Origin of the sequence: Ralstonia chuxiongensis (genome assembly GCF_024158925.1) — a bacterium.
In the GTDB taxonomy this organism is placed as follows: domain Bacteria; phylum Pseudomonadota; class Gammaproteobacteria; order Burkholderiales; family Burkholderiaceae; genus Ralstonia; species Ralstonia chuxiongensis.
The window spans coordinates 1-104,857 of sequence record NZ_JAMYWC010000010.1 but is presented as its reverse complement, the minus strand read 5'-3'; the positions used below and the strand labels follow the sequence as shown (position 1 = coordinate 104,857).

Below are 104,857 nucleotides of genomic sequence, written 5' to 3'. Positions count from 1 at the left end.
CACTCAGTCCACCGCCAATCGCCAACCACCCAATCGACCGCAAACCCGCTCCAACCTTGCTTCTCCACCACCAAACTCCACCGCCTCAACCTGCGTTTCGGCGCTGTGTTTTGCAGCGAGGGGCGAATACTAATGTGCGGATGCACAGCTGGCAAGCTCTTTTTGTGAGGCACCCGCAAAAATCTTGCTAGTTACCTGCCCACTACGCGATGTGGCCACACGGTATGGCGGGGTTGAGAGGCCGCCGAACGCCTCACCAGGCCTGCGCGCGACGCAGATGGGCAGGCCATTAGTTCCGGAACGCCCTTCTTACTTATAGAGAAGCCATTGACATCAGTGCTTGACCGGCGCCTTGCACAGCCCCTGGTTGTAGAGAATCGCCTTGCTGGTTGATGCGTAGTTGTCAGCGTCGCACGGCGGCAGGAACAGTGATGCGTCCTTCTGTGCTTTGACGGCAGTCGTCTCAGACAGCACAGCCAGACACTGGGCGTTGTCACCGCGATGGTATTCAGTTACGGCAAGATCACTGCGGACCTTGTCGCGCTCAATCCAATCCATGAAGGGGGCGCAATCGGAGAGCAGCGAACGCAGCGTTGTGCGGGCTGCATCGTAATCCTTGGCGGCATATTGCTTGTGGGCCTGGCCGATGCGGGCCTGGCGCTGGCGGTCTGTGCAGGCGGCCGGGGCACGGCGGTAGTCACCATCAAACATAGCGCGCATGCCGCAGAAATCTCGGCAGGCCTCGGCGGTAGCTGAGGAATCGAGCTTGAGCGCGTCCTTGTTGCCCGACACGGCGATGTGGCATTTGCCCTCATCCGTGTCGACCCCAACGCGGCCGCGGAATGTGCCTTCAATCGCGCACGTGTGGCAGTTGCCGCCGATGGTGGTGATACTGAAGCTGCCGCCCTTGACCGTCATCGTGCCGCTCGCGCTGCCACCCAGGATGTAGACGTACTCGCCCGGCTCGACGGCGGGGCCGGCCGCCATGGCGCACGCGCTAGCCAACCAGCCTGCAATCATCAACGCGCGCTGCGTCCAAATTCCAAATGCCATGGTGTTTGCTCCAGATCCATGGAGGCGAATGCCTCCTGCAAGCGCGCCGTTCTGCGGGAGGCTGGGTATATCGGCACCCAACAGCCCCAACGACCGACGCCGTAACGCTGTCAGATATGAAATAGCGCCAGCACTGCCACGACACCACCGACAGCGCCAACACCGTACGAAAGCACCTGCATCCAGCGCCGGCGCGAGAGCAATGTAATGGCTGCCAGCGCGATCGACACCTGAATGGCGACCACCGCTTGCGCCCACCGGTGATGATGGTGCACGGCAAGCTCACTGGCGTCATCGGCCTCTTTTGCCAGACGCTCCTGGTCTTCAGCCTGACGGCGAATGTCTTCTTTCTCGGCGGCGTAGCGCTGGGCTTCGCGCTTGGCGGCGGCCTGATCGGTGCCGGGCAACTGGGCGGTCAACTCGGCAATGGCCTGCTTCTGGCCTTTGGCCTGATAGTAGGCCCAGCGATTGGCAGCCTCGGTCTTATGGATGGCAGCTTCGTTCTTGGCGAGTAGCGCGGCGTTTTGCGTGGCGCCGCCTTGGTAACCGAAGACGGCGCCGGCTGTCGAAAGAATCGCCGTCATGACGGCGATACGCCCGGCAAAGCTGTCGGCGTGGCCGCTTTCTGCCGCATGCTCGAGCGCGTGGTCATGCGCGCCGTGCACGTGAAATCCTTCTGACATGGTTGCTCCCCTTCTAGTCTTGTATCGTCGGTCGCCCATCAGGCGCGGGCCTCACAATGCATGGCCTTGCGCGGAAAGGCAACGCCATGCGGTGCGCATCCAACGTTGCAGATGCAGCCTCCTGACGCTGACGCGCAGGGAGTAAGCGCGGCAATCGCAAATCATTTATACGCTGAGCAATTGCGCCGTTGAATACACGAAACCGGTCCGTATAATCGCGTAGCAATGCGAATCAGAGCCAATATTCCTTTGGTAATCGCATTGTTAATAAAACAAAACAATACTGCGAGTCAGATCCATGGATGCGTCCCAAAAGCCTTTAGCGCCACTGCCTGAAGAGGAACACCACCCCGCCATCGTCCGCGTGGCCGACGCGACGATCCGCGATGCCAATGCACTGCTGCATGCCAACGGCGGCCTGAAGTTCGGCCGGGGCATGATCGGCACCATCCTGGCGTTGGTGCTGAGCTTTCTGTGCCTGCTGGGCGTACTGGCGTTTCACTTTCCCCAGTATCTGACGACGCCCGAATTGCGGCGCGCGTATTCAGTGGATGTGATTCGGCAGATTCTGTTTGTCTCTCTGCTGATCTCGGGCGGGTTATCGCTGGCGAATATCGTGCTGGATAACCGCCGTCGCCTGAACGGCTTGGCGTTCCTGTTTGTGGTGGTTGCCGTTGCGCTGGGCGGCTCGCGCGTGCCGGTTGGCGATTTTCCGGATCACACGCCGTACATCGGCATGGATTGGTTCATTCTCGACCTGCTCGGCTCGACGGCGATTTTCGTGCTGCTTGAGAAGCTATTCCCGCTCTACAAGAAGCAGCCGGTGTTCCGGGCGGAATGGCAGACCGATATGGCGCACTTTGCGGTGAACCACTTCATCGTGGGGCTAGTGCTGCTGGTGGTGAACTTCGTGATCCACCGCGTGTTCGGATGGATGGTGCATGCGGACTTCCAGCAAATGGTGCAGCACATCTGGTTCATTCCACAGTTGTTGCTGTGCATGCTGGTTGCCGACCTGATGGAGTACGTGACACACCGCGCGTATCACGAGGTGCCGTTCCTCTGGCGCTTCCATGCCGTGCATCACAGCGTGAAGACAATGGACTGGCTGGCGGGCTCGCGTCAGCACATTCTTGAATTGATCGTCACGCGAGTGGCAGTGCTGGGACCGCTGTTCGTGCTGGGATTCGACAAAGCCGTGGTCGATGTCTACATCATCATCGTGGGCTTCCAGGCGGTGTTCAATCACGCCAATGTGCATTTGCCGTGGGGGCCGTTGAAGTACATCTTCGTGACGCCGGATTTCCATCACTGGCACCACTCGTCGGAAGACGAAGCGATCGACAAGAACTACGCCGCGCACTTCGCCTTCATCGATTACCTGTTCGGTACCGCAGTCAAATCGAAAAAGGCCTTCCCGGAGAAGTACGGCGTAGTAGGTGACTACATGCCCGACGGCTTCGTCAACCAGCAGCGCTTTCCGTTCCGACGTCAGCAGAACTGAGTCGAAGGTTTTTCATCATGCCGCTCACCGCCGCTGCTCAGCACCTCATCGCCCGGCTCGGTCTCGAACCGCACCCGGAAGGCGGCTTCTATCGCGAAACCTATCGCAGTGAGGAACGCGTCCAGCGAGGCGTCCCGCCCGTCGAACGTGCGGCTGCCACCGCCATCTATTACCTCTTGGCGGATGATGCATATTCCGCCTGGCATCGGATCCAGTCGGACGAGTTGTGGCACTTCCATGCGGGGGACTCACTCAATGTGCATGTGTTGGAGGACGACGGTACGGTGAGCACGCATCGTCTGGGCAATGCGCCCGACGACGCGATGGCGGTGTACCAGGCGGTGGTTCCGGCAGGCTGCTGGTTTGCGGCCGAGCGCGTGCCGGGTGAACATGGCTATGCGCTGGTCGGCTGCACCGTCGCGCCGGGGTTCGAGTTCAGCGAGTTCGAACTGGCCGACGATGGCGCGCTGCTGGCAAAGTATTCGGCACATGGCGATCTCATCCGAAAGTTGCTGCCCAAGCCTGCGGTACGTTAGTCAGCACCACACCACGCTTTCATAGCCGACCGTGCGGCGGTAGACGCTGACACCCCGCCACGTGCTGTACTCCATGTACGCGCATGTCAGGACGACGATCCAGTTGGCTGCTGCGGTGGCTGTGGTGGACATATCCCCTCCCATCTCGGCGTGCCCGATAGCTGTCTTATTTCTTATCGGCACGTTTTCAGTCTAGGAGAGGGGTCTCCAAAACCATTGCACGAGCAATGACGCTTCTCGGCCCTTATTTCCGGATCTCATCTCCGTATGGGCATCGCGCGTCGCAAACGCCCGCCGGCCGCGGCTCTAATGCATCTTGGAGCGCACAGCATGACGGCGCCGGCTAGTCTTCATCAGTGCGTCGATCTACGCTTGTGAGACGCGCTGCGGCGTGACGCACGCTCCCCCATCCCCATCGAAGAACATCATGGCTACCATCGGATTCATTGGTCTTGGCATCATGGGCGCTCACATGGCCCGCAACCTGCTCAAGGGCGACCACACCTTGATCGTCAGCGGCAAGCATTCTGTGCCGGAAGATCTGCGTTCGCGCACCACGGTTGTCGCCAGCTCAACGGCGGTGGCGCAAGCCGCGGACATCGTTATCGCCATGGTGCCGGACACACCGGACGTAGCCGATGTGCTGTTTGGCGAAGAGGGTGTTGCGCAGGGCTTGGCTGCAGGCAAGCTCTTCATCGACATGAGTTCGATCTCGCCGATTGAAACGCAGGCCTTTGCAAAGCGCGTTGAAGCGCTGGGCGCCGATTACCTCGATGCGCCCGTTTCAGGCGGTGAAGTCGGTGCACGCGATGCGACACTCACGATCATGGTTGGCGGCAAAGCAGCCGCGTTCGAGCGTGCCAAACCGCTGTTCGCCTTGATGGGCAAGAACATCACGCACGTGGGTGACTCCGGTGCTGGTCAGACCTGCAAGGTGGCCAACCAGATCATCGTGGCATTGACCATCGAGGCGGTAGGCGAAGCGCTGCTGTTCGCCTCCAAGGCCGGGGCCGATCCGGCACGTGTGCGCGAGGCGTTGATGGGGGGCTTTGCCTCCTCGCGCATTCTCGAAGTACATGGCGAACGCATGATCAAGCGGACGTTTGATCCGGGCTTTCGCATCGAGCTGCACCAGAAAGATCTGAACCTCGCGTTGGAAGGCGCTCGCAAGCTTGGCATCGCCCTGCCGAACACCGCCGCTGCACAGCAGCTTTTCAATGTGTGCGCCGCCAATGGTGGCAAGGCATGGGACCACTCGGCCATGGTGCGCGCGCTGGAACTAATGGCGAATCACACCATCGCCTGAAGCAAAACGGGGGGGCGTGCCCAGGTGAGCGCAACCCACCCGTTTTTGCGACCGTCGACAGCCTCGGCTTACAGCTCAAGTTGCTCCAGCACTTTCCCCTTGGTTTCGATGCCGAGGAAGTAGATGGTGATCGCGGCCAGTATAGGGACCAGGGCCAGCAGTAAGAACGCATTGCTGACATTGCCCGAGCCGATGGTCGAACCGATCAGCATTGGCGAAAAGATGGCCGCAATCTTCAGCCACGCGCCGCCCATGCCGCAACCGATCGCGCGGATGTTGGTCGGGTACAGCTCCGGCGTATAGACATATGCGGTGATGAAACCGCACGCCATCAACCCCAGCGCCAACGAGCACAACCCCGCCACCACATACAGCGACTGCTCGTGCAGCAGCCCGGCCAGCGCCAGCGAGACACCGCACAGTACGAACGACACCACCATCACCGGCTTGCGGCCCACCTTGTCGACGATCATCGCGCAGACCAACGAGCCGATCACACCCAGCACTGAAGCGAGCGCCGCCAGGTTGAGCGCCAGTTGCAGCGGTGCGTGATAGATCGTCTTGTAGACCGTCGGCAGCCATGTCGACAGACCATACTGGATGAAACCGCACGTCGCCCACAGCATGGCCACGACCACGGTGCGCTTGATGTACACGGGGCCGAACAGATCGCGCATACCGCGCTTCGGGTGGCGATGCGACATCTGCTCGAATGCCGAGGTATCGCCCAGCGGAGGCAACGGTTCCTTCGATTTGGCTTCAAAGCGAGCCTGCGCTGCGTCCGCCTCGGCCATCCGGCCATTGGTCGCCAGCCAGCGCGGGGACTCCGGCACGGCCTTGGGCAGCGTGAAGAACAGCACCAGCGGAATGCCGCCGAGGAAGTACATCACCTCCCAGCCGAAATGCGGTACCAGCCATGCGCCCAGCGCGTTGGACACCAGCAGACCAATCGGAAACACCACCTCATAGAGCAGCACGAAGCGCCCGCGGCCATGTGCGCGCGTGACTTCGTTGATGTATGTGGCCGCCACGGGCAGTTCGCCTCCCAGGCCCACGCCCTGCACGATACGCAGTGCCGCAAATAAGGCAAAGCTGGGCGCCAAGCCGCACAGGAGGCTCATCAAGCCGATAATGCCTGCGCTATAGCCGATCATGCGCACGCGACCGAACCGCTCGGCAAGCATGGGGAACACCAGCGCACCGATCAACTGACCGATGCCGGGCGCGCCAATCACAAAAGCAATCTGCGCAGGGCTCAGATGCCATTGCGCAATCAGCAGCGGCAGCGTAGCCGCGATGACGATCACGTCAAAACCATCGAAGAACGTCGCAAGCCCGATCAGCAGACGCGCGCGCACGTGCATGCCGTTGCTCTTGAGCCGCTCGATGCGGGCAACGATCTTGCCCAGGCTCATCGCGCCCAACGGCCCATCGTGGTCAATTCCGTTGTCAATCAAAACACCTGGCTTCATGTGAAGCTCCTTCCGGAGGAAGTTGATGCGCCACTGGGTCGCTGCCCAGCGGCGCGCGTTGGGTCAGGACGTCAGAACGAGTGATGCACGCCGGTGCTGACAACGAGCTGGTTGCGCTGCGCCGCCACACCGACGCCGTTGATGGCAGCGGACTTCGCATCGCCAGCGGCGCGCTGGTAGGTACCCTGAACGTACACCTGCGTGCGCTTGGAGAACGCATACACGTTGCCCAGGCTGAACTGGTTCCAGCGGGCACCCTCGTACTTGCTGAAGGTATAGCCCACATTGAGCGTGTTGGCGGCGCTGTAATGCCACGCGGTGCCGAGGTCGACGTTCTGCGCGCGGGCATTGGCACCGCCCAGCGTGATGCGCGTTTGCGTGTAGACGGCGTTGATCTGGACCGGCAGGCTGCTGAACTGATACAGCGCGCCGGTACCAAACGACTTGACCGAACTCATCGGCGTCATCACGCCCGGCACCAGCGTCGTGCCCAGCGTGTTCGTGATTCCCAGGCGGCCCGCGATGTCCAGCGCGCGGTCATTCGATGCCGTGTAAGCCGCAGCCGCACGGAAACCGCCGTTGGTGTAGTACGCACCCAGGCTGTAGCTGCGGCTCTTCGACGGCGAACCCGGTACCTCGCCAAAACCATACATGCCGCCCAGCTGCAGCCCGCCGAAGATCGGCGATACGTAGCGCACAGCGTTGTCGATCTGGAACTGGTTGGCCAGGTTGTCGAAGTTGCCCGGATGGAACAGGTAGAAGTTGGTGAGCTGGAAGCCGTTACTCAGGCGGCCGAGGTAATCGAACATGAAGTCCGCCTGGTGGCCGAGTTGGATGTTGCCCAGGCGATCGTTGGTGAGGCCCACCCACGCCGCCCGGTTGAACAGCTTTCCGGCGACCACGCTGTTGCCGGTGTCACCCAGAAAACCCGACTCCAGCTGGAAGATGGCCTGCGTACCACCGCCCAGATCTTCCGAGCCGCGCAGGCCGAAGCGGTCCGGCTGCATGGTGCCGGGGTCCATGCGCAAGGCCGAGCCGCTGGCGGCGCCGCTCTTGAGGCTATTGATGTAGGCCACGCCTTCATCAATGCTGCCGTACAGCGTCACGTTGCTCTGGGCCGCCGCCGTGCCAGCCAGGCTCATCGCCGCAATGGCGAACAAGGTTGTCTTCATTTGCTGTTTCCTCCACTGGACAAGGTGTCCGCCCCGCCAGTTGTTATCGCCGTCTTGGTGGACGAGCTGGTTGTGGTTCTTGCTTTGTTTCGTATGCGAAACGTCGTTTAAAAGAAAAACAGGGCGCAAAAAAAGAGGGCGCGGCTGGTCAGGCCGGCGCCTAAACCATCCTGCGCTTACAGATCAATCACCAGGCGCTTGCCCTTGCAGCCGGATACGCAAACCATCATCGTTTGGTTCGACGCACGCTCGCTCTTGGAGAGCACGCTGTCACGGTGGTCGGGCTCGCCTTCCAGCACGCGCGTTTCGCACGAGCCGCACACGCCTTCCTTGCAGCTATGTTCCACCTCGACGCCAATCTCGAGCAGCGCGTCGAGCAGCGACTTGCCTGCCGGTACGCACAGTTCAGCGCCGTTGCGCGCGAGCTTGACTTGGTACTCCCCTTCCTGCACCGACTCCACACCGGGATCTGCCGCAAAGCGTTCGATATGGACGTTGGTATAGCCGAGTGCTTCACAAGCGGCCTCGAAAGCCCGCAGCATCGGCCCGGGGCCGCAACAATAGAAATGCGTATCGGCCGGATGTCCATCGAGCAGCGCTTTCAGGTCGGGCGGGCCGCCTGCTTCCGCATCCAAGTGGAAGCGCACCGCATCGCCATGCGTGGCCAACTCTTCGGCAAAGGCAGCTTCGGCACGCGAGCGCGCGCAGTACAGCATCGAGAACGTCTTGCCTTGCTCGGCCAGACGGCGCGCCATGCAGACGATGGGCGTCACCCCAATGCCACCCGCGACCAGCACCGTGCGGGGCGCGGTTTCGTCCAGCTCGAAGTGATTGCGCGGGCCGCCGATCTTGAGCGTCGAGCCCACGCGCAACTGCTCGTGCACATAGCGCGAGCCGCCGCGGCTGTTGCGGTCGAGCAGCACGCCGACCACGTAGCGGTCACGCACCTCCGGCGCACCGCATAGCGAATAGCTGCGAACCAGCCCGTTGCCAAGATGCAGTTCGATATGCGCACCGGGTGCGTACTCGGGCAAGGTCTTGCCGTCGACATCGCGCAGCTCCACGCTCACGATGCCTTGGGCTTCGTAGCGCATGGCATGCACGCGCAGGTTGAGGGGGGAATTCATAGCACTTCTCTCTGCAACGTTTCAGCGCTTTTCCGTCAGGAACTTGCCTTCCGGGCCGACGACGTTTTTCTGCCGACGTGTGTTGCCGTCAATGCCACCGTCAATGGCCCATTCGGCAAACACGGTCGGACCGGGTTCGAAATCGCGCGGCTGCCAGTCCGCGTCGAGCTGGTCTTCATCGGCGTAATACTCGATCAGGCCGCCGGCAGGGTTCTTGAAGTACCAGAAGTACGCCGACGAAATCGGATGACGTCCCGGGCCCAGTTGCGTGTCCCATCCACAGCGCGACACATGCATGCCACCGCCGAACACTTCATGGATGTCGCGCACGGTAAAAGCGACGTGGTTGAGCCCGCTCTTGGCCTGCGGCGTTTGCAGCAGGAACAGGTCATGGTGACCGCCTTCCGGCTCGCAGCGCAGGAACGCGCCCCGACCCGGATAGTGGTCGGACGGTACAAAGCCGAGCTTGTCGATATAGAAGCGCTCGGTGGCCGCCACGTCCTTCACGAAGAAGACCACGTGACCCACTTCAATGGGCGTGGCACGTTCGTAGATCGGGCTGGGTTGATTGCGGCGCGGTTTGTCCGTCCACGTGTTCATCTCAGCGCATTGCACGTCGATATCGCGCTTGGTGGTCAATTGCGCACGCACTGCCAGGCCGTTCGGGTCGGTGCAACCAACGCGGCCGTCGGCGTGGACATAGCCTGGCTGATCGGCCAGCTTGTCGACCAGGCGGTCGAGCACTGCTTGCGAATCGGCGCCCCAGATCACTTCGCGCAGCGTCGGGCCGGCTTCCATGGCGGGGGGCAGCGAGGCATCGTCGGTGCGCTTGACGCGCACGCGGCAGCCGTTGAGCGTTTCGAACAGCAGGCCGCTGGCGTCTTCCGATTGCAGGGCTAGGCCCCAATCCAGGAAAAACTGTTTGCAGACGGCGAGGTCGTCGGCACCGTAGACGATTTCGTCGATGCCTCGAATCGTGTTCATCTTCATCTCCTGTGGTCCGGGCGGTTGCTTCGAGCTTCAGTTGGCGTTGGCCCAGGCCAGCGGTTGTTCGTTCAGGCCCCAGTAGAGGCTCTTCTGCTCCATGTACTGCAGGATGCCGAGGCGGCCCTTCTCGCGGCCCAGGCCACTGTCGCGCCAGCCGCCAAACGGCGTCGAAATCGAGAACTGCTTGTACGTGTTGATCCACACGTTGCCGGCCTGCACCGCGCGGCCGATCCGCCACGCGCGCTTGTAATCGCGCGTCCAGATGCCGGCGGCCAGCGCGTACACGCTGTCGTTGGCTTGTTCGATGAGTTCGTCTTCATCGTCGAACGGCATGGCAACGAGCACGGGGCCGAAGATCTCTTCCTGGCAAATGCGTGCGCTGTTGGTAAGGCCTTCGATGATGGTCGGCGTGTAGAAGTAGCCCGATTCACAGCCGGAGATCTCCGGGCGCAAGCCGCCCGTGCGCAGATGGCCGCCCTCTTGCACGCCCATCGCCACGTACGACTCAATCGTCTCGCGATGGCGATCGGTGATCAGCGGGCCCATCTGCGTGGATTCATCGGCCGGATTGCCGACACGCAGGCGTGCTGCGGCAGCGGCCAGGCGATCCATGAACGGCTCGTATAGCGAACGCGCCACAAAGAGGCGCGAACCAGCGATGCATGACTCGCCCGACGAGCTGAAAATGCCGTACAGCACGCCATTGACCGCGTGGTCGAGATCAGCATCCTCAAACACCATCGTCGGCGACTTGCCGCCGAGTTCGAGCGACACCGGCATCATCTTGTCGGCTGCAATGTGCGCGATATGGCGGCCGGTGTTCGTGCCGCCCGTGAATGACACGCGACGCACCAGCGGATGCTTCGTGATCGCATCGCCAATGACGGAGCCCTTGCCGGGCAGCACGCTGATCATGCCCTTGGGCACGCCCGCCTCTTCGCAAATGGCGGCGAGTTCCAGCGCCATCAGCGGCGTGACTTCGGCCGGTTTGACGACGACGGCGTTGCCTGCAGCCAGCGCGGGCGCCATCTTTTGCGCTTCGCTGGCAATTGGCGAATTCCATGGCGTGATGGCCGCCACCACGCCCATGGGCTCATGCACGCTCATCGTCAGGCAATCGCCACGCGCAGGCGTGAGCGATTCCTCCAGCGTCTCGCATGCGGCACCGAAGAACTGGAACGTGGCCGCAGCGCTTGCCACCAGGGCTCGCGTCTCGTTGATCGGCTTACCGTTGTCCAGGCGCTGGCGTTGGGCCAGCGCTTCGCTGCGCGAGCGGATCAGCTCGGCTACGCGGTACAGAACCACGGCGCGCTCGTGTGGCTTGCGCTGCGCCCAGCCGCTGGAGAGGAAGGCGCGGTAGGCACCAGCCACAGCCTCTTCCACATCGGCGACGCTGGCAGCGTTGAGTTCAGCCACCACCTCGCCCGTGGCCGGATAGCGCGTGACATAGCGCTCGCCAGTGCCAAGGCGCCATTCGCCTGCGATGCAGATGGGCAGCAAGGACGTTGCGGTTGCGTTAAGGGTAGAGACAGTCATGGCGCAATGGCCTCGCTTAAATCGAAACGGCGTGCGCGCGGTTGCCCAGCGCACGCACCACGCTGAACACCGTCAGCGCAGAAGTCTTGGGGTTGGCCGCGAGCGGCTTGCCGCGCATCGTCAGCTCGAAGCCGCCAAAGGCGCCGCGAGCCTCAACGTGATGGATGTTCTCGTCCACCGTCGGATCGGCCAGCAGCTTGACGTGCGTGTGCTCCAGCCCCAAGCCCGCCAACGACAACGTGGCAGCCACGTTGGCATTCTTCGGGAACAGGCGTGCAGCTTCGCGGGCGTTGCCTTCGAAGATCACGGTCGGCTCGCGCAGCGCGTCGAGGTCAAACTGCTGCTCGGCCGGCGTGTCCTTCCAGGCGCGCGGCGGCTTGCGGCCGGTGTAGGTCACGGCATCCAGCCCGCCGACACGCGCGGCGGCCAGTGCATCGATAGCGCCAATGGCGCCCGACAGCAACTGCACCTGCGCGTTGCCACGCCGTGCCGCTGCCTCCAGCCGTTCGGCCACACCCGGTTCGGACAGCGCGCCCACCGATACCACCAGGCAATCAATGCCCTGCTCCAACGCCGGCAACACATGCTCTTCCAGCGCGTCGTGGCCAGCGCATTCGACCAGCAGATCAGGATGCGCGTCGGCCGACAGATGCGTCGTGACACGCGCATTCGGCGCGAACGGTGCGATGGCCTCGCGCGCCTTGTCCATCGCGTGCTCGGGCACGATCACGGCGTCAAAGCAGACATCCGGATCGCTCTTGAGCAATTCCAGAACGCCCTGCCCGATCGCTCCGCACCCGACCATCGATACATGCAGCATGTCCGGCTCCTTGAATTGGCTCGATCGCAGGTTCACGCCACCACCGTCGTACGCTCGGCGGCGCGTTCGCCCTGGCCATCCTTGGCCTGCTGATTGACGGGCGGGCCTGCAAAGATGGTCTTGAAGCTGCCAATGGAGAGCATGTCGATCTCCATCAGGAACGGCCCTTCGCCGCTGGTGGCTTCGGTCAACGCGCTGCCCACGTCGGCCAGATCCGATACGCGGCGATGGCGCAACTGCAGCGACTGCGCGAGTGTCGCGTAGTCCGGCGTGTGCAGATCCACGTAGTGGCGGCGGCCGCCGTACTGCGCGTCCTGGATGTTCTTGATGACGCCATAGCCCTTGTCGTTCATCAGCACGATGACGAGGTTGGCGCGCTCCTGCACAGCGGTCGCCAGCTCACCCAGGTTCAGGATGAAGCCGCCATCACCGGCCAGACAGAACGTGGTCTTGCCCGATCCAGTGGCTGCCGAACCGATGGCCGCGCCAATGCCCATGGCCAGACCTTGGCCGATGCCGCCACCCAGCGCATGCACGCCAGCACGCGAATCAAAAATACGCAGCTGACGATTGCCCCACGTGCTGTTCGACACGGTCACATCGCGCACCCAGTTGAACTCGCGGCCAACTGCGGCTTGCAACGCATCCACCAGCTTTGCGTACGGCCCGAGGCCATCGATCAAGCCGCGCACCGCCGTCTCGTGTGCGGCGCGCAGGTCGGCGGCGAATGCCGCATCGATCTGCATCTTCTTTTCCAGTCGATCCGCCAGGCCTTCCAGCGCGAGGGCCGAATCGCCGCACACGAAATAGTCGCTGGCGTAGCAACGGCCTTCTGCCGACGCATCTGCATCAATGCGGTACAGCGGACGCGGCAGCTTCAGTTCGTACTTGAGCGTTTCGTTGCCGCGCAGGCGCGAGCCAACCACGACCATTGCGTCGCACGTCTGGTAGAACGCTTCGACCGGCTTGTGCAGGTTGAACGCGCCCAGCGAGCGAGGATCATCCTCTGGCACGATGCCGCGGCCCTGCGTGCTAGTAACCACGCCAAAGCCCAGATCCATCAGGCGCTTGACCTGCTTCGCAGCGTGGCGGGCGCCACCGCCCAGCCACAGCATCGGACGGCGTGCGCGCGACAGGCGCTCAGCGAGTTCGTCCAGCGCGTGGGCCGACGGCACATGCTGCGGCACCTGCAGCGGGCGCAGATCGTCCGGCATCGGGATCAGCGCGGCTTGAATATCGATGGGAATCTCCACGCTCACCGGGCCGGCCGGGGCCGTGAGCGCGGTCTGCACAGCCAGCTTCATCGTGCTGATGGCGGTGTCGGCACTGCGCACGCGGAAGGCCGCCTTGGAAACGGCTTTGAGCATCGTGAGCTGGTCCGGCGCTTCGTGGATGTACGCGAGGCTTTGATCCAGGTACGGCGTTTCGATCTGGCCCGTGATGTGCAGCAACGGCGTGCCTGCGGTCAGTGCTTCAACCATGGCACCTGCCGCATTGCCGGCAGCAGTACCTGTGCTGGTCAGGCAAACGCCCAGGCTGCCTGTAGTACGGGCATAGGCGTCGGCCATGTTGGCGCCGCCGGCTTCACCGCGCGCCATGATGAAGCGGATCTTGCCGCGCTCACCCATCGCATCGAGGATAGGCATGTTGTGGATCGAGATGACGCCAAAGGCCGCCTTGACCTCGCAGGCCTCCAGGAAAGCCGCAATCGCGTGGCCCACCGTGACCAGTTGTGGTTCCTGTTGTTGTCTATTAAGCATGACGGGAGTGTCCTCCGGAGATATCGATGTGGCTGCCCGTGGTGTACGAAGACAACGGCGAGGCAAGGAACAGAATGGCGCGGGCTGCTTCTTCCGGCAGGCCCAGACGTCCAAGGGGAATATGTTTTTGTGCGGCCAGGCGGCGCGTCCAAGCGGCCCAGTCGAGATGGCGATCTTCTTCGGGGCGTGCCTCGAAGCGGCGGCGCCATTGGCCGGACTCCACCAGCCCGATCAGGATGCCGTTGACGCGCACGCCCTTCGGTGCAAATTCAGTCGCCATCGAGCGCACCAGGTTGAGCACACCCGCACGCGCGGCCGAGGTAGCCACCATATGCGGCTCGGGCTGCTGCGCCAGCAGCGAATTCACGCAGACGATCGCGCCGTGCTCCGAGCGCTCCAGTTGCGGCATGAAAGCGCGCGTGGGATGAATCACGGAGAAGAACTTGAGATGCAGCTCCTGCGTCCACGCGGCATCGTCGGTATCGGCAAACGTCGAGACGCGGCCCTGGCCGGCGTTGTTGACCAGCATGTCGACGGGGCCGAGCGCCTGCTCCACGGCACCGGCAAACGCAGCCGTCTGAGCGGCGTCGAGCACGTCGCACGTTGCGGCAAACAGCCTGGCGTTGGGGAAGCGGCTGCGCAGGCCTTTTTCGGCTTGCGCAAGACGTTCGGCGTTGCGGCCGCACAGCGCCACGGCGGCGCCGGCTTCCAGCAGCAGTTCAACGGTGGCCAGGCCGATGCCGGAGGAGCCTCCGGTCACGACAGCGGTCTTGCCGGTCAGATCGATCATCGGCATGGTCATTCCCGGAACAGGTTGACGACCTTGCCGCTGACGGGGCGGTAGTCCAGCAGGTAAGACAGCTCGCCAGCAGCGGCGCGCACCTTGTCGATCATCAGATCGAGTTGTGCGGGCTCAATGCGCGGCGACGGAATGGTCGTGCCGAGCGCCGCCACCACCTTGCCTGCGCGGTCCAGCACCGGCGCAGCAATCGTCGAGATGTTCGCTTCGAAGAAGCCTTCCTGCAGCACGTAGCCGTGTTCGCGGTCGCGCTGGACCATCTCGAACAGCTCTTCCACCGTGCGCGGCGTGTTGGCGGAGAACACCTCCAGCTGGGGCTCCGGATAAAGCTGACGCAATTCCGCCAGCGACAGGTCTGCCAGCAGCACACGACCCAGCACCGTGGCATGTGCCGGCAGGCGCGTGCCCACATTCACCGAGCTGGTGAACGGCGTGGGAGCGACCGACTTCGCCACGTAGACGATCGAGCGGCCATCTCGCACGACGAGGTTGCACGGATAGTGAATGTCGTCGCGCAGGCGATCAAGCAGCGGACGGCCCAACTCGGTCAATTCCAGCGAGGCGAGATACTCAAAGCCCAGGCGCAGCACCGCCATGCCGAGACGGAAATCGCGACCGCCGTCCACGCGCTCGATGAAGCCCATCACTTCGAGCGTCGTCAGCAGGCGAAATACCGTCGAACGCGGCACCTTCAGCCGGCGTGCCAGCTCCGGCGCCGAAAGGACGCGGTCTTTGTGGCTAAATTCGCACAGGAGGCGCAGGCCGCGTTCGAGGCCCGGCACGATGTACTTCTCCTGCACGTCTTCTGGAATGAGGTCGTTGCTCATACGTCTTGGCGCTTAGGCGTTTTGAGATTGGGAGAGAACGGCTTGTTCGACCAAGCCTGCGACAGCGTCAGGCGCATCGATATAGGAGGCGTGCCCCGCAGACGGCACAAGTGCAAACGGCAGACCAAACGTCTTGGCCAGCGCTTCGCAGCCCTGCGGCGGCGTGATGCCATCCACATCGCCACAAGCGACTTGTGCCGGCGTCGATGCGGGGCGCTTGCTCAGATAGGCGCTGATGTCGTCGCCGCTGAGCATCGCCACGGCCTGGCGGTAACCGCCATCGTTGAGGCGCTTCATGTTCCAGCGCACCCAGGCGCGCTCTTCGTCGGTGGCATTCGGGCGCAGCAGGTGCGCGTGGCGCGACTCCGCCATGCCGTCGATGCCGAGCTGGTCCAGCGTTGCAAGACGCTGCGCTTGCACGGCCAGCGACTTGTCTTCCTGCCCCGGCTGGCCGTAGCCCTGCGCGGGGTTCAGCAGCAGCAGGTGCTTCGGCTGCATCGTCGTTGGCGCGTCGGCCACATACGCTGATGCCATCAACGCACCCAACGAATGACCCACGATCACATCGGGTGTCGCATGCAGCGCAGCCAGCCATGCCCGCAACTGCACCGCATAGTCGGCGGCGCGCGGCGTGGCCTGTTCAAGCAGCGTGGAATTGCCGTAGCCCGGTGCATCCCATGCCAGCACGCGCATGGTTTGCGAAAGAACCTGGGCACAAGGCAGCCATGACGCGGCGCTGGAGCTGATGCCGTGCAACAGCACCACCACCGGCCCGCTCTCGCCCCATTGCCGATAGCCGATGCGATCGCCGCGCACATTGATCGCGACGGTGTGTTCGGCGAAGTCGCCGCCCAGCGCGGCAAGCGCGTCGGCAACACGGAACGGATGGGAGGACATGACAGCCTGCACGCTCATGGCATCAACGCTTGATCTTGGCGAGCGGATGCTCGGGCGGGTACGTCGGCGTGATCGGTTTCTTGGCACCCAGCATCACGCACATCAGCGCATCTTCATCGCCGATGTTGATTTCTTCGCGGTACACGCCGGGCGGCACCGAAACGAGGTCGCGATCGGTGAGGATGGTCTCGTAGCGTTCGCCGTCCTTCTCCAGCACAAGCTTGAGCTTGCCGCGAATGACGAAGAACACCTCCTCCACATCGGTGTGGAGGTGCGACGGCCCCTCGTGACCGGCCGGAATGACCATGGTCGAAAACGTGAAGTGCTCCGCCGGCACGGTGTTGGTGTCGGCCGCCACGCCCGTGCCGCCCGTGCCGAGGTAGCGCATTTGCGCACGGCGGTATTTCGGGTCGTAGTCGGCCTGGAACTTGAGGGCATCCCAGTCGTAGCGGCGGGTGGAGAAACGCGCCACGCGGCTGTTCATCCAGTCCTCAAACGACGCGCCTTCCGGGCGGTCCCACGTGCGTTGCACTTGCTGTTGTTCGGAGAGATCGCTCATCGAATACCTCTTCTGAATGGAGTGTGGATGCATTACTGCATGACAAAACCGCCGTTGACGGCCAGCGTCTGGCCCGTCACGAATCGGGAAAGATCGGACAGCGCGAACAGCACAGCGCCGCACACGTCGTCGGGCACCTGATCGCGCGAGATCGCGCGTTGGTCGCGGTACAGGGCATGGCGGTGTGCCGGCACGTATTCGGTGGCTTCTACCAGCGTCAGACCCGGCGCGATGGCGTTGACGGTGATACCGTCGGCGCCGCATTCGCGCGCCAATGACTTGGTCATGCCGATGACAGCGCTCTTGCTGGCCACGTAAGCCAACAGATTCGGCGCGCCCCACAGCGGTGTGTCCGACGACAAGTTGACGATCGCGCCTCGGCCCGATGCCTTGAGTGCAGGCAGGCAGGCTGTCGTCATCAGCCACGTGCCGCGCACGTTGACGTTCATCACGCGATCCCAGGTGTCAACGTCGATCGACGATGCGTCGCGCCCGCCCGAGTTGGTGATGGCCGCGTTGTTGACGAGACCATCGAGCCCGCCCAGAGCTTGCACAGCTGCCGCAGCGCACGCCTGAATGGAAGCCGGATCGCCAAGATCAAGCACAAATCCATGTGCGTCGAAGCCCGCCGCACGCAGTGCTGTGGCCTCTTCCTGCACGCGCTCGCCAAGAATGTCGGCCAGGGCAACCGCGCCACCGGCTCCGGCAATCGCCTTGGCAAACGCCAGACCCAGTCCGCGCGCAGCGCCCGTGACGAGCACCTTGCGGCCAGCCAGCAGCCCGGCAGTTGGATGGCGCTCAGGCATGTTGGGCTTCCGTGGGAACGGGCTTGAGCATGGCGACCGGCGTATCGGCCAATTCGGCGGCAGCGCGGCGTGCCAGCACGCGGCGGATACGCGTGATGCCAATGTCGTGCTGGTATAGCGTCTCGTGATCGCGCGCCTCGGGGGCCATCGATTCAAGCACCACGCGGTCCTGCTCCAGCACATCCCAGTGCAGACCTTCCAGGCGGTTGCGATACAGGAAGCGCCACACGTCGCGCTGCCAGCCCTGCACGTGGCGCGTGCGCCAGAAGTAGACGATGCAGTGTTCTTCATCCACCGGCGTCACGATGCCGATGATGGTGAACGGGCCTCCAGGGCCAACCTTCGGTTGATACGGAATCGACAGGCGCAGCCACATCGTGCCGGTCTCGCCAAACTCCGTCCAATCGAAGTTCACGCCGCGCTGGCCGGTTTTCTGGAACATGATCCCGTGATCGGTTTCCACCACTTCCATCACGGCCTTCTTCTCGCCGCTGGCCATCGAGTGCGACACGGCGTGCAGGTATGCACCGTGCATCGGGTCCATGACGTTGTCGATGGCATAGCGGTAGTTGACGTTCCAATGCGCGAAGCAGAGGAAGTGGCTGTGCTCGTCGCTGGTCAGCTCTTCAGGCAAGCGCAGCGTGCCGACAGCGTCGTCGAACTCGGACGGAGCCTTGTCGCCAAACCACAGGAAGATGGCGCCGGCACGTTCCTGCACCGGATAGCTGCGCACGCAGGTCTTGCCTTCCATGGGGCACGCATCAACGGCGGGCACGCTCGTCACCGTACCCCGGCCGTTCACCTCAACGCCGTGGTACCAGCAAGCCACGTGGTCGCCCAGGTTCCAGCCCATCGACAGGCGCGCGCCGCGGTGCGGGCAGCGGTCTTCCAGCGCATGCACCTGGCCAGCGGTATCACGCCACAGCACGATGTTCTGACTCAGGCGCGTAATGCCGACCGGCGCATTCTTCACATTCCACGACGCCGCCACCGGATACCAGTAGTTGCGCAGACCGGTGTTGATGCGCGCTTCCTTCTGCGCTTCCTTGTTGCCTTCCATTGCTTGCCTCTTCTGATGGGGTTGAGCCGGGCGCCTCTGCGGGCGATGCGGCGTCGAATCGTGTTGGAGCCAGCCCGGCTCAGGCGCCCAGGCGGCGCATCTCGGCCAGGAACGTGTCTTCCGTCCAGGTCTCGCCGCCGGCGGCATTGCGCGGGCCGCGCTCGTTCAGTACGGCCACGATGTCGGCCGGCGTTTGTGCGCCACCCAGGAATGCCGCTTCCAGCGAATCGGCCAACTGGTTCTCATAGGCTGTCGGCTCAGTCGCGCGCGTTTGCCACACCAGATTGGCGACGTGACCCGGGCGCTCGACACGGCCCTTGCCAGCGACGTTGTTCGGAGAAATCGGCTCCCACGGAGCGAGGTCTGGGTTGTATTGCGGTTGCATTTCTGTCGACTCCATCACGTTTCGCTTGTTTTACCTATGAAACGTCTGTTAATATCTGGAACACAGGTGCAACTATAGACCGCGTCTTCGAAATCGCAGATGCGGGATTACCCTATGGTTTTAAAAAGGAAAGCCAGCGTCACACGCTGGTCAGACAGCCAACCAAAAGCCTGGGGCGCCCTTCAGCGCAGGCGCGCTAACAGACGTCGGCCTGCATCGACAACCGAGCGCCCCCCGGTCATCTGGTAGCGCACGATCATCCCCTCCACGCACAGCAGCGCTTCTTCGGCGATGGCCTTCGGGCGCGGATAGCCGAGACGCTTCGCCAACTCCGCCAGATAAGCCGCCAGCTCGGCCTTATGCAAAACGGCCTTTTCCACCAACTGCGCATCACCGGTTTCCGTACCGGATTCGGCAACGAGGTTGATGAACGCGCAACCTCGATACGTTTCGGTGTCGAACCAGGTGGCCAACACGTCCGCCAGCACGTCGAGGTCAGCACGCCTGGCAAGGCGCGCTTCCGTCGCCTCACGAAACCACGCCATCCACCGTTCGTGCCGTGCATCCAGGAAGGCCGCGATCAAATCGCTCTTTGACGGGAAATGCCGGTACAGCGACATCTTCGCCACACCAGACTCGGCGATGATTCGGTCGATGCCGGTGGCACGAAAACCTTCCTGCAGGAACAGCCGCTCGGCGGTTTCCATGATGCGATCGCGGGCGGAGAGGGTTTCGGCAGTCTTGGCCATGTTGATGAACGTGAAGGCAATGTTTCAGTATGGCCTTGACAGACAGACCTGTCTACTCAATGATGTAGACAGACCTGTCTCATAAAACCGTGACTTCCGTTTTTCCCACCACTCCTGATGAATGCCGCCCTGCTCGAGCGGCGCTCTCGCCGCTGCCGCTGTGGCGCCTGCGGCTGGCCACGACTTATATCGAAGAGAATCTCAGCCGCCCGGTGCGGCTGGAAGACGTTGCACGGGCGACGGGCCTTACGCGCATGCACTTTGCTGCTCAGTTCCGCGCCGCTACGGGCGTGCGCCCGCACGCGTATCTTTTGCATCGGCGCATCGAGCGCGCCAAGGTCTTGCTGACGCGAATAGATGCCTCGGTGGTTGAGATCGCGCTGGAGGTTGGCTTTCAGAGCCAGGCGCATTTCTCGACGGTATTCAAGCGGCTCGCGGGCGATAGCCCGTCGACCTGGCGACGACGCGCGCTAGATCAACTGCATGGCTGAATGCAAAGCGCCCGGCCGAAACCGGGCGGTTTTCTTTAATCAATCAGCGTCACAAACCCAGCGCAGACAACCCGGGGTGATCATCCGGGCGACGCCCAAGCGGCCAGAAGAACTTGCGCTCATCCGCCTTGATCGGCAGGTCATTGATGCAGGCATAACGGCGCTGCATCACGCCGTGTGCGTCGAATTCCCAATTCTCATTGCCGTATGAGCGGAACCAGTTGCCGGAATCATCGTGCCACTCATACGCAAAGCGCACGGCGATGCGGTTGCCGCCAAACGCCCAAAGTTCCTTGATCAGCCGGTAGTCGAGTTCCTTGCGCCACTTGCGCGTGAGGAACTCGACAATCTGTTCGCGCCCATTGACGAACTCGGCGCGGTTGCGCCACTGGCTATCCGGCGTGTAGGCGAGCGCGACGCGCCCTGGGTTGCGGCTGTTCCAGCCGTCTTCGGCCAGACGCACCTTTTCGGTGGCAGATTCGAGGGTGAACGGCGGAACCGGCGGGCGGATCTCATTGGCAGACATCGGCAACTCCTTTGCAGTGGCAATAGTGGAGGCTGCCGCGCTGACGACGCAGCAGCACGCCCTCACTCTGCCCGACCGACTGCCACGCCGATACCAGGAATGCACGGGGTCTTTCGTGAACGCACGATTCCCGCACCGCAGGCCTACAGAAATTTGCGATAAACAACGAAGCCGGATTTCTCAGCCACGGTGTCGTAAAGCTTCATCGCCGTGGTGTTTGTTTCGTGGGTCTGCCAATAGACGCGCGGCAAGCCCGCCTCTGCGGCGCGGCCATAGACCGCCTTGATGAGCGCACGACCGACGCCCTGCCCGCGTGCAGCTTCGGCGGTGAAAAGGTCTTGCAGATAGCAGTTCATCTGCACCTGCGTGGTACTGCGGTGGAATAGGAAATGCACGATGCCGAGCAATGCGCCCTCCCGCTCGGCAACCATGGCATAGACCGGCTCGGCCTCATCGAAAAAACGCTGCCATGTGGTCTGCGTGACGATGTCGGGCAAGGCTGTTTTTCCCGTGCGACCGTAAAAGGCGTTGTAGCCATCCCAGAGGGGTTTCCAGACAGTGAAGTCGTCTTGGTGGATGGGACGAATCAGGAGGTCGGAAGGTGCGGGCATGGTTGGCTGAATGGGTGGCAACGCTCGCGCATTCTGCCAGCCGGGCGCCATGCGTGCAGCCGGCTTTCCTACCGTTTGGCTTAGCTTGTGCTTCCGTGCCCCCTCCCCGGCTGCCATGTGGCGCGACGCCAGCAGCGCGTGTGCAGCGCCCCGACCCTAGGGATTGTCCGGAGACAAGTCGTTGCTGGAAGAAAGTTTGCCGAAAGCCTCGACCCACTAAAGTGCGCTCCATGGTCCGGTCACGACCCGGTATCGGGCAGTGCGATCTCCACGCACATCAGCGTCACCACGATAAGGGTCGGATGTTGTACCAGCCATATCGCCGGACCCAACGGGATGTCAGTCCGGCGTCCGTTTCAATCGGTCTTTCCTGCTGTCAACCTTGCGGCCCACCGTCCTCCCGGTGGGCTGTTTTCTTTTCAGGGTTGCACGGGACTGGGCAACACCAGACGCTGCGTCAGCCGCTGCACCGTCGGCGCGGCAATCAGCACGATGGTGAAGGCAGCCGGCCAGGCCAGCACGAAGGCATGCGCCCAGCGGGCGAGAAAGTCAGGGCTGATACCGGCGTTGATCCAGCCGATCCAGCCCGTCATCAACAACGACATCAGGCCGGACATCAGCCAGGCAAAAATGACACGAAGACGTGTGGGAGTGGAAACGGGCATCGACATGGCGGTTCTCCTTGCAAGCCATCAAATGTGATTGACGGTATGCTAGACAACCGCGTTTCAAGAAACTATAGACGTTTATTGAAACTTAAATTCCGAAAATGGAATCATGCTCGACGACTTGGCTCTCTTTGTTTCCATCGTGGACCACGGCAGCCTGCAAGCCGCCGCCCGTCACGCCAGCCTGCCGCCCGCCACGCTGACACGGCGTCTGCAGAAGCTCGAGACAGCGCTGGGTTGCCAGCTTCTGCTGCGCAGCGCCCGCAGCCTGAAACCGACGCCGGAAGGCCAGCTTTACTATGAGCAATGCCGCCCGCTGCTGACCGCGCTTGCGCAAACCACGGCCACGCTCGACGACGACCTCAACCAGGTGAAGGGCACCCTGCGCGTGCTTGCGCCATTGAACCTATCGCGCGGGCTGCTCGCACCCGCGTATGCCAGCTTCATGGCGACGTGGCCGGAGATCCGCCTGGAGTTGTCGCTCAGCAACCGCAATGAAGACGTGTGGCGGCATGGCGCCGATCTTGCCATCCGCGTCGGCCAGCAGGACGACCCGAAGCTGCGGCAGCGCCGGCTGGGCGTCATTGGGATGGTGCTGGTGGCGTCGCCCGCCTATGTGGCCGAGCATGGCGCGCCGACACATCCAGATGAACTGCAGCAGCATCGGTTGTTGGTGTCGTCGCCACTCTCGGCATGGCGCTTCACCTCACCCGATGGCGCGGAAACCATCGAAATGCAGCCTCAAGGTCGCTGCGACCTGAACGACATCGAATTGGGCGTGACGCTGGCGGAAACGGGCCTTGGCCTGCTGTACTGTCCACGCACGCTCTGCCATCAGGCGCTGGAGGCAGGCCGGCTGGTGCGCCTGCTGCCGGAATGGCGCACACCGCAACGCCCCATCTACGCGGTGTGGCCGCAGCAGCAGTTGCCACGCAAGGTGCGTACGTTGCTGGAGCATCTGGCGGCCTTCGCCGCGGCCACTCCATTGCTGCAGACGGACGCCGCGCCGAGTGCTTCACACGCTGCTTGAAACGGGTAAAAACACGCGTTGTAGCGTCGCCTGTTCACCCCGTAGGCTGCAGAGATTCCACCCGCCATTTTCACTGGAGACCCGATGCACAGCAGCCACGTGGTGCGCTCCGGCAATATTCGCTTGCATGCCCGCATGACACAGCCCGCCGACGGTTCCGCGCGGCACCGCCCCGCCGTGGTTCTCGTGCATGGCTATCCGGACGACAGCTCTGTCTGGCACGGCGTGCGCGATACCCTGGCGCGCGATCGCCGCGTGCTCACCTTCGACGTGCGCGGTGCCGGGCTGTCGGACGCCCCCGCAGATACCACCGGTTACCGCATCCCCCAATTTGTCGACGACCTTGCCGCCGTGGCCGATGCGCTGCTGCCCGGCGAGCGCTTCCATCTGGTCGGGCACGACTGGGGCTCCATCCATAGCTGGGAATCGGTAACGACCGACCGGCTGCGCGGGCGCATCGCGTCGTACACGTCGATCTCAGGCCCATGCCTGGACCACGTCGGCCACTGGATGCGCACGCAGCTCGATGCCGGCACATGGACGGCCAAGCGCGAGGTATGGAAGCAGCGGCTGCAGTCGTGGTACGTGGGTTATTTCCACCTGCCGCTGGTGCCCGAATGGTCGTGGCGGCTATGGGTGGCGCGCGCCTGGCCGTGGTGGCTGCACAAGACGGAAGGCATTCGCATCGAGGCCCAGCGGCCGACGCTTGTGCGCGATGCCTGCAACGGCGTGCGCATGTATCGTGCAAATTTTCGGGACCGCCTCGCCCGCCCGCAGGCGCGTGCGCCGCATGCGCCCGTGCAACTGATCGTGCCAACGCGAGATCGCTACGTCAGCCCCGCCGTTACGCGCGCTGTAGAGGCCTGGGTGCCGCACTACTGGCGCCACGAGGTCGACGCCGGCCACTGGCTGCCCTTGCGTCGCCCCGACTGGGTTGCGGACTGCATCCGCCGCTTTGCCGACTATGTCGAATCCGGCCACGAGCCCGCCGAATTGCGGCAGGCCCGCGTGGCCGGCACGCTGGCAACGATCTGACGCAACTAGAGCATTGCGCCCAACGCAAACGTTGACGTGCGTGTAACACACTGTAATCATCGTCCGCCACAACGCTGACGGCGCGCCATGACCTGGCGCCCGGACGGCTCGAGCCGCCGCTTCGCGCAAACCGCGTGGCCGGCCATCGATACAAGAAACAGGGACAAGACAATGAAAAGCAAGGTCGTGGTGTACGGCCCGCTCTACGGGAAGTGGTACGCAATCCTGGTCAACGACGGTGTGGCCGCCGAATCCAACCAGTTTGGCTCGTACGAAGCCGCCATGGGCTTCGCTTCACGCCGATACCCGGAGCTTGAGCAGGAGCGGCAGCCTTACGCACGAGGCCGCGAAGAAAGCGAAAGCGGAAGCGACAGCCGGGAAGCAGCGCCGATCTGACCGCGCCGGGCGGCATTGACGCCGCCCTTGCTGACCACGGCGTTAGCGGCCTGCCCCGCAAAAGCGGCCGGCAATCCATTCGAACACGCTGCCTTCGCGCAGCGAGCGGCTTTGCGCCTCGTCGCCGTAGTGGATCTGGTAAAGCGGCTTGCCGCTGGCATTGCGCGCGCGATACAGCGTTTGCGCAATCACCGTGTAGCTGTGTCGCGCGCAATCGAGCACCACCTGCTTGACCGATGAGCGGATCGGCTGCCCATCGGCCGTTTTGATCGTGAAGTCTGGCAGCACGTTGCGCAGCAGCCGGAAGTGCACGGTATGCGAGTCGGCATCCGCCTCAGCGCTTGGCTCTGGCTTGACCGATTGCCGGTCGATATACGAAACGATGCCGTTGATGCTCTCGAACCGGCGCCAGCGGGAATCGGTGCTGGCCGATTCAGGCACGGGTGCCGCACCGCCCGTCACGGCTTGCGCGGACGCTGTCGGCACAGCCGCCGACGCAGACACGGTTTGTGCGGATACGGGCATCGCTGCCCACTGTGCGGCAACCAGAGCGGTCGCCGCGATGGCGCTTTGCCAGCGCCAGCCTCCTGTTTTCATGGGATATCTCGCCTTGCTACAAAAACTTAGCGGGCGATTCTACCGCGATGGCGCTACCGCTTACATCACATCTGGCCAACGGGCTCGGCAATGTCCACACCGGCAAAGCGCAGATACAGCGTGCGCAGTGCCTGCGTGAGCGGGCCCGGCTGGCCGTTGCCGATCTGCACGCCGTCGATGGACACCACCGGCATCACGAACGTCGACGCGCTCGTGTAGAACGCTTCGGCGGCTTGCTGGGCTTCGGCCACGGTGAAGGTGCGTTCCTCCAGCGTCAGGCCGTGTTCGCGCGCCAGCGCCAGGATCGACACGCGCGTGATGCCCGGCAGCACGGCGTTCGACAGCGGACGCGTAATCAATCGCTTATCTGCGGTGATGATGAATGCGGTCGACGACGCGCCTTCGGTCACGCGGTCGCCATCGGTCATCCAGGCTTCGTGCGCGCCGGCGCGGGCGGCGATCTGCTTGGCCATCACCTGCGGCAACAGGCCCACGCTTTTGATGTCGCAACGCTTCCAGCGCAGGTCGGGCACCGTCACCACGGTTGCGCCCTTCTTCGCCAGCGGGCTGTCGACGATGGACTTGACCTGCGTGAACGCCACGGCCGTCGGCGTGATGTCTGCCGGGATGCCGAAATCGCGCTCGGCCACGCCGCGCGTGACCTGCATGTAGACCACGCCCTCCTCCAGCCCGTTGCGTGCCACCAGCTCTTCGCACACGTGCGTCCATTCGGCGGCTGTGTACGGGTTGTCGATGCCGATCTCGGACAGCGAGCGGGTCAGGCGGGCGAGGTGCGCGTCGTTGTCGACGAGCTTGCCGCGCGCCACGGCGGTCACTTCATAAATGCCATCGGCAAAGGTGAAGCCACGATCCATGACGGAGACGGTGGCTTCGGCGGCTGGCACGTATTGGCCGTTCAGGAAGATGATTCGGGACATGCTGGGAGAAGGAATTCAGGCGCGGGCGGGACTGCCCTGCCAACGAATCTACAGGATACGTTCGCCATGCCGCGAATACCGATGTGCGCTCACGTTATGCGAAAACAGCATGATGGGCGGGACACGTCCGGTAAACTCTGCCGTTTTTCGGCCCATCGCGCGCCCATGTCCGAACTCGCCATCCGCCCGATCGTTGCAGACGACCTGCCCGGCATCCTGGCCGTACAGCAGGCGTGCTACGGCGACGGGTTTCTGGAACCGGGCGATGCGCTCGCCAGCCGCTGGGCGCGCAGCCCGGCCATGTGCCTGGTCGCACTGCGTGGTTCCGAAGTGGTCGGGTACCTGCTCTCGCATGCGTGGCACGCATGGACGCCGCCCAAATTGCACGTACCGCTGCCCGACACGGATGCTGCCGATGTTCTCTGGTTCGTGCACGACATGGCCATCGCACCCGGGGGCCGCGGCCAGCGTTTGGGCGAGCGGCTTTACGCCATGGCATGCACCAGCGCCCAGTCACAAGGCCTGGGCCGATCCCGGCTGGTGGCGGTGCAAGGCGCGGATGGCTTCTGGCGCCGCCTTGGTTATCAATCCATCGACATGGATAGTGCAGCGGCGGCAACCCTGCGCGCCATCTACGGAGAAGACGCCAAATTGATGGAACGCACATTGCCGTGAGCGGCCACCGCGTCACTCCGTTACAATTTGCAACATCCGTATATCTTCTGTAAGACTGCGCGCGCCCCGTTCAACTACAGTGCGACGTCTTGAGGAATTCCCACATGCATAAGAACTTCGCGCTGTTCGTGCTGGCAACCGCTGCGGCGCTGTCGTCGCAGGCGGCTCTGGCCCGCGTCAATGTCGATATTGGAATCGGCGTGCCTGTCGCACCCGTTTATGTCGAACCGGCGCCGGTCTATGCCCCCGCTCCCGTGTACGCACCGCCCCCGCCGCCGGCCTACTACGCGCCGCAGCCGGTCATCGTTGCGCCTGGCTACTACGACGATGGCCGCGGCCGCGAATGGCAGGAACGCCAATGGCGCGAGCAACGCTGGCGTGAGCGTGAATGGCGCAGGCACCATCGTCACGACGACGACGATTGATCCCGCACACGGCCGCGCTCAGGCGGCCTTCTTCGCCAGTCCCAGGTAGGTTTCGATCACGCGCGGGTTGACGGCCAACTCCTGCGCCGGGCCTTCGAGCGTCATGTCGCCCGTTTCCAGCACGTAACCGTAGTCGGCCACCTGCAGCGCGGCGCGTGCGTTCTGCTCGATCAGCAACGTTGCCACGCCGGTTTTGCGCAGGTCGCTGATGATGTGGAAGATTTCTTTGACGATGAGCGGTGCGAGGCCAAGGCTCGGCTCATCCAGCATCAGCAACTGGGGCTTGGCCATCAACGCGCGGCCCACCGCAAGCATCTGGCGCTCGCCGCCGGAGAGCGTGCCGGCTTCCTGCACACGACGCTCTTTCAGGCGCGGGAACAGGTCGTACACCACTTCCATCTGGTCTAGATAGTTGCGCTCGCCCGCCCGCTTGCGCCGGTAAGCGCCAAGCACGAGGTTGTCTTCCACGCTCATGGTGGCAAACAGCTCGCGCTTTTCCGGCACAAGGCACATGCCACGTGCCACGCGCTTTTCCACCGGCAGACCGGTCAGGTTGTGCCCGAGGTACGAGACCACGCCACTGGCCGAACCGGTGGTCGGCAGCGCACCCATGATGGCGCCGAGCATCGTCGATTTGCCCGCGCCGTTCGGGCCGATGACGGTCACGATCTGGCCCGCTCCCACCTTCAGGTTGGCGCCATGCAGCGCCTCCACCTTGCCGTAGCGGACGTGCAAGTCCTTCACTTCCAGGATGACAGACATGCGCGTTCTCCTTATTCCACGCCGCCCAGGTAGGCTTCCAGCACGGCCGGGTTCTGCTGCACTTCCTGCGGCAGCCCTTCGGCGATCTTGGTGCCGAATTCCATGACGACCAGCCGATCAGTGAGATTCATGACGAAGTCCATGTCGTGCTCAACCAGCAGCACGCTCATACCTTCGGCTTTCAGCTTGGTAAGCAGCGCAGCCAGCGCTTGCTTTTCCTTGTAGCGCAGGCCCGCGGCGGGCTCGTCCAACAGCAGCAGCGCCGGATCGCAGCACAGCGCACGGGCGATTTCGAGAATGCGTTGCTGGCCGAGCGCCAGGCTGCCGGCTTCCTGATACATGCAATCGGCCAAGCCCACGCGTTCCAGTTGGCGGCGCGCTTCAAACAGCAGCTTCTGCTCTTCAGCCTGGTTCATGCGCACCACGCTGGCGAGCACGCCACCCTGCGCTGCGAAGTCGCCGCGCAGGTGGGCGCCAAGCGCTACGTTTTCCAAGACGGTCATGCCCGAGAGCAATTGCACATGCTGGAAGGTACGGCCGATGCCGCGTTTGACGATCTCACGCGAAGGCATACCGTTGATGTGCTCGCCACGGTAGAGCACCTCACCACGCGTGACCGGCAGCACGCCTGTCACGAGGTTGAAGGTGGTCGACTTACCCGCGCCATTGGGGCCGATCAGGCCGATGATCTCGCCGGCTTTCACCTGGAAGCTGACGTCGTTCACGGCAACAAGGCCGCCAAACTCCTTGCGTGCGGAGCGTACGTCGAGGATCAGCTCGCCAGCATGCGGCTTCTCGCGCTGCTTCAGCGCCGGCGCTTCGTCGGGTGCACGCGCCGTCGGTGCCGAGGGAAACAGCTTGCGGATGAACGGCCATACGCCGTCACGCGCGTACTGCAGCAACAGCACCAGCAGAACGCCGAACACGATGATCTCGAAGTTGCCGTTGGTGCCCAGCAGCTTCGGCAGAATGCTTTGCAGGCTGTCTTTCAGGATGGTCAGCAAACCCGCGCCGAGCACCGCGCCCCACACGTGGCCCACGCCACCGACCACCGCCATGAACAGGTATTCGATACCGTAGTTCAGGCCGAACGGCGTCGGGTTCACCGCGCGTTGCAGATGCGCATAGAGGAAGCCTGAAATGCACGCCAGCACCGCCGCAAACACGAAGATCACCACCTTCATCCACGCCGTGTTCACGCCCATGGCTTCGGCCATTGTGCCGCCGCCCTTGAGCGCGCGGATAGCACGGCCCGGGCGCGAATTCAGCAGGTTCTGCACGGCCAGCACAGCCACAACAACGACGGCCCAGATCAGGTAGAACATCTCGCGCCCGGTCTGCAACGATTTACCGAGCACGTTCAACACAGGAATGCCGTTCAGCCCGTCGTACTTGCCGAGGAATTCGAGATTGCCGAACAGGAAGAACAGCGACAGCCCCCACGCAATCGTCGCCAGCGGCAGGTAGTGGCCCGACATGCGCATCGTGATCAGGCCGATCACATATGCACTGACCACCGTGATCACCAGCCCGGCCAGCAAGCCGATCCACGGCGACACGCCATACTGCGTCGTCAGATACGCGGTGCTATATGCACCGAGGCCAACGAACGCCGCTTGCCCGAACGAGGTCAGGCCGCCCACCCCGGTCAGCAGCACCAGCCCCAGCGCGACAAGGCTATAGAGCCCGATGTAGTTCAGCAGCGTGATCCAGAATTCGGGCGTGGGCACGATGGGGATCAACGCGAGCACAACCACAAACAAGGCGGTCAGCACGCGGTTGCGAGAAAGCCAGCTGCGCTGCGTAGGGCCTTCGGAAGATTTAGTCAGCGTGTTCATCGGCTTATTCCTCTTCCTCGACATGCTTGGTGGTGAGCGATCGCCACAGCAGCACGGGAATGATGAGCGTGAACACGATCACCTCCTTGAACGCCGACGCCCAGAACGACGAATACGACTCCAACAGCCCAACGAGCAGCGCGCCCAGCGCAGCCACCGGATAGCTCACGAGCCCACCCACGATCGCGCCCACAAACCCCTTCAGGCCGATCAGGAAGCCGGACTCGTAGTAGACCGTAGTGAGCGGAGCAATCAGGATGCCGCACAGCGCGCCCAACGCCGCCGCCAGCGTGAAAGCCAGACGCCCCGCCTGCGTGGTCCCGATGCCGACCAGCCGCGCACCCAGCCGGTTCACTGCCGTCGCACGCAGCGCCTTGCCCGACACTGTGCGGCCAAAGTAGAAGTACAGTGCCACGATCATCAGCACCGATACAGCCACCACCCACAGGCTCTGGCCTGACACGGTGAGCGAGCCCAGATCAAAGCGCGCATCGGAAAACGCATCCGTGCGCGAGCCTTCCGCGCCAAACATCACGAGGCCGAGGCCCACCATCGCGAAGTGCACGCCCACCGAAACGATCAGCAGCACCAGCGTGCTGGCTTCGGCCAATGGCTCGTAGGCCAGGCGGTAGATCATGGGGCCCATGGGAATGACGATCAGCAGTGTCAACGCGACCTGCGCAAGCATGGGCAACGTCATCGGTGCAAGCATGCTGGCGGCGATGTACACCGCAATCGGAAAGACCAAGTATTTGACCGCATAGATGGCGCCTGTGCGCAGCGCATGCAGGCGCAGTTCGGGTTGCAGCAGCGTGCGGCCCATCTCGACGAGGAACGTCAGCACACCCAGCGCAACCAGCATGCTGGCCGACAGCGGCGCCTTGTTGGCCTGGATGGCCGCCAGCGTGAGCGCGCCATACGCGACGAATTCGCCCTGCGGGATGAAGATCACGCGCGTGACGGAAAACACCAGCACGAGCGCCAGTGCCAGCAGCGCGTAGATCGCGCCCGATGTCACGCCGTCTTGCGCCAGGATGGCGGCAATCGACAAGTCCATGAAGCTCCTCGTTCTTGTAATCGTGGAGTTCGCGCCGGATGTGAACCGGGCGAGGGGGCGCCACGAGTTACGAGATAGTAAATTTCTTACGACAGGATGAAATTGGCGACAACCCTAACGCGTCGCCCTGCTCCGCCGGTTGCTGGCCTTGGCGGGGCTGACCGCGGGCGCCTGCAGCATGGCAGACAGGCGCATCACGAACGTGCGCAGCGTGTGCTCCAGCTCGCCCCCGCGCTGCGCGTGAAACAGCGGTTGCAGGTTCAGCGCGATCAGCACCAGCACAAGCTGCCCGCGCGCTCCGAACACCGGCAGCGACAGGGCATTCACGCCCGGCAGCAGACTACCCGTGACCCACGATGCGCCTTCGGTCCGGACGTCTTCACACAGACGGTAGTAATCGGTTAGCGAACGCGGCAGGCCCGGCAGGTCGTCGCTGGCACGCTCGTGCAGCTCGCGCTCAACGAGCGGCAGCGTCTGCTCCATCGGTTGATAGGCGCCAAACAGGCGGCCAGTGGCTGAATTAAGCATCGGCAAGACGTCGCCAATGCGCAGGTTCACGCCAGGCGCACCACCGGCCTTCTCCCAATGCACAACGGTCGGGCCACGATCGCTCCAGACGGCAATGCCGATGGTGTGGCCGGTCTGGTCGCGCAGGCCGGCCAGCAACGGCCGCGTGCGGACGATGGCGTCGGAGCGGTTGAGGCTGGCCAGACCCAGGCGCAGCGCAAACGGCCCGAGTTCGTAGCGGCCGGTCAGCGGGTCTTGCGACACGGCGCCCACGCGCTGCAGGCTCACCAGATAACGATGCGCCTTGGACGGATGCATACCCGCCGTGCGTGCCAAATCGCCGAGCGCCATCGCCCGCATGGCACGCGTCAGCGCCACCAGTAATTGAGCGCCGACCTCAATGGATTGGATGCCCGAACGGTCACGGTTTGCGCGCGCGTCTTCAACATCGCCATCGGGTGGCAGGTCGTCTTCGACTTCCGGAGTCTCCATGTCTTGGGGGCGCATTGGCTGAGGCTGAGCCGACAAAGTGCTCCGAGCGTAGCACGCAGCTTCGCCTCGACGGCCAGTTTTTGATTTTTATGCATTGTAGAAACAATGCTTCTAATCATAATTCACGTATACCCTAGGCGCATCCCCAGACCCTGCGGTCTATGATTGCCAGCATTCGGTATGGCTTGGTATTAGCACGCCCCAACCCAGGTTTTCCGGACCCTGCACGTTGAAAAACAATTCCCCCAACCGTAATCAACTACACCAGGAGTGACAGAATGGCCAAAGCCTTCGCCTCGCAAGCCGACCTCGAGGCCAAACAAGTCACCTTCACCCAGCTCTCCCCCAACGCTTACGCCTATACCGCCGAGGGCGACCCGAACTCGGGCGTCATCATCGGCGACGACTCGGTGCTGATCGTCGACACCACCGCCACGCCAGCGATGGCGCAAGACCTGATCGCACGCATCCGCGCCATCACCGACAAGCCGATCAAGCACGTGGTGCTGTCGCACTATCACGCCGTGCGCGTGCTCGGCGCATCAGCCTACTTTGCAGAAGGCGCGCAGAACATCATTGCCAGCCGCGGCACGTACGAGATGATTGTCGAGCGCGGTGAAGCCGATATGAAGTCGGAAATCGAACGCTTCCCGCGCCTGTTTGCCGGGGTGGAAACCGTGCCGGGCCTGACGTGGCCGACGCTGGTGTTCGAGCGCGAGCTGACACTGTTCCTGGGCAAGTTGGAAGTGAAGATCCTGCACCTCGGCCCCGGCCACACGAAGGGCGACACGGTGGTGTGGATTCCCTCACAGAAAGTGCTCTTCTCCGGCGATCTCGTCGAATACGACGCCGCTTGCTACTGCGGTGACGCCCAACTCGAAGAATGGCCCGCCACGCTGGATGCACTGCGCGCGCTCGGCGCCGACAAGCTCGTGCCCGGTCGCGGCCCGGCGCTGCTCAATCCAGCCGAAGTCAACAAGGGACTCGCCTATACGCGCGATTTCGTGTCTACCCTGCTCCAGCGCGGCAAGGAAGCCGTCGCGCACAAGATGGACCTGAAAGCCGCCATGGCGCACACCCGCGCAGCCATGGATCCGAAGTTCGGCAGCGTCTTCATCTACGAGCACTGCCTGCCGTTTGACGTGACGCGCGCCTTTGATGAGGCCAGCGGCATCAAGCACCCGCGCATCTGGACCGCCGAGCGCGACAAGGAAATGTGGGCCGCCCTGCAAGGCTGAACATGAACCCCGACTTCCAGAACCGCGCCTTCGCGTATAGGCCGTGCGCCGAACAACAACCCGGCGCGGCAACTGAGGCTCGCCCCGTCGTTATCGTCGGCGCAGGGCCGGTGGGTTTGGCCACGGCCATCGATCTGGCGCAGCAGGGCGTGGCCGTGGTCGTTGTCGACGACGATTGCACGCTGTCCAACGGCTCGCGCGCGATCTGCTTCTCCAAGCGTTCATTGGAAATTTTCGATCGTCTCGGCTGCGGCGACTGCATGGTCGACAAAGGCGTGAGCTGGAACGTCGGCAAGGTCTACCTGAAGAACGAACTGCTCTACAGCTTTGACTTGCTGCCCGAAACTGGACATCGGCGGCCGGCCTTCATCAACCTGCAGCAGTACTACGTGGAAGGCTTTCTTGTTCAACGCGCGCAAGCCTTGCCGAACATCGAGTTGCGCTGGAAGAACAAGGTGACGGGCCTCTCACAGGATGCGGATGGTGTAACGCTCACCATCGAGACGCCCGACGGCACTTACGAGCAGCGCGCGCAATACGTGGTCGCCGCCGATGGCTCGCGCAGCCCGGTACGCCACATGATGGGACTCGAAGCCCGGGGCCAGACATTCAGAGACCGCTTCCTGATCGCCGACGTGCGCATGGATGCGCCCTTCCCCAGCGAACGCTGGTTCTGGTTTGATCCACCGTTCCACCCGAATCAATCGGTACTGCTGCACCATCAGCCCGACAACGTCTGGCGCATCGACTTCCAGCTCGGCTGGGACGCCGACCCCGTAGCCGAGAAGCAACCTGAGCGCGTCATCCCGCGCGTACGCGCGCTGCTGGGGGAAGGCGTCGACTTCGAGCTGGAATGGGTCAGCGTCTATACGTTCTCGTGCGAACGCATGGACCGCTTCCGCCACGGCCGCGTGCTCTTCGTCGGCGATGCGGCGCATCGTGTGTCGCCGTTCGGCGCGCGCGGTGCCAACAGCGGCTTGCAGGATGCCGAGAACCTCGCGTGGAAGTTGCGCATGGTGCTTGCCGGCGATGCGCCCGACGCGCTGCTCGACACCTACGCGAGCGAGCGCGAGTTCGCCGCCGACGACAACATCCGTCACTCCACCCGCTCGACCGACTTCATCACGCCCAAGAGCGCAGTCAGCCGGCTTTTTCGCGATGCCACGCTGCGCTTGGCCAAGCACTATCCGTTTGCGCGAACGCTGGTCAACAGCGGGCGGCTGTCGGTGCCGACGGTGCTGGAAGGCTCTGCATTGCAGACAGAAGATGAAGCGCCCTTCGCCTGCGCGCTCGTACCCGGCGCTGTCGCACTCGACGCACCGGTGCGCAATGCCGATGGCCGCGCCGATTGGCTGCTCAGTCATCTGCACGGCGGCTTCATGGCGCTGCGTTTCTGCGGTGCCGGAGAACACGTCGATGCGCTGCCGCTGCCTACGCTGGCAATCTTCCCAGTTGGTGGCATGGGCACGGTCTCTGCCAACGTGACCGCGCTGGAAGACATCGACGGCCTGGTCGCGCAACGCTATGACGCACGCCCCGGCACGACTTACCTGATCCGCCCCGATCAGCACGTCTGTGCACGCTGGCGGGCGCTTGAGCCTGCCAAGCTGGCCGCTGCGTTGCTTCGTGCCACCGGGCAAACTGCGCCTGCGGCAACGCCGCACGCCACTGTCTCCGCCTGAGCTGAATACCGACCGCCATGCCGCTGAACACGCAACCCAATCTGCCGCGCCCCGATGATTTTTACGAAGCGCTGATCGACGCGCATCGCAACCTGGACGACGAGCACAGCGCGATGCTCAATGCACAGCTCATCCTGCTGCTCGCAAACCATATCGGCGACATGGCGGTATTGCGTGAAGCGCTGGCGGCGGCGCGACTTGCATTGCCGGCGGCAACAGCAACCTGAGCGCCATCGCGTTTCAACAATCCAACACTTACGCTTGATCGTACTTGCGACTGCGCAAAGTGCGGTGCTAGTATCCGCCCCGCTTACCGATCAACCATTTTGCATAGGAGGAAAAAACATCATGCGTCACCTTGCTTTCCCCTTTGCAGGCCCTTGCCTGGGTTGATCGAACCTCTCGCGCTGTAGTTCACAGCGTCTTCGCATTGCCCCGGCCTTCGGCCTGCCACATCAGATTTTTTTTCAGACCTGATATGGATATTTCATGGGCAATTGCATCTTGCATTTGTTCGACGGCGTCTCCCTGATCGCCTCGGACGACACCTGGATCGAAGGCGACGCGATCCGACAACTTCAAACCACCAAAGCACTCGACGGCATGCGCCATGTGGCCGGCATGCCTGATCTGCATCCCGGTCGCGGTTACCCCGTTGGCGCAGCGTTTTTCTCAGTCGGCCGGTTGTATCCGGCATTGATCGGCAACGACATCGGCTGCGGCATGACGCTGTGGGCCACCGATCTCGATGCCAACAAGACCAGCCTGGACAAGCTGGAAAAGCGTCTTGGCAACATCGATGCGCCACTCGACGAAAGCTGGAGCGAGCGTGTCGCCGCATTGGCACCGGCTGGCACCGACTTCGATGCAGCGCTTGGCACCATCGGCGGCGGCAACCACTTTGCTGAGCTACAGCGCGTCGACGAGATTTACGACGCAGAGGAACTGCCGCTGGACCCACGCCAGCTTCTGCTGCTGGTGCACAGCGGCTCGCGAGGGCTCGGCCAGGCCATCCTCGAGGAGCAGGTGCGCACGTATGGCCACGCCGGGCTCGCACAGGACGATGCGGTGTGCGCCGCCTATCTGGCGCGCCACGACACGGCGCTGTACTTTGCCAAGGCCAACCGCGAACTCATCGCGCGCCGCATGCTCGACCGCCTGCACGCGCAGGGCAAAGCGCTGCTCGACGTGCACCACAACTTTGTCGCGCCGGCCACGATATTCGGTGAGCGCGGCTGGTTGCACCGCAAGGGCGCAACGCCATCGGATGCCGGCGTGGTCGTCATCCCAGGCTCGCGTGGGGACTACAGCTACCTCGTCGCGCCACGCCCGAGCGAGCACGGCTTGTTCTCACTCGCCCACGGCGCGGGCCGCAAGTGGATGCGCAGCGAGTGCAAGGATCGCCTCATCCGCCGCTTCACGCCAGCGCAGCTCAATCGCACCAAGCTTGGCGGCCATGTCATCTGCGAAGACAAACGGTTGATCTACGAAGAAGCGCCCGAGGCCTACAAGCCGATCGAGAGCGTCATCGCGCCGCTGGTGGACGCCGGCCTGGTCAAGGTGCTCGCGCGCCTGCGCCCGGTGTTGACGTACAAGACGCGTGGGGAGTGCTGCTGATGGTGTTACTGCAACTCTCTTCCGCCCAAGGCCCGGCCGAATGCGAGCTGGCTGTGGTGAAAGCGCTCGCGCGGCTGCAACGCGAAGCTGCAGCCGCCGGCGTCCAACTCGAACTGCTGGAACAGGAGGATGGGGAGCGCGCCGGCACGCTGCGCTCCGCCTTGATCAGCCTGGAAGGCGACTCCGAGAACGCCGTGGCTCGAGCATGGGAAGGCACGATCCAGTGGACATGCCCGAGCCCGTATCGGCCACGGCACGCGCGCAAGAACTGGTTCTTGGGAGTGGCGCGCTGTGCCGCGCCGTCAGAAACGCTACCCAGCGAGATCCGCTTCGAGACCACGCGTTCGTCAGGACCCGGCGGGCAGCATGTCAACAAGACGGAATCGGCCGTGCGGGCCACGCATATCGCCACGGGCATCAGCGTGAAGGTGCAGACCGAGCGCAGCCAGCACGCCAACAAGCGGCTGGCCGTGCTGCTACTCGCACACAAGCTGGCGGACGATGACGCGGCAGCCGATGCAACACGGCGTGCGCAACGGCGCGCGCTCCATCATCATGTGGAGCGCGGCAACCCGCACCGCGTGTTCAAAGGCGAACGATTTGAGCCGACAGACTAGCGTCCGGCCTGCCGCGCTCCGGCAAGCTGGCCACGCCGGTACTCACCTTGCCGCTCCAGCATCCAGCCTGGGTATTCGGCTGGGAGTTTGCTCAGTTCATCGAGCTGCGCCAGCTCTTCCGCCGTCAGTTCAACCTTGGTGGCCGCGATGTTGTCGTCGAGCTGCTCAATCTTCTTGGCACCGACGATCACGGTGGTCACTGCGCGCTGATGCAGCAGCCACGCAAGCGCAATCTGCGCAACCGACACGCTGCGCGCATTGGCCATGACGCGCATGGCATCCACGCACGTGTAGGCACGTGCACGGTCCACTGGCGGAAAGTCGAACTTGTTGCGGCGGCTGTCGTGTTCGCCGTGCTGCTCGCGCGTGTATTTGCCGCTGAGCAGGCCGCCGGCCAGCGGGCTCCAGACCATCAGGCCCAGGCCTTCGCTTTTGAGCATCGGCACCAGTTCGCGCTCAAGATCACGTCCGGCGATGGTGTAGTACGCCTGCAAGCTTTCGAAGCGTGCGCAGCCGAGCCGCTCGGCAATCCCCAACGCCTTGACGATCTGCCACGCTGCCCAATTCGACACGCCCACATAGCGCACATGGCCATGCTGGACGAGCGTGTCGAGCGCACGCACGGTTTCTTCAATGGGCGTGGCGGGGTCGAAACCATGGATCTGATAAAGATCGATATGGTCGAGCTGCATGCGTTTCAGGCTCGCCTTGATGCCGTCCATGATGTGCAAGCGTGAGGCGCCGCGTGCGTTCATGCTTTCGCCGGTCTGGCCGAACACCTTGGTGGCGACGACCACGCTGTCGCGCGACACCTTCAGGTTCTTGAGCGCCTGCCCTGTCATCTGTTCAGCGACACCGTTGGCGTACACATCAGCCGTATCGATGAAATTGATGCCGGCGTCGAGCGCGCGCCCGATCAGGCGCTCGGCATCGGCTTGCTGCAAATCGCCGATGTGCTGCCAGATGCCGTCGTTGCCGCCGAAGGTCATCGTGCCGAGGCACAACTCAGAAACGAACAGGCCGGTCCGGCCCAGTTGGTTGTAACGCATGTGATCGACTCCAATACGGTGGAAATGGAATGCTGAGCGCACAGGCTCAGATGCGGGAAACAACGCAGAGGATAGGACGGACCGGCTGATCCTGCAGAGCGCTCAGTCGGATGCAGGGTGATGGCCCAGGCGCGAAGAGATGGCCGCGCCAGCCTGCTGCAGCAGCGCGACGTAGTGCGCTTTCGTATCGGCGCCGCAACGCATGGTCGGGAACGAGATCGACAGCCCCGCAATCACGCGGTCAAAACGATCGAACACCGGCACGGCAATACACAGCAGCCCGTCTTCCTGCTCTTCGTTGTCTTCGCCAAAACCTTGCTGGCGTACGCGCGGCAGGATGCTCAGCACGGCCTCGGCAGAGGCAAGCGTCTTCTGCGTGGATTTCTTGAACTCCACCTTCGACAGCACCTCGCGTGCCTCTTCCGGCGGCATGTACGCCAGCAGCACCTTACCGATGGCCGTGCTGTGCAGCGGATTGCGGCGGCCGATGCGCGACTGCATGCGCAAGCCGTAATCGGCGTCGATCTTGTGGATGTAGATAATGGCGTCTTCGTCAAAGGCGCCCAGGTGGACAGCCTCGCGCGTGAGCTGACCGATGCGCCGCATCTCGGTGTCGGCCTCGCGGACGAGGTCGACATTCTCCAGCGCCTTGGCGCCAAGCTCGAACAGGCGGATGGTCAGCCGATATCGATCGGTGTCGCCTTCCTGCGCCACATAACCGAGGCTTTTGAGCGACTGCAGGAAACGGTGCACGGTCGTCTTTGACATGCCCAGCCGCTGCGACAGTTCACTGGGGCCGACGGCGCCAAGCTCGCCCATCGCGGCCAGGATGGTGAACACCTTGTCGACCGCCGAGACCGATTCGGCCTTATCGGCACCGGTATCAACGGGTTCGTTGGCGGACAGGGCTTCCGGCTTGCGTTGCCGGGGCGTGGCTTTCATCTCTCGTGGTTCCGTGATTTCAAAATCTGGAGAGAGCATAACCGGTCTCATACTGCGTTCCATCAATCCACCTGCCGACTTTGCCTATCGCGCCAGCCACCCGCCATCGACCGCGAGCGTGTGGCCGTGCACGTAATCCGATGCCGCCGAAGCGAGAAACACCACCGCGCCTGCAAGGTCGTCCGGCACGCCCCAGCGCCCGGCCGGAATACGCGCGAGAATCTCTTCGCTGCGTTGCCGGTCTTCGCGCAGCTGCGCTGTGTTGTCGGTTTCCATGTAACCGGGCGCGATGGCGTTGACGTTGATGCCGCGGCCAGCCCATTCATTGGCCAGCAGCCGGGTGAGCCCGAGCACACCGCTCTTCGATGCCGTATACGACGGCACGCGAATGCCGCCCTGAAACGACAGCATCGACGCCACGTTGATGATCTTTCCGCGGCCACCTTGCCCCACGAACTGCCGTGCCACCGCCTGCGAGAGAAAGAACACGCCCTTGAGGTTGACGTCGATTACCGCATCCCAATCGGCTTCGGAAAATTCCAGCGCGTCGCAGCGGCGGATGATGCCCGCGTTGTTGACCAGGATGTCGACACGGCCGAAGGTGTCCATCGCGGCATCGACGATGCTGTCGATCGGCCCCAGCGAAGACAGATCGGCTCGCACGTCAACAAACCGACGGCCGACCGCTTCCACGCGTGCGGCGGTCCCTGCCGGGTCCGAACGGTTGGCGCCCACGATGTCGCAACCCGCCGCGGCTAGCGCCATCGCCATGCCCGCGCCCAACCCAGCGTTGCTGCCGGTGACGATGGCCACCTTGCCGGTCAGGTCGAACAGGCTTGCGCTCTGGAGATAGGGATTCTCGAGCCGCATGGTGTCAGCGCAGGTCGGCAATGGCGATGTGGTCCATGTCGTGGAACACCTGGTTCTCGCCGACCATGCCCCAGATGAAGGTGTACGCCTGCGTGCCCACGCCCGAGTGGATCGACCAGCTTGGCGAGATCACGGCCTGCTCGTTGTGGACGAGGATGTGGCGGGTCTCCTGCGGCTCGCCGAGCATGTGGAACACGGCGGCGTTGTCCGGCAGGTTGAAATAGAAATAGACCTCCATGCGGCGCTCGTGCGTGTGGCACGGCATGGTGTTCCACAGGCTGCCGGGCTCGAGCTTGGTCATGCCCATCGAGAGCTGGCAGGTGGGCAGCACGTCCGGCACGATGAACTTGTAGATCGTTCGCCGGTTGCTGGTGGCCGGATCGCCGAGCGTTTCGGGCGACGCCTGCGCCAGTGTGATCGTGCGCGTCGGATAGGCCGTATGGGCCGGCGCGCAGTTGATGTAGAACTTGGCGGGCCTGGCAGCATCGTCGCTGCCGAAGACGACGTTCTGGCCGCCCTGGCCGATGTAGATCGCCTCTTCATTGCCGACGGCGTGACGTGTGCCATCCACCTCCACCCAGCCCGGACCGCCAATGTTGATCGCGCCCAGCTCGCGGCGCTCCAGCAGATGGCTCACGCCCATCGACTTGGCGAGCGATGCCGGCACCTCCACCGGCCGCGTTGCCGGCCACGCTCCGCCCACGATGATCCGGTCGATATGGCTGTACGTGAGCTTGAGCGCATCGCGCTCGAACACCTGTTCAACCAGGAACTGGCGGCGCAGCCCAGCCGTGTCGAGGGTTTTTGCGTGTTCGCTGTGGATTCCTTGCCGCACTTCCATGCCATTTCTCCGTGGGATACACCGGCATCCGCATGCGCTGCCGGCTATTCTGGGTTGGATTGAAGCACAAAAAACAAAAATACGGAACGTCGATCCATATTTTTGATGCCGGGCCAATATCGAGTGGAATAGCGCCGCACCGCACACATTTGCGCCTTCGGGTAAACGATAAATCAGCCATAGCTAAAAACATGGAACATCGTTCCATATCATCCGCTATAGTCACCCCCATGATGTTGGACCCCAACCAACCGAGCCCACAGAGGCTCACGGAGGAGACGTGAAGATCAAGAAGGCGATTGACCGCATTCCGGGCGGGCTGATGCTCGTGCCGCTGCTGCTGGGCGCATGCGCGCATACGTTCGCACCCGATGCCGGGAAGTACTTCGGCTCGTTCACCAATGGCCTGATCACCGGCACGGTGCCGATCCTCGCGGTGTGGTTTTTCTGCATGGGCGCGACCATCGACTTACATGCCACCGGCGTGGTGCTGCGCAAGTCGGGCACCCTGCTCGTCACGAAGATTGCCGTGGCGTGGCTGGCAACGCTGGTGGCTGCACAGTTCATTCCGGACGAGGGCATCAAGACCGGCATCCTTGCCGGACTGTCGGTACTGGCGATCACCACGTCGATGGACATGACCAACGGCGGGCTCTACGCCGCCGTCATGCAGCAGTACGGCACCAAGGAAGAAGCGGGTGCGTTCGTGCTGATGTCGATCGAATCCGGACCGCTGGTCAGCATGTTCATTTTGGGTGCAACGGGCATTGCCGTGTTTGAGCCACGGCTGTTCGTGGGCGCGGTGCTGCCCTTCCTGATCGGCTTTACGCTGGGCAATCTCGACAGCGAACTGCGCGAGCTGTTCGGCCGCTGCGTGCATCCGCTCATTCCGTTCTTCGGCTTTGCGCTGGGCAACGGCATCGACCTGCACGTGATTGCCAAGAGCGGCCTCCCGGGCCTGCTACTCGGCCTCACGGTGATCATCATCACCGGCGTGCCGCTCATCCTCTCCGACAAATTCATCGCGGGCGGCAATGGCGCCGCTGGGCTGGCGGCATCGTCCACGGCCGGCGCGGCGGTCGCAAACCCGGCCATCATCGGCGAGATGATTCCCAGGTTCAAACCCATGGTGCCGGCCGCAACCGCGCTGGTGGCCACGGCCTGCCTGGTCACGGCGATTCTCGTGCCGATCCTGACCGCCATGTGGGTGCGGCGCGTGGGCCGTGCGGCGCCATTACCCGAGCCGGAAACCCCGAGCCTGCCGCCGCAGGCTGCGCACCGCGAAGCCCATTTCTGACCGCGCCCGCGATGCACCGCACACCAGACCAGAGAGAAGATTGCCCATGCCGTTGCACACGTTTGTCCGCCGCATTGCGAGCGTTGCCATGACCGCCGCACTCGCGGCCGGCAGCGCCCTCGCCCATGCCACCACCGATGCCGATACGGTTGCGCAGGCCGTGGAGCACATGCGCGTCGCCATGGTTGCCAGCGACGGCGCCACGCTCACCAAGCTGATCGAAAACGATCTGACCTACGGCCACTCGTCGGGCAAGCTGGAAGACCACGCAGCCTTTCTCAAGGCGCTGGACGGCACAAATTCATTCAAGTCGATTGCGCTGACCAACCAGACCGTGCAGGTCAACGGCGACAACGCGTGGGTGCGCCACGTGTTCGACTCCGTCAACAACCTGCCCGACGGCAAGACCAGCACCGCGCATATCGGCGTGCTGCAGGTGTGGAAGAAGCATCCGGACGGCTGGCGCCTGTTTGCGCGCCAGGCTTATCTGCTTCCGAAGCAATGAGCGGCGCTGCTTTTCCCGGGCGCCTGGCGGGCAAGACCGCGCTCGTGACGGCCGCTGCGCAAGGCATCGGCCGCGCCTGCGCCGAGCGCTTCGCCCGCGAGGGTGCCCGCGTGATCGCTACCGATCTGCGCATCGACGCGTTGAACGATATGCCGTTCGACGTCCGCCGCCTCGACGTGCGCGACACCCAGCAGGTGAATGCCCTTGCCGCCGAGCTTGGCGGCATCGACATCCTCTTCAACTGCGCAGGCTTCGTACACGCCGGCTCGGTGCTGGAGTGCGATGAGGATGCGTGGGATTTCTCGTTCGACCTCAACGTCAAGTCGATGTACCGGACCATCCGCGCGTTTCTGCCGGCCATGCTGGAACGCGGTGGCGGCAGTGTCATCAACATGTCGTCCGCCGCGTCGAGCATCAAGGGCGTGCCGAACCGCTTTGTGTATGGCGCATCAAAGGCCGCGGTGATCGGACTGACCAAGGCCGTGGCAGCAGACTTTGTGGCGCGTGGCGTCCGCTGCAACGCCATCTGCCCGGGCACGGTGGTGTCGCCTTCGCTCTCGCAGCGCATCGACGAACAAGCCCGCGTGCAGGGCAAACCACGCGCGGAAGTCGAAGCTGCGTTTGTCGCACGCCAGCCGATGGGGCGCCTCGGGCAGCCGGAAGAAATTGCCGCGCTGGCCGCCTATCTGGCTTCCGACGAAGCCGCCTTTACGACAGGCCAGGCCCACCTCATCGACGGCGGCTGGTCAAATTGATACCTTGATGCCTTTCCCCCAACCGATTTGAGCTTTTCATGAAACTGCTGCGCTTCGGCCCCCACGGCCAAGAGAAACCAGGCCTGCTCGATGCCACCGGCACCCTCCGCGATCTGTCGGGCATCGTCGACGACATTGCCGGTAACGTGCTGTCGGACACATTCCTCGCCAAGCTGCGCGACGTGGACGCCACCACGCTGCCGGCAGTCAGCGGGCAACCCCGCATTGGCCCGTGCGTCGGGCGCGTCGGCAAGTTTGTCTGCATCGGGCTGAACTACGCCGACCATGCCGCGGAATCCGGCCTGCCGGTTCCGGCCGAGCCGGTCGTCTTCAACAAGTGGACCAGCGCCATCTGCGGCCCGAACGACGACATCGAGATCCCGCGCGGCTCCGTCAAGACCGACTGGGAGGTTGAACTGGGCGTGGTGATCGGCAAAGCCGCCAAGTACGTCGACGAAGCCAACGCGCTCGACTACGTGGCGGGCTACTGCATCGTCAACGACGTTTCCGAGCGCGAATGGCAGATCGAGCGCGGCGGCCAGTGGGACAAGGGCAAGGGCTTCGACACGTTCGGCCCGCTTGGCCCGTGGCTGGTCACGCGTGACGAGGTGCCCGACCCCCAGGCGCTGGACCTCTGGCTGGAAGTGGACGGCCATCGCTATCAGAACGGCAATACGCGCACGATGGTGTTTGGCGTCGCGCAACTGGTGGCGTATCTGAGCCGCTGCATGAGCCTGCAGCCGGGCGATGTCATCTCGACGGGCACGCCGCCGGGCGTGGGGCTGGGCATCAAACCCAACCCGGTCTATCTCAAGCCGGGGCAGACCATGCGATTGGGCATTGCCGGCCTGGGCGAACAATTGCAGCGCACGGTCTCGGCAGACTGAGGCCTAGCCTTCCAACTCTGCAAAGCGCTGCGCGACCACGTTGCGCAGCCACTGGTTGCCGGCGTCCTGATGAAAGCGCCGGTGCCAGAACACATTGGTCTGCAGTGCCGGTAGCTTAAGCGGCGGCGCCGCGAACTCCAGCCCGAATGGCGGCGCCGCGCGTTCGGCCAGCTTGCGCGGCACCGTCACCACCAGGTCGGTCGTGCTGACGATGTACGGCACCGCCACGAAGTGCGGCACGGAAAAACGCGCCGATTGCGTGATCCCCGCCTTGTCCAGTAACGGCCCGATGGCGTTGTAGGGGCTGGCCGAACTCGCCACCACCAGATGCGACGCGGCGCGAAAGCGCTCCAGCGTGAGCTTGCCCTCCGACAGCGCATGGCCGCGCCGGAACATCGTCACGTAATCCTGCTGAAACAGGCGGCGCTGAAAGATGCTATCGCCGGAAAGATCATCGAACGCGCCGATGGCGAGGTCGACGACGCCTGCCTCCATCTCCGCCTTCATGTCGAAGCCGCCGGCCCGCTTGGTGTCGATGCGCACGCCGGGCGCCTGCTCGGCACACAGCTGCGCCAGCACCGGCATGAAATACACCTCGCCGACGTCGCTCATGGCAATGGTGAAGGTGCGCGTGGAGGTGGCCGCTTCAAAGTGCGTGCGCTGGCCGAAGGCGCGTTGCAGCGTGTCGAGCGCCGTGGCAACCGGTTCGGCCAGTTGCTCGGCAAGTGCGGTCGGCATCATGCCGCGCGGCGTGCGCACGAAGAGCTCGTCGTCAAAGGTCTGACGCAGGCGCGACAGCGCGTTGCTCACCGCCGGCTGCGACAAGCCAAGCCGCTCGGCCACGATGGAAATGCGCTTTTCGCGCAGGATTTCCTGAAACAGCACCAGCAGGTTCAGGTCGACATCCCGCAGATTCAGCATGGCGGCGCCTCGACATTCACAAAATCAATAGCACGCATTCTCGCATTGATATTACAAATTTTCATCCAATCCGGACAATACGCGCATACCAAAAATCCAGAACAGAGCGGCAACGCCGCCACCGGAGACCACCATGCGCCCTGCCCCCGCCGCTCATGAAACGCCATCCACGCCCATCGACCTCGCCCGCCTGATCGACCAGGGCAAGGTTGGCGGCTTCCAGATCCTGTTGCTCGCCATCTGCGGGCTGTGCCTGATCATCGACGGCTTTGACGTGCAGGCCATGGGTTATGTGGCACCGGCCATCATCAAGGATTGGGGGATCACCAAGGCAAGCCTCGGGCCGGTATTTGGCGCGGGGCTGTTCGGCATGCTGGTCGGCTCGCTGGTGTTTGGCGTGCTGGGCGACCGCTTCGGGCGGCGGCCGGTGCTGATCGTCGCCACGTTCTTCTTTGCGGCCTGCATGCTGGCCACCACGCAGGTGGCAACGGTGGAGGCGCTACTCGTCTTGCGCTTCATCACAGGCCTGGGCCTGGGTTGCATCATGCCCAACGCGATGGCGCTGGCCGGTGAGTTCAGCCCCGCGCGCTCTCGCGTGACGTGGATGATGCTGGTGTCATGCGGCTTCACCGTAGGTGCCGCACTTGGCGGCTTTGTGAGCGCGGCGCTGCTCTCACGCTTTGGGTGGCATGCGGTGTTCCTGGTGGGCGGTCTGGTGCCGCTCGCCATTGGCGTGATGATGGTGCTGTGGCTGCCTGAATCCTTGCAATACCTCGTGCTCAAGGGCGATCCGCAGACGCGCCATCAACGTCTGGCTCGCTGGTTGAGCAAGCTTGATCCGCAACTGCAGGTGAACGCGCAGACGCAATTCGCGGTGCCCGAAGCGCCCGCACGCGGCAGGCCGGTCTCGGCGCTGTTCACCGAAGGCCGCGCCAAAGTCACGCTCGTGCTGTGGGTCATCAACTTCATGAACCTGATCGACCTGTATTTCCTGTCGAACTGGCTTCCGACGCTGATTCGCGATGCGGGATATCCGACGGATACCGCTGTGCTGGTAGCCACCGCGCTGCAGGTGGGCGGCGTGATCGGCACGCTCACGCTGGGCCGGCTGATCGATCGTCTGGGCTTTGTGCGCGTGCTGGCCGTGTGCTTCGTGATCGCCTGCGTCAACGTCGGGCTGATCGGCCATGTGGCGGCAGCGCTGCCCATGCTGGTGGCGGTGGTGTTCGTGGCCGGCTTCTGCATCGTCGGCGGGCAGCCTGCGGTCAATGCGCTGGCCGCCACGTATTACCCCACCACGCTGCGCGCGACCGGCATCGGCTGGAGCCTTGGCGTGGGCCGCATCGGCTCCGTCATCGGCCCGGTGATCGGCGGGCAGCTGATTGCCATGCAATGGAGCAGCCCGGCGTTGTTCTCGGCCGCGGCGGTGCCGGCGCTGGTGTCGTTCGGCATGGTGCTGGTGCTTACGCTGGCCGCCAGTGGCGCGGACGCCGCACGCTTTGCCTCAGGTCGCACAACCGGCAAGCCCGCCTGATGGCTCGGTAACGACTACGCTTTCCCTGAAGACGCTCCTGACTTTTTCTCCAAGGACTTCACCATGAACATGCTCGCCCCGACGGCCAAGAACGCATTCACCCCCGCGTCGCTGGACCGGCCCGCTTACCAAAGCGGCTTCGGCAACGAGTTCGCCACCGAAGCGCTGCCCGGCGCGCTGCCCCACGGCCAGAACTCGCCGCAGAAGGCGCCGTATGGCCTGTATGCGGAACAGATCTCCGGCACGGCATTCACCGCCCCGCGTGCGCACAACCGCCGCTCGTGGCTGTATCGCATTCGCCCGGGTGCCGTGCACCTGCCGTTCGAAGCCATGGCGCAAGGCCGCTTCCACAGCAACTTCAACGAGGTACCGCCCTCGCCCAACCAGTTGCGCTGGGATCCGCTGCCCGCACCAGCGGCCAGCACCGATTTCATCGACGGCATCGTCACCTTCGCCGGCAACGGCGGGCCGGACGCGCAAACCGGCTGCGGCATCCACCTGTACGCCGCCAACGCGTCGATGACCGACCGCTTCTTCTACAACGCCGACGGCGAACTGCTGATCGTCCCGCAGCAAGGCCGCCTGCGCCTGCTGACGGAGATGGGCGTGGTCGACGTGGAGCCGCTGGAGATTGCCGTCATCCCGCGCGGCGTGCGCTTCCGCGTCGAGTTGCCCGAAGGTGACGCGCGCGGCTACATCTGCGAGAACTTCGGCGCGATGTTCCGCCTGCCGGACCTCGGCGTAATCGGCTCGAACGGCCTGGCCAACCCGCGCGACTTCCTCACGCCGCACGCCTGGTACGAAGACCGCGAGGGCAGCTTTGAACTCGTCGCAAAATTCCAGGGCAGCCTGTGGACCGCGAAGATCGGCCACTCGCCGCTAGACGTCGTAGCCTGGCACGGCAATCTCGCGCCGTACAAGTACGACCTGCGCCTGTTCAACACCATTGGCTCGATCAGCTACGACCATCCGGACCCGTCGATCTTCCTGGTGCTGCAAAGCCCCTCCGACACGCCGGGCGTAGACACGATCGATTTCGTGATCTTCCCGCCGCGCTGGCTGGCCGCCGAAAACACGTTCCGCCCACCCTGGTTCCACCGCAACGTCGCGAGCGAATTCATGGGCCTAATCCAAGGCGTGTACGACGCCAAGGCAGAGGGTTTCGTGCCGGGCGGCGCCAGCCTGCACAACTGCATGAGCGGCCACGGCCCCGACGCCGACACGTTCGAGAAAGCCAGCAACGGCGACACCACCAAGCCGCACAAGGTAGACGCAACGATGGCCTTCATGTTCGAGACGCCGGCGGTCATTCGCCCAACGCGCTTCGCGGCGGAATCGGCACAGTTGCAAGCCAAATACTTCGAATGCTGGCAGGGCCTGAAGAAGCATTTCGACCCGAGCAAGCGTTAACCAAATCAACCTGACGCCAAGGCAAGCGCCGCGAAGGTTTGGCTGTTGATGCCCTAGATGGCGCCTTGAATTTCTGTTGCGGGGAGGAAAAAGAAGGGAGGCCTGTCTGAGCGCAGCGAGTTTGCCTCCCTTCCCTCCCTGCGACATAAATTCAAGGGGAAGTCGCCATCTCGGGCGCGCCTTTCTTTGCTTACTTTCTTTGGCAAGACAAAGAAAGTGAGTCGACCCCGGCAGGGGACGAAACGCGGGATGCACCACCAACGTCAAGCAATAACCGACTCACCAAACAAACCATCGCCCCCACCATGACCACCCGACAACTAAGCTGGCTCGAATCCGCCAACACCCCCGACACCCACTTCCCGCTGGAAAACCTGCCCTTCGGCATCTTCTCCACGAAGGAAAACCCCTCGCCACGCGCGGGCGTTGCGCTGGGCGATCAAGTCATCGATCTTGGCGTGCTGGATGACGCCGGGCTGCTGCCCGCATCCACACGCGGCACGTTCCGCACCGGCAAGCTCAACAGTTTCATCGCGCTGGGCAAGCCCGTATGGGCGGAAACGCGCAAGAAGCTGCAAACGCTGTTCAGCGTGGCCGACACCCACGTGCGCGACAACGCCACCCTGCACGCCCGGGCGCTCGTGCCGCAAGCACATGCCGTGATGCACCTGCCCATCGACATCCCGGGCTATACCGATTTCTATTCGTCTCGCGAGCACGCCACCAACGTCGGCCGCATGTTCCGTGATCCCGAAAACGCGCTGCTGCCAAACTGGCTGGAAATCCCGATCGGCTACAACGGCCGCGCAAGCTCCGTGGTGGTGAGCGGCACACCGCTGCACCGCCCGATGGGCCAGATCAAGCTGCCCGATCAGCCGCGCCCGATCTTCTCGGCCTGCCGCAAACTGGACTACGAACTGGAGATGGCCTTTGTGGTCGGTAAGCCCAGCGCGCTCGGTGAGCCGGTTTCCGTCGACGCGGCACCGGACCACATGTTCGGCGTCGTCCTCCTCAACGACTGGAGCGCGCGCGACATTCAGCAATGGGAATACGTGCCGCTCGGCCCGTTCAACTCGAAGGGCTTCGGCACATCGATCTCGCCGTGGATCGTGACGATGGACGCGCTCGAGCCGTTCCGCGTGGCCAACCCGGCCCAATCGCCCGAGCCGCTGGAATACCTGCGCCAGAGCCATCCCAACGCTTACGACATCGCCCTCGAAACCGCACTGCGCCCCCACGGCGGCGAGCGCACCACCATCGCCCGCACAAACTTCCGCGCGATGTACTGGACGATGGCGCAACAGCTTGCACACCACACCGTATCCGGCTGCAACGTGCGCGTGGGGGATCTGATGGGCTCCGGCACCATCAGCGGCACGACACCGGATTCCTACGGCAGCCTGCTGGAGCTGACCGTCAACGGCAAGCAGCCGCTTGACCTCGGCAAGGGCACCACGCGTGCGTTCCTGGAAGACGGCGATGAAGTCATCATGACTGGCTGGTGCCAGGGCGATGGCTATCGCGTGGGCTTTGGGGAAGTACGCGGCGAGATCCTGCCGGCGCGCAGCGCGAAGTAACGCAGTGCGGAGCGACGGATCAGCAGTCCGTCGCTCCGCCTTATTCCGTCTTGGCAGCAGCGCAAGCCAGCATCGCGTCGCTGATCACACGCTCGCCGCTGGCCCTGAGCGCCTCGCCGGCGCCCACGATATCTCGCGTTTCCTTGTTCTGGCCCAGCTTGAGTTTGCCTTCAATGCGCGTGATCTCGATCTCGATGCCAACGATCATCTTGAGCAACGCGTCGGTGTAGTCGGCTGGAGCGTCAGACATCTTCCACGGCGTGGGTTGCGATGCCTCGTGTGTGCGTGTCAGGCGTGCCACCACGCCGCGTACAAAACGCTCGTCGTCACGCACGGTGATACGGCCATGCGCATGCGCGACGCGGTAGTTCCATGTCGGCACCTGCCGGTGGGCTTCGTGCTTGCTCGGATACCACGTTGGCGAAATGTACGCATCACCCGCGCGGAAGATCACGAGTACCTCGTCGCCATTCGCCACGTCTTTCCAGACCGGATTGGCGCGTGCCACGTGGGCATGCAACGCACCAAACTTGCCCTCTTCCGGCAGCAGCAAGAACGGAATGTGGTTTGCGTCCAGCCCATGCTCGCCATGCGTGACGAGCGTCCCGAACGGGTTCTGCGCGATCAGGGCGTGCAGCGCTTCGGGGCGCGATTCTTCAAAGTGGGCGGGAACGTACATGGCAACTCCGGCAGCAACCCTGCAATCGAACAGGAAAGCGCCCATTCTGGACTAGAACGTGGCTCCAAAACAGAGCCACATTCCAGCAGATTGCTAGAGCCAGCCTAGTCGCGCAGCAAGTTCTTGGCGATGATGAGCTGCTGGATCTGCGTGGTGCCCTCGTACAGACGCAGCAGGCGCACATCGCGATAGAAGCGCTCGGCCTTGTATTCGGCGATGTAGCCGGCGCCGCCGTGAATCTGCACCGCGCGATCTGCCACGCGGCCGACCATCTCGGTACAGAACATCTTGGTACACGAGGCCAGCATGCTGACTTCGTGATCCTGTTTGCCGACGAGCTTGGCGTCGTACCGGCGCGCGCAGTCGCGCACCATCGACATGCCGGCGTAAAGCTCCGCCTGGCTGTCGGCCAGCATGGCCTGGATCAACTGGAAGTCTGCGATGGGCTGACCGAACTGCTTGCGCTCCTTGGCATAGGCAACTGCATCGGTCATCAGCCGGTGCGCCATGCCGCATGCCAGCGCCGAGATATGCAGGCGGCCGCGGTCCAGCACCTTCATCGCCGTCTTGAAGCCCTGCCCCGCCACGCCGCCAATGATGTTGGCTGCCGGCACGCGCACGTTATCGAGCATCACATCGCACGTCTTGGTGCCGCGCTGCCCCATCTTCTTGTCTGGCCTGCCGAGCGTGATGCCCGGCGTATCGGCCGGCACGATGAAAGCGGAGATGCCGCCCGCGCCTTCGCCACCCGTGCGCGCCATCAGCGTGAATGCCCCGGCGCGCGGCGCGTTGGTGATGAAACGCTTGGTCCCGTTGATGACGTAGTGATCGCCGTCCAGCGTGGCGCGCGTCTGCAGCGATGCGGCATCCGACCCGGCATTCGGCTCCGTGAGTGCAAACGAGATGATCAGCTCGCCGCTGGCAATGCCCGGCAGGTAATTGGCCTTTTGCGCATCGGTGCCGTCCATCAGGATGCCCTGCGAGCCGATGCCAACGTTGGTGCCGAACACCGAGCGAAAAGCCAGCGCCGTGTGCCCGAGGTCGTACGCCACCTCGCATTCCTGCGCCATCGCCAAGCCAATCCCGCCGTGCTCTTCCGGAATCGACAGGCCGAAGAGACCCATCTCCTTCATGTCGGCAACGATGTCGGCGGGCACGTCATCCTCTTCCTCGAGAATGTTTTCCGCCGGCACGAGCCGTTCCTGGATAAAGCGCTGCACCGATTGCTGCAGCAGGCCGAAGGATTCGTCGTCGAGCGCCATGTCACCTGCTCCTGAGGGATATTCCCGAGGGATGTTACCGGGTTGGCATGTTTTGACAATCCGCACCCACATCAACAGAATGTCGAATTCAGTTCACCAATCTGGCGAGCCGCCATGGATCTCAACGCGCTCAAGCTGTTCGTGGAAATCGTCGATGCGGGCAACCTGTCGGCGGCGGCGCGCCGGCTGCAGACCACACGCTCCAACGTGAGCCACCGGCTGAAGGCGTTCGAGCGCGCGCTGGGCGTGCAACTGCTCCGTCGGACCACGCGCCGCGTAGAACCCACCGAGGTGGGCGCCGGCATCTATGAACATGGCCGCAGCATCCTGCGCGAAATGGCCGCCGCCGATGCGCTCGTCTCTTCGCTGGGCAAGTCGCTGCAAGGCAGCGTGCGGCTGTCGGTGCCGACGGGGCTGGGGCACCTGCTGGTGTCGCCGCTGCTGGTGGCGTTCAAGCGCGCGTATCCCGACATCCGTCTTGATGTGCGGTTCGACAACCGCGTGTCCGACCTGATTGGCGAAGATGTGGATGTGGCGCTGCGCATTGTCTCGAACCCGCCGGAATCACTCGTCGCCACGCTACTCGATGAAGTCGACTGGGTACTGTGCGCGGCGCCGGATTACCTGGCCGCGCATGGCATGCCGAAAACACTCGACGCGCTGGCAGAGCACACCATCGTCAGCGCGCCGGCCGTCGGGCAGCCGCTGCGGCTATCGGCGCAACTGGGCGATGAGCGGACGCTCGTGACACTCGACCCAGGCGTCTCGTCCGACAACTATCTGTTCCTGCAGGCCGCCGTGCGTTCGGGCAATGGCCTGGGGATCCTGCCCTATTACGCCGCTGCCGATGATTTGCGCGAAGGCCACGTCAAACGCGTGCTGTCCGGGTATCGGTTCAGCGTGTTTGGTAGCCGCCTTTACATGCTGGCGATGCCAAGCCGGTATCGGACGCTGGCCACGCGGCATTTGTTGGACTTTCTCAAAGAGGGGCTGCAAGGCAAGCTGCCGCGCCTGCCCCAGAAGGAACGCGCCTGATTACGCTTCCAGCGGCATCAGCCCCGGCAACTGCGCAAAGCAGATCGACTTGGCTGTCTCGATAAAGTCCTGCGCAAACGGCGCCTGTGCGTAGTCGCGTGTCATGGCGGCGTAGAGATCGCTCCACAAGCCTTCCTTGCCGACACGCTTGGCCACCACGTATTCGTAATCGATGTAGTTCTTGATGCCCCAGCTGGGCAGGGCGGCAAGCCCGCGGCGGCTGGCAACAAGCTGCAGCACGGCGATGGTCAGTTCTGCTGTGCGGCGGTTGAACGCGACCCCGGCCGGTGTCAGGACCTGTCGGATCAGGTCGATGCGCTCTTCTGGCACGGGGTAGGTGATCAGCGTCTGGTCCGTAAAGTCCTTCGCGTCCAGCCACTTCTTGTTGCGCAGCGCATGGTCGATCGGCAGCACGGCGAGGATCTCGAAGCGAAACAGCGGCGCGAACACCACGCCGCGCCGCATCTTGGCGTCGGAGCCGATGATGACGTCGGCACGGCCATCCTTGAGCAGCGCGAGCGGATCGGTATGGAAGCCCGACACAAGATCCATCTCGACTTCGGGCCAGCGCTGGCGGAAAGCGTCCATCACAGGCATCAGCCAGTCAAAGCAGGTGTGGCATTCGAGCGCGATGCGCAGCGTACCGGCCGCGCGGCCCTTGATGCGCTCAAGATCGCGCTCGGCGGTCTGGATGTCGGCGACGACCTTTTGCGCGAGTTCAAGCATGCGCTCGCCCGCTTCGGTCAATTCCACCGTCTGGCCCTTGCGGCGCACGACGGCCAGCCCGTAATGCGACTCCAGCGCGCGCAACTGGTGCGACAGCGCCGATTGCGTCAGGTGCAGCCGCTCGGCGGCGCGCGAGACGGAGCCGCCATCGGCCAGGGCGATCAGAGTGCGTAGGTGGCGGATTTCGAGCATGTTCGTGCGGCTTCCAAGGTATGAATACGATTCAACTTTATCGAAAATAATATCATTTGATTCATGACGGAGGGTCGTCGATCATCGCAGGACTGAAAAACGAATCGCCTCTCCTGCGACCACCATGACGACCATCCATACCCTCGGCTACCCGCGCATCGGCGCGCAACGCGAACTGAAGTTCGCCCTCGAATCGTTCTGGAAGGGCGCCTCTTCCGAAGAGGACCTGCGCGCCACCGGCCGCGCTCTGCGCGAGCGCCACTGGACGGCACAGCGCGATGCCGGCCTCGATTTTGTGACCGTGGGTGATTTCGCCTGGTACGACCAGGTGCTGCAGACGGCCGCGCTGCTCGGCGTCATTCCCACGCGCTATGGCTTTGACGCCGCACAACTGACGCTGGCGCAATCGTTCGTGCTCGCGCGCGGCAATGCCGACCACGCCGCCATGGAAATGACGAAGTGGTTCGACACCAATTACCACTACCTCGTGCCCGAACTCACGCCGGACCTGCACTTTGGCCCCGGCACCGAATGGCTGTTCGATGAAGTGCGCGAAGCGCAGGCCGCTGGGCACCGCGTGAAGGTCGTGCTGGTGGGGCCGGTCACGTTCCTGCATCTGGCCAAGGCGCGCAACGGCTTGATCGACAAGCTCGCGCTGCTGCCGCAAATTCTGCAGGCCTACACGGCTGTGCTCCAGCGCCTGGCCGCGCTGAATGTGGAATGGGTGCAGATTGACGAACCTGCGCTGGTGCTGGATCTGCCGCAAGCCTGGGTAGATGCATTCAGCCCCGCTTACCAGGCGCTGGCCGCCGCCAAGGGCCCGAAGCTGCTGCTTGCGACGTACTTTGAAGCCGCTTCCCACCACGCAGCCGTGATCAAATCGCTGCCGGTCGATGGCGTGCACCTGGATCTCGTGCGTGCACCGGAACAGCTTGGCGCCTTCGCGCCGTGGCCTGCAGACAAGGTCCTCTCCATTGGTGTGGTGGATGGCCGCAACATCTGGCGCTCGGATCTCGCACGCGTGCTGGAACGCGTGGCGCCGCTGGCCCAAGCCTTTGGCGATCGCCTGTGGGTGGCGCCGAGCTGCTCGCTGCTGCATGTGCCGGTGGATCTGTCTGCCGAAACCAAGCTCGACGACGAACTCAAGGGCTGGCTGGCCTTCGCGCGCCAGAAGCTGGATGAGCTGGCGATCCTCAAGCTTGCACTGGTCGAAGGCCCGTCTGTCGTGCAGAAGGCGCTTGATGAGAACCGCGCCGCCATCGCCTCACGTACCGAATCGCGTCGCGTGCACAACGCAGGCGTCAAGAAGCGCGTGGCCGCGATCCGCGCAGAAGATGCCGACCGCGCCGCGCCCTACGCTGCCCGCGCTGAAGCGCAGCAAGCCCGCCTGAACCTGCCGCTGCTGCCGACCACCACCATCGGCTCGTTCCCGCAAACGGCCGAGATTCGCCAGGCACGCGCACAGCACAAGCGCGGCGAACTGCCCGCGTTGGATTACCTGCAACGCATGCGCGCCGAAATTACCGATGTCGTGCGTCGCCAGGAAGCCCTGGGCCTCGACATGCTCGTGCACGGCGAAGCCGAGCGCAACGACATGGTCGAATACTTCGGCGAGCTGCTGTGGGGCTACGCCTTCACCGCCAACGGCTGGGTGCAGAGCTACGGCTCGCGCTGCGTGAAGCCGCCGGTCATCTACGGCGACGTGTACCGCCCCGAAGCGATGACGGTTGAATGGTCCAAGTACGCGCAGAGCCTGACCGCCAAGCCGATGAAGGGCATGCTGACCGGCCCCGTGACGATGCTGCAATGGTCTTTCGTGCGCGACGACCAGCCGCGCGAGCAGACCGCACTGCAGATCGCCTTGGCCCTGCGTGACGAAGTGTGCGACCTGGAAGCCGCCGGCATTGCCGCCATCCAGATCGACGAGCCGGCTTTCCGCGAAGGACTGCCGCTGCGCGCGTCTGACGTGCCGGGCTACCTCGAATGGGCGGCGCGCGCGTTCCGTGTGTCGGCCTCCGGTGTGCGCAACGACACGCAGATCCACACGCACATGTGCTATTCGGAGTTCAACGACATCCTTCCGGCTATTGCGTCGATGGATGCTGACGTGATCACCATCGAGACGTCGCGCTCGAACATGGAACTGCTCGACGCGTTTGGCGAGTTTGCGTACCCGAACGAAATCGGCCCGGGCGTATACGACATCCATTCGCCGCGCGTGCCGCGTGTGGAAGAGATGGAAGCGCTGCTCGACAAGGCCGCGCAGGTCGTGCCGGTGCAACGCCTGTGGGTGAATCCCGACTGCGGCCTCAAGACCCGCGGATGGCCGGAAGTGGAAGCGGCATTGCAAGGCATGGTGGAAGCCACGCGCCGCCTGCGTGCAAAGCATGCGAATACGCAGCATGCTGGCAGCAAGGCCACGCAGGATGAAGGTGCGACGGCTTAAACCTCAGTAGCGTCAAAGAAAAAACGCCAACCATTTTGTTTCAGGTTGGCGTTTTTTTCCTCAGGCTGAGGTGTCCATTCCTCCGTGCCGCCCAGCGCCACCCACAAATCGCGCTGCGCCTTCCACCCCTTCGGCAAAGACCATCGGCGTACCTCGCGCTCCTTCCTGCTGCAACGCTGCCGCCAACGGCAAATCCCACTGTGCGTACGCCGACGCCCGATCGGCCAGCATGCATTGCTGCGGAAACGCGGCGATGTCTCGGGCAAGCTTCTGCGCCGCGGCCAGCGACTCGCCGGGGCCGACCACGCGATTGGCAAGCCCCATGGCGAGCGCCTCGTCAGCGGGCACAGCACGGCCGGTCAGGATCATGTCCAGCGCGCGACCCATGCCAATGATGCGCGGCAAGCGCACCGTACCACCGTCGATGAGCGGCACACCCCAGCGGCGGCAAAACACGCCGAACACGGCGTCGCGCTCCATCACGCGCAGGTCTGCCAGCAACGCAAGTTCCAGCCCGCCCGCCACGGCATAGCCGCTCACTGCAGCAATGAGCGGCTTGGATAGCGCCATGCGCGACGGGCCCATCGGGCCGGGCATGCCGCCATAGGGATCGAGATGATTGCGTCGTGAAGGATCGCCCACGGCCGTCAGATCGGCGCCGGCACAGAAGTGGCCACCGCTGCCGCCCAGCACGGCAATGCGTAGCGCGCCATCGGCTTCGAAACGCTCGAACGCGTTGAGCAGCGCCGCAGCAGTCGGCCCGTCCACCGCATTGCGGCATTCGGGCCGATTGAGCAGGATGGTGCAGACCGGGCCATCGGTCTGGAACAGCACGGCATCGGGCATGGGCGGTCTCCACAGCGCGGTACGTTGACAGACCGCCCGATGCTACACCTAGCGCGGGCCGTGCTCCGACGCAGCTTCCGCCCCGTGCCCGTGGTGGCGCACACCACGGAACTTGCGCAGCGTCCACTCCTTGAAGTCATCCACCTTTTCGAACACCACCGGCACCACCAGCAGGCTCAGCAGCGTGGAAGTGAGCAGGCCGCCGATCACCGCCACCGCCATCGGCGCGCGGAAACCCGCATCGCCCTCTAGGCCAAGCGCCATCGGCACCATGCCGGCCGTCATGGCCACCGTGGTCATGACGATGGGGCGGGCGCGCTTGTGGCAGGCATCGATGATGGCCTCGGTGCGAGACATGCCGAGATCGCGCCGCGCAACGATGGCGTATTCGACCAGCAGGATCGAGTTCTTGGTCACGATGCCCATCAGCATCAGCAAGCCGATCAACGCCGGCAGCGACAAGCTGAAGCCAAACAACGCCAAGAGCCCAAACGCCCCGCCCACCGACAGCGGCAGCGCCGCCAGAATCGTCACCGGCTGCGTGAAGTCGTGGAAGAGCAGCACCAGCACCGCATACACGCACAGCACCCCCGCAAACATGGCGAGGAAGAAGCTGCTAAACAGCTCCTGCATGCCCTCCACGTCGCCCGAGGCAATGCGGCGAACGCCTTGCGGCAAGTTCTTGATGGACGGCAGCGCCTCCACCGCCATGTTCGTATCGCCCAGCGCCCGCCCCTCCAGCCCCACGCTGATGGTGACGTTGCGGCTGCGGTCATAGCGGTCAATCTGGGCGGGGCCGCTGCCGATGGAAATATCGGCGATGTTCTCCAGCGGCACCGCGCCGTTGCGGCCCGGCACGCGCAACTGGCGGATCGTGTCGATCTGGTTGCGCGCCTTCGGATCAAGTTCAACGCGGATGTACACCTGTCGCTCGGGCAGGTTGAGCTTCGGCAGGTTGACGTCGTAGTCTCCGGCGGTGGCCACGCGCACGGCCTGGCCGATGGCGGCGGCCGTCACCCCTTGCTGCGCAGCGCGTGCAAAGTCCGGGCGGATGACAATTTCGGGCCGCAGCAAACTTGCGGACGAGGTCACCGCACCCAGCCCCGACACGGTACGAAGATCGCGCATCACATCGCGTGCGGCCTGCTGAAGCGTGGCGGGGTCGTCGCCGGTCAGTACCACCTGGAGTTGCTCCCCAGAGCCCACCGCGCCGAACGAGATCCGCACGCCCGGCACGCCTTCGAGCATTTCGCGCAACTGGCGTTGGACGTCCTGCTGCTTGATGTGCCGATCGTGCCGGCCGGTGAGCGAGATCGTGAGCGTGCCGTTGCGCACCTCTCCGCCGCTGGAGCCCGGCACACCGGCCATCACGCCCGAGCCGATGGCCGTATAGACGTGCCGGACTTCCTTGTGCTGCATCACGATCTTGCGCACGCGCTCGGTGTTGTCGCGCGTCTGGGCGATCGTGCTGCCGGGCGGGCTTTCCACCGTCATCTGGAGTTGCGCCCAATCTTCGGGCGGCAGAAATGTCGCCGGAATCAGCCCGATGATGGCGACCGACACGACGAAGAACGCCGCCGCCATGCCGCCCGTTTTCCAGGGGTGCACGAGACACCAGCGTGCCGCCTGCAGGTAGCGCGTCATGATCCAGCCGTCGCGGTTGGGCTCATCCTGCGGCTTGAGCATGTAGGCGGCCATCATGGGCGTGAGCAGCCGCGCCACCAGCAGCGAGGCCAGCACCGCCAGCGAAGCGGTCCAGCCGAACTGCTTGAAGAACTTGCCCGAGATGCCGCCCATGAAAGCCGTGGGCAGGAACACCGCCACCAGCGTGAGCGACGTCGCAACCACGGCCAGGCCGATCTCCTGCGCCGCTTCCATGGCCGCCTCCAGCGGCTTCTTGCCATCGCGCAGGTGGCGCACGATGTTCTCCACCTCCACGATGGCATCGTCGACGAGAATCCCGACCACAAGCGTGAGCGCCAGCAGCGTGATCCCGTTGAGCGTGAAATCGAGCAGCTGCATGGCCGCGAACGTCGGGATGATCGACAGCGGCAACGCCACGGCTGACACAAACGTAGCCCGCCAATCGCGCAGGAACAGCCACACCACAATCACCGCCAGGATGGCGCCCTCGTACAGCGCGTGCATCGACGCCGTGTATGCATCCGACACCGGCTTGACCATGTTGTAGACCTCGGTCACATGCACGTTGGGCCGTTCGGCCTGCAGCGCAGCCAGCGCTTCGCGCACGCCCTTGGCCACCGAGATTTCGCTTGCGCCGCGTGAACGGAACACCTGGAAGCTCACGACCGGTTTGCCGTCGAACAGCGCCATCTGGCGTGGCTCGGCCGCCGTGTCGCGCACGTCTGCAACATCTGCAAGGCGAATGCGCCGTCCGTCCGACAACGGGATGTCCATCTGCGCCAGCTCGCGCGCGCTCTTTACGGTGCCCAGGGTGCGCACCGCCTGCTCCTGCCCGCCAACGTTGCCGCGCCCACCTGGCGCTTCCTGCTGCATGCCGCGCACTTGCGCGCTGATGTCTGCCGCCGAGACGTTCAGCGCCTGCAGGCGCACCGGGTCGAGCTGCACGCGCACTTCGCGGTCCACACCGCCCTGGCGCGTCACCTTGGCCACGCCATGCACCGACAGCAACCGCTTGTTGACCGTGTTGTCGACAAACCAGGAGAGGTCCTCCGCGTCCATGTCGGTCGCTTCCACGGCGTACGTCAGCACGGGCATGCTCGCGAACGTCACGCGGGAGATGACCGGCTCCTGCACGTCGGACGGCAATTGCGCGCGGATGCGGCTGACCGCATCGCGCACGTCGTTTACGGCTTCCTGCACATCCTTCTCAAGCTGGAACTCGACCATCGTGGTCGAGCTGCCGTCGTTGATGGTGGACGTGATGTGCTTGATCGCGCCGATGCTCGCAATGCTGTCTTCGATCTTGCGCGTGACTTCGGTTTCCATCTGCGTGGGCGTGGCGCCGGGCAGGCTGGCCGTCACGGATACGGCAGGAAAATCGATGTCCGGAAAGTTCTGGATCGACAGCATCTTGAACGACACCAGCCCCGCCACCGTGATCAGGATGAACAGCAGGATCGACGGGATCGGCTTGCGGATCGCCCAGGCAGAAAAGTTCATGACTTGGCTCCGGCTGAGGGCGCCGACGCGGCGGGCGCGGCGGCTGCACCGGGGGCGGCCACACGCACCACATCGCCATCGCTCAGGAAGGCCGCGCCGGCAGCGACCACGCCGTCATTCGCGCCGATGCCCTGCACGATTTCGACTTGCCCTTCCTGGCGGCGGCCAACCGTCACCTTGGTCTGGCGCACGCGGCCTTGCTGGCCGATCACCATCACGTAGTCGTAGCCATCGCGCGAGAACACGGCGGTCTCCGGCAATGTCGCGGCCGGCGCATCGCCCAGCAGCACATCGCCCGAGAGATACATGCCCGCCTTTACGCCCGAGGCTGCAGCTTCCGGCGGCAGGTCGACATAGACGAGACCATTGCGCGTGTTGGCGTCGACGGTGGGGGCGATCTGGCGCACGCGGCCGTTCACCACGCCGCCATCCATGCGGCGAAGGCGCGCGGCCTGGCCGGGCTGAATGCGAGGCAGGACGTCGCCGTGCATTTCGGCGCGCCATTCCAGGCGGTTCTTGCGGATGAGTTTGAAAAGCTCGGTGCCGGAAGACACCACGGCGCCCACGGTGGCGGTGCGCGCGCTGATGACGCCGTCGTCCGGCGCGACCACACGCGTGTAGCGCAAGCGCAATTGCTGGCTCTCGAACTGCGCGCGTGCTGCGGCCAGCTTGGCAGCAGCGGTCTTGGCCTGCGTGTCGTACTGGATCAGATCCTGTTGGCTGATCGCTCCGCTCTTGTCGAGTTCGTGCGCACGGTGGGCCTCACCGGCAGCTTGCGCGGCCGAGGCCTCGGCTTCGGCCAGGCTGGCGCGTTGCGCAGCCACATCGGCGCGCACGGTTTCATCCGACAAGCGCGCAAGCAGTTGCCCTTGCTTGACCACATCGCCCACGTTGACGAGCACTTCTGCCAGCTTCAGCCCGTTCACTTCGGCGCCGATGCTGGCTTCCTGCCACGGCTGCACGGCACCGCTGGCCGTGGCGGCGCGGGGCCACACGTGCTGCGCCAGATGCGCAACGTTGACGGCAAGCGCCGGCTTGGCAGGCGGCTGCTCCTTGTTCTTGCTCTCCGCAGATTTGCCGCACGCCGCCAGCGCGCCGGCCAGCATCACGGCCAGCGCGGCCATCCAAACTCGTTGTCCTGTCATGAAGCGCTTCCGGTATGCGCGCGGCCCTGTGCGGTCGGCGCAGTGGTCTTGTTATCGGGATAAGCGTTGGGCGCATCGTCGCGCCAGCCGCCGCCGACGGCCTTGTACAGCGCCACCCAGGCCTGCGCGCGTTCAAGCTTCACGGCCGCCAGAGACTGCGAAGCCTGCAATGCCGTACGCCGCACGTCTTCCAACTGCAGCAGGCTGCCCGCGCCCAGACGATAGCGGGCGTTGGCCGCTTCCAGCACCTTTGCGTATTGGGCGTCGGCCATCGTGGCTGCGTCGACGCGGCGGTCGGAAGCGTCCAGGCGCACCAGCGCATCTTCCACTTCCTGCACCGCCTGGCGCACCTTGCTGCGATAGCTGGCCAGCGCCTGGTCGTAACGGGCGCGCGCTGTTTCCACGCGCGCCGCACCCGAGCCGCCGTCAAAGATGGGCAACGACACCGACGGCCCGAAAGACCAGGACTTGGTCGTCAACGATTGCCCGCCAAGGCGGTAAGAATTGATGCCGATGGACCCCGCCAGCGTGATCGACGGCAATCGGCTCGCGACCGCCACACCGATATCAGCGCTTGCTCCCGCCACCGCGCGCTCGGCCGACGACACATCCGGCCGTTGCGACAGCACCTGCGCCGGCACATCGGGCACGCCGACATCGGGCGGTGCCGGAATCTGCGCGCTGGCCTTGGACAGCAGGCCGTTCAGCGCATCGTGGTCAATGCCGGTGAGCGTGACGAGCTTATCGATGCCCTGCGCACATTGCGCACGCTGGCCTTCCAGCGCATTGACGGCATCGCCCACCGTGGCTTGCGCTTGCGCAAAATCGGCCGGCGCGACAAAGCCCGCGCGGAACTTGCGTTCGGTCAGTTGCAGCGTTTCCTGCCGGGACGACAGTGTTGCCGCGCCAATGTCGACCAGCGCCTCACACTCGCGTTGCTGCAAGTAGGCATTGGCCACCTCGGCGGCGAGCGAAACGCGCGCGTCGTGCCAATCGGCTTCACTGGCGGTCAGACGCGCATCGGCGCCTTCCAGGCTGCGGCGTTTGCCGCCGAAGAGATCGATCTCCCACGACGCATCGGCCTGCGCCGCCAAGGTGGTGATCGTGCCCAGGCCCAGCGTGGGGCTCAGCGCACCGGCAGACAGCCCGCCCGCGCCACCGGCGAACTGGCTGCCGCCAAACCCGCCCTGCCGCGTGGCAGAGCCGGTGCCTTTCAGTTGCGGAAGCAGCCCCGCCTGGCTGGTTGAAACGCTCGCACGCGCCTCACGCACGCGGCCGACAGCCTGCGCGATCGTCGGGCTGGTCGCGTCCGCCTGCTCCACCAGTTGGGTCAGCACTGGGTCGTGAAACTGCTCCCACCAGTGCGCCAGCGCCATGCGGCTGCCGTGGTGCGGCAGCGTGGCGTGCCAAGCTTGCGGGGCTTCGGTGCCGCTCAGGGGCGGCGTGTGGTATTCGGGCCCGACCGCGCAGCCGGCCAGCACCAGAGCCAGCATCAGCGGAGCGAATCGGGCACGACCGCCGGGCGCGCGGCTAACGGCGTGTCGACCTGTCTTCATGGGAAGTGTCCTTCGGGAACGCAGCTGGGATTATGCCCAGTCAAGCGCCTGCAAGACACCTGCCCCGCTATGGTGCTCAGCCAACCCTCGGCAAGCGGTCAGGCGATGCTCAGAACCATGCGCACATCGGCATCGACGCGTGGCGTCAGATATAGCCCAGCAGCACAAGAATGACCACGATCACCACGATCAGCCCGAGCCCGCCCGTGGGCCCGTAGCCCCAACCTCGGCTGTACGGCCACGACGGCAGCGCGCCGATCAACAGCAAGATGAGAACGATGATGAGAATGGTGCTCAACATGATGCCTCCTGTTTCTGTGTTGGTATGCCGCCGTTCCGTCGTGGCGCAGCGGCTTACCCGGCATCTAGCACGCCCCGTTCCCGTGCTGGCTCTATCTACGGTTTTCCTGAATGCCTGGCGGTTAATTGCGAATTTGTAGAAACGGCGGATGTCCCGTGTGCCAGTTCTTACGTCAGGCGGAAGACTTGGGCGAAGACAACGTCTTTGCGCGACCACCACGCGTGGCAAGCCAGCACAGGATCGACCCTGCAACCACCATCGACGCGCCCTTCCAGAACGCGAACGACAGCGGGGCATGCAACAACGAAGCGGCCAAGGCAGCGGAAAACACGGGGATGAAATACGACGCGGTCGCCAACACCGTGACGTTGCCGTGCAAGATGCCGACGTTCCAGGCCGCGTAGCCGAAGCCCATTGCTGATGCCGCCAACGCAAGGTAGACCAGCGCCGACACGCTGAAATGCATCGCCCCGCCGCCCGTGGCGAAAAACTTGATCCACAGGGCCAGCGCCGTCAGGATGAAGAACAGCGTTGCACCGTTCTTGCCCTCGGCGATCCGGCTTGTGACCGTGCAATACGCCGCCCAGATCACCGCGCCCGTGAACGCCAGTCCATAACTGAGCGGGTTGTCCTTGACGTTCTCGGCCATGCCGCCGATATCGAGCCCTTGATCACCGCCAAGCACGAAGCAAATGCCGAGGATGGAAATAAGGACACCCGGCACGATCAGAGCATTCGCCCGCTGTTTGTTGAAGGCAATGGCCGACAGCATCGTGAACGTCGGCCACAGGTAATTGACCATCCCGACTTCGATCGCCTGCCGCCCGCTGTTGGCGTAGCCGATCGACAGCGAGAGGCACAGCTCGTACGACACGAACAACAGGCTGCCCCACACCAGATAGCGCCGCGGAAAGGTCTTCAAATTATTGAAGCCAACGGTAAATACCAACAGCACCGACGCGACGGTATAGATCATGGCAGCGCCACCCACGGCCCCCAGATGCTGGCTCACGCCCCGGATCAACCCGACGATCGAACTCCACAACAGCACCGCGATGAGCCCGATGAGGGTTGCCCTACTTTTGCTTTGCTTAACGCTTGCCTGCACTGACATGTCCGCCTGAAGAAAACCGTTTGCTCACGCCCGGCCAAACGCTGCCGGCAAAGGCGTGCAGTTTACCGGCCGTACCGCCCGACCGCCTGATTGGCGCATCGCGGTTTACTGAAGTGGCTTCGCTATAAGATGCAGACCATGAAAAATCGAGGTTTGCCATGACGTCTTTTGCAATCGAAACGCCGGTCTCCGTGGGCTGGATCGGCGCAGGGCGGCTGGCGCGGGCATTGGCCACTCGGGCCCATGGTGCGGGCGTACGCACCGTGGCGGTTGCCAACCGCTCAAGCGCACCCGCCGCGTGGCTCGCGCAAACCACAGGCGCCAAGGCGGTCGACCCGCAAGGCGTGGCGGATACCGCCGACTGGGTGTTCGTGACCGTGCCGGATGACGCCATCCCGGGCGTGGTCGACAACGTACGCTGGCGGCCCGGCCAACTCGTCATCCATTGCAGCGGCGCCGGCGAGCGCGACTTGCTGGACGGCGCCCGCCGGTGCGGCGCGGATACCGCCAGCTTTCATCCGCTGTTTCTGTTTGCCGGCTTGCCCGACGATGCCGAACGTCTGGGCGGCGCGTCCATCGCCATTGATGCTGATGCGCCGCACGACGCGGCGCTCGCCAGCTTTGCACTGCGGCTCGGCTGCACGCCGTTGAAAGTGCGTGCCGGGCAACGTGCTCTGTATCACGCCGGTGCCAATTACGCCGCCAGCTTCCTGCTGTGCGCACTCCACGAAGCCGCCACGTTGTGGGAGGCCGCAGGCATCGACCGTGATGCCGCTGTGGCCGCCATGTGGCCGCTGGTGGACGGCACGCTGGCTGCGGCACGCGCCCGCGGCCTGGCTGGGGCACTGGCAGGCCCGGTCTCGCGCGGAGACGGCGGCGTCATCGACAAACACCTGCAAGCGCTCGATGCATTGGGCGCCGATCACGCCGCGCTGTACACCGCACTCACACGGCGTGCGCTGGCATTGGCAGCCGAACGCGGCGCGCCTTCCGCAGACGTGCTGGCCGACCTCGCTGCGCGACTCAACACCGCTTAATAGCGTCGTCGGCATCATTGGCATTGGACTGCGCGCATGCACCAATCGGGCGCGCAGCCTACAATCGGCAGCTTGCTTGCATGCCCGTTCTGCCATGTCCCAACGTCCACACACATCGCCATCTCCTGCTGCGCATGACGCTGCAGACCGCCCGTCGTCTGGCGCGCTGATCCTGCTCGTTGTCGGGCTGGTGCTGGTGGGCGTGAACCTGCGGCCCGCGCTGTCGAGCCTGTCGCCGGTGTTGAAACAAGTGACAGCCGGCACCGGGCTGTCGGGCGCCACGGCAGGGTTGCTGACGACGCTGCCCGTGCTGTGCCTGGGCCTGTTTGCGCCTGCGGCGGCGATGTTGGCTCGGCGTTTTGGTGCAGAACGCGCCGTGGGCGGCTTGCTCATTGCGCTGGCGGTTGGCATTGCGTTGCGCAGCGCAGGCGGCGTTGCACCGTTGTTCATCGGGACGCTGGCAGCGGGCGCCTGCATTGGCGTCACGGGCATTCTGTTGCCGGGCATCGTCAAGCGGGATTTCGGCCGCCAGGCTGACCTGATGACCGGCGTCTACACCATGGCGCTGTGCTTCGGTGCCGCGGTGGCAGCCGGGGCAAGCGCGCCGCTTTCGGCATGGCTGGGCGGCTGGCAGCCCGCGCTGGCATTCTGGGCCCTGCCCGCGCTGCTGGCCTTCGTCGGCTGGTGGCCGCATATGCGGCATGCGCACGGCAAGGGCGCAGCCACTCGGCTTCAGCGCGTGTCACTGTGGAACAAGCCGATCGCCTGGCAGGTGACGCTCTACATGGGGCTGCAATCGTCGCTGGCGTATTGCGTGTTCGGCTGGCTGCCCGTGATCCTGCAAGACCGCGGGCTATCTGCCGTGCAATCGGGCGTGGTGGTGGCGGTGTCGATTCTTGTGCAGCTCATCACCGCGCTGGGCGGACCATTCGTGGCGCGGCTCGGGCGCGATCAGCGCCCCGCCGTGTTCCTGATGATGCTGATGTGCTGGGCCGGCCTGATGGGCTGCCTGTATGCGCCGCTGTCGACGCTGTGGTGGTGGGCGGTGTTGCTGGGGCTTGGCCAGGGCGGCAACTTCAGCGTGGCGCTATCGCTGATCGTGCTGCGCTCGGCCGATACGCGCGTGGCGGCAAGCCTGTCGGCCATGACGCAGGGCATTGGCTACACCATGGCTGCCGCGGGGCCGTATCTCATGGGGGTGCTGCACGATCTGACCGGCAGCTGGGCCGTGATGGGCTGGCTGTTCAGCGCAATTGCGCTAGCCTCGCTCGTGGCGGGGTCGCTCGCCGGGCGCAACCGCACGCTGCACGCCGGCGAGTAATTCATTGACTGCAAGGCTTTATTCAAGCCTTGTGCTTCAACGTCCAGTTGGCCAGCGCCTGCATCTGCTCGGTGATCAGGCCAGCGATGCGCTCGTCGGTGAGATCGCCATCAGCAGAGAAGCCGCCAGCAAACGCGTTGGCAAACACTTCCGGCTTGTTCAGCGGATGCAGGTCCAGATACACGCACACCTGACGCAGGTGGTACTGCGCGCGCGACGTGCCCATGCCGCCGCCCGCACCCAGGATCGCGACGGGCTTGCCTGCCAGCAGCGCGTTGTTGGGCTCGCGCGAGGCCCAGTCCAGAATGTTCTTCAGCGCCGGCGCCAGCGAGTAGTTGTATTCAGGGCAGGCCAGCACCAGCGCATCGGCGCGCCCGATCTGTTCGAGCACGCGCACCACCGAAGCAGGCTTGTCCGTGATGTCGGCGTTATAGAACGGAATATCCGTCAGGTCGGCCACGTCCATTTCAACGCCGGCGGGAAGGCGGGCGGACGCCGCACGGAGCAGGCCCTGGTTGGTGGATTTGCGGCGCAGGCTGCCGGCAATGCCGAGAAAATTCAGCGACATGAAGAACGACTCCGTCAATGTTGGGACTGGCGAGAATAACGGACATTCGCCGGATCAAGAAGAGGTCACCGCCTGGGCAGCATGTGCCTGCCGGCGATACCACACGCCATACACCACCAACAGCGCGACCATGAACGGCACGCCGCACAGCAGTGTCATCCGGAACTCGGGCGTGAAGTAGGTGGTAACCAGCGCCGCCGCCATCAGCCCCGCACCCGCCAACGACGTCACCGGGAACCCCCACATGCGAAACGCCAACACCTGGCCGCGGTGCTGGCGGCGGAAGAACAGGTGCGTGATGAAGATCATCAGCCACGTCAGCATCGCGCCGAACATCGACACCGACATCATCAGCAGGAAGGCGCTGTCCGGGTACATCGCGTTGAGCACGGTGGCCACCGCAATACCAACTGCCGAAAGCAGCAAGGCCCCCGTCGGCACACCGCTTGCATTCAGGCGGCCGAGCGCCTTGGGTGCATAACCAGCGCGCGACAGGCTGAACATCATTCGCGTGGTGATGTAGAGCTGGCTATTCATGGCCGACAGCGCGGCCACCAGGATCACGAAGTTGAAGACGCCGGCAGCGCCAGGCACGGATGTCGCGGCCATCACTTTCACGAACGGGCTTTCGTTGGCACCGGCCTCCGTCCACGGCACGATGGCAAGCATCAGCGCAAGCGTCAGCAGATAGAACACGACGAGCCGGATCATCGTAGCCCGGAAGGCGCTCGTGATGGCCTTGTGCGGATCGCGCGCCTCGCCGGCGGCCACGGCAATCATCTCGATGCTCAGGTAGCTAAAGATTGACACGATCACGGCCACCCACGTGCCCCACGCTCCCTTCGGAAAAAAGCCTCCCTGCACCCGGTAATTCGCCAGGCCAATGCCTGAAGCTGCCGGCGCGCTGAACACCACGTACGCCCCCAGCAGGATGAAACCGACGATGGCCGCGATCTTCAACATCGAGAACACGTACTCGACTGCGCCGAACATCTTCACGCTGACCACATTGACGCCGATGAGCGCCGCCGAAAAGCCCACGATCCAATACCAGCCGGGCACCGCGGGAAACCAGTACTTCATGTACACAGCGATGGCCGTCACCTCCGCGCCTACCGCCAGCACGATCGAAGACCAGTACGCATAGCGCACCAGAAACCCGGCCCACGGCGCGATGTAGTGCTCGGCATAGGCGCCGAACGAACCGGAGGTCGGATGGGCGACCGTCATTTCGGCCAGGCAGCCCATGAGCAGCAAGGCAATCAGCGCGCCGATCGCGTAGCTCACCAGAACGGCGGGCCCGGCAAACCCGATGGCGAAACCGCTGCCCAGGAACAGGCCCGTGCCAATCGCACCACCAATGGCAATCATCGACAGCTGACCGGTGGACAGGCCTCGGTGCAGCCCCTTTTCCCGCTCGACGATCGCGTCGAATCCATGTTGTTGCTTCACGGCGTGTCTCCTTGCTGCGGCCGGCGCCACACCAGCGCGGCCGCTTGTTTGTCGTTGGATTGCCGGGGTGCCTGGGGCTCAGGTCACCGACTTGCGCGCGAGGAATTCTGGTGCGTTCCACGCGCAGGTCGCGATGATGTCCTTGAGCGCGGCGATGGTGTCCCAGATATCGACGTAGCGGACATAGAGCGGCGCGAAGCCGAAGCGCAGAATGTCGGGCGCCCGGAAGTCGCCGATCACGTTGCGGGCGATGAGCGCCTGCATGATGGCGTAGCCAGCTTCGTGCGTGAGCGAAACCTGGCTGCCACGCTGATCGGCATCACGCGGCGACGCCAGCCCGCAGCCGAGGCCAACGAGTTCCTGATCGGCCAGCGTGATGAACAGGTTGCCCAGCGCAACGCTCTTCGCGCGCAGCGTGTCGAGATCCACGCCATCGAATACCTCGAGCGCGCTTTCCAGCGCAATCACGCCGAGCTGCGGGGCGGTGCCCGTCAGCATGCGGTCGATGGCAGGATGTGGTGCGTAATCGTGCGTGAACTCAAACGGCTTGGCATGGCCATGCCAGCCCGTCAGCGGTTGGCGAATTGCCGCCAGATGGCGCGACGCAACAAACACGAACGCCGGTGCGCCGGGGCCACCATTCAGATACTTGTAGCCGCAGCCAACGGCAAAATCTGCCCCGCACGCGTTCAGGTGCACGGGCATGGCACCAGCCGTATGGCACAAGTCCCAGACGATCAACGCGCCGACTTCATGTGCCCGGCGGGTGACGGCTTCCATGTCATAACGTTTGCCGGTCTTGTAGTTCACGTGCGTGAGCGACACGATGGCTACGGTCTCGTCGATGGCGCCCAGCACGTCGTCCGGATCGACACAGCGAAGCTCGCAACCGGTCATCTCAGCCACGCTGCTCGCGATGTACACGTCGGTCGGGAAGTTCGTGCGCTCGGCCAGGATCACCCGGCGCCCCGGCTGCATGCGGGTGGCAGCCACGAGCACCTTGAACAGGTTCACCGACGTGGAGTCGGCCACGATCACCTCGCCCTGCCCTGCACCGATCAGCTTGGCGATCTTGTCGCCGGTGCGCTGCGGTGCGGGGTACCAGTCGGCGTCGTTCCACGAACGGATCAGGCCATGGGCCCACTCGTGCTCCAGCGCCTGTTTCATGCGTGCCGGCACATGGGCCGGCATGGCACCCAGCGAGTTGCCGTCGAGGTAAATCGTGTCCGCGGGCAGGTTGAAGCGCGTGCGGCAATGGGCCAGCGTATCGGCGGCATCCAATGCGGCGCACGCGTCCCAAGTGATCGTCAAAGTCATGGTGTCTTGCTGTGTATTGAAAGGAGCGTGGTGCGGCCGTTCTGGATCAGGCTGCATCGGGCAAATCGAAGAAGCGCGCGGCATTGCCGCCCAGGATCTTGGCCTTGGCGGCGTCGCTCAGGTCTGCATGGTTGGCCACGAGGTCGCCAATCTTTTGTTCACCCAGCGGGAACGGGTAGTCGGAGCCAAGCAAGACGCGGTCTTCGCCCATGGTGTCGACAAGCAGGCTCAAGGCACGCGGGTCGAATACCGCGCTGTCCACGTGGAAGCGGTCGAGATACGAGGCGGGAGGATTCGGGCAGTCTTCACGCACGATGTCGCGCTGCTCCCATGCGTTCTGCACGCGTCCGAGCAGGAACGCGAAGCTGCCGCCGCCGTGCGCGAAGCACAGCTTGAGCGACTTGGGAATCCGCTCGAACGCGCCGGAAAGGATGAGCGAAACCATACTCAGTTGCGTCTCTGCCGGCATGGCAACCAGCCACGGCAGCATCCATCTCTTCATGCGGCCGTCGGTCATCATGTCCCACGGATGCACGAGCACGGGAATGCCGTCGTCAGCGCAGTGCGTAAGGAACGTGACGAGGTGGGCGTCGTCCAGATCGCGCGGCCCCAGGTGATTGCCGATCTGCACGCCGTGATGGCCTGAGCGGTGCGCGCGCGTCGCCTCGCAGCATGCCAGGTCGATGTCTTGCAGCGGCACCTGCGCGAGTGCCTTGAGGCGCTTCGGCGCATACGCGCAAAGTTCGAGCGCACGGTCATTCATGCGCATGGCCCAATCATGTGTGGTGGCGCCGTCGTAGCCGTAGCCAAACATCACGGGCGTGGCACAAACCAACTGCACGTCCACGCCGAGCGCGTCCATCTCTTCGATGCGCTTGGCGGGGTCCCACAGCGCGCGGTAAACGGGGCGAAAGGCGCGGTCGCCCGCCATGATCATGCCGCGTTCGCCGCCGGCATCAGTGCGCAGCCACGGGGCTGTCTCTGCATCAAGCCGCGCTGCCTCCTCCCGTGTGACAGGCGGGAAGAAGTGCGAATGCATGTCGATTCGAAGTGTCATCGTCGATTGCGATTTCTTTATTGCGTGTGATGAGGCGCCAGAGCGTCAGGCTGCCTTGCCCGGGTGGATATGGCCGCATTGCTGGCAACGGCGTTTGTCTTCAGAGGCGTAGAACGCTTCGAACAGCGGCGGAAGATCACGCACAATGCTCTTGAGCTGCACCTCGACGCGGTGCACGAGATGCCCACACGCATCGCAGTACCACTCGAAACCATCCAACGCGCCTGCCGGACGCTGCCGCTCGATGACCAGGCAGACGCTGCCCGCCTCCGGCCGTTGCGGCGAGTGCCGTACGTGCGGGGGCAGCAGAAAGATGTCGCCTTCCTTCAAGTCGAGGCGCTCACGTTTGCCGTCAATCCAGAGGTTCAGGTACGCATTGCCGCGCATCTGATAGAAAAACTCTTCGAACGGATCGTCGTGATAATCCGTGCGGTGGTTCGGCCCACCCACGACCGTCACGATGAAATCGCTGTCCTGCCACACCTGCTGATTGCCGACAGGCGGCTTGAGGAGGTGCTCGTGTTCATCGATCCATCGCTGGAAGTTGAACGGCTTTCCATACGTCAACATGTCTCGCTCCTTGCGGCCTGGCGTTGTCGTTATCGTTGTTCGCGGTGCTGCCTGCGTTATCGCTTGGGCGCGTACGCAATCGCCTTCATCTCGATCACCAGATGCGGATGCGGCAACTGGTGTACCGCCACCGTCGTACGCGTCGGGCCGGTCTCGTCAAAGTACTCGCCATACACCGCGTTGTAGCCGGCGAAGTCGTTCATATTGACCAGGAAGGAAGTGATCTCGACCAGGTTCGACAGGTCTGCGCCTTCGCTGCGCAGGATGTCCCGGATGTTTTCGATCACGACACGGGTCTGTTCGCGAATGTCGAGTTCGGTCGTGCCCAAAGCGTCGGCGGAGGCACCTGCAATCGTGTTGTCCGGACGGCGCGAGCTGGTGCCCGAGACGAACAGGAAATCGCCCGCGCGCGTAATGTGCGGGAAACGGCCACGCGGCTTGGCCTTGCCATCAACGAGGCGTCCTTGCGGATTGGTTTCAGTGGTCATAGCAATCTGGCGCGCTGTTGGCGCTCAATAGGTCATGGCTCAATAGGTCGTGAATTCCGTGGTGCCCAGTGCGCTGACCACGCACTGCACGTGCGCGCCGCGCGGCAGCGCGTGTGCGGCAGTCGCCGCGCCGGCCATGATGAGCGAGCCGGACGGCAGCACAAGGCCGCTCTGCGAGACGAGACGCGATGCCTGCACGACAGAGCGCAGCGGGTCACCCAGAATGGCCGCAGTGGAGCCAACCTGCACGGCATGTCCATCCACACGCATGAGGACGCCCGCATTACGCAGCGTGTCAAAGCGACGGGACCACGGTCCAATAACGAGCCCCGCAGACGAGCAGTTGTCGGCCACCACGTCTTCCAGCGTGAACTTGAAGTTGCGGTAGCGCGAATCGATGATCTCCATGGCAGGCGCCACGGCTTCCAGATAGCTCGCGGCTTCCAGCAGCGTGAGCGGTCGGTCAATCTCTCGGCTGGTCAGGAAGCACACTTCCGGCTCCACACGCGGGTGAATGAAGCGATCCAGCGATACCCGCCCGCCGTCTTCTTCAAGCATGCTGTCGGTCAGCCAGCCCCAGATCAGGCTATCGACGCCCATCTGCACCATCTTGGCCCGGCTGGTAAAGCCCAGCTTGACGCCCACCATGCTTTCACCGCGATGGATGCGGCGCTCGATCGACGCTCGCTGGATTTCGTAAGCTTCGTCCAGCGAAAAGCCCGCGTCGTCGGTCGACTGCGCAATGGGCTCTGCATAGCGCGCTGCGTCGTCAATACGTGCGGCAATGGCGTTGAGATCGGTCATGCGGCCTCCTTGCCCGGCAACTTCAGCGCGGACTCGCGTGCTTTCAGCATGTCGAGCGCTACGTCGACGATCATGTCTTCCTGACCGCCCACCATGCGGCGGCGGCCCAACTCGACCATGATGTCGAACGCAGACAACCCGTACTTGGCCGCTGCTGTTTCGGTATGGCGCAGGAAGCTCGAATACACACCGGCGTAGCCCAGCGCCAGCGTTTCGCGATCGACGCGCACGGGTCGCTCCTGCAGCGGCCGCACGATATCTTCTGCCGCGTCGATCAGCTTCTTCACGTCACAACCGTGGTGCAAGCCCATGCGGTCAACTGCAGCAATGAAGACTTCCAGCGGCGCGTTGCCGGCGCCCGCGCCCATGCCCGTTAGCGAGGCGTCCACGCGGTCACATCCGTGTTCCAGCGCAACGATGGAGTTCGCCACACCCAGCGAGAGGTTGTGGTGCGCATGCATGCCCGTTTGCGTCGCGGGGTCCAATACTGCTTTTAGTGCGTCGAAGCGCTCGGCCACATCGCGCATGCTGAGCGCGCCGCCAGAATCCACCACATAGACGCATTGCGCGCCGTAGCTTTCCATCAACTTCGCCTGCACGCTCAGCGCTTGCGGGGAGGTCATGTGCGACATCATCAGGAAGCCGACGGTATCCATGCCGAGCGAGCGGGCGTACTCGATGTGCTGCCTGGAGATGTCCGCCTCGGTGCAGTGGGTGGCGATGCGCACGACACGTGCACCGGCATCGTAGGCGGCGCGCAAGTCATGGACGGTGCCGATGCCGGGCAGCAGCAACGTCGCCACGCGGGCACGTTTGACGGTGCCGGCAACGGCGGCGATCCACTCCAGATCCGTGTGTGCGCCAAAGCCGTAGTTGAAGCTCGAACCCGACAATCCGTCGCCGTGCGCAACTTCGATGCTGTCGACACCCGCCTCATCCAGCGCCCGGGCAATGGCAACCGCCTGCTCGAGCGAATACTGATGGCGAATCGCGTGCATGCCGTCGCGCAGCGTCACGTCCGAGACGTAGATTTTCTTGGCGTCGGTCTTGGTAATCGTGGTCATGGCCGATCCTCCGTCAGGCTGCTGCGCGGCTTGCCGCGATCTGCTCGGCAGCAGCCAGCGCTGCCGAGGTCATGATGTCCAGGTTGCCCGCGTACGACGGCAGGTAATGCGCGGCGCCTTCCACCTCTAGGAAGACGCTCACCTTCAACCCTGCGCGGCGGTCATTCGCATGCAGTGCCAGCGGACTGTCAGCGGTGTAGCGGTCAAACTGGACAGCCTGTTTGAGCCGATAGCCCGGTACGTAGCTGGCGACAGCCGCCACCATGGCTTCGATCGAGTCTGCAATGGCGACGGTGTCTGCATCTTTGTCGGTGAGGCAATAGACGGTGTCGCGCATCATCAACGGCGGCTCGGCAGGGTTCAGCACGATGATGGCCTTGCCACGCGCCGCGCCGCCCACGGTTTCGATGGCCTTCGAAGTCGTCTCCGTGAACTCGTCGATGTTGGCGCGCGTACCGGGGCCGGCAGAACGGCTCGCGATGGAAGCAACAATCTCCGCATAGTGCACAGGAGCAACCCGCGAGACCGCAGCCACGATGGGAATCGTTGCCTGGCCGCCGCAGGTCACCATGTTCACATTGGGCGCTTCGACATGCTCGAACAGGTTCACCACTGGCACGACGAAAGGTCCGATGGCTGCGGGCGTCAAGTCGATCACCTGAACGCCATGCTGGCGCAGCACCTTTGCGTGGTGGGCGTGCGCGCTGGCGGAGGTCGCGTCAAACGCGATCCGGATATCGCCAAAGTTGGGCATCGCGACCAGCCCGTCGATGCCGCCCGAGGTGTTGGGCACGCCAAGTCGAGTGGCGCGGGCCAGCCCGTCGGAATTGGGGTCGATGCCGACCATCGCGCCCATCTCCAGATGCTGGGCGTTGCGCAGCACCTTGATCATTAAATCGGTACCGATATTGCCGGAGCCAATGATGGCGACAGCTTGCTTGGATTTGCCCTTCATTGCGCGGGATCCGGTTGGGTGGAAAAACAAGCGCTCACACTGCCGAGGCCTTCGATATGTGCGGTAAAGACGTCGCCTGGGATGACAGCCGCCATCGGCCCGAGTGCACCTGTGAGCACGATGTCGCCGGCCCGAAGCGGCGCGTTCACACGGGTCATGGTGTTGGCCAGCCAGAGCGCAGCGTGCAGCGGGTTACCGAGGCATGCTGCCCCGGCGCCTACGCTCACCTGATCGCCGCGACGCTCTATCACCATGCCGCATTGGATGGCGTCAAACGCATCAAGCTTGACCGGACGGTTGCCGAGTACAAACAAGCCACTGGACGCGTTGTCGGCCACCGTGTCGGTCAGGCGGATGTCCCAGTTGGCGATACGGCTGCCGACGATCTCAATGGCGGGCAGCGCGTAGGCCGTCGCGCGAATCAGGTCGGCAATGGTGTGGCGCTCGTGCGGCAGATCGTGCTCCAGCACCAGCGCGATCTCGGCTTCCACCTTCGGTTGCAGCGTGCGAGACAAGGCAATCTCTTCGCCATCGGCAATCGCCATGTCGTCGAACAGCATGCCGAAGTCGGGTTGATCGACGCCCAGTTGAGCCTGCACCGCCTTGGACGTCAGTCCAATCTTGCGGCCGACCAACCGCCGGCCACTGGCAAGCTTGCGCTCCGTGTTGACGCGCTGCACGGCATACGCCGCCTCCAGCGGATCGCCGCCAAGCGCGGCAATCGCGTCACGCACGGGCGCGCGTGGTGTGCGGTCCTGCTCGGCTTGCCACAGTTGATGCGCCAACGCGACGGCCGCGTTCATATCGATGGTGCTCATGCGACCCTCACGCAGACGTTGGTCAACTCGGAATAGAAATCGAGCGAATGCCGCCCGCCCTCACGGCCAATGCCGGAGAGCTTTGCGCCACCGAACGGCGTACGCAGGTCGCGCACGAACCAAGCGTTTATCCACACGATGCCCGTTTCGATCTGCTTGGCAACGCGATGGCCGCGTGCGAGCTGCGTGGTCCAGATGCTGGCGGCCAGGCCATAGGCGCTGTCATTCACGCGGCGGATCACCTCGTCCTCCGCGTCAAACGGGGCGATGTGGCACACCGGCCCGAAGATTTCCTCTTTCACGCAGCGCGCCGTGTCTGGCAGCCCGGTCCAGATGGTCGGCTGGACAAAGGCTCCGTCGTCTCGGGCGTCGCCAAACTGCGGTACACCTCCGCCGGTGACGACTGTCGCGCCCTCTTCCACGGCCAAGCGGAAGTAGGACAGCACCTTTTCCCGATGGCCGCGCGAGATGAGCGGCCCCATGGTGGTGGCCGGGTCGTCCGGTGCGCCGACACACAGCTGCTCTGTGCGTTCTTTCAGCGCTGCAACAAAGCGATCGAAGATCGGTCGCTCAACATACACACGCTCGCTGCACAGGCACACCTGCCCGGCATTGGTGAAGCTCGATTTGACGACGCCCTCCACCGCGGCGTCGAAATCCGCATCGGCAAACACCACTGCGGCGTTCTTGCCGCCCAGCTCGAACGAGATCTCTTTCACACCGTCGGCGACGGTCTTCATGATGGCGCTGCCGGTGCGCGATTCACCCGTGAAGGTGATGGCGCTGATGTCCGGATGTCGCGTGAGGAACTCCCCTGCGGCGTTCGGGCCATGACCGTGGATCAGGTTGAACACGCCAGGCGGCAAGCCCACATCGTGCATGACCTCCGCCAGTAGCGTGGCTGAACCCGGCGTCTCTTCCGACGGCTTGGCGACAACGCAGTTGCCCATGGCCAGCGCAGGCGCGACCTTCCACGTAAAGAGGAGCAGCGGCAGGTTCCACGGCGAGATGATGCCGATCACGCCCAGCGGCTTGCGTCGCACGTAGTTGATGTACTCGCTGCCGTCGGGCGTATGCGTCTCGAAGAACTCGCTGTTGGCCGTGCGAATCAGGTCGGCAAACGTGCGGAAGTTGGCGATGCCGCGTGCCACGTCAAGCGTGCGGGCCTGCGTAAGCGGACGGCCGGTGTCGGCCACTTCAGCGGCAACAAAGTCTTCGAAGCGTGCCTGGATGCCGTCGGCAATGCGGTTCAACCAATCTGCGCGCTGGGCGGGGGTGGTGTCGCGCCAGCCCGAGAGTTGAGCGGCGCGTGCCGCGCGCACGGCCCGGTCAACGGCAGCTGCATCGGCCTCGCATACCTGTGCGACCAGCGTGCCGTCGACAGGGCTGACATCGGCAAACGTGGTGGCGCTTGCCACGAACTCACCATCGATGTAGTGCCGTAAAAGCCGCGGTGCGCGCGCGGCGTCAGCCGGTTCCTGGTTCACAACGTCTCCTGCTCTTGTTGAAGTGTTGGCAGGAGTCTAGGGACGCGCGGCGAAGAAGAACAATGAAACATTCGGCGCTGAGTATCCCAAACCGGAATACCAGCGCACGCCTTGTCCCGCTTGGCTTTCAGGAAAATATGCCGACGCCGGGTGTGGTGGCTTGCGCGGCTTCCCGCAGACATTCGATAAAGACCCCGCACGCTGCGCTCTGCTCCTTGTTTGAGCGCACCGAGAATCCCACGGTGCCAAACGCGGCCGTTTCCGGCAGGTCAAGAATGCGCACCAACCCTGCATCGGCAAACTGCCGGGCCGCCACGCGCGGCATCAGCGCAATGCGCGGCGTCTCCAGCAGCAGGCCGATGTTGGTCAACAGCGAGAGCGACTCGACGATATCGGTCGGCAGCGGCAGCCCTGCTGAGCGGAACAGGTGCTCCGCCGCCAGCCGCGCCGGGGAGTCCGGGGTCGGCAGAATCCAGGGCGAACCCGCCAGCTCCGACAGATGCGCCACGCGCTCCGGCAAAGCGCCATAGCCCTTGCCCACCACCACGCACAGCGATTCATCGAACAGCCCTTCGTGCGTCAACGGAAACGCACTGGCGATCGGCAGCTCCCGCTCGGGCAAGCGGCCAACGACGATGTCCAGATCGCCTGTCGCTAAAGCTGGAAACAGATGCGCCGTCGTCCCTTCGCGCACGGTAACGAGCACGTTGGGCGTGCGCGCCTTCACCATGGCAATGGCACGCGGCAGCAGCCGCGCTGATGCCGAGATCAACGTACCGACGATCACATGTCCGCTGGTGCCGAGCCGGAAGTCATTCAGTTCGTCGGTCATATAGCGCAACTCGGCCATGAGCGACTTCACGCGCCGGCCGAGCATGAGCCCCAGCTCCGTTGGCACGACACCGCGGTTGGAGCGCGAGAACAGCGCGCCGTCAAAGCACGATTCCAATTCGTGAATGACCTTCGTCACGGCGGGCTGCGTCAGCCGCATCTCGTTGGCGGCACGCACGACCGAGCGCGTCTCCAGCACGCGCTCGAAGATCATCAGTTGATTCAATTTCAGCCTGCGGATCAGAGAGATCTCGCTGAGCGGATTGGCTTGCATATCTGTTGTCATTCAAGGCGGGCGATGCACGATCGTAGCAGTCGCCCGCCCGTTCAGAACCCACGCTCAGGTCAGAACACGCCCATCATGCGAGACAGTTCCGAGACGTATTCGCCGTAGCGGGGGTCGCGCTTGATCTCGTCCGGTTGCCGTGGGCGGGGCAAGTCGATCTTCACATCGTGCTGCACGCGGCCGGGGCGTGGCGACATCACCAGCACGCGGTCGGACAGGAACACCGCCTCGTGGATGCTGTGCGTGACCAGAAGCACCGTCAGCGTGCTCTGTTGCCAGATGCGCAGCAACTCAACGTTGAGCTTGTCGCGCGTGAGGGCATCCAACGCGCCGAATGGCTCATCCATCAGCATCACACGTGGCTCAAGCAGCAGAATCTGTCCGATGGCCGCACGCTGACGCATGCCACCCGACAGCTCGTGCGGGTAGCGATCAACAAACTGCGTGAGTCCCAGCGTATCGAGCAGGCCCGGCAGACGCGCCTCGGTCTTCACGCTTGGGAGGTTGCGCAGCTTGGCGCCCAGGCGGATGTTGTCGCCCACCGTGAGCCACGGCAGCATGTTGCTGGTCTGGAAGACCACACCGATCTCTGGGACTGGCGCTGCAATCGACTTGCCGTCGACACGGATCTCACCCGCATCACAAGGCACCAGCCCCGCTACCATGCGCAGCAGCGTGCTCTTGCCGCAACCGCTAGGCCCCAGGATGGAGACGAACTCGCGCTGCCGCACCTGCATCGAGATGTCCTCAAGCGCATTGAACGCTGCGGCACCGCCGCGCGCGGCAAAGCGCTTACCGACGTTGTCGACATCGATCATCACGCGGGCCATCAGGTCCTGCGCTGCGGGGTGGGCAGCGGCGATCACTGCGGTTTCGCGCGGCACGGCGCGCGACAGATTGACGATTGCCATCAGACCGTGACTCCTCTCCACCAGACAGCACGCGAAACCCAATCGACGGCGGCGTAGAACACCATCGCCAGCGCCGTGACCATCAGAATGGCCGCAAAGCACAGCGGCGTTTGCGCATTCGACGTTGCGAACACGATCAGATGCCCCAGCCCAGCTTCCGAACCAATGAACTCGCCCACGATGGCGCCGATCACCGCCAGCGGCATGGCGATCTTCAGGCCGTCCATCAGCGCCGGCATGGCGGCAGGCAGACGCAAGTGCCAGAACGTGCGCGAAGCTGAGGCGCCCAGCGCGCGGAAGTGCTCGTCCAGGTTCTGCGGCACGCCCGCCAGGCCGCCCATCGTGGCGACCACGATCGGGAAAAACGCAAACAGCACCGCTGCGGCCAGCTTGGAGGTAAACCCATAGCCAAACCAGACGATCAACAGCGGCGCCAGCGCGATCTTCGGCATGCTCTGCAAAGCCGTCACGAGTGGAAACAGCGTGCGCCGGGCGATGGCCGAGGTGCTGGCCAGCAGCCCCAGCCCGAGCCCACTCACCAGCGCGAGCATGAAGCCCGCAAACACTTCGCCCGCAGTAGTAATGGAGTCGCTCAGCAACTGCGCGCGCATCTCCCAACCGGCCGAAAGCACGGACGACAACGATGGCCACACATACTCGGGCGCGCCGCTCCAGCGCACGCCAAATTCCCACACCAGCCCGACGACGATCCAGAACGCGGCGGTTTCCAGCGCGCGCCTCATGACTTGTCTCCGGGGGCATCCTTGTCGGCAGATTCGCCCTTGGGTGCCGCTGCGCCCGCCTTCTGCGCCACGAGGTGCGGGGGCGGCGGCACGACAAAGCGCTCGAAGCGGTACTGGTCGAACGACTCGATGCTGCGCTCCCACACCTGGGCTTGGCGCGGGTCGCGTTCGCCAATCTGTTCCATGTTGCAGTAGACCTCGACGTTGTTGCCGTCCGGGTCTTTGAAGACGAGGAAATAGTTGTCACCCGGGCCGTGGCGGCCGATGCCACGCACGATCTCCACGCCGTGCTCCTGCAGCACCTTGACGGAGCGCTCCATCTCTTCAACGCTGTCGATCAGGTAGGAGAAGTGCTCCAGCCCGGGGCGCGAGTAGCGCGGCAGGTCGTTGAAGTCGGGCGAATCCTTCGGCAGCTGGGACAGCGCCAGGTCATGGTGGTCAGCGCCAGCGCGCAGGAAGACCATCTGATCGCCAATCCAGTCCGACACCTTCAGGCCCAGGACTTCCGTATAGAACTTGGCCGAGCGCTGGATGTCCCGCACCATCAAAACCATGTGTCCGAGCCGCTTGGGACGCAAGCTGTTCATATGTCTCACTCCAATGTGCCCGTACGTGGCGGGCGGGTTGGGCAGTAGCCCCGAATTCAGTAGCCGCTCATTCAACGAAGCGGTTGGTGTACAGATCAGCTGGCTTGACCTTGCCGCCCAGGTCAAACGCACGCGACAGGAAATCGACGGTCCCGTTGATGCGTTCGGGGCGCAGCCAGCCGATCTTGTGCTTGCCTGGTTCGTCCGAGATCAGGCTGTTGGTTTCGGCAATCTGCTGCTGCAGGATGGCGCGATCGAGCAGCGGCTGCTGCGCGACGATCGCATCCACCGCAGCCTTGGGCTGGTCGCGCATGAACGCGTAGCCGCGGTACGTCGCTTCAACAAAGCGCTTGACCACATCCGGATGCTGCGCGATGTAGCGGTCGGTCGTGACAATACCGCTGCCCATCATGTCGAGGCCGAAGTCGCGGTAGAACACTTTGCCCAGCTTTTGCCCCGCGCGCTGCGCAAACGCCTGTTGCACAGCCAGGCTGGCGCCCTCCCAGCATTCAGACAGATCGATACGCTTTTGCAGCAGCGCCGTGTTGATCACCGCCGGATCCAGCCGCACCAGCTTGATGGCGTCGGGCGCCATGCCGTTCTGCTTCAGCCACGCCGGCACGATGTTCTGCACCGCCGATGCCCCGCCCCCGCCCAGCGTCATGCCGGCCAGATCCTTGAGCGAGGTCACCTTGAAGCCAGGCCGCTCCACGTAGCACATGGCACCCGGCCAGCGCGTGTTGACTGCGCCCACCATCACCGTGTGGCCACCGTGGGCACGGTTCAGGGTCACGCTCACGGGGTCGCCGTAACCGAACTCGAACAGCCCCGCGTCGACCTCGTTCACGGTGCGCTGGCCGCCATAGCCACGCATGACTGTCACGTCCAGGCCGGCCTCCTTGTAGTAACCCTTGGCCTGCGCAACCAGGATGCCGCCCGTGCTGCCCTGCGGCAGCCACGCCAGATTGACGCGCACGGCATCTGCCGCATGCGCTGCCGACAACATCCCTGCCCCCAGGCCTGCCGCGCACACGAGCCCGCGCGCCAGGGCACTCAACCGTTCCAGCATGTCTCCTCCGTCAAGATGGGTGTGACCGGACTGTGATCCGTGCGCGAAGTGCGTTATCCCTGCACCAGCGGATTCTCGATCGAACCGATCCCGTCGATGGACGCCACCATCACGTCGCCGGGCTTCAGGTAGATGCCGCGGCCCATGCCAACGCCCGTCGGCGTGCCGGTGGCAATTACATCGCCGGGCTGCAGCGTCAGGATCGACGACAGGTAGTGGATCTGCTCGGCCACGCTGAAGATCATCTCCGACGTGTTGCCGTCCTGCATGGTCTCGCCGTTGACCGTCAGCCGCATGCGCAGGTTCTGCGGCTCGGCAATACACGAACGGGGCACCAGCCATGGCCCCAGCGGCCCGAAGGTATCGAAACTCTTGCCGCGAAACCAGTCGTGTTTGAACGGATAGTCCGTTCGGCGGTTCAGATCGCGCGCGCTCACGTCGTTCAGCACGGTGTAGCCGGCCACGTAATCCAGCGCATCTTCAATGGCGATCTGGCGGCCGGGCTTGCCGATCACCACGGCCAGCTCCACCTCCCAGTCGACCCGTTCCGCCTGCGGCGGGATGCGCACCTCGGCCAGCGTCGGCACCACGCTGGTCTCGGCCTTCATGAACATGTAGGGCGTGCTTTCCCCGCGCGGGGCCAGCTCGGTGCCCATCTCGCGGGCATGCTCGTAATAGTTGGAGGCAGCGGCAAAGATGCGGCGCGGCGTGAACGGCACGCGCAGGCGGTAGCCGATGAGCGGCTTGGCGGCGATGGTGCCCTCGGCAATGGCGCGCGCCGCCGCCTCGAACTGCTGCACCGCAGCTGCGCCACTCTGGTCCCAGTCCCGGACGAGGGCATCGACGTCGATGGGCGTTGTGTCTCCCGTGGCCTCCTTCAACACGGTCTGCATGTCATACAGCGCGTCGCCCACGCTCAATCCAGCAGCAACGCGGCCATTCATTTCATAGCTTGCAATCCCGAAACTGATCACTTGTGTCCCCACTGTCGTGATGAGTGAATTTGTTTTGTATACATATACCAATCCATGTATTCAACATGTAACTAGCGTATACTCCCATTCCAGAAAAACCGGCGGACCATGGGGTTCTCCCGAGGCCAGCCGGCATTGCTGATACAGCGTGCGATGCATCGCATCGGGTTGCCCTGGGGGGCGGCTGGCGCATAATGCGACGCACGTCTGCGTAGACCACCGTTGCGCCCAACCCCACCGCTGACACGATGACGACGCTCTCTTCCAAAATCTATCGACTGCTGTGCGACGAGATCATCGACGGCACGCTTGAGCCAGGTCAGAAGCTCGAAGAAGCGGCGCTGGCCGAGCGCTTCAATGCGTCGCGCACGCCTATCCGCGAGGCTCTGCGTGAGCTGGCCGTCCGTGGGCTGGTCGAACTCACGCCGCGCAAGGGCGTGGTGGTGGCGCAATTCAGCATCGAAGAGCTGGCCGACATGCTCGAAGCCATGTGCGAGCTGGAAGCCCTGTGCTGCCGCCTGAGCGCGCAACGCATGAGCGTGGTGGAGAAGAAGCAGCTCGAAGTGCTCGAGAGCGACATGAACGAGGCCATCGCGCACGGCGACGAAGCGCTCTACTTCGAGCTCAATCGTGAGTTCCACGAGCTGATCTGCAAGGGCGCGCAGAGCAAATCGCTGGCGTCGATCATTGCGGTGCAGCGCCAGCGGCTGGCTGGTTTCCGGGCGGCGCAACCGGCATCGCCCACACGTTTTGAAGCCGCCACCGACGAGCACCGCGAGATCGTCTCCGCCATCCTCAGCGCCGATCCGGAGCGCGCCTACAACGCGATGCGCGACCACACCGCACGCCTGTCGATCGTCGTGCTCGGTCGCCTGAAGAAGCAGCACCGCAACCGCGCGAACGCCTGAGTCCTCATCCAAAACATTCATGCCGCCACCTGCTCGACCGGCGGCATCGAGAACCCCTGCGCATCGAGCTGCGCCAGCAGCGCCCCCGCCTGCACTGCACTGAACGCCGTCAAGGGCGGGCGCACAACGCTCCAGCCTTCGTGTTGCATGTGATGGGCCACCACGGCCTTTAGCGCCGGGATCATCGGCAGCGCCTGCACGATGGTGCGCAAGGCCGTCACCTTCGCTTCCCAGGTCGCTTGCTCTTCAGCCGTCGTAGCGGCAAGCAGGCGGGCAATCGCATGCGGCTGCAGGTTGGCCGTGGCAGAGATGCAACCGGCCGCGCCCAGCGGCAGCGCCTTGCAGAGCAGCGCTTCGGACGCTGGAAACACGGCAAATCCGGGAAAGCGCTTGAGCATCGCCTCGGTATTCGCCCAATCACCTGAGCTGTCCTTGATGCCGACCACGGTGTTCGGATAAGCCGCAACCAACCGCTCAATCAGCGCATGCGAAATCGGCACGCCCGTGAACTGCGGGATGTGATACAGCAGCACGCGCAAAGCGTCCGAGCCAACGGCCTGAATGACCTCGGAGTAATACGCGAACAGGCCGTCGTCGCTTACGCCCTGGTAGTAGAACGGCGGCAGCATCAGCACACCGGCGCAATGACCAGTCACGGCATGACGCGTCAACTCGATCGCTTCGGTCAATGCGCAGGCGCCCGTGCCCGGCAGCAGTTGCGCCGGGTCGATGTCGGCGGCAAACACAGCGTCGAGCATGGCGCGGCGCTCGGCCAGGCTCAGGGAATTCGCCTCGCTATTGGTGCCGAACACCGCCAGGCCCGCGCCCTGCCCGACAAGCCAGCGGCAAAACGCGACAAAGCGCGGTGTGTCGACGCCAAGGTCGGAGCGAAACGGCGTGACGACGGGCACGAACACGCGTGGCTTGCCAAATGCGGACATGCAGATCTCCTAAAGGGATGAACGAAGCGGAACGGCAACCGTCAGGCACGAAAGAAATCGAGCATCGCGTTGCCGAGCAACGTCTCGCCGGAATCGAAATGCGCGACCACCGAGGTGTGGTTGTGCCGGAGCATCTGCACGAAGCGCGGTGCCTGCACGGGGCGGCCCATAAGTTGGCGTGCCTGGGCTACGCGCTCGAAGAACGCCGCCCCATAGGCATCGAGATACGGGTTCTCGAATTCGGCCACGACCACCATCAGCGGCACGTCGATGTGGTGTGCATGGGTGAGCGGGGAGCGCTGTGCGTACAGCGAGGTGTCATCCCCGAAATACGCGCGTACGCCGGCGGCGTTCGGGTTGTCGGGTAATACGTCGGCGGCCACGCGGGCGCTGATCAGCACCGCGCCTGCCACGGGCGTTGTGCGCCGCACGGCCAATGCCGGATCGGCAAGATACGTGGCGACATGCGCGCCACCGGCCGAGTGGCCTACCAGAAACACCCGCTCCGAACTGCCGCCGAGTTCTGCGGCATGCGTGCGCACCCAGTCCAGCGCAGCGGCCACGTCCTCCGCCCCGGCGGGGTAAGGCGCGTCTGGCGCCAACCGGTATTCCACGTTGACGGCCACGCACCCTTGCCGCGCAAACCAGCGCGATACGTTGTCGTAAATCAGCCCATTGAAGCTCTTGCTGCCGCGCAGGAACGCACCGCCGTGCACGAACACCACCACATCGGCGTGGCCAGCCAAACGCGTTGCGGTATGAACAAACACATCGAGACGCTGCCGCTCATGCGGGCCGTACGGCACATCACGCCGGAGTTCACATCCATCGGCCGCGTCATTGGCGGCGGCGGCCACCAGCGGCGTGTATGCGTTGATCACCAGATCGCGATGCGCATTGATGTCGCGCCCCCAAACCGCGCCAATCTGCGCGAAGCGGTGCCGCAGCTCGGCGCAAAGATTTCCCAGCGGTTCCTGCAAAACCTGCATCCACAGCCTCCTGCATAGCACCCGAAAACAAGGTTCGGGACAAAGCGCACTGGCGCCAACCACCATCGGGTGGTGACTGGAAGCTATTCTGGTATATAAATTCATCTTTGTGTATACACAACATGTAAGTAGTATACCTAGTGAAGAGCGCGGTGAACTTAAGTCACAGTCGTGCCACTTTCCATCCCGGCGCACGCCGCCAAGCTTTGAGGACGTTCATGGACAAACTCCGCCATATCGCGCTTTCGGTTGAAGACCCAGAAGCCGCTGCCCAGTTCTTTGAGAAGGCCTTCGGTATGCGCCGCGCCGGCAACGCCATGCGCGGCATCTACATGACGGACGGCACGATGAACGTCGCGCTGCTCAACTTCAAGGACGAGACCGTGCCTGGCTACGCCGGCTTGAAAGACGTGCGCGGCGTGATCCACTTCGGCATGTGGGTCGACAGCGTGGAAGACACCGCCGCGCGCGTAGTCGCGGCAGGCGGCACCTACTTGACGGGCCGCCATGAAAAGAACCCGAACGTGTTCTACGAGGTGAAGTACCGCATGCCGGACGGCACGGTCTTCGACATCACGGAAAACGGCTGGAAAGGCGCGACAAAGGAAGTGGCGCCCACGCAGTCGTGAGCACCCTGGTGCCGCCCACGGTGCTTGCGTTGATTGCGTTGCCGGAATCGACAGTCGATGCGCTGCGCAGCCAGTACGCGCTGCACTACTGCCCAGACGGTATGGCGCCTGATGTGCCGTGTGCTGACACGATCCGGGCCGTTGTCACCAATGGCTCGACGGGGTTGTCTGGTGCCCACATGGCACAGTTGCCTGCGTTGGAAATCGTCTGCGCTTTCGGCGCGGGCTACGAGACCGTTGATGTGGAGGCCGCCGCGCGGCGCGGCATTGTCGTGACGCATGCACCGGGCACCAATGCAGAAACGGTTGCCGATCACGCCTTCGGCATGTTGCTGGCATTGGCGCGCGGCTATGCGCCGCTCACCGCTGCCGTGCAGCACGGGCGGTGGCAGCAGTCGCGCCAGGCTCGGCCTACGTTGACGGGAGCCTCGCTCGGCATTGTCGGAATGGGCCGCGTCGGCCGGTTGATTGCCGCTCGCGCGCAGGGCTTTGCGATGAAGGTCGGCTATCACGGCCGCCGCGCGCAAGCCGACGCGCCGGGCCGCTATTACGCCAGCCCCGCCGCTTTGGCCGCCGCGAGCGATTTCCTGGTCATCGCGTGCAATGGCGGACCCGAGACACGGCATCTGATCAATCGCTCGGTCCTGCAGGCGCTCGGCAGCTCGGGCTATGTCGTCAACGTATCGCGCGGCTCGGTGCTCGACACGCGGGCGCTGCTCGATGCGCTGGATGCGGGCGAGATTGCCGGCGCGGGGCTCGACGTCATCGAGAACGAGCCCGAGGTGCCGGCCGAGCTGTTCCGCCATCGCGATGTCCTGATCACGCCGCACATGGCGGGACGTTCGCCTGCGTCTTGGTTGGCACAGCGGGATGCGCTGCTCGCCAGCTTGTCGCAGCACTTCGCGCGCAAGCGCGTGCAACTGGCGGTGCCCACCGCCTGACCCCGCAGCGCGGCCAGCGCAAGTTGCGCCGCGCCTCCCTGCCCACTCCCAAACTTCTGGGGGATCTTCATGCACGTTCGCTCGTTGCCGGCGCTGGCCCTTTGCGTGGCCGGCCTGTCGGTCTCTCACTGCGCCTGGGCGCAGACCTCTGTCACGCTGTACGGCCTGGTTGGACTCGACATGGCGAGTTCCAAACGCAGCGGGGGCCCACCCGCAACGCTCATGCAGCAAGCCCCCGGCTTGACCGCGCCCTACTGGGGCATCAAGACTGCCGAAGACCTGGGCGGTGGCACCCGCGCCATCGCCGTCCTGGAGAGCTTTTTCCAGCCTGACACCGGCGGCATGGGCCGCACGTCGGCCGACCCGTTCTGGGGCCGCAACAGTTACGTCGGTCTGGAAGGCAGATTCGGCAAGCTGACCTTCGGGCGGCACACCAATCTGATGTATCTCGGTGAGCAAACCCTCAACCCATTCCAGGCGTCGATCCTGTTCTCGCCGCTGGTGATGCAAACGTTCGTCGCCTCATATGGCGGCGCCATCGCAGGCGACACAGTCTGGAACGACGGCATCCAGTACAGCAGCCCCAACCTGAATGGCCTCAAGGCCACAGCCGTGTATGCCTTGGGCGGAAAACCCGGCGCGCCGGGCATCTACAACACTGCTGCATCGCTGCACTACACGTCGGGGGCGTTCACCGCCGTCGCGACCGTGCAACGCAACCGGATCGTTGCAGGAGCCGCCGCTCCAAGCCAGGACGCCTACCTGGCCGGTGCCGCCTACGACTTCACCTGGTTGAAGCTGTACGGCGCCATCCAGGGCACGCGCACAAACGCCACGGACATCGGTTCGCATACCTATGAGGTCGGTGCTTCCGTGCCGCTGACCGCGCAGTTGTCGCTGTTGGGCGAATGGGCAAACACACGCCGCACGGCGCCGCGCGGCGTAGCCACCACGCGCAACACGGCGGCAGCGGGACTCGACTATGCCTTCTCCAAGCGCACCGATGTCTATGCCGTCAGCGTCTACGACCGGCAAAGCGGCGGCGCAACGGCCATGACCTACGCCCTCGGCATCCGGCATCTGTTCTGACGCGCACTGGCTATCCGGGTCTACCCGCTATAACCAAATCAGCGTTTTGTATAAAAAAATAAAGCTCTAAATCCAAATGATTCTCTACGTATAATTTTTTCTGTCTGTGTATACACGAACGCATCAGCACAGACAGGAAGGGCCTTAGAGCCGGCTACGCAAGCGACGAGCAGACGAAACGATCTGCCGCTACGCAAGCCGCCCTCCCTGCAGCAAACACACAAAAACTCGGAGACCCAATGAAAAGGAACCTTATCGCCGCCGGCGCCCTGCTGTGCGTGTGCGCCACCGCGCAGGCAGACTCGCGCGTCTGGCTGTCCGGCTACGTCGATCTGAACATCTCGCACCTGATTTCTTCGGGCAACGGCACCACCACGCGCATGTCGAGTGGGGGCTTGAACAACTCGCGCTTCAACATCAGCGGGGTTGAGGATCTGGGGGACGGCAACCGGGCCGTGTTCACGATCGAGCCGATGTTCTCGGCCGATGACGGCAAGCAGGCGACTCAGTTTCGCCAATCCTTTGTGGGTCTGAAGAGCGACAAACTGGGCGAGATCACGCTCGGCCGCCAGTTCACACCGTCGTACTGGATTGCCGGCTATGCCGACCCCAGCTGGGCGGCTGATTTCAGCATGGTCAACAACATGGAGTTCTTCTACGCGTCGTACCGCGTAGACAACGCCATCCAGTACAAGACGCCAAGCTTCTTTGGTTTCACGGGCCGCGCGATGTACGCCACGGGCCTGGAAGACACCACGCGGGCCGGACGCTTCCTGAGTACAAGCCTGGAATACCGCAGCGGCCCCCTGTTCCTGGGTGCGGTGAGCGAGCTGCAGTACACGCGCGACATCTTCAACAGCAGCCGCATCAACTCGTCGCGCGACAACTATTTCTCTGCCGTCTACAAGATCGGCGGCTTCGAGCCCACGGCCATCTTCCACACGTACAACGGCTATTACGCCTACCCGCCATACGTTGCATTCAACTCGCGCGGGTGGGACGCACAGCTCGGGGCGCGCTGGAACATCGACGGCCGCAGCCGCGTCTACGCAAGCGCCGTCTACCGTCACGATGACAACAACACGAAGGTCTCCAACGCCGTGGGCTTCGTGGCCGGCTACATCTACGGGCTATCCAAGCGGACCGACCTGTATGCAACCGTCGCGCACATCAAGCTGAAGAACAACGTGTCGGTCCCGTATCCGGTGACGTGGCAGGCCTACCCGAACGCGGGCCAGAGTCCCACCGGCTTCCAGATCGGCATCCGCCACGCATTCTGATCCGTCTTCATTCCAAGGAGAAACCCCATGCTTCGATCGCGATATCCGCGTCTGAAAACAGCCCTGACACAGGGCGCGACGCTCGCGTTCATTCTGGCCACGGCATCATCGCAAGTGATAGCGTCCGGCCCCGCGCCTACGGCTGAGGCAGCACCCAGCCAGGCACCGGCCGCTGCGCCTTCGGGCACACCCGGCACGCCCAACGTGAAAGACCCATACCTGGCCGGCTGGTTGCGCCTGACGCCTGACCGCAAGCCTGCCTCGCTCAAGGCGGGTGTCGACTACGGCATGGACCCGGCCACCGGTAAGTTCATCTGGCCGAAGGCCACGCCGGAAGTGCATGAAGGCAAGCGCTTCCCTGGCGAGATGACCTCGTGGGACAAGAAGAGCTACGCCAAGAACGTCAAGGTGCTGGCGTTCTATCCGGGTGTCGGCTCGCCCTTTCATGCGTGGAACAACATCCTCGACTTTCAGGGCAAGCGTTACCTGTACATCCACGACCGCGACTACCTGCGCATCATGGACGTGACCGATCCGGCCAACGGCAAGGTCGTATTTTCCAAGGGCGGCGTGTGGGGTCCGAAGGGTTCGAGCGAGAAGTACGATCCGAACACCGTGCAGGACTACCTGGGCGGCGCCACCATCGCGTGGAGCAAGAAGCTCGGCAAGCCGGTGCTCGTCGCTTCGTTCGAGATCGGCCGCTATGGCCTCATGACCGAAAAGATCGATCAGCCCGACAAAGTGGCCGCACAGCGCAGCTACAACTCGCTCAAGGGCTTCAAGGTATTCGAGATGGACGGGCCGCTGCCTGACCAATGGAAGCTGATCGCGACCCGGACGACCGACTACCAGCATCCCAACGCGCCAATCGGCCAGCAGCAAGGCTCCGGCTCGCTGGACGCGCCTGAATACTATGGCGGCAAATACATGATCCTGTCGTCCGCGCCGGATGACAGCTATGCGCTGACGGAGTATCCGAACTATCTGTACTCGCCGGGCTACCAGGTGTGGGACATGTCTGACCCGGCCGATCCGAAGTTCGTCTCGCAAATTGCGGTGCCAGGCCAGATTCTCGGCAATCCTGAACACGAACAGGCTTATCTGATGAACCCGCGCGCGGGCAACCGCACGTCATGGATGGGTTCGCGCAACCCGATCTTCCTGCCCAAGCCACTGGAAGCGGGCGGCAAGATCGGATTTGGCGCGATGGGCGGCCTCGGGTTGTATTCATTCGATCTGTCCGACCCGGCCAATCCGAAGATGCTCAGCAACGTGAACACACCGCCAAGCTTTGCCGGCACGGAGTACGACAACGCCGACGTAAGCCAGTACGCGCGCACGGGCTATGTGTTCACCAACGGCTATCCAATGAACCGCGATTGCTATGAACCGTACAAAGACATCTTCGTGGTCGATGCACGCGACCCGAAGCACCTGAAGATCGCGACCAAGCTGCCCGAGCCCGAGATTCCGCAGGGTGCGCCATTCACGAGCTTCTGCCAGCGCGGAGGCAACTACGGCCCGAAGCGTGCCAATGCCATCGGCCAGCCTGGCGGCTGGAAACAAGGCATCGTTCCGTACTCGTTCTACAACGCGGGCGTGCAGATCTATGACGTGAAAGACCCGGCACATCCGTCCATCGCGGGCTATTTCATCCCCGCGCTTGCGGATCAGACACAGCTCCCTTCGTACACGCTGGGCAAGGGTGTGTTCGCGATCTACACCGAGTACGACCGCAACATCATCTGGGCCTTTACGGAGGATGGTGCCTACGCGCTGTCGACGCCGTTGCTGGGCGAGCCTGTGATGGGCGCACCTGCCAAGCCCTGGCCGCATCGCTAGTCAGTCTTTCGCACCGGGCGCCCGCCTGCACAGGCTTGCAGCGGGCGCCTGCATCTACCAAATGCAGAATCCATGACGTTGATGAAATCGGCAGTGCTCTCCATGTTTGCGGCGTTGTTCGGCATGCTGGTTGTGCCCGGGCACGCCGCGCCTTCTTCCAGCGAAGAGACGTGCCGTGCGTGCCACACGATGGACACGACCAAGATCGGGCCGCCCTTCCGCTCGATTGCCGAGCGCTACAAGGACGATCCTGATGCGATTGCCAAACTGAAGAACAGCATGCTCAAAGGCAGCAGCGGCAAATGGGGCGCCGGCACCATGCCGTCGAACGCGATCACGCCGGAAGAGGCCGGCCGGTTCGCGCGTTGGATCATGCAGCTCAAGCCGGTTGCCGCCAGGTAGTTGGTAGCTAGACCTTCCCGGCGCGAAAGCACCCGGCCTCGTGGTCATCGACCATGCCGGTGGCCTGCATGAAGGCGTAGCAGATGGTCGGGCCGACGAACTTGAAGCCGCGCTTGACCAGCGCCTTGCTCATCTCCTTGGACGCATCAGTTGCGGCGGGTGCGTCGCGGTAGCTGTCCCAGCGGTTGACGATGGTCTGGCCATCGACAAACGCCCACAGGAATGCGTCGAGCGAACCCATTTCTTCCTGAAGTTCCAGCACCTTGCGCGCGTTGATGACGGCGCCTTCCACCTTGGCGCGATTGCGCACGATGCCCGGATCAGCGAGCAGCTTTTCGATGCGTGCCGGCGTGAAGCGCGCCACGCGTGCGGCATCAAACCCCTCGAACACTTCCTGGTAGCGCGCCCGCTTGCGCAGGATGGTCTGCCACGATAACCCGGCCTGCGCACCCTCCAGGATCAACATCTCGTAGAGGTGACGATCATCGTGCGAGGGCACGCCCCATTCGGTGTCGTGGTACGCGATCATCTGCGGGTCTTCGCCCGCCCAGCAGCAGCGCGCCATGTGTTGTCTCCTAGATCCAGCCCGATTTGCGCAGCTTGCGATACAGCCACACGCAAGCCGTGGCCGTGCACGCCAGCACGATGGGATACCCCGCCGGATGCTCCAGCTCCGGCATGCCTTTGAAGTTCATGCCGTAGTTGCTGAACACCACGGTCGGAATTGCCAGAATAGCGCCCCACCCGGCCAGGCGCTTCACGATGTCGTTCTGTGTGACGGACACCAGCGCCACGTTCACGGAGATCGCCGTGGTCAGCATTTCACGAATCACGTCGAGCGCACCCACCGCGCGGTGCGCATGGTCGGCAATATCGCGAAAATACGCGCGCAGCTCTTTGGGCACCACGTCTTCATGCAGTCGCACGAGTTGGCCGGCAATGTCTTCCACTGGCAACGCCGCGTTGCGCAGCCGCAGAAGCTGGCGTTTGAGCGTATAGAGCCGCTCGATGGCCGCGCGATCGAACGTGTCGCCAAAGATCTGGCTTTCGATCTGCTCGAACTCTTCCTGCAGGCGTTCGAGCACGGGCTGATAGTTGTCGACCACAAAGTCCATCACCGCGTACAACGCAAACGGTGCGCCCTTGGCAAGCAGTTGCGGCGTACGCTCGCAGCGCTCGCGCACCGGCGAATACGAGGCCGACGGCCCGTGCCGCACAGAAACGAGAAAATCCCTGCCGACAAACAGGTGCGTCTCACCAAAGACGACGTTGCCGTTTTCCATTTGCGCGGTGTTCAGCACGATGAAGAGCACGTCGCCGTACAGCTCGAGCTTGGGCCGCTGGTGCGCATTGCGCGCATCTTCAATGGCAAGATCGTGCAGGCCGAATTCCTCCTGCACGCGGTCGAGCATGGCGTTGTCCGGCTCATGCAGACCCAGCCAGACGAACGAGCCCGGTGTGTGCAGCACATCGCTGATGGCCTCGACGGAAAGGTCACGCTCGCGCTTGCCGTTACGGTACAGCGCGCTGTTGATCACCATGGACATGGTTGTCTCCGGAACGCATTCAGCGCGCATTAGCGGTCTGCGGGCTGATCTGCGGTCTTGATATCGGATGCAGTGGAGGCCGCAGCGGCCAGCGCCGGCACTTCGGCCAGGCGGGTTTCGATTTGCGCCAGCGCTTCGGATAGCGCGTGGACGAGATCATCCGGCAGCCCATCGAGCGTGGCATTGATGAAGGCGATGCGGCGGGGCATGCATTCGAGCACGATGGCCAGGCCGGCGTCTGACAGCGACACGTTGGTCAGGCGGTTGTCGCGCGCATCGGTTGTGCGTTCAATCCAGCCGAGCTGCTCGAGCACCTTGAGCTGGCGGGTGAGCGCGCCGGGGTCCATCTGCAGGCGCTCGGCGAGCTGCTTCTGGGCCATGCCGCCGCCGGTGTTGTCGTGCAGCGCCAGCAGGATGCGCCAGCGCGGCATTGGCTGGCCGACATGCGCCTCGAAGGCGGCCATGAACGCACGATAGGTGCGGCCGAACTGGTGCATGACGGCGAAGCGTTCGCGTTCAGAGGTCATCGATCAGGGCTGAGATTGCTGGGGAACCGCGCATCCTAACCGCTCCGGCGTGTCTCGCCTATTCCGTGTGTTGCACAGGCTCGACATGGTGCAGCACCACGGGCGGCACGCGGCGCACATACCAAAGGCCAATCAGCGCCACCACCGTCGCCACAATCAGCCCAATATGAATGGCACTGACCAGCACATGTCGCGCAGCTTCGAGCAGCGCCGCACCATCGTGGCCGGCAGCATGCAACTGCGAGAGCAACGCGGCTTGCGAATCATGATCGATGAGAATTTCGGGATCGGCAAGCTGGCGCAGCCATTGCATCGCTTTGTCTGCGCTTAGCGCATTGGCAACGCCCGAGGCATAACGCTCGCTCACCAGTGTGCCAACCAGCGCCGTGCCCACCATGCCGCCCACCATGCGCAGCGATTGGAGCAGCGCCGTGGCAATGCCCAGATGCGCGCGGCCGGCTGTCTGCTGAGCAAACACGGTCAGATTGGGCAACACGAACCCGAGGCCGAGACCGGCCAGCAGCATCAGCAACGTCAGCACTGTATGCGGCATGCCCTTGGACGACACCGACATGCCGGCCACCGCTACGGTCAGCAGCGCAAAGCCCGCATACAGCATGGCGTTGGGATTGGGAATGCGCGTGACGATGCGCCCGTTGATGATGCTGCCCAACGTGATGCACACCACCAGCGGCGTAATCACAAGGCCGGCCTCCTGAGGCGACATGCCAAACCCGCCCTGGAACAGCAACGGCGCATAGAACAGCACCGCAAACATCGAGAAGCCCGACAGCAACGCCAGCATGAACAGCGCGGCCAGCGCAGGATTGCGCAGCATGTCGAACGGCAATAGCGGCTGCTCTGCACGCTGCTCCCACCACCACAGCGCCACGAACGCCGCGGCCGACAGCACCAGCCAACCGAATAGCGGCAACGACAGGCCATGCCGCGGCAGCCATTCCACGAACAACTGCAGCGCACCAAGCGCCACCGTGATCAGCACCGCGCCCTGCCAGTCCAGCCGGATACGCCCGGTGTGCACGTTCTGGCGCAGATGCGGCAGGAAGCGCCAGGCAAACCACAGCCCCAGCACGCCGAACGGAATGTTCACGTAAAACACCGACCGCCAGCCGAACGCCTGCGTCATCCAGCCGCCCAGCGTCGGGCCGATGGCGTTGGCAATACCGAACGACGCGCTCAGCATCACCTGCCAACGCAAACGTACACGCGCATCGGGAAAGAGATCGGGAATGCACGCGTAAGCCGTGCCGACCAGCATGCCGCCACCAATGCCCTGCAGCGCCCGCGACCACACCAGGAACGTCATGCTGCCCGCCATCCCGCACATGACCGAGGCCAATGTGAACACCACGATGGAGGCAATCACAAACGGCTTGCGCCCGTAGAAGTCTCCCAGGCGGCCAAAAATCGGCACCGTCACCACTGATGTCAGCAGGTACGACGTCGCCACCCAGGCATACAGCTCAAAGCCTTTGAGTTCCGCCACCACCGTAGGCAGCGCCGTGCCGACGACGGTTTGGTCGAAGGCGACCAGAACAACGACAAAGCAGATGCCGATCATCGCCAAGAGCGATTCCTTGAACGGCAGGACCTGGGTACGGGAGTGCGGGAGCGCGGTGTGGACGGCCATGGCGGCGGGGAGGAATACAAATGATGCATCAACGATTGATGCGTCAACTAACAGTGTAATGGAATCGTGCCGTGTTTGCTGGTGACGGTGATCGGGAAAAATAAAGTCTGTCGAGGTGCTTTGACGGGCACACGAGCCAGCTGCTGCGTTCTCTGGCTAAGCGGGTGCAGCCCGAAGCGGCGCAACATCAGCCTGCGCAGGATGCACGCAAGGAATCAGCTGCCTTGCTGGGCTTTACGGCCCATCATCAGCGCGCATGGCGGGTTTTTCATCCCGAAGAGCTTCGGCATCTCGCTGGAGCTGACGGGTTCGGTCAACACTGCGCTGCACTGCTGCATCGCCGCCTACATGCGGTGCGTGCTGGTGACGTAGGCAATCTATGCTCGACGCAACGCGCCGCAGCCTTGCTAAGCCACTGAGGAACCCGGCGAGCCGTTGCTGCCGACATGCTCGTGGGCAGTGCTGGCAGGCTGTGCGGCCACGTAGCGACCGGGCCGATGGTTCAACGCAATGCTGAGGTTGAGCGCGACCGCCCCGACCAGCGAGGCCGCAAGTGCCATCGGGCTGACCACGACCAGCGAGGCCAACACGATGCCCACATCCACCGCCATCTGCAGTTTGCCAGCGCGAATGCCGTACTTGTCCTGCAGATACAGCGCGACGATGTTGACGCCGCCCAAGCTGGCCTGGTGCCGAAACAGGACGATAAAGCCCACGCCCATCAACGTGCCGCCAATGACACCCGCATACAGCGGATTGAGCGATCCCAGCTGTACGAAATGCGCGTGCACCTCGCTCAGCCACGACACCAGCGCCACTGCACAAAACGTCTTGAGCGTGAAGCGCCATCCCATGTGCCGCACCGCCAGGTAATAGAACGGCAGATTGATGGTGAAGAACACCACGCCAAAGGGCAGCGATGTGGCGTAGTGAATCAGGAAGGCCACGCCGGCCGTCCCGCCTGACAGCAGACCGCCCTGCTTGAACAGTGTGATGCCGAGCGACACGAACAGCGTACCGGTAACGATGGCGAGCACATCCTCAAGCAGGCTATGCCGGGTAACGCTTGGGACATTGTCGGGAGCATTCATGGGGGGCTCCTTACGGATACCGTGGACACGGCGCCGACTATGCCGCTGGTACGTCCGTCGGTTCTTTGATCCAAGCCAACCGTGCGTGAATCAGCCTAACCCCGCGATGCAGACGTTGTGTACTCGCCGCAGCCGTTCGGCGTCGTGCCAGTCAGAACCCGCCCAGAAGTTGAACGCGTCCGACAGCAACCGGCGATGGCCTGGATCGCCACACGGCTTAACAAGCTTTCCATCCATGTGCGGCAACCCCATACCACTGCAGTTTTGAGGCTCTGTCCGGCGTCTGCCTAGACCGGCTGAGACAGCAATCGCTCGAGCGCTTCAAGCCTATGTCTGCGTATTGTGGTGATGGCGTAGAAGCGTTCCTGCAATTGCGTAGACTGCCCTACGGTCACCAGGATTCCAGCTCGCAACTCATCTTGAACGACAACTTCAGGCAACACAGCCAACCAGCCGCTGTCACGTGCAATCAGACGCAGCATGGCCATGTCGTCTATCTCCGCCCGCAATCGGGGGACCACACCCATTGACGCGCACAGAGCGTCGAACTGCGTTCTAAGCGCGTGGCGCGGCCCAGGTAACGCAATCTCAAGCCCATCAAGATCTTCTGGGATGTGCAGAGTTCGGCCTTTCCAGACTGCTGCTGGCCCTACCAGGGAAATGGATTGGCTACCGAGATACTGACAGTGGAGAGGGCGATCCGGATTGGTGGGCACGCTTTCATTGGCGAGCACCACGTCAAGTTGGTGCTCGACCAGCCGGCCGAGCAAGTCTTCGAGAACCCCGGATTCGAGAGTGAGTAGCACTTCGGGGTCGGCCAAGAGCGGCTTGATCCAGTTCTCCTGATAGTTTCTTGAGAGGGTCGCCACACTTCCAACGCGAAGTCGCGTCATTCCCTCGCTTCGGCCAACCAATCTTCCGAGCATCTCCTGGCCGAGTCCGAAAATGTCTTCAGCGTAGGACAGCACGACCTGGCCGGTCTCGGTCAGCACCAGGCTGCGTCCTTCCCGGCTGAATAGGGCATCGCCAAGTCTTTCTTCCAACTGGCGGATCTGAGCGGAAAGCGCCGACTGGGAGGTGTGCAGCTCACGGGCGGCGCGCGTGAGGTGTCCTAACTTGGCCACGCGCCAAAAGTAGAACAAGTGATGGAAGTTAAGCTGCTCTAGCCTGATCATTCTGATTTATATATCAAATCGTTCTGATCATTGAATTTTACAGAATGATTTCCAGAGGAGAAGATGCGGGCACACGAATTTTCGCCAGCGCTTCCCATGGACATCGTTCACGTTCTTACGGCTGTTTCGACACTCCTGCCGGCAGGTTTGATGGGGGTGGCCGCCCTCCTTCCTCGGTCCGCCCGCGCGAGTACGCCGACACTTTGGCACGGCTTTATCGCGCTGTCGGCGATCTCCTTGTGTGCTGCCATATTCTCTTTGGCGTGGGCGACTTGGAGTTCCGGCGAGCCTCTTGGCAACTCCGTCCTCTCGCCTTGGCTGCACCTGTCCCTGATCGGCGGTTGGATGGCCGTGCTTGTCCAACTGCTGGGCACCTGCATCGGCGCGTTCTCTGCGCGGTACCTGCAAGGCGAGCAAGGGCAACGCAGCTATCTCGGCGCGCTTGCCGGGGTGTTGGCATCTGTGCACCTGCTGCTGCTCGCAGACCATTGGGTGGTGTTGATCGCGGCCTGGGCGACGATCGGCGTCGCGTTGCAGCGTTTGCTGTGCTTTTATCCCGACCGACCATTCGCAATGCTTGCCGCGCACAAAAAGCGCTTGGCAGACCGGTTGGCAGATGTCTTCCTGGTTACGGCAGCAGCGATTGCCTGGCACGAGGTGGGCAGCGGTTCTCTGTCGCAGTTATGGCTTCACATTGCGCGCGAAGGGATATCCGCCAGCCTTCAGGTCAGCGCGGTCTGCGTCGCCGTCAGTGTGATCTTGAGAACAGCTTTGCTGCCCGTGCACGGATGGCTCATCCAGGTCATGGAGGCTCCGACGCCCGTATCGGCGTTGCTGCATGCGGGTGTAGTGAACCTGGGCGGCTATGTGCTGATCCGATTTGCCCCTCTGCTCAGCCCGAGCGCGCCGGCTCGCTGGCTGCTGATCACGGTCGGGCTGACCACGGCGGTCATGGGCGGGTTGATCATGCTTACCCGGATCAGCATTAAGGTCCGGCTGGCCTGGTCCACGGTGGCGCAGATGGGGTTCATGGTGATGGAGTGTGGATTGGGCCTGTACACACTGGCAGCGCTTCACCTCCTCGGCCATTCGCTTTACAAGGCGCACGCATTTCTCTCCGCGTCCTCGGTGGTCGATCGGCTTCGCGTGGAACAGCTCCTTGGCCATGAAAAGCGCTCTCGCTTGAGTTTGTACGCAGCCCCCGCCATCGCAATCGGCATCGTCGTCCTTCTTCATGCGCTGGTGGATCAGGTTCCCTGGCCCTGGTGGTGGAGCGGCATTCTGGCGCTTGCATGGGCGCCAATGCTCTGGCTGCCATCCGTCAAGGAGGGCTCCACCACTGCAATGCTGCTGGCCCGACTTGTCGCAAGCCTGATCAGTATTGCGGGTCTCATGGGCGCAGCAATCGTCCTCCACCTCTTGCCAACTGGCATAGCGGACCACGCCGACACAGGTGGCGGCATTGCAGCGTTGCTCGGTATGGCTGCCATGCATTGCGTCTTGGTGGCGTTGCAGACATCTCCCCACGCTTTGGCTTCTCTGCGCCGTGCCTGTTATGCGGGCCTTTACTTGGATGAGTTCTACACCCGTCTGGCGTTGCGCTCCTGGCCGACCAAATGGACGCCAAGTCGCTCGGATGTCTTCCCACTCGCAGTAGCCCGGGCCGCCAAGGCGAATGCAAACCAGTAAATGCTGCTCAAAGAGGTTCACATGAACAACGGTATTGCCTCCTCCACCAATCCCGGCCCGACGTCGGAACATAACGCAGCCTGCGTCAACCTTGAAGCCGAAAAGTACACGGACGCTGCGCGGCTGGAGCAGATGGAAGCCGCCTGCAAACAAGCATGCGCAGCGATCGCGCCGGCATGGCCGTTAGATCGGGCTATTGCAGTCAATCCTCATTGGGGCCGGGTGAGCATGCCTGTTCGCCAGGTGGCAGCTCGGATGGCAGTGCTTGGGGGCATCCAGGTGTTTCCCAGACGCCCAAGCCTGCGCCAAGCATGGCAATCTGGCCGCATCACCAAAGACGACGTCGAATATGCGCTTGCGGCCTTGCCCGCCGCCAACGTGTCCGGTCTGACGGCTTCGCAATGTCTGAATGCCATCAACACCGATTGGTCAGCGCCACGTTTGCCGTTGCTGATCGACATACTTGACACCGATCCATTGCGCCATACGAGGCTTTCTTGGCGCGAGGCCATCACGCACCAGGTTAGCCAAAGTTGCGCCGCTTACTTCGACGAGAATCAGTCGGACTGGGCAATCCAGAAAAACGATGGGCTGTATGCCTTCTGGCGCGACACGTTGCGGCACGATCGCGGCATTGGCTTGCTGATGGGCATTCCGCATCTTGATCAGCATCTGGCGGAGTTGCCGCCTACGTTCCGGGACGCGGAGCACTGGGCGCTGGAGCAATTGGATCTGCCCAGCGATGTCTGGCCAGATTATCTGGAAGCCGTATTGCTCACGGTGAATGGCTGGGCATCTTGGTGCGCCTACCTTGGGTGGCAAGCCCATCAGAGCGGAAAGGAAGATCCAAACCTGCGTGAGTTGCTAGCCATCCGGCTTGCCTGGGGCGCCGTTCTGCAGAAGTGTCATGACGACTACAGCACGAAGACCGCCATTTCAACCCTTCGCAATGCCTGGCGCCGCGCAGCTTCAACGCTTGCAGAGGCCGAGGACGCTTTGCTGATCGACGAGGTTTGGCAGTACGCCCTGGAAGCCGGGTACCAGCGCCAGCTAGCGCATCGTGTAGGAGCGTCCTGCGTGTCGCCTGAGCCCTCCGAGATTGAAGTACAAGCAGCGTTTTGCATTGACGTCCGCAGCGAACCCTTGCGGCGTTCTTTGGAGGCCGTCTGGCCGGCGGTCCAGACGGTGGGCTTTGCGGGATTCTTCGGCATACCCATCGCCTACACGCCGCTCGGAACAGGGGCACGGCGCCCGCAACTACCCGGCTTACTGTCGCCCTCGATGGAGGTGACAGACAGTGTCCACCTCAATACAGGCCAAGACGGACCCTCTGCTGACGGTACGGTCACACGCGCACGGCGCACCCGTCTCGGGGTTGCCGCACAGTTGAATCAATCCAGTCGCTGGCCCAGCGGTGCGTTCTCGTTTGTCGAGATTGCAGGCGTGGGCTACGCCGGCGCGCTGTGGCGGTGGGTCCGTCCGTCGACGCAGCGGCGCGCGCGTGCAGACTTGGCAGGATTGCCCTCCCGGTACAAGAAGGTATGCAGACCTGCACTGCTGTCGCAGTCTCCACGTGAAAAAGCTGACCTGGCGGCGCGCGTGCTCCGCGCCATGGGGCTCGCTCACAATCTGGCCCCACTAGTGGTGCTCGTCGGTCATGGCAGCCAGTCGAACAACAATGCGCATTCGGCATCTTTGGATTGCGGCGCATGCTGTGGCCAAAGCGGTGAGGTCAATGCCCGCACCTTGGCCCTGCTCCTCAATGACCCGAAGGTGCGCGCCGAGCTAGTCAACTTGGGCGTCGACATTCCAGCACGGGTGCAATTTGTGGCGGCGCTGCATAACACGACAACCGACGAGATCGAAGCCTTCGACCTCGACCTGTTGCCCGAATCCGCGCTTGAGCGCTGGGCACGCTTTGAAGACGCAATGAAACACGCTTGCGACCAGGTCAGACGCGAGCGTGCGCCCAAGCTGGGTGTCGATGCACGTTTGCCGCATGATCAACTCTTGACCAAGCTCCTGCGGCGCGCCAACGACGGCGCACAGACGCGACCGGAATGGGGGCTGGCCGGCAATGCGGCATTCGTGATCGCTCCGCGTTATCGGACCCAAGGTGCGGTGCTCGACGGACGCGTGTTCTTACATGATTACGACCACCGCACCGATCCCGACGGTAGCCTGCTCGATCAATTGCTGACGGCGCCCATGCTCGTGACCCACTGGATCAACTGGCAATATCACGCGTCAACATGTGATCCACAACATCTGGGGAGCGGCAGCAAACTCCTGCATAACGTCGTCGGCAGCTCAATCGGGGTATTTGAAGGCAATGGAGGCGATTTGCGAATCGGCCTATCCCGGCAGTCGCTTCATGACGGAGAGCGTTGGGTCCATGAGCCGCTTCGGCTGACTGTTCTGGTGGACGCGCCACAGGAAGCCATTGACCGGGTGATTGAAAACCAGATCGTCGTCCGGCAACTTGTCAGAAACGGTTGGCTTCACCTCTGGCGGTTCGGACACAACGAGCTTCAACGCTACACCGATGGCAAGTGGCAACCGACCGGGCTGAGTGCGGCGTGAGACAACCACGTCAGACCGCCAGGGGGACTTCCTTCTGGCAGCTCGGACCAAGATAGTCTCTACACAGTGCAGCCAAATCGCGTGAGCGTCTGAATCAGTATCCCGATTCATGAAAGAGGAAGCGCGAGCGCAATCACCAGGTTGAATGTTCGAGCAGTTCCTCACAGCGCGCGATGACGGGAGCATGGGTATTGATGCATTTCCGACTCATCAACGGGCATTGTGGTTGGCTGTAGAGAAATGCGCTGTTCGCCGTTGTAGCGGGGCATTACCCTACAAGGGTGATGAGGAGGACTCGTGAAAAGGCTCTACAAGTCATTAGCCCCCAGGCATTACCGAAGCGGCGAAGCAGCAAAACTGGCTCGGATGCCGGCATCCACGCTGCGCATTTGGGAGCGCAGATACGCTGTAGTCTCGCCGCCGAAGAGCGCTTCGGGCCAACGCCTCTACACAGAGGAAGACATAGAACGCCTGCGCCTGATCAGAGGCCTTGTTGATCGTGGGCACCCAATCAGTGCCGTGGCGAGCTTGAATGCGGAATCTCTGAAGGCGCTAGTGGAATCATCTGGCATCGTTCAAGCGGCCCACGTTGAGCCCATTTCGCTTCTGATCGTAGGCCCGGTGTCATTTGACATCGCTAATTGCGCTTGCTCCCACATGCGTGTCTGCGGGCACCCCAGATCGCTTGAAGAGGCAATTCGAAGTGCACGCACAGGTATGAGGGCGGATGCACTGCTAGCCTCTGTTCCTTCGCTTCAGGAAGAAACGATTTCACGCATTGCGGCACTGGCCGAAGCGGTGCACGCGAAAGCCGTCAGCGTGATCTGCTCAGAGGCGTCAGCGCGCGCAACCGAGCGCGCGGGCCTGGGCGGCATACGCGTCATCCGACAATCCGACGCTGAAGCCAAGCCTGAACCGCTCGTCGCAGAGCTTGTCGATTGGGCTACGGCGCTCCGCCAGGCAGACATCTTGAATGCCGACAATCGCAGGCGCTCGGCCCGTCGCTTCGACGACAAGGCACTCGCCGCACTAGCCGGTCACGCCTCAGCGATTCAGTGCGAATGCCCCCGGCATTTGGCTGAACTCGTGAGCCAACTCAGCGCGTTCCAACGCTATAGCGATGAGTGCATATACCGCTCGGCACGTGACGCCCTGTTGCACCGCCGGCTCGGGAACGTCGCAAACCGGGCGGTACAACTGCTTGAGACCGCGCTTGCCGAAATCGTCCGTCAAGAAGACTTGCTCAACGCGGCTGAGCGCTAAACCGCTCCGACACGCCACGCAACGGTAACCATGAGCAGCTTCAAGCGATATTTCCAAAGCCCCCTGCCCCTGCGCCTTTTCTGTTCAGTTGGGCACACGTCAAGAAGTCATCATGGGATTTGTTTGGATTACCGGAGCTAGCGGCGCTGTAGGCGCTGCTCTCGCTCGACGATTGAACAGCGCAGGCATTCCGCTTGTGCTGACTGCACGAGACGGGAGCAAGCTGGAAGAGCTTGCTGGCTCGCTGAAGTCGGCCCCGACACTGATATGTCCAGCCGATGTTACGGATCGGAATAGCGCTCAGCTTGCAGTCGAGGCCGGTGTCGCTCAGTTTGGCGCGCCGGAAGGCCTCGCGCACTGCGTCGGTTCGATCATCATCAAGCCGCTGCATCTGACTTCGGAGGACGAACTCAAGCAGGCTCTCGACGCCAATTTTTTCTCGGCGTGGAATGTGTTGCGTCTGTTTGTACAGCAGGCTGTTCGCCACAGAGTGCACGCAAGCGCGGTCTTGATCGGCTCGGTTGCCGCCACTGCCGGCTTCCCGAATCACGAAGCAATTGCCAGCGCGAAAGCTGCCGTCGGAGCGCTTGCGCAGTCGGCGGCTGCAACGTATGCGGACCGCAATATCCGCGTCAATTGCATTCATCCGGGGCTGACCACGTCAGCAATGTCTTCTCGCCTGACAAGTGCTCCAGCAGTTGCGGAGCGACTCGCAAAAACGAACCCGATGGGCCGGCTCGGACAAGGGGAGGACACCGCGGCGCTTGCGGAATTCCTGCTCAGTCCTGCAGCCTCCTGGATCACCGGCCAGCAGATCGGCGTGGATGGCGGCCAAGGGCGACTACTCGTACCACCCAAGTCATGAGTACGCAGCCGAAAGATTTGCGCGGCCTGGCCGTCCTGCTCGGCATCGGCGGCCTCGTCCCCTTTATCGCGTTGGCGTGGCTTTGCCTGCGGGACGCCTCGGGGAGCAGCGAATACCAGCATTCGCTGGTGGTGTACGCGGCGTGCATTACATCGTTTGTAGGTGCGGTGCACTGGGGGCTCGTACTTGGCGAGGCAAACGCCACGCGCAGGCATGCCTTGCAGCTTACCTGGAGCGTTGTGCCATCGCTCGCAGCGTGGGGCGCAACCATCAGTGGCGAGCCCCGCACCGCGCTCGTCAGGATGGCGCTGGTGCTGGCAGCCTGCTGGCTGACGGATGCCGTTTTTTTACGTTGGGGGGCAATACCGGTCTGGTACTTCCGGTTGCGCAGTCTATTGACCTTCGTAGCGGTGGCGTCGCTCATGCTTACCGGTCTTGCAAGCTCGGGGTGAGCGCTGAAGATCGTTACCCCACAAAGACGAGCTTTGCGCCAAGTTCATCAACTTCATCTGTGTCTGGAGTCTGTTCGGAGGGCCACGTGGCAATCAATTCAGAGAGTGGAACCGTCATCTACAGGAACATCGGTTTGGGCGACATTGCCCGTTACCGCTTGCCCTGGGCCGGTAAGGTGTCCATCTTGCACCGTGCCAGCGGTGCGCTGATGTTCCTTCTTCTTCCGTTCGTGCTGTACTTGTTCGAGCAAAGTCTCACGTCGGAAATCAGTTTCGCCAAGTTCGCGGCGCTTCTGTCCAACGGCTTTGCCAAGGTTGTCGTCCTTGCCCTCATCTGGGCATACCTGCACCACTTCTGCGCCGGCATCCGTTACCTGATC

104 protein-coding genes and 1 pseudogene are annotated in these 104,857 nt (G+C 63.5%); 39 read left to right on the top strand and 66 right to left on the bottom strand.

Features of this window, described 5'->3' with window-relative positions:
- Positions 1-333: 333 nt before the first annotated feature.
- Positions 334-1,053 (bottom strand): hypothetical protein, encoded by a 720-nt coding sequence (locus NKG59_RS24925; RefSeq protein ID WP_253542672.1) that lies wholly within the window; start codon positions 1,051-1,053, stop codon positions 334-336.
- Positions 1,054-1,163: 110 nt separating this feature from the next.
- On the bottom strand, positions 1,164-1,736 hold the full coding sequence (locus tag NKG59_RS24920; RefSeq protein ID WP_024979208.1) for a DUF4337 domain-containing protein: 573 nt from the start codon (positions 1,734-1,736) through the stop codon (positions 1,164-1,166).
- A gap of 298 nt (positions 1,737-2,034) precedes the next feature.
- Between NKG59_RS24920 and NKG59_RS24915 the strand changes: the two genes are divergently transcribed.
- Positions 2,035-3,240, top strand: a complete 1,206-nt coding sequence (locus NKG59_RS24915; RefSeq protein WP_045206582.1) for a sterol desaturase family protein — start codon at positions 2,035-2,037, stop codon at positions 3,238-3,240.
- A gap of 17 nt (positions 3,241-3,257) precedes the next feature.
- Positions 3,258-3,776, top strand: a complete 519-nt coding sequence (locus NKG59_RS24910; RefSeq protein WP_253542668.1) for a cupin domain-containing protein — start codon at positions 3,258-3,260, stop codon at positions 3,774-3,776.
- Here the strand turns inward: NKG59_RS24910 and NKG59_RS26450 are convergent, their stop codons facing one another.
- Positions 3,777-3,908 carry a hypothetical protein gene (locus NKG59_RS26450; RefSeq protein ID WP_301288265.1) on the bottom strand — a complete coding sequence of 44 codons (132 nt, stop codon included), beginning with the start codon at positions 3,906-3,908 and terminating at the stop codon, positions 3,777-3,779. It abuts the gene before it with no gap.
- Between the two features lie 295 nt (positions 3,909-4,203).
- Between NKG59_RS26450 and NKG59_RS24905 the strand changes: the two genes are divergently transcribed.
- The gene (locus NKG59_RS24905; RefSeq protein ID WP_253542665.1) at positions 4,204-5,082 is read left to right on the top strand and encodes a 2-hydroxy-3-oxopropionate reductase; all 879 of its coding nucleotides are present in this window, start codon (positions 4,204-4,206) and stop codon (positions 5,080-5,082) included.
- A gap of 68 nt (positions 5,083-5,150) precedes the next feature.
- On the opposite strand, the gene NKG59_RS24900 is transcribed toward NKG59_RS24905, so the two are convergent.
- From NKG59_RS24900 to NKG59_RS24830, 15 genes are all read right to left on the bottom strand, one after another.
- On the bottom strand, positions 5,151-6,554 hold the full coding sequence (locus NKG59_RS24900) for an MFS transporter (protein ID WP_253542662.1): 1,404 nt from the start codon (positions 6,552-6,554) through the stop codon (positions 5,151-5,153).
- A 71-nt stretch (positions 6,555-6,625) separates the two neighbouring features.
- Positions 6,626-7,726 carry a porin gene (locus tag NKG59_RS24895; RefSeq protein ID WP_024979213.1) on the bottom strand — a complete coding sequence of 367 codons (1,101 nt, stop codon included), beginning with the start codon at positions 7,724-7,726 and terminating at the stop codon, positions 6,626-6,628.
- Between the two features lie 176 nt (positions 7,727-7,902).
- Entirely contained in the window at positions 7,903-8,853 is a 951-nt protein-coding gene (locus NKG59_RS24890; RefSeq protein ID WP_253542659.1) for a PDR/VanB family oxidoreductase, read from the bottom strand.
- 21 nt (positions 8,854-8,874) lie between these two features.
- Positions 8,875-9,837: a VOC family protein gene (locus tag NKG59_RS24885; RefSeq protein ID WP_253542656.1), complete on the bottom strand. Its 963-nt coding sequence runs from the start codon at positions 9,835-9,837 to the stop codon at positions 8,875-8,877.
- Between the two features lie 36 nt (positions 9,838-9,873).
- Positions 9,874-11,376, bottom strand: a complete 1,503-nt coding sequence (locus tag NKG59_RS24880) for an aldehyde dehydrogenase (protein ID WP_253542653.1) — start codon at positions 11,374-11,376, stop codon at positions 9,874-9,876.
- Between the two features lie 16 nt (positions 11,377-11,392).
- Positions 11,393-12,196: an aspartate dehydrogenase gene (locus tag NKG59_RS24875; RefSeq protein WP_253542650.1), complete on the bottom strand. Its 804-nt coding sequence runs from the start codon at positions 12,194-12,196 to the stop codon at positions 11,393-11,395.
- Positions 12,197-12,228: 32 nt separating this feature from the next.
- The gene (locus NKG59_RS24870; protein WP_253542647.1) at positions 12,229-13,956 is read right to left on the bottom strand and encodes a thiamine pyrophosphate-binding protein; all 1,728 of its coding nucleotides are present in this window, start codon (positions 13,954-13,956) and stop codon (positions 12,229-12,231) included.
- Positions 13,949-14,752, bottom strand: coding sequence for an SDR family oxidoreductase (locus NKG59_RS24865; RefSeq protein ID WP_253542644.1), 804 nt, complete (start codon positions 14,750-14,752; stop codon positions 13,949-13,951). Before NKG59_RS24865 ends, NKG59_RS24870 begins: the two co-directional genes overlap by 8 nt.
- Positions 14,753-14,754: 2 nt before the next feature.
- Positions 14,755-15,582 carry an IclR family transcriptional regulator gene (locus tag NKG59_RS24860; protein WP_045206558.1) on the bottom strand — a complete coding sequence of 276 codons (828 nt, stop codon included), beginning with the start codon at positions 15,580-15,582 and terminating at the stop codon, positions 14,755-14,757.
- A 12-nt stretch (positions 15,583-15,594) separates the two neighbouring features.
- The gene (locus tag NKG59_RS24855; RefSeq protein ID WP_253542641.1) at positions 15,595-16,497 is read right to left on the bottom strand and encodes an alpha/beta fold hydrolase; all 903 of its coding nucleotides are present in this window, start codon (positions 16,495-16,497) and stop codon (positions 15,595-15,597) included.
- A gap of 4 nt (positions 16,498-16,501) precedes the next feature.
- Positions 16,502-17,038: a cupin domain-containing protein gene (locus NKG59_RS24850; protein ID WP_253542638.1), complete on the bottom strand. Its 537-nt coding sequence runs from the start codon at positions 17,036-17,038 to the stop codon at positions 16,502-16,504.
- Between the two features lie 32 nt (positions 17,039-17,070).
- The gene (locus NKG59_RS24845) at positions 17,071-17,844 is read right to left on the bottom strand and encodes an SDR family oxidoreductase (RefSeq protein WP_253542635.1); all 774 of its coding nucleotides are present in this window, start codon (positions 17,842-17,844) and stop codon (positions 17,071-17,073) included.
- Positions 17,837-18,904, bottom strand: a complete 1,068-nt coding sequence (locus NKG59_RS24840; protein ID WP_253542632.1) for an aromatic ring-hydroxylating oxygenase subunit alpha — start codon at positions 18,902-18,904, stop codon at positions 17,837-17,839. The genes NKG59_RS24845 and NKG59_RS24840 overlap by 8 nt, the downstream gene beginning before the upstream one ends.
- Before the next feature lie 79 nt (positions 18,905-18,983).
- Positions 18,984-19,289, bottom strand: a complete 306-nt coding sequence (locus NKG59_RS24835; RefSeq protein ID WP_253542629.1) for a recombinase-like helix-turn-helix domain-containing protein — start codon at positions 19,287-19,289, stop codon at positions 18,984-18,986.
- 182 nt (positions 19,290-19,471) lie between these two features.
- A complete protein-coding gene (locus NKG59_RS24830; RefSeq protein ID WP_253542626.1) occupies positions 19,472-20,038 on the bottom strand; it encodes a TetR/AcrR family transcriptional regulator in 567 nt (188 codons plus the stop codon).
- Between the two features lie 89 nt (positions 20,039-20,127).
- Between NKG59_RS24830 and NKG59_RS24825 the strand changes: the two genes are divergently transcribed.
- A complete protein-coding gene (locus NKG59_RS24825) occupies positions 20,128-20,529 on the top strand; it encodes a helix-turn-helix domain-containing protein (RefSeq protein WP_253542622.1) in 402 nt (133 codons plus the stop codon).
- 49 nt (positions 20,530-20,578) lie between these two features.
- Here NKG59_RS24825 and NKG59_RS24820 read toward each other — a convergent pair whose 3' ends face one another.
- The 3 genes from NKG59_RS24820 to NKG59_RS24810 all read right to left on the bottom strand — a co-directional run bounded on the left by NKG59_RS24820 (position 20,579) and on the right by NKG59_RS24810 (position 22,337).
- Positions 20,579-21,055: a nuclear transport factor 2 family protein gene (locus NKG59_RS24820; protein WP_253542619.1), complete on the bottom strand. Its 477-nt coding sequence runs from the start codon at positions 21,053-21,055 to the stop codon at positions 20,579-20,581.
- A gap of 143 nt (positions 21,056-21,198) precedes the next feature.
- A complete protein-coding gene (locus NKG59_RS24815; RefSeq protein WP_253542704.1) occupies positions 21,199-21,666 on the bottom strand; it encodes a GNAT family N-acetyltransferase in 468 nt (155 codons plus the stop codon).
- Between the two features lie 419 nt (positions 21,667-22,085).
- Entirely contained in the window at positions 22,086-22,337 is a 252-nt protein-coding gene (locus NKG59_RS24810) for a DUF2798 domain-containing protein (protein ID WP_253542616.1), read from the bottom strand.
- A gap of 106 nt (positions 22,338-22,443) precedes the next feature.
- On the opposite strand from NKG59_RS24810, the gene NKG59_RS24805 reads away from it, so the two are divergent.
- From NKG59_RS24805 to NKG59_RS24795, 3 genes are all read left to right on the top strand, one after another.
- Entirely contained in the window at positions 22,444-23,364 is a 921-nt protein-coding gene (locus tag NKG59_RS24805) for a LysR family transcriptional regulator (protein WP_045206535.1), read from the top strand.
- Positions 23,365-23,448: 84 nt separating this feature from the next.
- On the top strand, positions 23,449-24,399 hold the full coding sequence (locus NKG59_RS24800; RefSeq protein WP_253542614.1) for an alpha/beta fold hydrolase: 951 nt from the start codon (positions 23,449-23,451) through the stop codon (positions 24,397-24,399).
- Positions 24,400-24,570: 171 nt separating this feature from the next.
- Positions 24,571-24,795: a hypothetical protein gene (locus NKG59_RS24795; protein ID WP_253542611.1), complete on the top strand. Its 225-nt coding sequence runs from the start codon at positions 24,571-24,573 to the stop codon at positions 24,793-24,795.
- Positions 24,796-24,837: 42 nt separating this feature from the next.
- On the opposite strand, the gene NKG59_RS24790 is transcribed toward NKG59_RS24795, so the two are convergent.
- On the bottom strand, positions 24,838-25,392 hold the full coding sequence (locus NKG59_RS24790) for a surface-adhesin E family protein (RefSeq protein ID WP_253542597.1): 555 nt from the start codon (positions 25,390-25,392) through the stop codon (positions 24,838-24,840).
- 65 nt (positions 25,393-25,457) lie between these two features.
- Positions 25,458-26,330: a D-amino-acid transaminase gene (locus NKG59_RS24785; RefSeq protein WP_253542593.1), complete on the bottom strand. Its 873-nt coding sequence runs from the start codon at positions 26,328-26,330 to the stop codon at positions 25,458-25,460.
- 165 nt (positions 26,331-26,495) lie between these two features.
- On the opposite strand from NKG59_RS24785, the gene NKG59_RS24780 reads away from it, so the two are divergent.
- Together NKG59_RS24780 and NKG59_RS24775 are read left to right on the top strand one after the other, a co-directional pair.
- A complete protein-coding gene (locus tag NKG59_RS24780; RefSeq protein ID WP_253542590.1) occupies positions 26,496-27,005 on the top strand; it encodes a GNAT family N-acetyltransferase in 510 nt (169 codons plus the stop codon).
- Between the two features lie 104 nt (positions 27,006-27,109).
- On the top strand, positions 27,110-27,430 hold the full coding sequence (locus NKG59_RS24775) for a hypothetical protein (RefSeq protein ID WP_045206525.1): 321 nt from the start codon (positions 27,110-27,112) through the stop codon (positions 27,428-27,430).
- Positions 27,431-27,448: 18 nt separating this feature from the next.
- On the opposite strand, the gene NKG59_RS24770 is transcribed toward NKG59_RS24775, so the two are convergent.
- The 4 genes from NKG59_RS24770 to NKG59_RS24755 all read right to left on the bottom strand — a co-directional run bounded on the left by NKG59_RS24770 (position 27,449) and on the right by NKG59_RS24755 (position 32,086).
- Positions 27,449-28,192, bottom strand: a complete 744-nt coding sequence (locus NKG59_RS24770; RefSeq protein WP_045206524.1) for an ABC transporter ATP-binding protein — start codon at positions 28,190-28,192, stop codon at positions 27,449-27,451.
- Positions 28,193-28,203: 11 nt separating this feature from the next.
- On the bottom strand, positions 28,204-30,030 hold the full coding sequence (locus tag NKG59_RS24765) for a branched-chain amino acid ABC transporter ATP-binding protein/permease (RefSeq protein ID WP_253542587.1): 1,827 nt from the start codon (positions 30,028-30,030) through the stop codon (positions 28,204-28,206).
- Positions 30,031-30,034: 4 nt separating this feature from the next.
- Positions 30,035-31,087, bottom strand: coding sequence for a branched-chain amino acid ABC transporter permease (locus tag NKG59_RS24760; RefSeq protein ID WP_253542584.1), 1,053 nt, complete (start codon positions 31,085-31,087; stop codon positions 30,035-30,037).
- Positions 31,088-31,201: 114 nt separating this feature from the next.
- Positions 31,202-32,086 carry an IclR family transcriptional regulator gene (locus NKG59_RS24755; protein ID WP_253542700.1) on the bottom strand — a complete coding sequence of 295 codons (885 nt, stop codon included), beginning with the start codon at positions 32,084-32,086 and terminating at the stop codon, positions 31,202-31,204.
- Positions 32,087-32,364: 278 nt separating this feature from the next.
- On the opposite strand from NKG59_RS24755, the gene NKG59_RS24750 reads away from it, so the two are divergent.
- The 5 genes from NKG59_RS24750 (at position 32,365) to prfH (ending at position 37,240) form a co-directional block, all read left to right on the top strand.
- Positions 32,365-33,324 carry an MBL fold metallo-hydrolase gene (locus tag NKG59_RS24750; protein WP_253542580.1) on the top strand — a complete coding sequence of 320 codons (960 nt, stop codon included), beginning with the start codon at positions 32,365-32,367 and terminating at the stop codon, positions 33,322-33,324.
- Positions 33,325-33,326: 2 nt separating this feature from the next.
- A complete protein-coding gene (locus NKG59_RS24745) occupies positions 33,327-35,006 on the top strand; it encodes an FAD-dependent oxidoreductase (protein WP_253542577.1) in 1,680 nt (559 codons plus the stop codon).
- Between the two features lie 17 nt (positions 35,007-35,023).
- Positions 35,024-35,233 (top strand): DUF2783 domain-containing protein, encoded by a 210-nt coding sequence (locus NKG59_RS24740; RefSeq protein WP_045206515.1) that lies wholly within the window; start codon positions 35,024-35,026, stop codon positions 35,231-35,233.
- 262 nt (positions 35,234-35,495) lie between these two features.
- Positions 35,496-36,623 carry an RNA ligase RtcB family protein gene (locus NKG59_RS24735; protein WP_253542574.1) on the top strand — a complete coding sequence of 376 codons (1,128 nt, stop codon included), beginning with the start codon at positions 35,496-35,498 and terminating at the stop codon, positions 36,621-36,623.
- Positions 36,623-37,240 (top strand): peptide chain release factor H, encoded by a 618-nt coding sequence (prfH, locus tag NKG59_RS24730; protein ID WP_253542571.1) that lies wholly within the window; start codon positions 36,623-36,625, stop codon positions 37,238-37,240. Before NKG59_RS24735 ends, prfH begins: the two co-directional genes overlap by 1 nt.
- Here prfH and NKG59_RS24725 read toward each other — a convergent pair.
- The 4 genes from NKG59_RS24725 to kduI all read right to left on the bottom strand — a co-directional run bounded on the left by NKG59_RS24725 (position 37,237) and on the right by kduI (position 40,942).
- A complete protein-coding gene (locus NKG59_RS24725; protein ID WP_253542568.1) occupies positions 37,237-38,289 on the bottom strand; it encodes an aldo/keto reductase in 1,053 nt (350 codons plus the stop codon). The genes prfH and NKG59_RS24725 overlap by 4 nt on opposite strands.
- 102 nt (positions 38,290-38,391) lie before the next feature.
- Entirely contained in the window at positions 38,392-39,231 is an 840-nt protein-coding gene (gene kdgR, locus NKG59_RS24720; protein ID WP_253542565.1) for a DNA-binding transcriptional regulator KdgR, read from the bottom strand.
- 84 nt (positions 39,232-39,315) lie between these two features.
- Positions 39,316-40,101 (bottom strand): 2-dehydro-3-deoxy-D-gluconate 5-dehydrogenase KduD, encoded by a 786-nt coding sequence (gene kduD, locus NKG59_RS24715; protein ID WP_253542562.1) that lies wholly within the window; start codon positions 40,099-40,101, stop codon positions 39,316-39,318.
- A 4-nt stretch (positions 40,102-40,105) separates the two neighbouring features.
- On the bottom strand, positions 40,106-40,942 hold the full coding sequence (gene kduI, locus NKG59_RS24710) for a 5-dehydro-4-deoxy-D-glucuronate isomerase (RefSeq protein WP_045206509.1): 837 nt from the start codon (positions 40,940-40,942) through the stop codon (positions 40,106-40,108).
- 280 nt (positions 40,943-41,222) lie between these two features.
- Between kduI and kdgT the strand changes: the two genes are divergently transcribed.
- The 4 genes from kdgT to NKG59_RS24690 are packed head-to-tail and all read left to right on the top strand — an operon-like array spanning position 41,223 to position 44,386.
- A complete protein-coding gene (kdgT, locus tag NKG59_RS24705; RefSeq protein ID WP_253542559.1) occupies positions 41,223-42,239 on the top strand; it encodes a 2-keto-3-deoxygluconate transporter in 1,017 nt (338 codons plus the stop codon).
- Positions 42,240-42,285: 46 nt separating this feature from the next.
- Positions 42,286-42,744 (top strand): nuclear transport factor 2 family protein, encoded by a 459-nt coding sequence (locus tag NKG59_RS24700; protein ID WP_253542555.1) that lies wholly within the window; start codon positions 42,286-42,288, stop codon positions 42,742-42,744.
- On the top strand, positions 42,741-43,499 hold the full coding sequence (locus NKG59_RS24695; RefSeq protein ID WP_253542552.1) for an SDR family oxidoreductase: 759 nt from the start codon (positions 42,741-42,743) through the stop codon (positions 43,497-43,499). The genes NKG59_RS24700 and NKG59_RS24695 overlap by 4 nt, the downstream gene beginning before the upstream one ends.
- Before the next feature lie 38 nt (positions 43,500-43,537).
- Positions 43,538-44,386 (top strand): ureidoglycolate lyase, encoded by an 849-nt coding sequence (locus NKG59_RS24690; protein ID WP_253542549.1) that lies wholly within the window; start codon positions 43,538-43,540, stop codon positions 44,384-44,386.
- Positions 44,387-44,389: 3 nt separating this feature from the next.
- On the opposite strand, the gene NKG59_RS24685 is transcribed toward NKG59_RS24690, so the two are convergent.
- Positions 44,390-45,307 (bottom strand): LysR family transcriptional regulator, encoded by a 918-nt coding sequence (locus NKG59_RS24685; protein ID WP_253542546.1) that lies wholly within the window; start codon positions 45,305-45,307, stop codon positions 44,390-44,392.
- A gap of 133 nt (positions 45,308-45,440) precedes the next feature.
- On the opposite strand from NKG59_RS24685, the gene NKG59_RS24680 reads away from it, so the two are divergent.
- The 3 genes from NKG59_RS24680 to fahA all read left to right on the top strand — a co-directional run bounded on the left by NKG59_RS24680 (position 45,441) and on the right by fahA (position 49,828).
- A complete protein-coding gene (locus NKG59_RS24680) occupies positions 45,441-46,841 on the top strand; it encodes an MFS transporter (protein WP_253542544.1) in 1,401 nt (466 codons plus the stop codon).
- A 63-nt stretch (positions 46,842-46,904) separates the two neighbouring features.
- A complete protein-coding gene (gene hmgA, locus NKG59_RS24675; protein ID WP_253542542.1) occupies positions 46,905-48,251 on the top strand; it encodes a homogentisate 1,2-dioxygenase in 1,347 nt (448 codons plus the stop codon).
- 305 nt (positions 48,252-48,556) lie between these two features.
- A complete protein-coding gene (fahA, locus tag NKG59_RS24670; RefSeq protein WP_253542540.1) occupies positions 48,557-49,828 on the top strand; it encodes a fumarylacetoacetase in 1,272 nt (423 codons plus the stop codon).
- Between the two features lie 40 nt (positions 49,829-49,868).
- On the opposite strand, the gene NKG59_RS24665 is transcribed toward fahA, so the two are convergent.
- Complete coding sequence (locus tag NKG59_RS24665) at positions 49,869-50,507, bottom strand: FMN-binding negative transcriptional regulator (RefSeq protein ID WP_253542538.1); 639 nt, start codon at positions 50,505-50,507, stop codon at positions 49,869-49,871.
- Between the two features lie 104 nt (positions 50,508-50,611).
- Positions 50,612-51,769, bottom strand: a complete 1,158-nt coding sequence (locus tag NKG59_RS24660; RefSeq protein WP_253542536.1) for an acyl-CoA dehydrogenase family protein — start codon at positions 51,767-51,769, stop codon at positions 50,612-50,614.
- Between the two features lie 114 nt (positions 51,770-51,883).
- On the opposite strand from NKG59_RS24660, the gene NKG59_RS24655 reads away from it, so the two are divergent.
- Positions 51,884-52,804, top strand: a complete 921-nt coding sequence (locus tag NKG59_RS24655; protein ID WP_253542534.1) for a LysR family transcriptional regulator — start codon at positions 51,884-51,886, stop codon at positions 52,802-52,804.
- On the opposite strand, the gene NKG59_RS24650 is transcribed toward NKG59_RS24655, so the two are convergent.
- On the bottom strand, positions 52,805-53,722 hold the full coding sequence (locus NKG59_RS24650) for a LysR family transcriptional regulator (RefSeq protein WP_253542531.1): 918 nt from the start codon (positions 53,720-53,722) through the stop codon (positions 52,805-52,807). It abuts the gene before it with no gap.
- Between the two features lie 124 nt (positions 53,723-53,846).
- Here NKG59_RS24650 and metE point away from each other — a divergent pair, with 124 nt between their 5' ends.
- Positions 53,847-56,168: a 5-methyltetrahydropteroyltriglutamate--homocysteine S-methyltransferase gene (gene metE, locus NKG59_RS24645; RefSeq protein ID WP_253542528.1), complete on the top strand. Its 2,322-nt coding sequence runs from the start codon at positions 53,847-53,849 to the stop codon at positions 56,166-56,168.
- A gap of 60 nt (positions 56,169-56,228) precedes the next feature.
- Here the strand turns inward: metE and NKG59_RS24640 are convergent, their stop codons facing one another.
- The 6 genes from NKG59_RS24640 to yddG form a co-directional block, all read right to left on the bottom strand.
- On the bottom strand, positions 56,229-57,014 hold the full coding sequence (locus NKG59_RS24640) for a crotonase/enoyl-CoA hydratase family protein (protein ID WP_253542515.1): 786 nt from the start codon (positions 57,012-57,014) through the stop codon (positions 56,229-56,231).
- Between the two features lie 48 nt (positions 57,015-57,062).
- Positions 57,063-60,158, bottom strand: a complete 3,096-nt coding sequence (locus NKG59_RS24635; RefSeq protein ID WP_253542512.1) for an efflux RND transporter permease subunit — start codon at positions 60,156-60,158, stop codon at positions 57,063-57,065.
- A complete protein-coding gene (locus NKG59_RS24630) occupies positions 60,155-61,303 on the bottom strand; it encodes an efflux RND transporter periplasmic adaptor subunit (protein ID WP_253542509.1) in 1,149 nt (382 codons plus the stop codon). The genes NKG59_RS24635 and NKG59_RS24630 overlap by 4 nt, the downstream gene beginning before the upstream one ends.
- Entirely contained in the window at positions 61,300-62,859 is a 1,560-nt protein-coding gene (locus NKG59_RS24625; protein WP_253542506.1) for an efflux transporter outer membrane subunit, read from the bottom strand. Before NKG59_RS24625 ends, NKG59_RS24630 begins: the two co-directional genes overlap by 4 nt.
- 145 nt (positions 62,860-63,004) lie before the next feature.
- Positions 63,005-63,160, bottom strand: coding sequence for a DUF3309 family protein (locus NKG59_RS24620; RefSeq protein WP_004634893.1), 156 nt, complete (start codon positions 63,158-63,160; stop codon positions 63,005-63,007).
- 172 nt (positions 63,161-63,332) lie between these two features.
- On the bottom strand, positions 63,333-64,274 hold the full coding sequence (gene yddG / locus NKG59_RS24615) for an aromatic amino acid DMT transporter YddG (protein WP_253542503.1): 942 nt from the start codon (positions 64,272-64,274) through the stop codon (positions 63,333-63,335).
- Between the two features lie 158 nt (positions 64,275-64,432).
- On the opposite strand from yddG, the gene NKG59_RS24610 reads away from it, so the two are divergent.
- The gene (locus tag NKG59_RS24610) at positions 64,433-65,311 is read left to right on the top strand and encodes a Rossmann-like and DUF2520 domain-containing protein (RefSeq protein ID WP_253542500.1); all 879 of its coding nucleotides are present in this window, start codon (positions 64,433-64,435) and stop codon (positions 65,309-65,311) included.
- Positions 65,312-65,405: 94 nt separating this feature from the next.
- Positions 65,406-66,632 carry a CynX/NimT family MFS transporter gene (locus tag NKG59_RS24605; protein WP_253542485.1) on the top strand — a complete coding sequence of 409 codons (1,227 nt, stop codon included), beginning with the start codon at positions 65,406-65,408 and terminating at the stop codon, positions 66,630-66,632.
- Between the two features lie 22 nt (positions 66,633-66,654).
- On the opposite strand, the gene NKG59_RS24600 is transcribed toward NKG59_RS24605, so the two are convergent.
- From NKG59_RS24600 to NKG59_RS24520, 17 genes are all read right to left on the bottom strand, one after another.
- Positions 66,655-67,200 (bottom strand): NADPH-dependent FMN reductase, encoded by a 546-nt coding sequence (locus NKG59_RS24600; RefSeq protein WP_253542482.1) that lies wholly within the window; start codon positions 67,198-67,200, stop codon positions 66,655-66,657.
- A gap of 54 nt (positions 67,201-67,254) precedes the next feature.
- Positions 67,255-68,652, bottom strand: coding sequence for an amino acid permease (locus NKG59_RS24595; protein ID WP_253542479.1), 1,398 nt, complete (start codon positions 68,650-68,652; stop codon positions 67,255-67,257).
- Positions 68,653-68,730: 78 nt separating this feature from the next.
- Entirely contained in the window at positions 68,731-69,969 is a 1,239-nt protein-coding gene (gene kynU / locus NKG59_RS24590; protein WP_253542476.1) for a kynureninase, read from the bottom strand.
- Between the two features lie 46 nt (positions 69,970-70,015).
- Entirely contained in the window at positions 70,016-71,026 is a 1,011-nt protein-coding gene (locus NKG59_RS24585; RefSeq protein WP_253542471.1) for an amidohydrolase family protein, read from the bottom strand.
- Positions 71,027-71,071: 45 nt separating this feature from the next.
- Positions 71,072-71,596, bottom strand: a complete 525-nt coding sequence (locus tag NKG59_RS24580) for a 3-hydroxyanthranilate 3,4-dioxygenase (protein ID WP_253542468.1) — start codon at positions 71,594-71,596, stop codon at positions 71,072-71,074.
- 56 nt (positions 71,597-71,652) lie between these two features.
- Positions 71,653-72,084, bottom strand: coding sequence for a RidA family protein (locus NKG59_RS24575; protein WP_045206472.1), 432 nt, complete (start codon positions 72,082-72,084; stop codon positions 71,653-71,655).
- A gap of 39 nt (positions 72,085-72,123) precedes the next feature.
- Positions 72,124-72,888: a 2-keto-4-pentenoate hydratase gene (locus NKG59_RS24570; protein ID WP_253542465.1), complete on the bottom strand. Its 765-nt coding sequence runs from the start codon at positions 72,886-72,888 to the stop codon at positions 72,124-72,126.
- Positions 72,885-73,952: a 4-hydroxy-2-oxovalerate aldolase gene (dmpG, locus tag NKG59_RS24565; protein WP_045206470.1), complete on the bottom strand. Its 1,068-nt coding sequence runs from the start codon at positions 73,950-73,952 to the stop codon at positions 72,885-72,887. The genes NKG59_RS24570 and dmpG overlap by 4 nt, the downstream gene beginning before the upstream one ends.
- A gap of 13 nt (positions 73,953-73,965) precedes the next feature.
- Complete coding sequence (locus NKG59_RS24560) at positions 73,966-74,907, bottom strand: acetaldehyde dehydrogenase (acetylating) (protein WP_253542457.1); 942 nt, start codon at positions 74,905-74,907, stop codon at positions 73,966-73,968.
- Positions 74,904-75,725, bottom strand: a complete 822-nt coding sequence (locus NKG59_RS24555) for a 2-keto-4-pentenoate hydratase (protein WP_253542454.1) — start codon at positions 75,723-75,725, stop codon at positions 74,904-74,906. Before NKG59_RS24555 ends, NKG59_RS24560 begins: the two co-directional genes overlap by 4 nt.
- Complete coding sequence (locus NKG59_RS24550) at positions 75,722-77,212, bottom strand: 2-hydroxymuconic semialdehyde dehydrogenase (RefSeq protein ID WP_253542445.1); 1,491 nt, start codon at positions 77,210-77,212, stop codon at positions 75,722-75,724. Before NKG59_RS24550 ends, NKG59_RS24555 begins: the two co-directional genes overlap by 4 nt.
- Before the next feature lie 127 nt (positions 77,213-77,339).
- Entirely contained in the window at positions 77,340-78,317 is a 978-nt protein-coding gene (locus NKG59_RS24545; protein ID WP_253542443.1) for a LysR substrate-binding domain-containing protein, read from the bottom strand.
- Between the two features lie 71 nt (positions 78,318-78,388).
- A complete protein-coding gene (locus NKG59_RS24540) occupies positions 78,389-79,240 on the bottom strand; it encodes an ABC transporter ATP-binding protein (RefSeq protein WP_253542440.1) in 852 nt (283 codons plus the stop codon).
- The gene (locus tag NKG59_RS24535; protein ID WP_253542438.1) at positions 79,240-79,983 is read right to left on the bottom strand and encodes an ABC transporter permease; all 744 of its coding nucleotides are present in this window, start codon (positions 79,981-79,983) and stop codon (positions 79,240-79,242) included. Before NKG59_RS24535 ends, NKG59_RS24540 begins: the two co-directional genes overlap by 1 nt.
- Positions 79,980-80,570 (bottom strand): VOC family protein, encoded by a 591-nt coding sequence (locus NKG59_RS24530; protein WP_045206464.1) that lies wholly within the window; start codon positions 80,568-80,570, stop codon positions 79,980-79,982. The genes NKG59_RS24535 and NKG59_RS24530 overlap by 4 nt, the downstream gene beginning before the upstream one ends.
- A gap of 67 nt (positions 80,571-80,637) precedes the next feature.
- On the bottom strand, positions 80,638-81,639 hold the full coding sequence (locus NKG59_RS24525) for an ABC transporter substrate-binding protein (protein WP_253542436.1): 1,002 nt from the start codon (positions 81,637-81,639) through the stop codon (positions 80,638-80,640).
- A gap of 53 nt (positions 81,640-81,692) precedes the next feature.
- Positions 81,693-82,583 carry a fumarylacetoacetate hydrolase family protein gene (locus NKG59_RS24520; RefSeq protein WP_045206461.1) on the bottom strand — a complete coding sequence of 297 codons (891 nt, stop codon included), beginning with the start codon at positions 82,581-82,583 and terminating at the stop codon, positions 81,693-81,695.
- A gap of 278 nt (positions 82,584-82,861) precedes the next feature.
- On the opposite strand from NKG59_RS24520, the gene NKG59_RS24515 reads away from it, so the two are divergent.
- A complete protein-coding gene (locus NKG59_RS24515; RefSeq protein ID WP_045206458.1) occupies positions 82,862-83,521 on the top strand; it encodes a GntR family transcriptional regulator in 660 nt (219 codons plus the stop codon).
- A 17-nt stretch (positions 83,522-83,538) separates the two neighbouring features.
- Here the strand turns inward: NKG59_RS24515 and NKG59_RS24510 are convergent, their stop codons facing one another.
- A complete protein-coding gene (locus NKG59_RS24510; protein WP_253542434.1) occupies positions 83,539-84,462 on the bottom strand; it encodes a dihydrodipicolinate synthase family protein in 924 nt (307 codons plus the stop codon).
- Between the two features lie 41 nt (positions 84,463-84,503).
- Positions 84,504-85,451: an alpha/beta hydrolase gene (locus tag NKG59_RS24505; protein ID WP_253542432.1), complete on the bottom strand. Its 948-nt coding sequence runs from the start codon at positions 85,449-85,451 to the stop codon at positions 84,504-84,506.
- Between the two features lie 218 nt (positions 85,452-85,669).
- On the opposite strand from NKG59_RS24505, the gene NKG59_RS24500 reads away from it, so the two are divergent.
- The 6 genes from NKG59_RS24500 to NKG59_RS24475 all read left to right on the top strand — a co-directional run bounded on the left by NKG59_RS24500 (position 85,670) and on the right by NKG59_RS24475 (position 91,634).
- Positions 85,670-86,080: a VOC family protein gene (locus NKG59_RS24500; protein WP_253542431.1), complete on the top strand. Its 411-nt coding sequence runs from the start codon at positions 85,670-85,672 to the stop codon at positions 86,078-86,080.
- Positions 86,077-87,021 (top strand): 2-hydroxyacid dehydrogenase, encoded by a 945-nt coding sequence (locus tag NKG59_RS24495; protein ID WP_253542429.1) that lies wholly within the window; start codon positions 86,077-86,079, stop codon positions 87,019-87,021. The genes NKG59_RS24500 and NKG59_RS24495 overlap by 4 nt, the downstream gene beginning before the upstream one ends.
- Before the next feature lie 69 nt (positions 87,022-87,090).
- Positions 87,091-88,110 carry a porin gene (locus tag NKG59_RS24490; RefSeq protein ID WP_253542427.1) on the top strand — a complete coding sequence of 340 codons (1,020 nt, stop codon included), beginning with the start codon at positions 87,091-87,093 and terminating at the stop codon, positions 88,108-88,110.
- Positions 88,111-88,349: 239 nt separating this feature from the next.
- Complete coding sequence (locus NKG59_RS24485; RefSeq protein ID WP_253542424.1) at positions 88,350-89,390, top strand: porin; 1,041 nt, start codon at positions 88,350-88,352, stop codon at positions 89,388-89,390.
- 27 nt (positions 89,391-89,417) lie between these two features.
- Complete coding sequence (locus NKG59_RS24480; RefSeq protein ID WP_253542421.1) at positions 89,418-91,232, top strand: LVIVD repeat-containing protein; 1,815 nt, start codon at positions 89,418-89,420, stop codon at positions 91,230-91,232.
- A gap of 72 nt (positions 91,233-91,304) precedes the next feature.
- Positions 91,305-91,634, top strand: coding sequence for a c-type cytochrome (locus NKG59_RS24475; protein WP_253542419.1), 330 nt, complete (start codon positions 91,305-91,307; stop codon positions 91,632-91,634).
- Positions 91,635-91,641: 7 nt separating this feature from the next.
- On the opposite strand, the gene NKG59_RS24470 is transcribed toward NKG59_RS24475, so the two are convergent.
- Genes NKG59_RS24470 through NKG59_RS24455 form a run of 4 tightly spaced genes read right to left on the bottom strand, consistent with a single transcriptional unit; the run spans position 91,642 to position 95,359 of the window.
- Positions 91,642-92,199: a DNA-3-methyladenine glycosylase I gene (locus NKG59_RS24470; RefSeq protein WP_253542417.1), complete on the bottom strand. Its 558-nt coding sequence runs from the start codon at positions 92,197-92,199 to the stop codon at positions 91,642-91,644.
- Between the two features lie 10 nt (positions 92,200-92,209).
- The gene (locus NKG59_RS24465; protein WP_092971241.1) at positions 92,210-93,181 is read right to left on the bottom strand and encodes a magnesium and cobalt transport protein CorA; all 972 of its coding nucleotides are present in this window, start codon (positions 93,179-93,181) and stop codon (positions 92,210-92,212) included.
- A 29-nt stretch (positions 93,182-93,210) separates the two neighbouring features.
- Positions 93,211-93,708 carry a MarR family winged helix-turn-helix transcriptional regulator gene (locus NKG59_RS24460; protein WP_045206442.1) on the bottom strand — a complete coding sequence of 166 codons (498 nt, stop codon included), beginning with the start codon at positions 93,706-93,708 and terminating at the stop codon, positions 93,211-93,213.
- A gap of 58 nt (positions 93,709-93,766) precedes the next feature.
- Entirely contained in the window at positions 93,767-95,359 is a 1,593-nt protein-coding gene (locus tag NKG59_RS24455) for an MFS transporter (protein ID WP_253542415.1), read from the bottom strand.
- Positions 95,360-95,532: 173 nt separating this feature from the next.
- On the opposite strand from NKG59_RS24455, the pseudogene NKG59_RS24450 reads away from it, so the two are divergent.
- Positions 95,533-95,731: pseudogene (locus NKG59_RS24450) on the top strand (nitrate/nitrite transporter); the annotation flags it as partial.
- 35 nt (positions 95,732-95,766) lie between these two features.
- Here NKG59_RS24450 and NKG59_RS24445 read toward each other — a convergent pair.
- Together NKG59_RS24445 and NKG59_RS24440 are read right to left on the bottom strand one after the other, a co-directional pair.
- Complete coding sequence (locus NKG59_RS24445) at positions 95,767-96,450, bottom strand: YitT family protein (RefSeq protein ID WP_045206438.1); 684 nt, start codon at positions 96,448-96,450, stop codon at positions 95,767-95,769.
- Between the two features lie 287 nt (positions 96,451-96,737).
- Positions 96,738-97,622 (bottom strand): LysR family transcriptional regulator, encoded by an 885-nt coding sequence (locus NKG59_RS24440; protein ID WP_253542690.1) that lies wholly within the window; start codon positions 97,620-97,622, stop codon positions 96,738-96,740.
- A gap of 99 nt (positions 97,623-97,721) precedes the next feature.
- Between NKG59_RS24440 and NKG59_RS24435 the strand changes: the two genes are divergently transcribed.
- The 6 genes from NKG59_RS24435 to sdhC all read left to right on the top strand — a co-directional run.
- Positions 97,722-99,314, top strand: coding sequence for an NADH-quinone oxidoreductase subunit L (locus NKG59_RS24435; RefSeq protein WP_253542413.1), 1,593 nt, complete (start codon positions 97,722-97,724; stop codon positions 99,312-99,314).
- Entirely contained in the window at positions 99,315-101,897 is a 2,583-nt protein-coding gene (locus NKG59_RS24430; protein ID WP_420804052.1) for a YbcC family protein, read from the top strand. It begins immediately after the preceding gene.
- Positions 101,898-102,194: 297 nt separating this feature from the next.
- Positions 102,195-103,160, top strand: coding sequence for a MerR family transcriptional regulator (locus tag NKG59_RS24425; protein WP_253542411.1), 966 nt, complete (start codon positions 102,195-102,197; stop codon positions 103,158-103,160).
- An 88-nt stretch (positions 103,161-103,248) separates the two neighbouring features.
- A complete protein-coding gene (locus NKG59_RS24420) occupies positions 103,249-104,025 on the top strand; it encodes an SDR family NAD(P)-dependent oxidoreductase (protein ID WP_253542409.1) in 777 nt (258 codons plus the stop codon).
- Positions 104,022-104,477, top strand: a complete 456-nt coding sequence (locus NKG59_RS24415; RefSeq protein WP_253542408.1) for a DUF3429 domain-containing protein — start codon at positions 104,022-104,024, stop codon at positions 104,475-104,477. Before NKG59_RS24420 ends, NKG59_RS24415 begins: the two co-directional genes overlap by 4 nt.
- Positions 104,478-104,563: 86 nt before the next feature.
- The coding region (gene sdhC, locus NKG59_RS24410; protein ID WP_253542404.1) for a succinate dehydrogenase, cytochrome b556 subunit at positions 104,564-104,857 on the top strand (294 nt) is incomplete at its 3' end.

Coding starts and splice junctions, on each gene's coding strand:
- NKG59_RS24855 (WP_253542641.1), bottom strand. CDS start 16,497: ATGAGCGTGCAGGCTGTCATGTCCTCCCATCCGTTCCGTGTTGCCGAC.
- NKG59_RS24700 (WP_253542555.1), top strand. CDS start 42,286: ATGCCGTTGCACACGTTTGTCCGCCGCATTGCGAGCGTTGCCATGACC.
- NKG59_RS24815 (WP_253542704.1), bottom strand. CDS start 21,666: ATGCCCGCACCTTCCGACCTCCTGATTCGTCCCATCCACCAAGACGAC.
- NKG59_RS24530 (WP_045206464.1), bottom strand. CDS start 80,570: ATGAACAGCTTGCGTCCCAAGCGGCTCGGACACATGGTTTTGATGGTG.
- NKG59_RS24460 (WP_045206442.1), bottom strand. CDS start 93,708: ATGACCTCTGAACGCGAACGCTTCGCCGTCATGCACCAGTTCGGCCGC.
- NKG59_RS26450 (WP_301288265.1), bottom strand. CDS start 3,908: ATGTCCACCACAGCCACCGCAGCAGCCAACTGGATCGTCGTCCTGACA.
- dmpG (WP_045206470.1), bottom strand. CDS start 73,952: ATGACCACGATTACCAAGACCGACGCCAAGAAAATCTACGTCTCGGAC.
- NKG59_RS24900 (WP_253542662.1), bottom strand. CDS start 6,554: ATGAAGCCAGGTGTTTTGATTGACAACGGAATTGACCACGATGGGCCG.
- NKG59_RS24570 (WP_253542465.1), bottom strand. CDS start 72,888: ATGACCGATCTCAACGCCATTGCCGCACGTATTGACGACGCAGCGCGC.
- NKG59_RS24805 (WP_045206535.1), top strand. CDS start 22,444: ATGCTCGACGACTTGGCTCTCTTTGTTTCCATCGTGGACCACGGCAGC.
- NKG59_RS24435 (WP_253542413.1), top strand. CDS start 97,722: ATGGACATCGTTCACGTTCTTACGGCTGTTTCGACACTCCTGCCGGCA.
- NKG59_RS24555 (WP_253542454.1), bottom strand. CDS start 75,725: ATGAGCACCATCGATATGAACGCGGCCGTCGCGTTGGCGCATCAACTG.
- kynU (WP_253542476.1), bottom strand. CDS start 69,969: ATGACTTTGACGATCACTTGGGACGCGTGCGCCGCATTGGATGCCGCC.
- fahA (WP_253542540.1), top strand. CDS start 48,557: ATGACCACCCGACAACTAAGCTGGCTCGAATCCGCCAACACCCCCGAC.
- NKG59_RS24600 (WP_253542482.1), bottom strand. CDS start 67,200: ATGTCGCTGAATTTTCTCGGCATTGCCGGCAGCCTGCGCCGCAAATCC.
- kduI (WP_045206509.1), bottom strand. CDS start 40,942: ATGGAAGTGCGGCAAGGAATCCACAGCGAACACGCAAAAACCCTCGAC.
- NKG59_RS24485 (WP_253542424.1), top strand. CDS start 88,350: ATGAAAAGGAACCTTATCGCCGCCGGCGCCCTGCTGTGCGTGTGCGCC.
- NKG59_RS24415 (WP_253542408.1), top strand. CDS start 104,022: ATGAGTACGCAGCCGAAAGATTTGCGCGGCCTGGCCGTCCTGCTCGGC.
- NKG59_RS24470 (WP_253542417.1), bottom strand. CDS start 92,199: ATGGCGCGCTGCTGCTGGGCGGGCGAAGACCCGCAGATGATCGCGTAC.
- NKG59_RS24520 (WP_045206461.1), bottom strand. CDS start 82,583: ATGAATGGCCGCGTTGCTGCTGGATTGAGCGTGGGCGACGCGCTGTAT.
- NKG59_RS24635 (WP_253542512.1), bottom strand. CDS start 60,158: ATGAACTTTTCTGCCTGGGCGATCCGCAAGCCGATCCCGTCGATCCTG.
- NKG59_RS24785 (WP_253542593.1), bottom strand. CDS start 26,330: ATGTCCCGAATCATCTTCCTGAACGGCCAATACGTGCCAGCCGCCGAA.
- NKG59_RS24500 (WP_253542431.1), top strand. CDS start 85,670: ATGGACAAACTCCGCCATATCGCGCTTTCGGTTGAAGACCCAGAAGCC.
- NKG59_RS24680 (WP_253542544.1), top strand. CDS start 45,441: ATGCGCCCTGCCCCCGCCGCTCATGAAACGCCATCCACGCCCATCGAC.
- NKG59_RS24755 (WP_253542700.1), bottom strand. CDS start 32,086: ATGGAGACTCCGGAAGTCGAAGACGACCTGCCACCCGATGGCGATGTT.
- NKG59_RS24780 (WP_253542590.1), top strand. CDS start 26,496: ATGTCCGAACTCGCCATCCGCCCGATCGTTGCAGACGACCTGCCCGGC.
- NKG59_RS24840 (WP_253542632.1), bottom strand. CDS start 18,904: ATGGAAGGCAACAAGGAAGCGCAGAAGGAAGCGCGCATCAACACCGGT.
- NKG59_RS24880 (WP_253542653.1), bottom strand. CDS start 11,376: ATGACTGTCTCTACCCTTAACGCAACCGCAACGTCCTTGCTGCCCATC.
- NKG59_RS24770 (WP_045206524.1), bottom strand. CDS start 28,192: ATGTCTGTCATCCTGGAAGTGAAGGACTTGCACGTCCGCTACGGCAAG.
- NKG59_RS24430 (WP_420804052.1), top strand. CDS start 99,315: ATGCTGCTCAAAGAGGTTCACATGAACAACGGTATTGCCTCCTCCACC.
- NKG59_RS24875 (WP_253542650.1), bottom strand. CDS start 12,196: ATGCTGCATGTATCGATGGTCGGGTGCGGAGCGATCGGGCAGGGCGTT.
- NKG59_RS24845 (WP_253542635.1), bottom strand. CDS start 17,844: ATGCCTGAGCGCCATCCAACTGCCGGGCTGCTGGCTGGCCGCAAGGTG.
- NKG59_RS24620 (WP_004634893.1), bottom strand. CDS start 63,160: ATGTTGAGCACCATTCTCATCATCGTTCTCATCTTGCTGTTGATCGGC.
- NKG59_RS24480 (WP_253542421.1), top strand. CDS start 89,418: ATGCTTCGATCGCGATATCCGCGTCTGAAAACAGCCCTGACACAGGGC.
- NKG59_RS24545 (WP_253542443.1), bottom strand. CDS start 78,317: ATGCAAGCCAATCCGCTCAGCGAGATCTCTCTGATCCGCAGGCTGAAA.
- NKG59_RS24820 (WP_253542619.1), bottom strand. CDS start 21,055: ATGTCTGCCAATGAGATCCGCCCGCCGGTTCCGCCGTTCACCCTCGAA.
- NKG59_RS24920 (WP_024979208.1), bottom strand. CDS start 1,736: ATGTCAGAAGGATTTCACGTGCACGGCGCGCATGACCACGCGCTCGAG.
- NKG59_RS24610 (WP_253542500.1), top strand. CDS start 64,433: ATGACGTCTTTTGCAATCGAAACGCCGGTCTCCGTGGGCTGGATCGGC.
- NKG59_RS24540 (WP_253542440.1), bottom strand. CDS start 79,240: ATGGCAATCGTCAATCTGTCGCGCGCCGTGCCGCGCGAAACCGCAGTG.
- kduD (WP_253542562.1), bottom strand. CDS start 40,101: ATGCGGCTCGAGAATCCCTATCTCCAGAGCGCAAGCCTGTTCGACCTG.
- NKG59_RS24685 (WP_253542546.1), bottom strand. CDS start 45,307: ATGCTGAATCTGCGGGATGTCGACCTGAACCTGCTGGTGCTGTTTCAG.
- NKG59_RS24870 (WP_253542647.1), bottom strand. CDS start 13,956: ATGCTTAATAGACAACAACAGGAACCACAACTGGTCACGGTGGGCCAC.
- hmgA (WP_253542542.1), top strand. CDS start 46,905: ATGAACATGCTCGCCCCGACGGCCAAGAACGCATTCACCCCCGCGTCG.
- NKG59_RS24795 (WP_253542611.1), top strand. CDS start 24,571: ATGAAAAGCAAGGTCGTGGTGTACGGCCCGCTCTACGGGAAGTGGTAC.
- NKG59_RS24760 (WP_253542584.1), bottom strand. CDS start 31,087: ATGGACTTGTCGATTGCCGCCATCCTGGCGCAAGACGGCGTGACATCG.
- NKG59_RS24560 (WP_253542457.1), bottom strand. CDS start 74,907: ATGAAGGGCAAATCCAAGCAAGCTGTCGCCATCATTGGCTCCGGCAAT.
- NKG59_RS24865 (WP_253542644.1), bottom strand. CDS start 14,752: ATGCCGATGATCGATCTGACCGGCAAGACCGCTGTCGTGACCGGAGGC.
- NKG59_RS24830 (WP_253542626.1), bottom strand. CDS start 20,038: ATGGCCAAGACTGCCGAAACCCTCTCCGCCCGCGATCGCATCATGGAA.
- NKG59_RS24690 (WP_253542549.1), top strand. CDS start 43,538: ATGAAACTGCTGCGCTTCGGCCCCCACGGCCAAGAGAAACCAGGCCTG.
- NKG59_RS24810 (WP_253542616.1), bottom strand. CDS start 22,337: ATGTCGATGCCCGTTTCCACTCCCACACGTCTTCGTGTCATTTTTGCC.
- NKG59_RS24580 (WP_253542468.1), bottom strand. CDS start 71,596: ATGTTGACGTATGGAAAGCCGTTCAACTTCCAGCGATGGATCGATGAA.
- NKG59_RS24660 (WP_253542536.1), bottom strand. CDS start 51,769: ATGGCGCTCGACGACGAATCCTTCGGCCTGCTGCAGCAATCGGTGCAG.
- NKG59_RS24605 (WP_253542485.1), top strand. CDS start 65,406: ATGTCCCAACGTCCACACACATCGCCATCTCCTGCTGCGCATGACGCT.
- NKG59_RS24790 (WP_253542597.1), bottom strand. CDS start 25,392: ATGAAAACAGGAGGCTGGCGCTGGCAAAGCGCCATCGCGGCGACCGCT.
- NKG59_RS24885 (WP_253542656.1), bottom strand. CDS start 9,837: ATGAACACGATTCGAGGCATCGACGAAATCGTCTACGGTGCCGACGAC.
- NKG59_RS24535 (WP_253542438.1), bottom strand. CDS start 79,983: ATGAGGCGCGCGCTGGAAACCGCCGCGTTCTGGATCGTCGTCGGGCTG.
- NKG59_RS24445 (WP_045206438.1), bottom strand. CDS start 96,450: ATGAATGCTCCCGACAATGTCCCAAGCGTTACCCGGCATAGCCTGCTT.
- NKG59_RS24695 (WP_253542552.1), top strand. CDS start 42,741: ATGAGCGGCGCTGCTTTTCCCGGGCGCCTGGCGGGCAAGACCGCGCTC.
- NKG59_RS24510 (WP_253542434.1), bottom strand. CDS start 84,462: ATGTCCGCATTTGGCAAGCCACGCGTGTTCGTGCCCGTCGTCACGCCG.
- NKG59_RS24925 (WP_253542672.1), bottom strand. CDS start 1,053: ATGGCATTTGGAATTTGGACGCAGCGCGCGTTGATGATTGCAGGCTGG.
- NKG59_RS24475 (WP_253542419.1), top strand. CDS start 91,305: ATGACGTTGATGAAATCGGCAGTGCTCTCCATGTTTGCGGCGTTGTTC.
- NKG59_RS24640 (WP_253542515.1), bottom strand. CDS start 57,014: ATGCCCGATGCCGTGCTGTTCCAGACCGATGGCCCGGTCTGCACCATC.
- NKG59_RS24905 (WP_253542665.1), top strand. CDS start 4,204: ATGGCTACCATCGGATTCATTGGTCTTGGCATCATGGGCGCTCACATG.
- NKG59_RS24800 (WP_253542614.1), top strand. CDS start 23,449: ATGCACAGCAGCCACGTGGTGCGCTCCGGCAATATTCGCTTGCATGCC.
- NKG59_RS24725 (WP_253542568.1), bottom strand. CDS start 38,289: ATGCGTTACAACCAACTGGGCCGGACCGGCCTGTTCGTTTCTGAGTTG.
- NKG59_RS24835 (WP_253542629.1), bottom strand. CDS start 19,289: ATGCAACCGCAATACAACCCAGACCTCGCTCCGTGGGAGCCGATTTCT.
- NKG59_RS24625 (WP_253542506.1), bottom strand. CDS start 62,859: ATGAAGACAGGTCGACACGCCGTTAGCCGCGCGCCCGGCGGTCGTGCC.
- NKG59_RS24745 (WP_253542577.1), top strand. CDS start 33,327: ATGAACCCCGACTTCCAGAACCGCGCCTTCGCGTATAGGCCGTGCGCC.
- yddG (WP_253542503.1), bottom strand. CDS start 64,274: ATGTCAGTGCAGGCAAGCGTTAAGCAAAGCAAAAGTAGGGCAACCCTC.
- NKG59_RS24650 (WP_253542531.1), bottom strand. CDS start 53,722: ATGCTCGAAATCCGCCACCTACGCACTCTGATCGCCCTGGCCGATGGC.
- NKG59_RS24585 (WP_253542471.1), bottom strand. CDS start 71,026: ATGACACTTCGAATCGACATGCATTCGCACTTCTTCCCGCCTGTCACA.
- NKG59_RS24505 (WP_253542432.1), bottom strand. CDS start 85,451: ATGCAGGTTTTGCAGGAACCGCTGGGAAATCTTTGCGCCGAGCTGCGG.
- NKG59_RS24910 (WP_253542668.1), top strand. CDS start 3,258: ATGCCGCTCACCGCCGCTGCTCAGCACCTCATCGCCCGGCTCGGTCTC.
- prfH (WP_253542571.1), top strand. CDS start 36,623: ATGGTGTTACTGCAACTCTCTTCCGCCCAAGGCCCGGCCGAATGCGAG.
- kdgR (WP_253542565.1), bottom strand. CDS start 39,231: ATGAAAGCCACGCCCCGGCAACGCAAGCCGGAAGCCCTGTCCGCCAAC.
- NKG59_RS24665 (WP_253542538.1), bottom strand. CDS start 50,507: ATGTACGTTCCCGCCCACTTTGAAGAATCGCGCCCCGAAGCGCTGCAC.
- NKG59_RS24735 (WP_253542574.1), top strand. CDS start 35,496: ATGGGCAATTGCATCTTGCATTTGTTCGACGGCGTCTCCCTGATCGCC.
- NKG59_RS24575 (WP_045206472.1), bottom strand. CDS start 72,084: ATGACCACTGAAACCAATCCGCAAGGACGCCTCGTTGATGGCAAGGCC.
- NKG59_RS24630 (WP_253542509.1), bottom strand. CDS start 61,303: ATGACAGGACAACGAGTTTGGATGGCCGCGCTGGCCGTGATGCTGGCC.
- NKG59_RS24490 (WP_253542427.1), top strand. CDS start 87,091: ATGCACGTTCGCTCGTTGCCGGCGCTGGCCCTTTGCGTGGCCGGCCTG.
- NKG59_RS24750 (WP_253542580.1), top strand. CDS start 32,365: ATGGCCAAAGCCTTCGCCTCGCAAGCCGACCTCGAGGCCAAACAAGTC.
- NKG59_RS24465 (WP_092971241.1), bottom strand. CDS start 93,181: ATGTCCATGGTGATCAACAGCGCGCTGTACCGTAACGGCAAGCGCGAG.
- NKG59_RS24895 (WP_024979213.1), bottom strand. CDS start 7,726: ATGAAGACAACCTTGTTCGCCATTGCGGCGATGAGCCTGGCTGGCACG.
- NKG59_RS24455 (WP_253542415.1), bottom strand. CDS start 95,359: ATGGCCGTCCACACCGCGCTCCCGCACTCCCGTACCCAGGTCCTGCCG.
- NKG59_RS24860 (WP_045206558.1), bottom strand. CDS start 15,582: ATGAGCAACGACCTCATTCCAGAAGACGTGCAGGAGAAGTACATCGTG.
- metE (WP_253542528.1), top strand. CDS start 53,847: ATGACGACCATCCATACCCTCGGCTACCCGCGCATCGGCGCGCAACGC.
- NKG59_RS24850 (WP_253542638.1), bottom strand. CDS start 17,038: ATGAGCGATCTCTCCGAACAACAGCAAGTGCAACGCACGTGGGACCGC.
- NKG59_RS24765 (WP_253542587.1), bottom strand. CDS start 30,030: ATGAACACGCTGACTAAATCTTCCGAAGGCCCTACGCAGCGCAGCTGG.
- NKG59_RS24740 (WP_045206515.1), top strand. CDS start 35,024: ATGCCGCTGAACACGCAACCCAATCTGCCGCGCCCCGATGATTTTTAC.
- NKG59_RS24915 (WP_045206582.1), top strand. CDS start 2,035: ATGGATGCGTCCCAAAAGCCTTTAGCGCCACTGCCTGAAGAGGAACAC.
- NKG59_RS24890 (WP_253542659.1), bottom strand. CDS start 8,853: ATGAATTCCCCCCTCAACCTGCGCGTGCATGCCATGCGCTACGAAGCC.
- NKG59_RS24775 (WP_045206525.1), top strand. CDS start 27,110: ATGCATAAGAACTTCGCGCTGTTCGTGCTGGCAACCGCTGCGGCGCTG.
- NKG59_RS24515 (WP_045206458.1), top strand. CDS start 82,862: ATGACGACGCTCTCTTCCAAAATCTATCGACTGCTGTGCGACGAGATC.
- NKG59_RS24525 (WP_253542436.1), bottom strand. CDS start 81,639: ATGCTGGAACGGTTGAGTGCCCTGGCGCGCGGGCTCGTGTGCGCGGCA.
- NKG59_RS24655 (WP_253542534.1), top strand. CDS start 51,884: ATGGATCTCAACGCGCTCAAGCTGTTCGTGGAAATCGTCGATGCGGGC.